The organism is Vibrio sp. Of14-4 (assembly GCF_022347625.1).
Classification (GTDB): Bacteria; Pseudomonadota; Gammaproteobacteria; order Enterobacterales; family Vibrionaceae; genus Vibrio; species Vibrio pristinus.
On the sequence record NZ_JAKRGI010000009.1, the window covers coordinates 57,672 to 159,162 of the forward strand.

Here is a 101,491-nt window from a genome sequence, read left to right on the forward strand (position 1 = left end):
ATGCCGCTTTTACTTTCCCTATGGCAATAGGATCTACAGCATTATTTAAGCTTGCCAATTGGATGCAAACATCTGGATTGGATAGTCAATATGTGCATCAAATTCATATGCTAGCAGGCTTTGAGTTGATTGTTGCAACAGGTGTTATTGCTTATGTGGCAATCAGGTACTTTAACTTTTATCAACCTCATAAAGTGATAGTGCGTAATGCATAACCTTTTGATGGATTGATTTGTGTTTAATACTCAAGAAAGCAATGCACTTATGCTAATCTGAAGCCAATTGCGGCAATGATAGTGTGAGTGCGCTTTGTTTACTGTCTACCATTCCAACCAAGTTGATGTTTTAAAATCCCTACTTGTCGAATTGGTTCGCTTGAACCCTTTAGATAATCCCTTTGAACAAGAACAGATTTTGGTTCAGAGCCCTGGTATGTCCCAGTGGCTGAAAATAGAGTTAGCTAAAGAATTCGGTGTTGCGGCAAATATCACTTTTCCTCTCCCCGCAACTTTTATATGGGATATGTTCACCCAAGTTCTGACTGATGTCCCTCAGCGCAGCGCATTTAACAAAGAGGCGATGACTTGGAAGTTAATGCAAACGCTTCCTCGGTTGCTAGATAATGCAGAGTTTTCTGCCTTAAAACACTATCTGCAAGGTGATGACGATCAGAGCAAGCTTTATCAGGTCGCGGAGAAAATTGCAGATATTTATGATGGCTACCTTGTCTACCGACCTGAATGGATTGCCAGTTGGGAATTGGAACAAGAGGTGCTGGAGTTACAAGGAGAGCATAATTGGCAGCCTATTTTATGGCGAGCTTTATATGAGCACACCACTTCTTTAGGTCAATCTCCCTATCATAGAGCAAATCTCTATCAAGATTTTATTTCTAAGTTAGAAAATAGTACTCATCATTTTGAACAGCTACCTAAGCGTTTGTTTGTCTTTGGTATCACGTCTTTGCCACCGCGCTATATGGACGCGCTCAAAGCCATGGGTAAGCACATTGATGTGCATTTAATGTTTACTAATCCTTGTCGTTACTACTGGGGCGAAGTTCGTGATCGAAAGTATCTTGCTCGCCTTGCTGCTAGGCACCGCCAACATTTGGTGTGGAAAGAGGATCATTCTGAACTTGAAGGTGAAACGCATCAGCTTAAAGGGGATATTGATCAGAACTTAGATGACGAGCTTCACACCAACGCTATTGGCAATAGCTTGCTTGCCTCTATGGGGAAACTTGGCAGAGACAATATGTTTTTGCTATCACAGCTTGACTCCCATGAAATTGAAGCCTTTGTGGATATCGATAGAGACTCTCTGCTACATAATGTGCAGGCGGACATTCTCAATCTTGAAGAGCAGCAAAATGATCAATTGATTGATTCTAGTGCCCACAAGCACAGGGTTGAGCCTCAAGATGACTCTATCAGTTTACATGTTTGCCACAGTGCAATGCGAGAAGTCGAGGTGTTGCATGATCAATTGCTGTCTATGTTTGATCGGCAGCCGAGTTTAAAGCCACGCGATATTATCGTTATGGTGGCCGATATCAATGCCTATAGTCCAGCGATTCAAGCTGTATTTGGTAATGCGCCGGGAGAGCGATTTATTCCTTATTCGATCTCAGATAGAACCGCAGATCAAGAAAGTCCTATTTTGCACTCTTTCATGCAAGTAGTGAACTTACCCAACACCCGTTGTCTTGCCTCAGAGCTACTCGAGCTTTTGGAAACGCCCGCCATACTTGCTCGGTTCGGCCTCAGTGCTGAGGAGTTTGTGCAAGCTAAACTCTGGGTAGAGGAGTCAGGTATTCGCTGGGGACTAAACCTCAGTACTGGAGAAGAATTCGATTTGCCTCAAACGGCGCAAAATACATGGCAATTCGGTATCCAGCGTATGTTACTTGGGTATGCAATGCCTGACTCCGCTGGATTACTAGAAACTCAAAGTGGTTTACTTGCCCCTTACAATCAAGTTCAAGGCATGAATGCCGAGCTTGCGGGAAAATTGGCTCACTTTATTCAAACTGTTAGTGATTATCGCAGCAAGTTATCTGTATCTCAGCCGATTGATAAATGGCGTGAAGTATTGATCTTGGCCTTGGATGATTTCTTTATGGTAGATATAGAGGGAGAAGCTGCACTTAAGTCAATACGGGATACCTTATCTGGGTTACATGAGCAGATTAAAGAGGCAGCCTATCAGCAAGACTTGACGCCAAATATTGTCTCACAGTACCTCAAAAAGAAGCTTTCAACGACTCGAGTCAGTCAGCGTTTTCTTGCAGGACAGGTCAACTTTTGTACTTTGATGCCAATGCGCTCAATTCCGTTTCACATTGTATGCCTATTAGGCATGAATGATGGCGTATATCCGCGGACCGTCGCGCCAGAAGGTTTTGATCTTATGAATGGTAGGGCTCGACCTGGGGACCGTTCGCGCCGTGATGATGATAGGTATCTTTTTCTAGAGGCTTTGTTGTCTGCACAACAAAAGCTTTACATCAGTTATGTTGGTCGCTCAATTCAAGATAACACTGAACGAGTAGCCTCAGTTTTGGTCTCCGAGCTGATGGAATATTGCCAACACAACTATTGCTTGGCGGGAGATGAAGGCTTGGACTCCGATCAATCTGGCCAACAATTGCTGGCATGGATACGGCGTTTACATCCCATGGTGCCTTTTAGCGTTAATGCGTTTGCCAATGGTAATGTTAGCTATGCCAAAGAGTGGCTTCCGGCTGTTAATCGTCAAGGCCATAGTAGCGGTCAGTTTAATCGCCAGTTAAGTGATTATTTGCTTGATGCTGTCTATCCGCTAGATTTGGATTTAGTTGAATTACAACGCTTTTGGCGATTGCCGGTGCAATATTTCTTTAACCGGCGTTTAAAAGTGGTGTTTGAACCCCCTTTACCTGTAACTCAAGATGAGGAACCTTTTGCCCTTAATGGTCTAGAAAGCTATCAAATGCGAGACAGTTTGCTTGAAGTTTTACTCGAGGCGCAACATAAAGGGGACCTCGAGCAACAAGTTATTATCGACGATTTTATTGCAGAGCAAAGAGCTCAAGGAAAGTTACCAGTGGGCGCTTTTGGAGATATTGAGTTTGAAACCAATCGGGTCCAAGCGCAGGAGTTAGTCGAAAAGCTAGCTTGGCTTTGTTGTGACGAAAAAGAAGATCATGAAGTAAAGTTGTCGTTTGACGTATTAGGTGAGGGACGAGTTGTTGAACTTAGTGGTTGGTTAACACAAAACTATCGTTCAGGTTTGGTGCGCTTTCGCAGTGGTCGCATAAGAGCTCAAGATTACTTATCCGCTTGGATAGATCATCTGGCCATCAATGCCATGGGACAAAACCAGCCTACCCATCTGCTTGGTTACGATCGTAAAGAGGGTGTTGTTCACTTAAGCTTTCCTTCAATCGCTGACACGTCATTGGCTCAATCTCATCTTGGTGAATTGATTCGACTGTATTATCAAGGGATGACCACACCCCTAGCTTATTTTCCCAATACCGCCTTAGCTTGTGTAGAAGCAGGCTTTAATCGAGGCAGTTGGTCTGATAATCAAGAAAAGTCGTTTAAGAAGATGGCTGAGGTGTTCAACAATGGTTATTTCAACAAAGATGGCTATTTCAACAAAGGTGAAGGGGCGAATACTTATATTAATAGGATTTGGCCCCAGTGGAGTGATGAGCTTGCAAGTCAAGTGTGGGAGTTAGCGGCTTTGGTTATCCAAGCTCCGAGATTAGCTGTACAGGCCGATGACGAGAAGTAACCGGTGAAGGTGTTTAATAATGTCAATTATCACGAGCCTGAGCGGCTTTTTTATGTGCAAGTTAAGGGTGGAAAATAGTGACATCTAGACCGGTAGCAACATCGCTTAATACCATGACTTTTCCGCTCCATGGCGCTCGCTTAATTGAGGCATCTGCAGGAACCGGAAAAACTTTTACTATCGCTGGCTTATACCTAAGGCTACTTCTTGGTCATGGTAGCGCAGAGACCAAACATCAGCAGCCATTGACCGTGGACCAAATATTAGTGGTCACTTTTACCGAAGCGGCAACGGCTGAGCTGCGCGATCGTATTCGAGCTCGTATTCATGATGCGAGGCTCGCGTTTTCGAGAGGAAAAAGTACTGATCCTGTTATCGCACCCTTACTGAATCAAGTTGACGACCATCGCCAAGCTGCGGAGATTCTTTTACAAGCCGAAAGGCAAATGGATGAAGCAGCAGTTTTTACCATTCACGGTTTCTGTCAGAGAATGCTCACTCAAAATGCATTTGAATCGGGCAGTCGTTTTGAAAACGAATTTATTACTGACGAAAGCCGGCTCAAAGCTCAGGTAGTCGCGGATTATTGGCGACGCAACTTTTATCCATTACCGCTGAATTTAGCCGGAGAGGTTCGCCGTCTTTGGGGCAATCCTAGTAAGTTATTAAGGAAAATCAGCCCATATTTGACTGGTTCTCCACTGCGAATTTCGGTCCCTGTTATGCAAGGCAGTTTAGCTGAACTCCATGCTGAAAATATTAATAAAATTAATAAGCTTAAAGCACTTTGGTTGTCTGGTAAGGACGATTACCTCGCTCTGATTAGTGAGTCAGGAATTAATAAGCGCAGCTACAGTAAAAAATCTTTGCCCGCATGGCTTGAAACGGTCGATGTTTGGGCATCTACAGACACAACTGGCTACGATTATCCCGATAAGCTGGAAAAGTTTGCGCAAAATGTTTTGCAACAAAAAACGCCGAGTGGTGATGTGCCTTGCCACCCCGTATTTGTTGCGATAGAGCAATTTCTCTCCAGCCCTATCAGCTTAGAAGCGCCGATATTAGCTCATGCAATAGACCAATGCCGTGAAATGCTGAGCAAAGCCAAGCAGCAGAAACAGTGGTTGTCGTTTGATGATTTGCTGACTCAGCTTTCGGCCGCGATAGATGATGACGATGCCGAACAGCTTGCTTCGCGGATACGAACATTATATCCGGTTGCGATGATCGATGAGTTTCAAGATACAGACCCGCTGCAGTATAGTATTTTCAGTCGTATTTATCTGAGTGAACCACAATGTGGTTTGTTTATGATTGGCGATCCTAAACAGGCAATATATGGCTTTCGAGGGGCCGATATTTTTACTTATATCAAGGCTCGTAATCAGGTGTCATCTCATTTTACTTTGGGAACAAACTGGCGCTCAAGCCAAGATATGGTCACTGCGGTGAACCAGTTATTTGATACGCCAGATTGCCCATTTATATACGATGATGATATTCCTTTTTTGCCCGTTGATGCTAGCCCAGAAGCAGACAAACGCCAGTGGTTGTTAAATGGTAAAACGCAACCTGCTTTGACTTTTTGGCTACAAGAAACCGAAAACACCCCTATAACTAAGGGCGAATACCAACAAGTAATGGCGCAAGCATGCGCGCAAGAAATTCATCATATTTTAGCCTTGGCTCAGCAATCACAGGCGGTATTTGATGATGGAAAATCTCAGCACGGTATTCAAGCTGGAGATATCGCTGTATTGGTAAGAACTGGCAGTGAAGGACGTCTTATCAAGCAAGCATTAGCGGCCAAGGGCATTGCCAGCGTCTATCTGTCAAACCGTGATAATGTGTTTACTTCACCTGTTGCGCAAGATATTCAACGTTTATTGCAAGCCGTACTGACACCAGAAAATGAACGAGCGCTACGAGCTAGCATTGCTTCGGAGTTATTTGCACTAGACGCAGGATCACTAGATAAACTCAATAATGATGAAATTGAATGGGAAACCATCATCAATGAGTTTAGAGAATATCGGCATTTATGGATGCAGCGCGGTGTGTTGCCCATGCTTCGCAGTGTAATCAGTAAACGGCATATTGCGGAGCGTTTATTAGAGGAAGACAGTGGCGAGCGCTTTCTAACTGATTTGATGCATATTGGCGAGTTACTGCAACAAGCGAGTATCGAGTTAGACAGTGACCATGCGCTTTTACGTTGGCTAGCCCAATCTATCATTGATGCTGAAGCAGGCTTTGGCGGCAGCGAAGAACAGATTCAGCGTTTGGAATCTGAGCGTAACTTGGTACAAATCATTACTATCCACAAATCCAAAGGGTTGGAATATGACCTAGTCTTTTTGCCATTTGTGTTTTCTTATCGTCAAGCCAGTGAAGCCAAGTATTACGATAATCAACTGGATCAAACCATACTCGATATCAGGGCGCAGGAGGCGTCACTTCAACAAGCTGATAGAGAAAGGTTGGCCGAAGATCTACGTCTCCTTTATGTTGCGCTGACGAGAGCTGTTTATGGCTGTTTTGTTGGTGCGGCGCCAATTAGAGATGGTCGTTCCAGTAAAGAGCCTACAGGCGTTCATCACAGCGCTATAGGTCATCTATTGCAAAATGGTCAGCAAGGCGGTGTAGCTGATTTGACGGCTGCATTGGAGCAACAAGCCAATACACAGCCTTGTATCAAGCTTGTTTCCTTGCCTGAATTTAATAGTGAAAAGTTAATCACTGACCAAGCTGAGCAAGTAAAATTAACAGCTAAAGAATTGCAAGCAAGCATTGACCGAAACTGGCGAATTACCAGCTATTCTGGGCTGGTTAAGCAAGGGGGCAGTCACCCATTTAATGAGGCTGCAACAGACATATTGACCTTGGATCTGGACTCTTTTGATGATAAAGAAGTTGAAGAGTTGCTAGAGCCTCAAAAAAGTATCTTTACCTTTCCTAAAGGTGCGAGAGCCGGTACTTTTTTACATACTGTATTTGAAGATATAGAGTTTACCGAGCCAGCGACAAGTGCTACTAACACTCAAGTCATTAATAATTTGATGGAAGGTGAGCAATTAGACTCTGGATGGCTACCCGTATTGCAGTGCTTAGTTGACACTGTATTGACCACCCCTCTCGATGGTAAAAAGCTGAAACTCAATCAAAAAAGCTCATCTTCTCGCCTTGTTGAAATGGAATTTTTACTTCCAATTGAGGTGCTTACCGCGCCAGCTTTAAATCGCGTTATTCAGCGTTATGATCCTTTATCTGCCAAAGCGGGCGATCTGGGTTTTCATTTAGTACAAGGTATGCTTAAAGGCTTTATTGATCTGGTGTTCGAGCATCAAGGCCAATATTTTATTCTCGATTGGAAATCAAATTATCTTGGTGACAGCGTCAGTGACTATCATGGGGATGCGTTAAACAACGCGATGGCTGAGCATAGATATGATTTACAATACCAAATTTATGCTTTGGCATTGCATCGATTCTTGCGTTCTCGTTTGCCCGATTATGATTATCATGCTCATTTTGGCGGTGTTTATTACTTGTTTTTACGTGGTATGGATGGTCAAAGAGAACATGGGATTTTTTATGCTCGTCCCTCGTTGGCTCTTTTGAATGATTTAGACAGTTTAATTGACGGGCATTCGATAGAACCAAAACAAACCGATTCAGGACAGATGGAGTTAATATAGGATCCTAGTTATGCAAAGTCTGTTTTCATACCTAAAACCACTGGTAGATAAAGGCGTAATACGGCAGATAGACTATCAATTTGCTCGATTTGCTCGTGAACAAAGTAGCAATGATAATATTGCCTTTATTGCTGCAATTGTTAGCTGTGAGTTAGGGCGTGGTCATATTTGCTTGCCTTTAATCGACAAATTTGGTCAGCTATCTGATTTGGTAGCCAAACTGGGTGTATTTGGTGATTTTGCTGACCAGCTTCATCATGTTTTGCGCAAAATTGATTGGTTAAGCGAGTTACAGAACACTTCTTTTGTTGGAACGGCTGACCAGAGCTTACCTATGATTTTCGATGGCGAAAGGCTTTATCTTCATCGCTATTGGCATTACGAATCTGTGTTGGCGAAGCGATTGAAGAGATTAGGGTCACCCATGATCATAAAGCCTACTGATGGTCAAAAGCTTGCTCAATGGTTAAATCATCTGTTTGCTAGAGACTACCATTACCTTTTCAGCGCTTTAACCTCATTGCAATCTGACTCTGCACCACAGGTGGCTAGACAACAACTTGTCTGCGACCATCTTGATGTGGTTAATAGCGAAGGGCTTGATTGGGATGCCATAGACCAAAAGCTCGTGAGTGCTACAAAAGTTTCGCACCTTGATGGGCTAGATGAACTAGTACCTTTATCTGTATGTGTGAATTGGCAAAAGGTGGCAGCGGCGGTGGCTTTAACAAGACGCTTCGCCGTTATTTCTGGTGGGCCAGGAACCGGAAAAACAACCACGGTAACTAAGCTGCTTGCTGCGTTAAATGTCCAGGCTCAACAATCTGGTCAATCGCCAGTGATTAAATTGGTGGCACCAACGGGAAAAGCTGCTGCACGCTTAACTGAGTCTATAGGAAAAGCGGTTGCTAAGCTTCCTGTTGAACCGAGTATCAAAGCTTTAATACCAAGCAGCGCGAGCACGCTACATCGCTTGCTTGGCGCAATACCAAATAGTGCTGAGTTTCGTCATAACCAACAAAACCCTCTTCATCTGGACATACTTGTAGTTGACGAAGCCTCTATGGTTGATTTGCCTATGATGTATAAGCTGGTGGATGCTCTCCCCAGACATGCAAGATTAATATTACTAGGTGATAAGGACCAACTTGCTTCTGTCGAGGCGGGCGCTGTTCTTGGTGATATTTGCTCTTTTAATCAACATGGCTATAGCTTTGAGCAAGCCAAGCTTATAAGTCAGTTAACGGGTTTTGCATTCTTGAACAACCGTAATAGTCAGTCTGCCAGTATTGCTGACAGTTTATGTATGTTACAAAAAAGCTATCGTTTTGACGCCCGTTCAGGAATAGGTCAATTGGCTAAGGCCATCAACTCTGGATCTAAGACTCAGGTTGACCTTGTTTGGCAAAAAGACTTCGATGATATCGCTCACTTTCCTGTTGATGCCCTTCATTATCGGCAGATGATACAAACCTTAGTGGCGGAATATAGCCACTACTTAAATCGTATTAAGCCAGCAATGCAGGGAATTGATGACGAGCCAATTTATGATGTTGCAAGAGAAGCTTTACAGCTTTTCTCTCACTGTCGCTTGCTTTGTGCCGTTAGAGAAGGCGACTTTGGTATTACTGGACTCAATCATAGTGTGGAACGAGCTCTTAAGGCGCGTAAACTCATCAAGGTACAAGATGAGCTTTGGTACCATGGCCGACCTGTGATGATAGTGCGTAATGATTATGCACTAGGCCTCTACAATGGTGATATTGGTTTGTGTTTGCTTGATAGCTCTGAAGGTGAGGCGAGACTGAAAGTATTTTTTGAGCTTGCAGATGGTTCAATCAAAGCAGTGTTGCCAAGCCGAGTACCTGAGCATGAAACTGCTTATGCGATGACGATTCACAAATCCCAAGGCAGCGAGTTTGAACATACTTTGATGGTGTTACCACCAGATCATAACCCGATTTTGACCCGTGAGCTTATCTACACAGGCGTAACTCGAGCTAAGAAAAAATTGAGTTTATTTGTTGATGATAGAGTGATGGCTCGTGGGATAACAGTTCGTACTCAAAGAGCCAGTGGTTTAGTCGAAAGGCTTACCGAATAATGCCCATTTTTCTGGGCATTATCAAAAATCAGGCTTATATCTCAATAGATAAAATCTTCGATTTACGTTGGAAATTATATAGGTTTTGCTTTTGTGAAGGTAAACATTCAACGGGCATTTCCTCAAAGCCCTGTTCACGAAACCAGTGAATACTGCGAGTGGTAAGAACAAAAATATGCTTTATTCCTTGCGCTTTCGATTGCAGCTTAATGTGTTTAAGCAATAAAACGCCTCGATTGCCATCTCTGTACTCTGGGTGAATGGCGACACAAGCCATTTCAGCCATTTTCTCATTGGTATAAGGATAGAGAGCAGCACAGCCGATAATTAACCCGTCTTTTTCAATAATGGTGAATTGGTGGATTTCTTGCTCCAGTTGTTCTCGCGATCGCCTGACAAGTACACCTTGTTGTTCAAGAGGGCGAATCAAATCCAAAATACCGCCAATATCGTCTATTTGGGCCTGACGAACTTGTTCGGTACTGGCTTTCGATATCTGGGTACCAATGCCGTCGATAGAAAAGAGTTCCTGAATTAATGCGCCATCGAGCTTATAACTGATTAAGTGGCTACGAGGTACTCCAGCACGGCATGCGGCTGTTGCTGCTCTTAAAAAACGTTGTGTCCCTGAGCTATCTTCGCCTGCTTGTTCTAATTGCTCGAGGATCTGTTCTGCATCACGTGGAAACAATTCAGCAACAGCACGTCCATTGGCGTCGATTACTCCTTGCTCAGAACAAAAACAAATCAGCTTATCTGCACCGAGTTTTATCGCAACCTGAGTTGCCACTTCTTCAGAGAGCAAATTGAACGATTCACCTGTCACTGAGCTAGCAATTGGGCCAAGTAGAACAATGGAACCTTGTTCTAGGGCTCGGTTGATTCCTTGGGTATCTATGCGCCGAATGCGGCCGCTGTGACAGTAATCAACCCCTTCGTCGATACCTAATGGTTGCGCAGTGACAAAATTACCACTCACTACATTGAGTTGAGTGCCTGCCATCGGCGTATTGGCAAGACTCATCGACAATTGAGCGGTAATAGTCAGTTGAAGCTGACCTGATGCCTGCATAACAATATTCAGACTTTGTTGGTCAGTTATTCGAATGCCTTTGTGATATGGGCTGACATGTCTTACCTGATCCAGCATGTGATTTATCTGCGGTCTCGCTCCATGGACCACAACAATATTGACCCCTAAGCTATGAAGTAGAGCAATGTCATTGATAATGTTTGAGAAGTTTTCATCTGCAACGACTTCACCACCAAACATAATGACCATCGTTTTACCCCTATGGGCGTTTACATATGGAGCAGATTGCCGAAAGCCTTTGACCAAATCTGTGTTGCGTATTTTCATATCTTATATAGCGATGAATTTATATGTCTCAATATTGCATTTATATTCTTTTTTGTTCAAGGTTTTTATTGCTTGAATCCTTACTGATTTTTCAAGCACACAGGTCCAGTTGTCAGAAGCGATTAAAAATCACGTTTTCTACACACATACTTGATTGCGCTTGTCGTTGGAGTTTGTCATCCTTAGTCACAGTTCAATAAGGAATTCTTCTCGTGTTTAAAAAATATCTTCCTCTTGTTGCCGCCAGTGTTTTGTTTGGTTGTGCACAGCCTACTGATCGTGCCCAGCAGTATCTTGATGGTGAATTTGCAGCAACTCTCAACAAAAGTACGACGATTGACTCTAATAAACCTAAGGACTTCACAGAGTTTGCTAAGCAATCGCAGCAAGTTATTGAAAACTCGCCTTCAATGGCAGGTTTGTATCAGCCGCTATACGACCAACTAAATGAATGGGCGTTACAAAGTGGAGACCCTGCTCAGCTGGCGAATTTTGGTATTCAAGCTGCTCAATTAGGTGGAGGGGATAAAAAAGGCAATGTCTTATTTACCGGGTATTTTTCTCCAGTGATGGAACTTCGCCATGAGCCCGATGATAAGTATCGCTACCCCGTGTATGCCAAACCTGACTGTGAAGCAGAATGCCCAACTCGCGCGCAAATTTATGATGGAGAATTAAATGGCCTAGGGCTGGAGCTTGGTTACTCTGCCAATATGATCGATCCATTTATGATGGAAGTGCAAGGCAGTGGCTTTGTTCATTTTGAAGATGACGACACGTTGGAATACTTTGCTTATGGGGGAAAAAACAATAAAGCTTATGTCAGCATAGGTAAGGTGCTGATTGAAAGGGGTCTAGTCGCTCGGGAGAAAATGTCACTAAAGGCGATTAAAGATTGGGTTCTGGCCAATGATGACCAAACTGTGCGTGAGCTGTTAGAGCAAAATCCATCTTATGTCTTTTTTGAACCGAGAGCGGATGCACCAGTGACAGGCACCGCGGGTATTCCATTACTACCAATGGCTTCGGTAGCTGGCGATCCTGCACTCTTTCCAATGGGAACACCAATCCTTGCTGAGGTGCCATTACTCAATGCAGATGGCAGCTGGAGTGGTGCGCATCAACTGCGTTTATTGATAGTCCTTGATACCGGGGGCGCGGTTAAGCAGAACCATTTAGATTTGTATCATGGAATGGGTCCTAGAGCAGGAACCGAAGCAGGCCATTACAAGCATTTCGGTCGTGTATGGAAGTTAGGGCTTGAGAACTCGGCAACTCAGGCTCCGTGGGCACTGCCGCCAGAAAAATTAGAATAGTCATTGTTGGCTAGACTTTTTAACAAAGAGTGCGTATAAAACGCACTCTTTATGTTTAACCCTCATATAGCGGAACAAAACATCATGCGTGAACTTGATGCACCAGCTTCAGACAGCTACGACCAACGTTTTGGTGGAACTCGGCGCCTTTATGGCCATTCACAAGTTGAAGTTCTCCGCGCGGCACACGTGTGTGTGATCGGTATTGGTGGGGTGGGTTCATGGGCGGTTGAAGCTTTGGCTCGAACAGGTATTGGTCAATTAACATTGATTGATATGGATGACATATGTGTGACCAACGTTAATCGTCAAATTCATGCTTTAAACGGCAATATTGGTCAAAGCAAAGTCGACGTGATGGCAGAAAGAGTCAAGCTCATCAACCCTGATTGTCAGGTTAATGTAATTGATGACTTTATTACGCCTGATAACCAGCATGAGTATCTGACGAAAGACTTTGATTATGTGCTTGATGCCATCGATAGTGTGAAAGCAAAAGCGTCACTTCTGGCTTATTGCCGCAGCAACAAGATTAAAGTCATTACTACAGGTGGTGCTGGTGGGCAAGTTGACCCGACCCAAATACAAGTTGCCGATTTAACCAAAACGATTCAGGATCCTTTAGCAAAGAAAATCAAAGATACGCTGAGACGTCATCATAACTTTCCTAAAAATCCTCAACGAAAGTTTGGTATAGAATGTGTTTTTTCCACAGAGCAGTTGAAGTATCCGCAGCCAGATGGCTCAGTGTGTAGCATGAAAGCGACTGCTGAGGGACCCAAACGTATGGATTGTGCAACAGGTTTTGGGGCAGCGACTTTTGTCACTGCGACATTTGGTTTCGTTGCCGTTTCACGTATTGTTGAAAAGCTGATACAAAAATACAGCCAGTAAGTGTTAATTTTGGAGCTTGTTATGTCTTCTTTCCCCAAATCACCATTCGGTAGCGAAATAGCGGTCGCGGACATAGTTGCGACAATGCAGAATTTAAAAGGCTGGGAAGAGCGTTATCGTCAAGTGATTCTGTGGGGAAAACAGCTTCCTGTGATGCCTGAAAATCTTAAGTCCGAACAAGTAAAAGTCTCGGGTTGTGAAAGCCAAGTATGGTTAGTGAGCGAAAAGATTGATGATGTTTGGCATTTCAGTGCTGATTCTGATGCTCGTATTGTCAGAGGGCTTATTGCGCTTGTTTTAACTCCTTTTGATGGCAAAACCTCGCAGCAGATCCAAAATTTTGATCTTGAGGAGTACTTTGACAGTTTGGGCCTCATTTCTCACCTTAGCCCTTCTCGCGGTAATGGTCTAAAAGCTATCGTAGAGCAAATTAAGCAGATCACCCGAGAAAATTAGTTTTGGTTGATTTTTAATCACAACAATATTAATGCCTTATAAAATACAGGGTGTTAGAGCCCTTGTTGTTGCTGAGTAAAGGCTGTACAATTCGCGCCCTTAAATAATGTTACGTCGTTTCGTGAGGCACCATGAGCACTGAAAAAATTAATCTACTCGATTTTGATCGTAAAGGAATGCGTAAACTTTTTGCTGAAGAACTCGGTGAAAAAGCATTTCGTGCCGATCAAGTGATGAAGTGGATCTACCATTTTGGTGTCGATAACTTCGAAAACATGAGCAACATTAATAAAAAGTTGCGTGAAAAGCTCATGCAGCGCTGCGAAATTAAAGCCCCCGTTGTGGCTGAAGCTCAGCACTCTTCTGATGGCACAATCAAGTGGGCAATGAAGGTAGGCGATCAGGATGTTGAGACGGTTTATATTCCTGAAGATGATAGGGCAACATTGTGTGTCTCTTCCCAAGTGGGCTGTGCTCTTGAATGTAAATTTTGCTCAACTGCTCAGCAAGGTTTCAATCGTAACCTCAAAGTGTCTGAAATTATTGGCCAGGTTTGGCGCGCTGCACGGGAAGTCGGATTAGAAAAAGAAACGGGTCGTCGTCCAATTACAAATGTCGTCATGATGGGTATGGGCGAGCCTTTGCTCAATATGAAAAACCTGATCCCAGCTCTTGAACTTATGTTGGATGATCTTGGTTTTGGCTTGTCAAAACGTCGAGTGACTGTCTCAACTTCTGGTGTTGTTTCCGGCTTGGATCAAATGACTGGCCAGATAGATGTTGCGCTTGCTATCTCACTGCATGCACCGAATGATAAGTTGCGCAGCGAAATTATGCCGATCAACGACCGTTGGGATATTGAAGATTTTCTTGCTTCAGTACGTCGTTATATTGCTTCTTCTAATGCCAACAGAGGTAAAGTGACGGTTGAGTATGTGCTGCTTGATCACGTTAATGATGATATGGATCATGCTCGCGAGCTTGCTGAGTTACTTAAAGATACACCATGTAAAATTAACTTGATTCCATTTAACCCTTATCCTGGTTCTCCGTACAAAAAGCCAAGCAATTCGCGCATCGACCGTTTTCAAAAGACGTTAATGCAGTATGAACATACGGTCACCGTGCGCAAAACACGTGGCGATGATATTGACGCGGCTTGTGGTCAGTTAGTTGGAGATGTGATTGACCGGACTAAACGCACCGCGGCTATTCGCGCAGCGAAAGGTGATACAATAGCGATTAAAGCGGTTTAAATGCGCTTTTTGTCGATAGCAAACCAGAGCTCAGCTCTGGTTTTTTTTAAACTGATTGAGCTAAATAATGTCAAAATATGGAAAAACCTTGAGCTGGTTGTGAATTATACGTGTTTTCGATGTTGTTTCATCTCTGATATCTATTAGAATTAAACTTTAGTGCTTTAGAGATAATATTTCTAAGAGCTAGGTGAAGTGCTTTACACATTTTGGTGAGGGATTTTCCTCTGAATATAAGATTTTCATTAAAGACTGTGCAACTAACGAAAAAGAATAAATGTACGTTTGGCGTGGAATCCTGCAAAAAGAGACGTTTATACAATGAGTGCTGAACATACACCCCAAATGGAAGAAGAGACAAAGCTTGAAGCGGGTACCATTTTAAAGCAAAAACGGGAAGAGCTTGGTTTAACCTTGGAACAGGTTGCCAGTCGATTGCGCCTTCGACGTTCAATTATTGAAAATATTGAATCGAATCAGTTTGAAAGTGAGCAGGTTGCGACCTTTACTCGCGGGTATTTACGTTCTTATGCGCGTGTCGTCGGCATAGAAGAATCTGTTGTATTATGTGCTCTTGATGATAATGGAGAAGCTCAACATCAAGAGCATGAAATGCAAAGTTTTTCTCAAAAAACCAGTCAAGAGAAGCACGATAATCGAATAATGATACTGACATGGGGTATTTCTGCAATTATTGTTGGTATTTCCTGTGTCTGGTGGTGGCAAAATCAAGAAAATACGGCAGTTGAGTTGACCTCGACTACTGAACAGGAACAAAAAATAGAGAAAGAGCTGGCGGAAAAAAATGAGTTGGACTTTGCTGTGGTTGAATCACAACCTTCAAGTGAAGTTCAACCGCAAGAGTCAAAGCTTGTTGAGCAGCCCTTAGAAGAAGTGACTACTCAAGTTGCCTCTCAAGTGGAGCCTGAGAAAGTCGTCAAGGCAGTCGATAACTCGAAGGAGCAAACTCCTGTAGAACAAAGCAAAGTTGAGCCAGTCGTTTCTAACACACCAGTAGAGACAACTTCTAAACCTGAAACTAATACCTTGGAAACGGCAAAAACTTCCTCGAAGGAACAAGAAAAGCAGCCCCAGCCTGAGCAAGCAGCAGCTGACATAGTCGCGAACTTACTGGAAATGTCTTTTAGTGATGACTGCTGGATTCAAGTCAAAGACTCAACTGGCAAGACGCTGGCAACTGGTATTAAAAAAGCCGGCCAAGGTATCCAGCTTAGCGGCAATCCTCCTTATAAAGTCATTTTGGGAGCGCCGGAAAATGTATCAATAACTTTATCAAGTGAACCTATTGACCTCTCTGGGTATACTTCTGGTAAAGTAGCAAGGTTCACCTTACCCTAGAAGTAACTATGCAATACCAATCTCCTATCAAACGTCGCCCGTCCACTCGTGTTTATGTGGGCGATGTACCCATCGGTGATGGCGCTCCAATCGCTGTTCAGTCGATGACAAACACAAGAACAACAGATGTTGAAGCGACTGTTGCCCAAATTAAATCACTAGAAAATGTGGGTGCAGATATCGTACGCGTTTCGGTTCCTACCATGGAAGCGGCGGAAGCATTTAAACAGATAAAGCAGCAAGTATCTGTTCCATTAGTTGCCGATATTCACTTTGATTACCGCATTGCCTTGCAAGTCGCAGAATATGGTGTGGATTGTTTGCGTATCAACCCGGGTAACATTGGTAAGGAAGACCGCATCAGAGCCGTTGTAGACTGTGCACGTGATAAAAATATTCCGATTCGAATTGGTGTCAATGGCGGATCGTTAGAAAAAGATATCCAAATGAAATATGGAGAGCCAACACCAGAAGCATTGGTGGAGTCAGCCATGCGTCATGTGGATATTTTAGATCGTCTTAACTTTGACCAATTTAAAGTCAGTGTGAAGGCATCGGATGTTTTTCTTGCAGTCGATTCATATCGCTTGTTAGCGAAAAAAATCGATCAGCCGCTTCATCTAGGGATTACAGAAGCGGGTGGTGCTAGAGCGGGAGCAGTAAAATCTTCTGTTGGGCTAGGGATGCTTTTAGCTGAAGGTATCGGCGATACGTTACGTATTTCTCTTGCTGCTGATCCTGTCGAAGAGATCAAAGTGGGTTTTGATATACTTAAATCGCTGCGAATTCGCTCTAGAGGTATTAACTTCATCGCTTGCCCTAGCTGTTCTCGTCAGGAGTTCGACGTTATTAACACGGTGAATGCATTAGAAGAGCGACTTGAGGACATCATTACACCTATGGATGTCTCCATTATTGGGTGTGTGGTTAACGGACCAGGTGAAGCAGAAGTTTCCCATCTCGGCCTTGCTGGCAGTAACAAAAAGAGTGCCTTTTACGAAGACGGTAAACGTCAAAAAGAGCGCTTTGATAACGATGATTTAGTTAATCAATTGGAAGCCAAAATTCGTGCAAAAGCTTCTGTTATGGATACACAAAATCGCATTGATGTGAAAGTCAAAGATTAATCTCAGATCACCTAAATTACGGTAAATATTGTGGTAAAAAAAATCCAAGCAATTCGAGGCATGAATGACTGCCTTCCGACCCAGTCTGCGCTGTGGCAAAAATTAGAAAACGCAGTCAAGAAAGTCGTTAGCTCTTATGGGTGTACTGAAATACGTATGCCAATTGTTGAGATGACGCATCTCTTTAGTCGAGCAATCGGTGAAGTGACCGATGTGGTTGAAAAAGAAATGTATACCTTTGATGACCGTAATGGTGACAGTTTGACTCTTCGTCCAGAAGGGACTGCTGGTTGTGTGAGAGCGTGTATTGAAAATAGTTTGATTGACCGCTCAGAACAGCGTCTTTGGTATATGGGGCCAATGTTCCGCCATGAGAGACCGCAGAAAGGGCGCTATCGTCAGTTTCACCAATGTGGTGTGGAAATTTTTGGTTTAGACGGCCCTGATGTCGATGCTGAACTTATCATGATGACAGCCCGCTTATGGCGAGAGTTAGGTATTGATAAGCACGTACGTTTAGAACTTAACTCAATTGGCTCATTAGAAGATCGCGCAAGTTACCGTACGGCTTTGGTCGCGTTTTTGGAGCAAAACATCGATGTTTTAGATGACGATTGTAAGCGCCGCATGCATACTAACCCACTTCGAGTGCTGGATAGTAAGAACTCGGCAGTGCAAGCGATGTTGGCGGATGCTCCAAGACTGTCTGACTATCTAAGTGATGAATCCAAACAACACTTTTTAGGTGTGTGTGAACTTCTTGACGCGGCAGGCATCGAATACAGAGTCAATGAACGTTTGGTTCGTGGACTCGATTATTACAACCGTACCGTATTTGAATGGGTAACCGAGAATCTGGGTGCTCAAGGAACAGTCTGTGCCGGTGGCCGTTATGATGGCCTGGTTGAGCAGTTAGGCGGTAAGTCGACTCCAGCCGTTGGTTTTGCTATGGGGTTAGAGCGATTGGTTCTAATGCTAGAGACACTTGAGCTTACGGATGTACGTCGTGCTGTCGATGTCTATATGGTCACTGCGGGTGAAGGAACCATGGTAGCGGGTTTGAAGCTTGCTGAAAATCTTCGCGAACGTATTGATGGTCTTCGAGTGATGACCCATTTTGGCGGCGGTAACTTTAAGAAGCAGTTTAAACGGGCTGATAAAGTCGGTGCTGTAGTTGCTTTAGTTCTGGGTGAGAATGAAGTAGCAGAAGACACCGTTGTTCTCAAAGATTTACTTGGCGGCACTCAAGAGATATGCAAGCAAAGTGATGTTGCTGCTAAATTGGCAGAACTTATTTAAATACAATTTCACATTAAAAGTGGCGGCTGATGTCGCCATTTTTTAGATTTATGAGGGCAGGAAGTGGAACTCTACGATACTGAAGAACAACAGGTTGAAGCGATTAAGGACTGGTGGAAAGAGAATGGAAAATCAGTCATTTTAGGCGCGGTCATTGGTCTGGGCGGCCTATTTGGTTGGCGCTATTATCAAGACTCAGTGACAACTGCACAAGAGACTGCTTCTGAGAGTTATACCAAAGCTGTTCAGCAGTTAGCAGAGAACAATACTGAAGGTGAAGCTGCCTTACAAGCTTTCATTGATGCCAATAACGAAAGCCAATACGCAGTTCTAGCAGCGCTTCAACTGGCTAAAGTCCAAGTAGAGGCGGGAGAATTCGATGAGGCTCTGGCTCAACTAGAGTGGGCTAAATCAGCGACAGAAGACCAAGCTTTATCTTCTGTGATTACATTCCGCCTTGCTCGTTTAAAGTTGGAGCAAAGTGATTTTGATGCTGCTTTGGCTGAGCTTTCCTCCATTACCGATGATAGTTGGTCTGGAAGAGTGGCTGAACTAAAAGGAGATATCCTGCTTCGTAAAGGTGATTCAGAGGGCGCGTATACGGCCTATGTAGAAGCTCAGCAGGCTGAAGATGTTAGCCAGACATTACAAATGAAACTGGACGATCTGGCGAAATAAGGATCAATGCATGAAAAAAATGCTTAAGCGGGCAATCGCATCTGCAGCAATTGTCGGCATCCTCGCTGGTTGTGCTAGTGAAGAAGATACTGTCATAATGGCACCAGTGCCCAAGGTAAATAGCGAGTTTACTCCTAAAAGCCTTTGGAGTGCCAGTATTGGTGATGGCGTTGAACACTACTTTTCTAAACTTACTCCTGAATACGCTTATGACAAGGTGTTTGTTGCCAGTCGAGAGGGCTTGGTAAAAGCACTCAATCCTGAAAATGGCCGTACTCTGTGGCAGCAAGATCTCGAGCAAGAGGTGCCAGCTCGCTTATCGGGTGGAATTACTGCAGGTTACAGCCAAATTTTCATTGGTAGTGAAAATGGTCAAGTTATCGCGCTTGATGAAGAAACCGGAGCAGTAAACTGGCGAGTCGATGTAGAAGGGGAAGTATTAGCAGCTCCTGCAACGGATGACAACCTAGTCATGGTCCATACCACGACAGGTATGCTGATCGCCCTCGAACAATCAACTGGTGATGTAAAGTGGACGATAAGTACTGAAGTACCGAATTTGACTTTGCGTGGCAATAGTAAGCCTGTGACTGTGTCCGGTGGTGTTTTCTGGGGTACAGCTGGTGGGCGTTTAGCCGCTGCCATTGTAGAGCGAGGTCAGTTGATTTGGCAGCAACCTATAGGCACGCCTTTAGGTGCGACAGAAATTGATCGCTTAGTGGATGTGGATGCATCACCACTTATTTTGGGTAGCACCTTATATATTGTGGGTTATAACGGCCAATTGACGGCTTTGGATTTACGATCGGGTAAACCAGTTTGGAAGCGTAAGTACTCTTCATCAACTGATTTAGCCAGTGACACAAGGCGCATTTACTTAGTCACGGCCAAAGATCATCTTGTTGCTGTGGATGCAAGAAGCGGTACTGAATTATGGACCAATGAACAATTGGAAAACCGTCTGTTAACGGCTCCTGTTATCATAGAAAACTACTTAGTTGTGGGTGATACCGAAGGGTACTTGCACTGGTTAGATAGAGAATCTGGAGAATTTGTTGCTCAGCAGAAAATCAATAGTAGTGGCTTTGCTGTGGCACCGATTAAGGTTGATGACGGGTATCTTGTTGTGACTAGAAATGGTCAAGTAAAGAAACTGACCCTGACTAAGTGATCATGTGATACAATTCACAATCGGCTCCTTTCTGGCGACAGTTTGGAGCCGTTTGTTTGTTTTAGAGATTTATAGATTAATGTGGTTATAGGTAACAGTCTCATTGAAGGTGTTGGCCTGAGGTGTTACCTATAACTACATAAAGAAAAGAATATTGTAGAGGTTGTTATGGTTCCTGTAGTTGCTCTGGTAGGGCGTCCAAACGTTGGTAAATCGACGTTGTTTAACCGACTAACTCGTACTCGCGATGCCTTGGTTGCGGATTTCCCTGGTTTAACTCGTGACCGTAAATATGGGCAAGCCAAGCTTGGCGAACACGAATTTATTGTGATTGATACTGGTGGTATCGATGGCACTGAAGAAGGCGTGGAAACTAAGATGGCCGAGCAGTCACTAGCGGCCATTGATGAAGCCGATGTAGTACTGTTTATGGTTGATGGTAGAGCCGGTTTAACCCCAGCTGACATTGCTATTTCAAACCATTTGCGAAAAATTGAAAAGCCATCAATGCTAGTAGTTAATAAGGTCGATGGTATCGATGCTGATGCTGCTTCGGCTGATTTTTGGCAACTCGGTGTAGAACAAATGTATCAAATTGCAGCAGCTCACGGTCGTGGGGTTGGGGCTTTGATCGACCGTGCTCTAAATCCATTTGCAGAAAAAATGGCAGAGGAAGCAAACGGGGAAATAGAGGATCTTACTGACTTTATCGACGAAGATGAAGAGAAGCTAGATTACACCGAAGAAGAGGCAGAAGAAGAGTTTAAACGCCTTCAAGATCAGCCCATAAAGTTAGCGATTATTGGCCGCCCCAATGTAGGTAAGTCGACTCTAACTAACCGTATTTTGGGTGAAGAACGTGTGGTTGTTTACGATATGCCGGGAACGACTCGTGACTCGATTTATATCCCGATGGAGCGAGATGACCGTGAATACGTTTTAATCGATACAGCAGGTGTTCGTCGTCGCAAACGTATCAATGAAACGGTGGAAAAATTCTCCGTGGTTAAAACCCTGAAAGCCGTTGAAGATGCGAACGTAGTTTTATTGATTATCGATGCGCGTGAAAACATCTCTGACCAAGATCTAAGTTTATTGGGCTTTGCATTAAATGCTGGGCGTTCAATCGTGATTGCGGTAAATAAATGGGATGGCTTAGAATCGGATGTAAAAGAGCATGTGAAAAAAGAGCTTGATCGCCGTTTAGGTTTTGTTGATTTTGCGCGTATTCATTTTATTTCTGCACTTCATGGTACGGGCGTTGGGCATTTATTCGAGTCAGTTCAAGAAGCCTACAAATCAGCAACGACACGTGTCGGAACTTCAGTATTGACGCGTATCATGAAGATGGCAACTGAAGATCATCAGCCGCCTTTAGTTCGAGGCCGTCGAGTAAAACTTAAGTATGCCCACGCAGGCGGATACAACCCACCGATAGTTGTGATTCATGGTAACCAAGTGAATGAACTGCCTGATTCTTACAAACGTTATCTGATGAATTATTACCGCAAGTCACTCGAGATCATGGGGACGCCAATTCGCATCCAATTCCAAAGCAGTGAAAACCCTTTCGAGGGTAAATCGAATAAGATGACATTATCCCAAGAGCGTAAACGCAAACGCCTAGTGGGCATGATGAAAAATCGAAAGAAATAGTGAGAAGCGCCTAATACAAGAGGCGCTTTTTTCATTTAGGAGACCCTATGTCAGTAACACCCACAGTCATTCGCTTTTGCCATGATACTTGGAGTTTGAGCTCAGCGGTTCAGATGATAAGAAGTGATGAAAACTATTCCTACGTCGTAACCCAAGCAACACCTTTTCATCCAGTCAGCCATATTTGGCCTGATCACCCAGCAGACAGAGGGTGGTTAGAAGAATTCCCCGTTGTTGATTGTCTTGTTGGAGCGGTTGAATCATATAGCGGAGAATTATTTGTAGGCACTGATATACCTGTACGACGTGACGAAGATGGCTGGAGTTTTGTCGTGGTTCATTGCTTGGAAAAGAACAAGGTAGATTTATCCATAGGTCAGTCAGTGTCGTTAAAGGTGGATAAAGCGTATCAGCAAGCGCTCAGCCGCGGACACAGTGCGGGTCATATTGCTTCTCTTGCTCTTAATAAAGCTCTCGCTGTGCAAGGGTATTGGCGTAAAGAGGCAGAACGTAAAGATACTCATGGCTACTGTGATTTTAATAGTTACGCTCAGCAGTCAAGTTTTGTTACACCAGATCAGTGCCATGATACGTATCGGTTGGGCAAGACGTTGCGTAAAAGAGGGTTAAATAGTGCAGAGCTTCTCGACAATCTTAAAGATATTGAAGTAGCAGTGAACCACCAAATAGCACAATGGTTAACTCTTAAGGCTGATATTAGCATGAAATGCTGTGGTGACACTTTGACAGACTCTCGTTATTGGCAATGCGATCTAGCTGAGAGTAGTATTGCCGAGATACCTTGTGGAGGAACACATGTGCGAAACTTGAAGGAATATAAGCAGATTCAAGTGTCTTTAACCCAAGTAGACGAACAAAATATTGAAATGCTCACACACGTAACTTCCACTTAGCAATCATTAGATCGTTTTTTAATATTCTAAAAGTGGCTATTTAAAAATTAAATTTTGGTTTTTTGTTCCAATTTAAATCCAAAAACAGGATATGTAACTTATGCTTTCGGTGTGTGGTGATATAAATATTCTTTTATGGCCAGATCGCTGATCAAAATGGATTTAGCCTACGATCGGATAAGGATCCTGTCCTTGCGTGATATGGATCATTCGGTAGATTAATCTTTGAGGTTAAGATGGAAAATGGTGATTAGACAAGAGTAAAGGTGTATCTATGATTCAATGTCCCGATTGTGATGTTGAGCTAAAATGGAAGGGGAAATATCACTGTGAGCAGTGTCAATTGGAGTTTGACAAACAGGCATATTGCCCAGACTGCCAATCTCAGCTTGAAAAGCTTTTGGCTTGCGGTGCAAGTAATTATTTTTGCAACCAGTGTAACGAGCTAAAATCCAAATCTAAAGTGCGGTTCGTATTCGTTAAGACATAATGTTTATGAGACTGTCGATCGAATCTCACCATCATTGAGGCGAGTCACTAGGATATCGCCTGATCTTACATCCTCTGAACTTGTAATAATTCGGCCAGATTCTGTTTGGCTGATAGAGTAACCGCGTTTTAGTGTTGCTAAAGGACTAACCGTATCGAGCTTTTCGCCCGCGAGTGAGAGTTGATGACGAGCTTTGAGAAGGTTTTTATCCATTGAGGCGATAAGCTTGTGTTCGAGCCTTTCCAATGCTGATCTTTGATCATGAATATAGTGACTTGGCGTATGTAATTGCAGTTTATACTGCTGACGTTCAATATGTTGGCTCTGTGCTGCTAAATTACTCTGCATTGCTCTATTTAAGCGCATCGAGAGTTCATCAAGTCGCTGGCTTTGCTGCTGAAGCTGATAGGTTGGATGCTGCCTTTCTAATCTGTGCTGCAGCCCAATGATCACTTGCTTATTCCTAGTTAAGTAATGACCAAACCTTGCTTGTAACTTATTGATCAAGTTATTGAGTGTTTGTAATTTATGACTATTATCACGGCTAACCAATTCGGCTGCAGCTGAAGGGGTCGGTGCGCGTAAATCGGCAACAAAATCACTGATGGTGACATCTACTTCGTGACCAACCGCACTTATGATTGGAATTTGACTTGCTGCTATGGTGCGGGCGACGATTTCATTGTTAAAGCACCACAAGTCTTCAAGAGACCCGCCTCCACGACCTAAGATTAATACGTCACATTCATTGCGGCTGTTAGCGCATCCGATAGCTTGAGCTATTTGAATCGATGCTTCTTCACCTTGAACCATAGTTGGGTAAATCACCACTTCTAAGGATGGATCACGGCGTTTCAGTACATCAAGAATGTCATACAGTGCTGCCCCTGTCTTTGAGGTAATGATGCCGACACGTTTAGGATGCTCTGGTAGCGTTAGTTTACTGCTTTGAGCAAAAAGTCCTTCAGCGGCTAACTTGAGTTTCAGTTTTTCAAACTCTTGTTGCAGACGCCCGTCGCCTTCAGGCTGCATACTTTCAATGATTAATTGATAATCGCCGCGAGGCTCATAAAGTGATAAGCGCGCTTTAACAAGTACCTGCTGACCATTTTGAGGCTTAAAAGTCACGCGCCGATTGTTACCTCGAAACATTGCACATTTAACTTGTGCGCGAGAGTCTTTAAGAGTGAGGTACCAATGGCCGGAAACTGGGGCAGAGAAGTTTGATATTTCGCCCACTAGCCAGACTATGCCCATTTCATTTTCGAGCAAAAGACGAACTTCAGCATTTAAGCGTGAGACGGTGAAAATATTTTGGTTAGTCATAGAGGACACTGGAAGTCTCATAGACGTGAGTATGGAGATTAGCGGCAATATAATACATATCAAGGGGGGTAATGCAAGAAAAAAAATAAAAAAAATGTAGTAAATCGATTGCGTTAGCCGTATAATCCGTCCGCAATATCTAATCCAAATGTAGTAAAGGTTTATCACTATACTGCACTCATTACGCGAAACGATGAGATTGGATTGTCCTTTTACTCCTTTTATTGTGAGATATTGCAAATGCTAAGAATTGCCAAAGAAGCGCTGACATTCGACGATGTATTGCTAGTGCCAGCACACTCCACCGTTCTCCCAAACACAGCTGATCTTCGCACTCGGCTGACCAAAAATATTACTCTGAATATCCCAATGATCTCGGCCTCCATGGATACGGTCACTGAGGCGCGTTTAGCTATTGCGCTTGCTCAAGAAGGCGGTATTGGATTTATTCATAAAAACATGTCCATAGAGCAGCAAGCTCAGATGGTTCATCAAGTAAAGATCTTTGAAGCTGGCGTGGTGTCTCACCCGGTAACCGTTAATCCTGACGCAACCATTGCTGATGTTATCGCACTGACCGAAAAACACGGCTTTGCTGGATTCCCAGTGGTAACAGACACTAATGAATTGGTTGGTATCATTACTGGTCGAGACGTTAGGTTTGTAACTGATTTATCTAAGAAAGTTGAAGTGGTTATGACGCCAAAAGAGCGCCTTGCTTCAGTAAGAGAAGGTGCCACTCGCGAAGAAGTGCAAGAGAAAATGCACGAAGCGCGCGTTGAAAAAGTACTGGTTGTTAACCGTGATTTCCAACTTACTGGGATGATCACTGCTAAAGATTTCCACAAAGCAGAACGTAAACCAAACGCATGTAAAGATGACCAAGGTCGTTTGCGTGTTGGTGCCGCTGTGGGCGCGGGTCCAGGTAATGAAGAACGCGTTGCTGCATTGGTTGAAGCTGGGGTCGATGTTTTATTAATTGACTCGTCTCACGGCCACTCGGAAGGTGTACTTAATCGTATTCGAGAAACTCGAACGGCTTATCCTGATCTCGATATTATTGGTGGTAACGTTGCTACTGGCGCTGGCGCGTTGGCGCTTATCGAAGCAGGTGTTAGTGCTGTTAAAGTAGGCATTGGCCCAGGTTCTATTTGTACAACGCGTATTGTAACTGGTGTAGGCGTTCCTCAAGTTACAGCGATTGCTGATGCTGCAGAAGTAGCAAATGAATACGGAATTCCTGTGATTGCCGATGGTGGTATTCGTTTTTCTGGTGATATCTGTAAAGCGATTGTGGCTGGCGCGTCATGTGTCATGGTCGGTTCTATGTTTGCGGGCACAGAAGAAGCACCTGGTGAAGTTATTCTCTACAACGGTCGTTCCTACAAGGCATATCGCGGAATGGGCTCTTTGGGTGCTATGTCTCAAGGGTCTTCGGATCGTTACTTCCAGTCGGATAATGCAGCCGATAAGCTTGTGCCTGAAGGTATCGAAGGCAGAATTGCTTATAAAGGTCGTTTGAAAGAAATTGTTCACCAACAAATGGGTGGACTACGTTCAAGCATGGGCTTAACGGGCAGTGCGACGGTTGAAGATATGCGCACTAAAGCTGAGTTCGTGCGTATCTCTGGTGCGGGAATGAAAGAGTCCCACGTGCACGATGTGCAAATTACTAAAGAAGCACCAAACTACCGTTTAGGATAATAGTCGCTGATTGGCCGTTTGAAAAATGATCAGAAAGTCGTGGTGGTGAGAGCAACCACGATTGCTTTTCAAATCTTCAAGTTGCCAAAACACAAGTAACACAACCTAAAATGTTAGCCCTAGCTTAACGAATCAATTAAGAGGCGAGTATGCTCGCCTCAGTTTTAATATAAAGCTTATAAGACTGTTCAAAATGACTAAAAATATCCATGACCAACGAATTCTGATCTTGGACTTCGGTTCCCAGTACACCCAACTTGTTGCTCGCCGCGTTCGTGAAATAGGCGTTTATTGTGAGCTGTGGAGCTGGGATGTTGATGAAGACGATATTCGTGAATTTAACCCAGATGGTATTATTCTTTCTGGTGGCCCAGAGAGCGTGACTGAAGACAACTCACCACGAGCACCTCAATATGTGTTTGATTCGGGTGTGCCTGTGCTTGGCGTTTGTTATGGGATGCAAACCATGGCCGAGCAGTTGGGCGGTAAGGTTTCTACATCTGATGAACGTGAATTTGGTTATGCTGCTGTAGAAGTTTCTGAAGAGTCCTCAATCTTTAAAGATCTTGAAGCAACTCAAGATGTTTGGATGAGCCATGGCGATAAAGTGGTCGAAATCCCAGAAGGCTTTGTTAAGGTAGGTGAGACTGAAACCTGTCCTTACGCTGCAATGGCCAATGAAGAGAAAAAATACTTTGGTGTTCAATTTCACCCAGAAGTAACCCACACCAAAAATGGCCTACAAATGCTGGAAAACTTTGTGCTTGGCGTTTGTGGTTGTGAGCGTCTTTGGACTTCAGAATCGATCATTGAAGATGCCGTTGCCCGCATTAAAGAGCAAGTAGGCAGTGACGAGGTTATTCTTGGTTTGTCTGGTGGCGTTGATTCGTCTGTTGTCGCTATGCTTGTTCACCGTGCCATCGGCGATAAGTTAACCTGTGTATTTGTTGATAATGGCTTACTGCGATTGAATGAAGGCCAACAAGTCATGGACATGTTTGGCGATAAGTTCGGCCTTAACATCATAAAAGTGGATGCAGAAGAGCGCTTTTTGTCCGCACTTGAGGGTAAAGCAGATCCTGAAGATAAGCGCAAGACTATAGGTCATGTGTTTGTTGATGTCTTTGATGAGGAATCAAAGAAGCTTAAGAATGCGAAATGGTTAGCGCAAGGTACTATCTATCCGGATGTGATTGAATCTGCTGCGTCTAAGACAGGTAAAGCGCATGTAATTAAATCACACCACAATGTAGGTGGTTTACCCGACGATATGGAAATGGGGCTTGTCGAGCCACTTCGCGAGCTATTTAAAGATGAAGTACGTAAGATAGGTTTAGAACTTGGCCTCCCATATGACATGCTTTATCGTCATCCTTTCCCAGGCCCTGGCCTTGGCGTTCGAGTACTGGGTGAAGTGAAAAAAGAATACTGCGATTTGCTTCGTCGAGCCGATGCTATTTTCATTGAAGAGCTTCACGCAGCAGATTTGTATCATAAGGTTTCTCAAGCCTTTACCGTATTTTTACCTGTTCGCTCTGTCGGTGTAATGGGCGATGGCCGTAAGTACGACTGGGTTGTGTCACTACGAGCGGTAGAAACTATCGACTTTATGACCGCGCATTGGGCCCACTTGCCATACGATTTCTTGGGTAAAGTCTCTAATCGCATTATCAACGAAATTGATGGGATCTCTCGCGTGGTTTACGATATCTCGGGCAAACCACCAGCGACGATTGAGTGGGAATAACATCAAATAGTTTGTTTTTCAAAGCCAGCTTTATGCTGGCTTTCTTGTCTTTGAGCTAATTTTACTCATCTCATTAGCACTAGAGTGTTTTTGAAGCCATATTGCATTTCTTATGGCCTCAGCCTGTTTTTGCTCTTTATAACTCCAAAGCCACTCGCAACTTAAGGTTTGCTTAATGCTAGTGCAATGAATATTTGTTTGGCCTTCTCTAATCTTTTCTTGCCCTCAATGACAAGGAAAAGTGTGATGAGAAACGCAAGTTATTTAGCTGCAACCTTATGTACCTTCGCCACCTCTGCAAGTTGGGCTGTAATGAATATTCAGCCTGATCCCCTTAACCCGACGGGATACGTTATTAAACGTTCTGATATTGAAAAAGTAGAGCAAGCCAAAGCGTCCAGTCCTATGTACCAAGTTTGGTCTCAAGCGCTCAGGACAGCACCTAATTCGATTGTTGAAGCTATCAGTCCAGGATTAAATAGTAACCCGAGTAACGTTAAGCGTGCAGAGCGAGTCTTTCCTAACCATGAGTGGGATTTTCTCACTCATATGGCAGCACCAGAATACAGCTATACTCGCTTTTTGCGAGCAATAGGGAAGTTTCCTGCATTTTGCGGTCAATATACGGATGATCGGGACTCAGATGCGATTTGTAAGCGGTCTATCATCACGGCATTTGCTCATTTTGCTCAGGAAACAGGAGGGCATATTGCCAAAGACAATACCTCGGATAACCCACTTGGATTAGAAGAATGGCAGCAAGCTTTGGTTCATGTGCGAGAGATGGGGTGGTCTGAAGGTGATACTGGTTACACCACAGGGTGCGGCGAGAATAATTGGCAGAATAAAAAATGGCCGTGTGGTGTGGGGCAAGGGTATTTTGGGCGAGGAGCCAAGCAACTATCTTATCACTTTAACTATGGGGCTTTTTCTGAGGTGATGTTTGATGGTGATGCGACAGTGTTACTTAACAATCCCGGTTTAGTCGCAGATTCATGGCTTAACTTGGCTTCTGCTATCTGGTTTTTCCTCACTCCCCAAGCGCCCAAACCTGCCATGTTGCATGTCATTGATGGAACTTGGCAGCCATCTCAGCGGGAGCTGGATGCGGGTATAGGTTATGGTTTTGGCACCACAATCAATATTATTAATGGAGGGATAGAGTGTGGTGCGCAGAATAAAGACAAAGGTCAGCCAGTTAATCGAATAAAGTACTGGAGAGGCCTATCGTCTCACTATCAGATCCCTCTTAGCCCAGATGAAAAAGATACATGTTGGCAGCAAACCCCCTACGGCAGCCTTAATCTTGATGGAGCAGAGGATGTGCTTTACACCAATTGGGATGGTAATTGGAAATACTACCCTGATCGCCCTGAAGGTTATTCATTTGAATGTGACTTAGTGGGATTTCAAACTGCGTATTCAGCGCTTGTCGATGGGGATTATGAAAAGTGTGTGACTAACTTCTATCAGTCTCATGTTCAGTGGCCAGAAGTTCGTATTGTTGACCAGCTCGACGCCCCCGATCCAAACAAAGGAAATGAATGGAATGCCAATAAGGAATATATGACAGGCGAGGAGGTCACCTACAAGCAAATTACCTATAAAGCCAAATGGTGGACAAAAGGAGATAGGCCAGACTTAGGTGGGCCTTGGCAGAAGTTATCAGATGGTCCCACAAACCCTAATCCCGATGAATTCATACCTTGGCAAGAAGGCGTTACCCAAGTGAATAATGGTGATAAGGTGACTCATCAGGGAAAATGTTTTATTGCCAAAAATGGACCTGGAGTTTGGGACACCCCTCTTGGCTCAAATTGGTTTTGGGATGAAATTCAATGCCCTTAAATTTTAAGGTAGAAAATATAAAGGGGTTAGCGTATTGCTAACCCCTTTTTTTAACCACTGCTTTTTATCTTAAATAATATTGTTAGGTCGAGGGTTGCTCTACTGGCTTAGACTCGACCTCTGCTGTAGGTTCCTTACCTGTCTTACGACGGTATTTATCTTCCCAATAATCAGCACCTTTAATGCCAAGCTTGACTGGGTTGAATGTGTATTCGGTTACACCTTGCTTTTGTTGTTCTTCATAATCATGCAACGCTTTCAACGCGGGTTTGGCCATAAAGAAAATAATCAAGATACCGACGATGTTCAGCCATGCCATTAGGCCAACACCTACATCACCCATTGCCCATGCTAAGTTGGCTGTCTTTACTGTACCGTAGAACACAACGGCTATCATCGCCACTTTCAGAATGAACATCAATCCATTAACTTTGATGTGGCGACGGATATAGGCCACATTTGTTTCTGCGATGTAGTAATAAGCAAGAATAGTTGTGAAGGCGAAGAAGAACAGAGCCACAGCAATAAACGGCTTTCCTATACCTGGAAGCGCACTTTCAATCGCCATTTGTGTGAACATTGGACCATTTGCTGCGATGTCGGCTGCTACGTTTTGTACCAAGAAGCCTTCAGCGCCATGTACATTATACGCACCGGTTATGATGATCATAAATGCAGTTGCAGAGCACACAAGCAGAGTGTCGATATAAATAGAGAACGATTGTACTAGGCCTTGCTGTGCAGGGTGGTCAACACTTGCTGCAGCAGCTGCATGAGGCCCTGTTCCTTGGCCTGCTTCATTAGAATACACTCCTCGTTTTACACCCCAACCGATGGCAGCACCTACACCAGCCATTGGAGTAAAGGCATCACCAACGATCATTGCAAAGACAATAGGGACTTGTTCAATGTTGAGTAAGATGATCACAAACGCTGTGATGATGTACGCGAGTGCCATGAAAGGAACAACGATCTGGGTAAAGTTAGCAATTCGCTTCACGCCGCCGAAAATGATGAATGCAAGAATGACGGAGATGACGGTACCAGTGAAAATCTTCGCAAAACTAAAGGTGCCAATTGCTGTTTCTACCATGCCTCCTGAGCCAAACGCGCCTTCAACGGCATTGCCGATACTGTTTGATTGCACACCAGGTAGTAGAAAACCACAAGCAAATATAGTAGCGATTGCGAAAATCCATGCGTACCATTTTTGACCCATAGCTTTTTCTATATAGTAGGCAGGACCACCACGAAATTCGCCGTTATCTTCCTCTTTATAGATTTGAGCTAGGGTTGACTCTGCATAAGCCGTAGCAGCGCCAAAAAACGCAACAACCCACATCCAAAAAACTGCACCAGGTCCGCCAAAGCCGATGGCTGCGGCAACACCTGCGATATTACCTGTACCGACTCTTCCCGATAATGAAACTGCAAGCGCTTGGAAAGATGAAATTCCTTTAGATGAACTTTTTCCTGAAAGAAGTAGTCGCCACATCTCGCTAAAATGGCGAATTTGGACAAATCGCGTCATGATTGAGTAGAACAACCCTGCTCCCAAGCACAGATAAATCAATGCGGGGCTCCAGATAATTCCATTCAGAAAATCAACTAATGACTGCATAAGTATTTTCCCTGTTTTATTATGATTGGTGGTTTGCGCTCTGGATATTAACCTTTTTGTAACTCTATTGTTAAATTTTTTATGTTCTAAAGTTGGTTTGCGTGAGCTCAGGCACAAAATATGACGCAAACGTTAAACCGTACGCTATTAGAGTATTGGGCGTACGGAGGATGCACTTTACAAGAACTGAGTGGCTTTTATGGATGCCTATTACTGACTAATTATTGATTTTGTGCCGTTTTTAAACAGAATGTAATCTTAAAACCAGTCAAATGCTTCGTGGCTAAGTCGCTTTAAATCATTGGTAATAAATGTTGTTATGCTTTTTAAAACATTTTATTAACACTTAGCTGTTGATTAAATGTGAGCATATTCATTTATATCATTTGTATATCGATGCAAGCTTAGCTGTTCGTGCTGTTTTATCGATGGCTGAGTAATGATCTGGGTAAGTATGTCGGCAGAGCCGCAAGCCATTGTCCAGCCCAAGGTGCCATGTCCTGTGTTTGTATAGAGGTTTTTTACTGGAGTTCGACCTATGATGGGAGTACCGTCTGGTGTCATAGGCCGAAAACCTGACCAATACTCAGCTCTTGAGAGATCCGTGCCATGAGGAAACAAGTTAGAGACAACATGGTTTAATGTTGAGAGTCGCTTATTGGGGAGGGAAGAGTCAAAGCCAGCAAGTTCAGCCGTCCCCGCGACACGTATGCGGTTATTAAACCGAGTGACCGCCACTTTGTAGCTTTCATCCATAATGGTTGAGTTAGGTGCATGAGCTTCATTTATTATGGGCAAGGTGAGCGAGTAGCCCTTTACGGGGTAGATGGGAAGATCTATACCAACTTGTTTTAAAAAATGCTTTGAGTAACTGCCTAGCGCAACGACAAATTTGTCTGCGGTGAATAGGCCTTTGGAGGTTTCGATACTATCGATTTGTTGCCTCTTCAGGTTTAGCTTATGTATTTCTGTATCAAATACAAAACTCACCCCCGCTTTTTGAGCCAGAGCCTGAAGCTGTTGGCAGAATAAATGACAGTCACCTGTTTGATCGTCAGGAAGATATAATCCCCCAGCCAGTTTTCCCTGCATGTGAGTCAGTCCTGGTTCTTGTTTCAGGCATTCTTCACTGTCTAATAATTGATAACGTGTAGCACTTTCGTCCAGCAGCGAGGTGTCCTTTTCTACTGCCTTGAGCTGTTTTTGAGAGCGGAATAGTTGCAAGGTACCTTTACTTCTCCCTTGGTAGTTTATTTGATACTTGTTGTTTAACTCTTCTAAACACTCTTTGCTGTGTAGTGAGATCTTGAGCATGCGCGATTTATTAATGCGATATCGATCTAAGTTACATTGGGATAGCATCTTGGTTGACCAATTGAATAAATCTGGGTCAAGGCTGGGTTTTATTTTTAAAGGCGCATGCTTTTCCATCAACCATTTTAATGCCTTAAGTGGTATTCCTGGTGCGGCCCAAGGAGAAGAATAGCCATAAGAGATTTGCCCTGCATTAGCAAAACTGGTTTCCTGCGCTGAGCGAGATTGTCTATCTATCACAGTCACATCACATCCTGATTGCTGCAAATACCACGCGCTGGTTAGGCCTATTACACCACTACCTAGAACAATGACTTTCACCGTGATCTTCTCCTTTTTATCAACTTTATCTTACTCTGAACGATTTACATTTGGTTAACAATCGAGAAGAATTAACATTATCTTTTAAAAAAACTAAAACCTAAATATGAAGTCATCTTTATTGAGTGGTGTTCATCTTGTGAGTATTCTCGCTCAGCATCAAAGCTTATCGAGTGCAGCAAGCAAGTTAAACATCACGACTGGTGCTGTGAGTCAGCAGTTGCAATTGGTTGAGGAGCGACTTGGCTTTAAGGTGTTTGAACGTCATGCCCGAGGTATTCGTTTGACTGACCTTGGACGTAAACTTTTAGACTCAATTAATCCACATTTAACTGCCATTGAAGAAGCGATTGAGCAAGCAAATAAAGCGGTAAGTCGCAAACCCATAAGGCTTAAACTGACACCTTCCCTTGCGTATAAGTGGCTAGTACCACGTCTGGACGACTTTCAAAGATCTCATCCCAATATACAGGTGCAAATATTTGCCGAAGGAGCGCTGGTCAATCGTAGCAGCCGTGACTTTGATATTGCGATAGATTATGGACCAATCCCCTACAAATTTGATGGTGCTGAGCTATTAATGGAAGAATGTCTTATTCCTGTGATGAGTCCAGATTATTTCAGAAAAGTATGTAATACGCTGAACACGAGTACTCCATTGGTGTGGGAAAATGTCACCTTGCTCCACGATGCCATGCCTTGGCAAAGCGCTTTGAAAGAGCAAGAGTGGTTATATTGGGCCGAAAAGCATCAACTTGAGCTGGATGTGGGTCAAGGACATTTCTTTAATAGAACCGATATGGCTATGGCGGCTGCAGAGGCTGGTGTGGGAGTTGCTCTTGCTCGCAAAGCCCTGTTAAATGATGAAATTAAGCAGCAAAAACTGGTTGCTCCCTTACCCGCCATTAATGCTAAGGCTGGGTACTTCATTATTACTCACTGTGAAGCACCAGAGACGCAACTTTTTAAAAGTTGGTTGAAACAACAAGTGGTTATGGAATAGTGGACAAATATCATTTGCCAGAGCCTAACTCACCACTACAATTAGTATTATCAATAAGGATGCATTTACTGAGGTGCTTACAGGGCAGTGTATATGGAATCGACTCAAGGCCAATGCAGCTATCAAAATCCCGATGGCTGGTGCTGCGATCAACCGTGTGGGGAGTCCGGTCTATGCTACTGGCATGATCCCAAAGTCGATAAAAGCAAAGACGATGTAAAAGACAAGGTTGAAAAGTGGGCTGCAGAAGGTAAACCTTTAGACGGGTTTCAGTTGGCAAGAACAAACCTAGTAGACGTTAATCTAGTTAACAGAGGCAATAAAGATGGCTATTCGTGCCGTGATGTAGATTTCTATCGTGCCGATTTAACAGACGCTCACTTTTTTGGTCTCGATTTACGGGGATCATCTTTGATGAAAACCAAGATGGTCGGAGCAAACCTTCATTGTGCTAGGTTAGATAATTGCAACTTGTTGGGCGCTGACCTAGATAGAGCTAAGCTAGAAAATGTCAATTGGGGCCGTTTCATAAAGCAAGAAGAGCAAGTGAGAGAAGCGCGCAAAGCTCGTCAGTACGATAAAGTTGGGCCTTTGTATCAAGAAGCGGAAGAAGTGTGTCGTAACATACGTAAACAATGTGAAACACAGGGGCTATTTGAGATTGCAGGCGACTTTTTTAAGCGCGAAATGCGATTTAGACGCTACCAAATGCCAAGGCTAAGTGCTAAGCGTGTTGTATCCAAGACCGTTGACTTGTTTTGTGGGTATGGTGAAGACCCGATGAGGGTGGTCGGGTTTTCTATCTTTTTGATTTTAGTTTGTGCCTTAGCCTACTTTTTCCTCGATACCACAAGTGCACACCCGATATACGAAGAGCTTAGCGGCTGGCAGTTTTATTTGTTTGAGTTTCTTAACTCGATATATTTCAGTGTGGTCACCTTCACTACGCTTGGTTACGGAGATATTTCACCGGTCGGCTTTGCAAGGTTTATTGCGGCATTTGAAGCCTTTCTTGGCAGCTTTACCATGGCGTTGTTTGTGGTGGTGTTTGTTAAAAAAATGACGCGCTAGTTTTCGTTTTGACAAGGATGTTTGGCTGCACATGCACATATTTTTGTTTTTAACTTGCTAATTAAAAAGCAGATTTACGTCACTGGTGAAAGTTTTTCAAGCGGGGCTTATACTTTGAGAAGAAACGAATATCTCTTCATAGTGTGAGCGAGGCAGGAGCTTGCGACGATATTGATGGAATATTCTAGTATTTATAGTGATAGATGAGATAGTTTACTTCTACTTCACTTATTTGCGGGGTAAATGGTGGAGTAGCACAATGAAGGTAGTTACGTGGGCTTGAGATGACCCAACGTACATGTAATTGATACCGAGAATGAGTAAAACCCATTATGAGCACTTCAAGCAGTACAATTCTTACAGAAAGTGGCACAAATGAACTTGAGATCATCGAGTTTCATTTGGAAAAACAGATGCCAGATGGCTCGAAAAAAACCTGTTATTACGGCATTAACGTGGCCAAAGTGCGCGAAGTTATTCAAGTTCCCGAGACATCGGATTATCCTAATGCTCAGCCGCACATGATAGGGGTATTTTCATCCCGAGATATACTCACTCCTTTGGTCGATTTGGCAGGCTGGCTCGGTGTGCCAACCAGTAAGGAGATTGACAAGAAGTTTGTGATTGTCACTGACTTTAACCGTATGACCAATGGATTTCTAATCGACAGCATCAGTCGCATCCACAGGATCTCTTGGAACGATGTTGAGTCTCCCAGCCAGTTCCTTGAAGCGGGTGAGCAGGACTGCGTTGTCGCGGTAGTGCGCAAAGATCAGAACCTTATCATGATCCTCGACTTTGAAAAGATCATCGCTGACATTAACCCTGAACTGAGTATGGAAAAATACGATGTTACTGCGGATAAGAGTGTTGATCTTAACCAAAAAATGATCACCAAACGGAATGCTAAAACCATCATGGTGGTGGATGACTCCGCCTTCATTCGTAGCCTTATCCAAGATACTCTGAGCTCTGCTGGTTATAACATTATTGCTTGTAAAGACGGCGGGGAAGCGCATGAGAAACTGCTAGAACTTGCGGAAGCGGCGAAGAAAGAAGACGTCCCTGTGACAGAATTCGTCGACGCGGTAGTCAGTGATGTGGAAATGCCGCGTATGGATGGTATGCACTTAGTGAAGAGATTGCGTGAATCGGATGTTTACAAAGAAATGCCGATTGTAATGTTCTCGTCATTAATGAGTGATGATAACCGAGAAAAAGCGTTAGCTTTGGGTGCCAATGACACCCTAACCAAACCTGAAATTGGCCGCATGGTGGCCCTGATGGATCAGTTTATTTTAAAGTAACGACTTTATCGCTACGTGATATTTCTTCTTCGAGCTGGGCAACTTCTTTGTCCAGCTCGTTTATTTTGGCTGACATCAACTGGTGGCAATGCAGCGCCAGCTTGCGAGCATCTTCCAATTTGTAATTCGACACATCAATAGGTTCTAGCATCTCGGCAATCACAATGCCGTTGTTTCTTCGGTTAAGGTTAATCTTATTGTGCGTTGTGCTGACACACATTGGCGTAATAGGCACGCCAGCTTCAATGGCCATTCTGAACGCGCCTGTTTTAAACGGCAATAAACCTCGGCCTTTACTACGAGTTCCTTCTGGGTAGACCCAAACCGATAAATCTCTTTGATGGATAGCCTCAGCGACTTGTTTGATGGTATCTCTCGCTTGAGACTTGTTCTCTCTATTGATAAGGATGTTTCCAGTTATCCAATACAGCTGGCCAAAGAAAGGTAGCCAAAGCAGATCTTTTTTACCAAGAGAGACGGTTCTTGGCCTTAACATTCCAGGGTCTGTAACAAAATCATAGATGCTTTGGTGATTAGAAATATACACGCTTTTCTCTGGTGTTGGTGCATTCTCAAGCCCTCTATGTATCAGCTTTACGCCAACAATTCTTTGTAGCTGATTAAACCAGCGACAGAAAAAATACACATGCTTTGGATTTCTTGGGCTAAACAAACAATAGACCAAGGCAAATAGTGTCGTAAAGACAATAAATACAGCAGCCAGAATCAGGCGAATAATAGCAAGCAAATGACTTTCCTCATCGAATATAAACGCTGCACACTGACAGTCTCTATCGGGCAGCTATCGCTTAGTCTCTATTTAACCACATTAAGGTATTTCTAAGCGAGTTTGTTTTAAACATGGCCTTTGTGAGGCAAAAGTAGAGCTGTGATTTGGTTTGTTTTTGAGAAACTTAGTGACTCATTTATGGAATAAAAGCTCGACTTATTGTTGTCATTATCCACTTTTTGTTGATTTATGTCTCACTTTTTTGATCTTGAATGGTTTGATGTTAACTGATTTAGTTGTTTTATAGATTGCCTAGAGTTTTATGGCTCTCGGATTTTATAAAGTGTTGGTTGTTTTGTGAGCGTCCTATATAGCTAGGAGTCTCCTGATATGTTCATAAACGGACCACTCAGGAGAACAAAACAATAAAAATAGCTCAAAAGGATCAGAGCATATGCACAACATGATAAATAAAAACAAAGGAATGTGTTTCCTTTCATCAATGACAGTGGCAATGGCTGGCTTCACATTTAATGCAGCAGCAGAAGTGGCGGAGCTTAATCAGGCTAATCTTCCAACAAAATACATCGTCAAGTTTAAAGATAATCCTCCTTCACCGATGCGAATGGCGGTTTCTCCCCGCGCTGCTGCTCAGTCTAATCAAGCGGTACTTGAGCAAGCCAGTGCGCGAGAAATTGAAACCTTGAGTGGCGCTTCGATGTTTAGTGTGGAAATGGATCAACAGCAAGTTGCTAAGTTAGAAAAGCATAAGCAAGTGGATTATGTTGAGGTCGACCCACCTCGTTACTTGCTCAGTGAAACCATACCTTGGGGATACACCGCGGTTAATGCGCAGGTGTTGAGCGATGAGAATGCTGGTAATCGAACCATATGCATTATCGATTCTGGCTACGATATGACGCATCACGATCTTAGTGGCAACCGAGTCAGCGGCACCGATGATAGTGGCACAGGATCATGGAAATACCCGGGGACAGGTAATGCGCATGGAACTCACGTAGCTGGCATCATAGCCGCAATGGCCAATGGTGAGGGAGTGAAAGGCATACTTCCCAACCAAAATGTGAATCTTCATATTGTTAAAGTCTTTAACGAATCTGGTTGGGGCTATTCATCAAGCTTTGTGAAAGCGGTTCAAACCTGCGCTGACAATGGCGCGAACGTGGTGAACATGAGTTTAGGAGGCAGTATTGCCAGCCGAACAGAGCGTGATGTTCTGCAATCTCTGTATGATGATGGCGTACTTTTGATTGCTGCGTCTGGCAATGGCGGCAATACCGCTCACAGCTACCCAGCATCTTACGATTCTGTGATGTCGATTGCAGCAGTGGACAATCAAAATCATCATGCGGCATTTTCACAAGCCACAGATCAAGTGGATATCGCGGCGCCAGGCGTTGCTATCTTATCAACAGTTACCATGGGTGAGGGCGTGCTTGCCGACATTCGTTCGAGTGATGGTCACTATTTTGAGCGAGGCGTTGTACCTCATAACCGTAAGGTACATAGAGTTCCAGCCAATCCGCTTGACCCATACAGACCCGATCCTATCGAAGGCAGTGTCACCGCGCCTCTTGCTCTGTGTGACGTGTCCTCTGGTAGCTACGATTGTGGCGATATGTCTGACAAAATATGTCTCACCGAGCGTATTGTTAACCAAAGCCCTGACGTAAGGCCTGAGATTGAGCCAGTTAAAGCTTGTTATCAGGCTGGCGCCAAAGCGGCGATTGTGTTCAGTAATAAAGCGCTTTCTGGGCTACAAAATCCCTTTTTACTCGACGATGATGATGAGTATCGTTTGGTGTCAGTGACCGTCGATCGCCAACTTGGGTTAGAGCTGGCAGAGAAAGTGGGTGAGAATGTGACGCTCAAAGTGACTACAGGTGAGGATTATCAATACTACAATGGCACATCTATGGCGGCGCCTCATGTTTCGGGCATTGCAGGCTTGGTATGGAGCTATCATCCCCAATGTACGGCTCAGCAAGTACGACGAGCGCTGACTGTCACAGCGACCGATCTTGAAGATCAAGGTAGAGACAACCTAACCGGCTATGGATTAGTGAATGCACAAGCGGCTAAGGAGTATTTGGAGATAGGTTGTAGCGGCCCTGATGCTGGAGATAAAGTGCTGGTTAATGGTGTGGCTAAGCAGGAATTATTTGGAGAGAGTAAATCCAGCGAAATATACACCTTTGACGTTCCGGAGAATGCAACAGAGGTAACTTTTGAGCTTAGTGGTGGCACGGGCGATGTTGATATGTATGTGCGTCGCAGCGGTATACCGACAAAAAGCAGTAATGATTGTAAATCAATTGAAGAAGGCAATAGCGAGGCTTGCTCTTTGGATGTGAGAGAAGCAGGCACATACCAAGTACTAATATACGGCTACAAATCGTATCAAGGGGTGACTTTGCTCGCCACTCATAATGGGCAAGACTCGACCGACACGGCGCCTACATACTATAGCAATGAAGATGTCATCGATATTCCAGATCAAAGTGAAGCGGGCGTTAGCAGTGAGATTGATGTCGAGCGCTCGGGCGATGCCGGTTTAGTGTCTATCGAGGTTGATATCAGCCATGGCTATATTGGTGATTTGCAGCTCACGTTAGAATCTCCTTCTGGTCAAGAAGTTGTGTTACACAGTAAAACTGGAGGCGTGCTTGAAGCAATTAAAGAGACGTATCAAAAAGACTTTACTGGCTCAGATTCACAAGGGATCTGGAAGCTAAAAGCGGTCGATAATTCTTCTTGGCATACCGGGCAGATTAACCGCTGGGCGATATCTTTTGATACTTTGCCTTCAGAATAAGGAGAGAATATGAGAAATAGGATGGTCACAATATGCACCATAGGTTGTGTTCTCATCTCGCTCTGCCTGCCAGTGATAACACTGGCAGCAGGCCAAGATCCAATGTCTAAAGACAGCCAATTGGCAAAGATGGAAAGCGAGCCGTCTAGGTTTTACGTCAAATACCATCAAGGAAAGCAGCAACCAGTTCGAGAGCTTTTGCAAATCAAACAGTTAGAAATTCTCGATTCGCTCGATGATCTGCAAGTGTTAGTGGTAGCAGGGCCTGAAGATAAGCTCAAACAGCTCGAAGGCAATGAGTGGATAGATTACATCGAGCCAGAACCGATTCGGCAGCTGTATTCGCAATAGGTTTGGAGTGGCCTTGTTGTCCTCAGCAGACGGAGTTTTTAGTCTTGCCCTTTAAATTACAACTTTTCAATACAATTCTATGCGCATAAAAGTGTTGATTTGCACTTTTTAATGCGCATAAAAATGATATCACCAAACAATCAGGTGCGATGGCATCAATACAGCCTTTCAGCGCTTCTTGTAGATCGTGCCGCTCTTGCAGCCCTTCGGCTGCAAAAGTGGTCGGTGTTAGTGCGGTGAGGTTTTTATTGGCGATATTGTAAAGACTCATGATTATATCGCCTGTTCGACAATTGTATCCGTAAGCTGACTCTGTGTTTGTTGAGTTTCTGAGATTAACTGTTTCAGTAAATCGCAAATAGCAAAAAGCTCTTCAACTTTTGAAACAATTATGTCTTGTATTTTCCTTGATGGAACAATGATAGGTATTGCTTCAACAACCTTTTTACTAATTTTTGGCATTGTCCCAGAAGTACCTGTCATCCTTGTCCACATAAACTCTCTTGCCATTGGTGATGATAGCCATGTTGAAAGAAACTCGGATGAAACAGTTTTTGATGGGCGAATTTTCATCATTAGATCTGGATAAATTACGTCGCATACATCTTCCTTGACTAAACAGTTACATCCAACGTAATTTGCGGAGTTTCCTCGTTGAATTAGGATATCTCCTTTTTTTAACCAAAGGTGTGACGTTTTTTCAATATCAACATCAACTGATTTGGATTCATCTAAATTAAGACTACCGTAAGAGGTTGCTCCTAGTTTCAAAACCTTAATCCCAGTATCAACCTGTACCTCTTTAGGAGAAAGTCCATTTCGTGGTCCAAAAGAGATTACATCCATAACGTAAGTTTCCATGGGATCAGCTCCGAAATGAATCAACTTACCCATCACCGCCAGTTGTAGAATGGTTTGTTTAAGCTGGTCGATACTTTCTTCAGTAGTGAATAAGGTATCGAAATGCTCACTGATTCGCGCCCAGTTTTGCATTAACTCGTCAGCATCGGCAGAGTTGGTGAGCGTGCCCAGCAGGGTTGTTACTAGCACTTGATGCGCTTCAATACTGGCTTCGGTTTGTTGCTCTAGTTGGTCGCAGAGCAACATTAACTTATTGAATCTTTCATATATTCTTTCCTGTTCTTTCAATGGAGGAACTGGAATAGTCAAGCTTCTTATCTGAGATAGGTTCACACGTTGGCGGGTAACCCCTTTTGCTAGTCCCGAAAATTGATTCGCTACAAATGGTGAGTTGATCGCCAAGGTTAAATAGTGCTCATTGACGATTTCTGAGTCTAATCTAATTCTGACAATATCTGCGACTACTATGCCATATTCGAGTTGTTGAGGAACTATACATGCCTTCCCTGTTGGCTCTCCCAATTTGTTTATGACGATATCGCCTGACACAAAGCTATGTCGATGAAGTTCCTCTGCCTTCTGAACAGTTAGATATTGAAGTCCATTGTTCTTAAACTGATTTCGATCTACATTCTGAATACGAATTATAGGAACTCCGCTGTCCACGTATTCAGTGGCCTTTAGCTTGGAGCCAAAAGGGCCGTCAACAATATTATCAGAGCTATTTATAACTAGGTTCTCTAGTATTGGAGCTGACCAACCTTTTGGTGTTTCAAAGTTTGCTGGAGGCATATCGCTTTGTTTCGCAACTTTAGCTTTTCGTATGGCTTTGTTACTTATCAACTCACTCTTTACTTCTGCGATGCGTTTGAGATGCACTGAAGCAGGCTCATCATTAGGATCTTGAGGAACAAGCTTGCCTCGCACAGCCAATTCCAGAATCAGCTCACGCAGCTTTTTAACACCGTATAGTTCTAGCTTCTTGCTGCTACCTCGACCAGAGGTCGATTTGGTCTTTACTGCGGAAGTCCAAATATCAATATGCTCGGTGATCAGGTTTTCTAAAGCCATTATTGTGCTCCACCTTGCTTTTTACCTTGAATGGTAGAGCTAAGCGCATCGCCGAGAATGCCTTTCAGTTGTTCACGCAGTGCTTTAATGTCTTGTTGCTGCTGTTGATAGCTCGCCAGTAATTCTTCAGGATCATGGCTGACGACTTCGTCCTGATACGGATTTTTAATATCGAGGTTAAAGTTGCGCTCGATAATATCTTCAATCGACACTTTCCAAGCTTGCTTGGTCTCGATACGGCTAGCGAATCCATCTGCCTCGTTGCCCCACCAATCGATCTCTTGCTGGAACTCCTCAAACTTCATTGGCTTGGTTTTGCTGTAGTTCTTCACGCCTTCTGGGTAAGGGTGCTCATAGAACCACACGTCTTTGGTCGGTTGGCCTTTGGTAAAGAACAGAATGTTGGTCTTAATGCCCGTGTATGGGTTGAACACGCCATTAGGTAAGCGAACAATCGTGTGCAGGTTACACTCTTGTGTCAGCATCTTTTTAATTTTGGTTTTTACACCTTCACCAAACAAGGTGCCATCAGGCAATACCACACCAGCGCGACCCTCTTTATCTAATACTTCGACAATCAGCTGCAAGAACAGATCGGCGGTTTCACGAGTTTGCATTTCGGCAGGAAAGTTCTTTTCAACCCCGTCCTCTTCCGTGCCGCCAAACGGTGGGTTAGTCGCAATCACATTGATATTGCTATCCCAGTTTGAAAGCGGCTTGTTAAGCGTGTTGCCATGCTTAATCTGCACAGGGACTTCGATGCCGTGGAGCATCATATTGGTGATGCACAGCAAATGTGGCAGTTGTTTCTTCTCTACACCATGGATTTGTTTTTGCAGAGTTTGGTGATCGGCTGCGCTTGTCACGTAGTTCTCTTTAACGTGATCGAACGAGCACGCTAGGAATCCGCCCGTGCCGCAAGCGGGATCCATAATTTGTTCACCTAGCTTTGGATCCAGTCTGTTGACGATAAAACGAGTCACTGAACGAGGGGTATAGAACTCACCTGCATTACCTGCGCTTTGAAGGTCGCGTAGGATTTGTTCATAGATATCACCAAATAGGTGGCGTTCTTTAGAGTCAGTAAAGTCGATTTCGTTGAGCTTGTTAATCACTTGGCGCAGCAGTGTGCCATTTTTCATGTAGTTGAAGGCATCACTAAAGGCTTCTTTCACCACAAAACCGCGTGGGTTGGTGTCTTTCGGTGCGGTTAAGTTTTTTAATGTCGGGAATAGGTCATAATTGATGAACTCCAGCAGCTCATCACCTGTAATGCCTTGGTTATCTGCCGCCCAGTTACGCCATAGGTACTTGGCTGGGATGGGTTCGCGGTAATCATCTAACTCGAACTCTAGCTCTTCTTCTTGAGCATCAAACACTTTAAGGAATAAAAGCCACGACATTTGGCCTAGACGCTGCGCGTCACCATCAACACCTGCATCTTTACGCATGATGTCTTGAATAGACTTGATAACTGAACTGATTGACATGGAGTTCTACTACTAACTGACTGAAAAATTGGGGCAGATTATAGCAGAATTGAAATTAGAAAAGTGAACTTGAGTATATGAAGCCAGGTGGGTATTTGTGGTTTAATAGATATTGATAGGAAATTAGGATAAAGCAATAAGTTGGATAGAAGTGATGAAGATAGAATGCCCACATTGCCAGACAGATAATGACATAGAATTTGCGGAAAATATTGCTTGTAAAGAGTGTGAGAAAAATTTTATAGGCTTCAAGTTCAGCAAGCGTAAGTTAATGTCAGCGAGTACTGCTTTGTTCGTTGGCGCTATCGGTGGATACAAGGTTAACGCCGCTTTAGATGAAGACCGTTACCCACTCGAAGTGGAGTACGCCATCGTCGATACCTGCATAAACTCGTCAAAAAATATGATTTCGATGAGTTGGTATGAGAGTAAGCGAGAAACGTGTTTATGCGCTCTTGCAGAAACGGAAAAATCTGTACCGTATTCAGACTATAAATCGGATCAGCAGTTGTTTTTAAGTAATTTTAAGTTGAACGCCAAAGGCTGTTTTTAGATAGAAAATGAGGCAGCGACGGCTGCCTCTGGTTAGTTCTAGCGTTTAGGTGTATTACCACGACCTTCGCCTGATGGCTTACCCGTTGTACTTGGGTAATTCGGATTGCCCTTAGGGGCTGACTTTGGTGCTGAACTTGGTTTTGTTATCATATTGCGCCTTACTTACCTTGGTTTTGATTGTTAGCAGCAGCGCGTTGTGCACGGGCAGCGAATGAATCTTTAGACACTTGTCCGCCATTTTGTTTTGCTTGATTCGCTTGATTCGCTTGATTCGCTTGAACGCGAGCAGCGGCTTCTGGGATCATTGGTGCTTTGTTTTTAGACATAATATTTTCCTTTTCGTTAATTGAATGCTTGTCTCCGCTGAGACCATTGCATAGTAACTAGTAGGGTAGGGACAAATGGGGACAGCCCAAAAACAACAGCAAATTCGAACCATGTTGGATGAGTTGGGCTGGAGCCATAAGCAACTGGCCGATGTTCTTTATGAAGAACTTCAGTGTTCTGAATATGAAGATATAGATGATGCTTCCTCTGAGGAAATTCGTAAGTTCCGAGAAGTTCTCAAGAAGCAGTTACAAAGGGAATCTACCCCAGAGGGTAGGCTTGACCAGTATGTAAAAGTGATTTCAGAACATCCAGATTTTGTTGCATTAGGGCTTGATGTCGTGGTTCCAAAATACGTTAACCATAGATGCTTGAATGAGAACTCGCTTGCAGGGTTAGCAGAGATATCCAGTTGGTTGGATGAAAGAAAACAACCAGATTGAAGTCTCTTTTCTAATCATCGTGTTAGTGCTTGATGGGTGATTTATAGGTTTTGATAGTATCGATGTTGACTTTTCTAGCTACGTAAACGAGAACGCCCAGCCTTGATTCCAAAGTTACCAATTAAGGTAATGGCAGAAGCAGGGGGCTGGGCACTGTTGTATTGAAATATTGTCGATTTAATATTGGTCGTCAATATGACTCTTTTGTGCAGCGAGCACTTAAGCTGAATGATAGATCTCAGCTTCCAACTCATAAATCGCTTCTAAGTATTGATCTTTTCCGCCAAAGCACTTTTTGACGATCTCAGCAGGACGTCCCATCTCGTCAAAAGGCTTAACTTTGAGTACATGAATATTCTCAATTTCTTGAACGCCTTCATCTGCGTACTTGTCTAGTAAGTTGTTCAACACCTGCTGAGCCGTTTCACCGTACTTAGTGAAGTAGTTGCGCTTTTTAACATTCTCAGCCCGCTCTTTTCTGGTGAGTGCTGGTTGGTCATACACGACATGACAAATCATATCGAATGGGTCGAGATCTTTGCCTACTTCTAGCTCTAATGCTTCCCAGATGATGCCTTCCTCTGCCAGTTCATCGATGATTGCTTGCTTTTTATCGGCATTTTGCCAACGCTTAACAAAGTCATCCATGGAGGTGAACTGCTTTGCCATCGTTTTGCGGGTATAGTCTTTGAACGATTCGGTTACGAGTTTTCCGCCAGCATCGTAGTATTGAACACGTTCAGCAATGGCTTTCACCGTTACACCGTTGACATGGAACTTTCTAACTCGGTTTTCATCCTGCCAATCATCATCGGCATTGCTACCGTCAGAAGGAGATGAACCTGAGTCGTATGGAGCTTCTGGTTCTTGGATGCTTTCAGGGTCGATATCTTCCCCTTCAAATGGATCATCTTGTTCAAGCTCATCCTCACCATCGATGATCTCATCGAGTCCTTCATCGGTATCGAAGTCTTCTGGTTTTGTCTCTTTAACTCGTTCAGGGACGCCATCAAAGCGCTCATCAGCGAACAGCTCAGTCGCCTTTTTGAAGTCGAGAATGGTAAACCATAGCTTTCCGTAACGATCATCAATACGAGTACCGCGACCGATGATCTGCTTAAACTTGGTCATCGACTGAATGCCCTGGTCAAGAACAACCAGTTTACAAGTTTTTGCATCAACACCTGTTGTCATAAGATCTGATGTGGTCGCGATAACAGGGTAAGCCTTTTTGGGGTTAATGAAGTTATCAAGCTGAGCTTTGCCGACTTCATCATCACCAGTAATTTTCATTACGTATTTTTCATTCTTAGTAACTTGCTCAGGATTGCAGTTGATTAGTGCTCGGCGCATACGTTCTGCATGGTCAATGTCATTACAGAAAACAATGGTCTTCGCCATGGGGTCGGTGCGCTTAAGGTAGCTGGTGATGGTCTGTGCAACCAGTTCTGTTCGCTCATCAATGACCATGGTTCTGTCGAAGTCTTTCTGGTTATAGATCCTGTCTTCGATGACTTCACCATGTTTATCGACTTGTCCTTTTGTTGGCCTCCAGCCCTGTAAATCTACATCGATATCCACCCGAACGACTTTGTAAGGGGCTAAGAAACCGTCTTCAATACCTTGCTTTAGAGAGTAGGTATAAATGGCATCGCCAAAGTACTCTGAGTTAGACACAATATTGGTTTCTTTTGGTGTCGCGGTTAGCCCTATTTGAGTGGCAGAACCGAAATACTCAAGAATCTCGCGCCATGCGCTGTCTTCAGCGGCACTGCCACGATGGCACTCGTCAACAACAATAAGATCAAAGAAATCGGGATCGACCTGTTTGTATGCTTTTTGGTGTTCTTCTGAACCAGTCAGGGCTTGATACAGAGCTAGATGGATTTCGTAAGCAGGATCGACATTTCGACCAGTAATTTTGGTCATCGCTGTGCCAAAGGGTTGGAAGTCATTAGTCTTGGTTTGATCGACGAGAATGTTTCTATCCGCAAGAAACAGAATGCGTTTTTTGGCTCTGGACTTCCAAAGACGCCAAATAATCTGAAATGCGGTGTACGTTTTCCCTGTGCCCGTTGCCATAACCAATAGTACACGGTCTTGGCCTGCTGCTATCGCTTCGACAGTTTTATTGATTGCTTGAAGTTGGTAGTAGCGGGGAGACTTACCACTGCCATCATCATGATAATCCTGAGTAATGACTGAAAGGTGTTCGGCCTTGTAGCCTTTCCAAACACAGTATTTGTTCCACAATTGCTGAGGAGTTGGAAAGTCTTCAAGTTGGATTTCAGTTTCTAGTTGATCTGGGTTGGTTTTATCATGGAATATAAAACCGTCGCCATTTGAGGCAAAGATAAAAGGGACTTCAAGTAAGCTGGCGTAATCTAGTCCTTGCTGCATACCTTTACCGATTTCATGCTTGTTGGCTTTAGCTTCGACAACGGCTAGAGGCATGCTCGGTTTATGGTACAGAACTATGTCTGCCGACTTAACTTTTTTCCTCGCTGCTGCCTGACCACGAACAATGACTTTACCATCACGTAGTTTTACCTCTTGACGAATCTGCGACATATCATCCCATCCCGCACCTTTGATAGCAGGAAGAATGAATTTCGTGATGATGTCGGTTTCAGATAACTTTGACTTATTTATTGACGATTTCATGCGATTAGCCAGCTCAATACAAATGCATTTTCATGACTATACCAAAGAGTGCATATGAATAAAAATCACACTCACTCATAAATAAAATATGTAACGTTATGTTTTGAAAAGATGGGGGAGATAGAAGGACCGTTTATTTTGCTAAATCTTGTTTGCTATTTTCTGATTGTGTCCAGCCATTCTTTTGACGTGTGAGTAACATTATGTCTGCTAATTGTTTTGGACTATATATCATTGGCGTCGGACCTCTATGAATATGCGACTTCTTAATATCCTCTAGTGAGGATAATTTCCACTTTATCCCCACTAGGGGATATTTGCTTGTACCCGCTCGCCGCTGGGTTGACCTCGGCCTATTTAAAAATGACTGCTCTATCGAGACTTCACATAGATTAGATGTATACCTGTCGGCGTGATTTTTGTTAAGTCACGGCTATAGACATAACCAGAACGATCTAATAAATCGAGGCTGTAGTAGGTCCATCCTACAGCAAAGGCTATGCCTAATAGCGCAAAGGTGATCATGATTTTATTCCAGACTTTTATCGTTTTCGGCTGATAAATTTCATTGATTTTTCGTCCAAGCCAAAACGCTTTAGGAGTCATGCATAACAAATATAATAATACTCCTAGAAACCCGACGGGGAGCCATAAAGTGATGATGGAAACTTGAACCTTATCTGCGTTGTTTAATAAATCAAAGTAATCGTCAAGTACAACAGAAGAGACATAAGCCCAAATAGGAAAAAAGAACATCCATGTAAAGGTTATGGCTATCCTAATCTTAGCCTTGGGTAGCATTCTCTAACTCCTTTACAATTTTATTTGATACTTGATATTCACTCCATATTAATTCAATCGCGATGTACGCGGCAGCACAGACTAAAGCACCCACTAAAATCGTTCCTCCCATTGTTGCGACAGCAAACAATGCGGCTTCACCAGCGCCGAACTGTATCAAAGCTTTGAACATATCAGAGCCGACATTACCAAACCAATCGACAAGATGGTAATCATCTTTAAATATTAAATCGCTGGTTGCGATACTGGCAGATACTACGAAAGTTAGTGCTCCAGCTCCCTTAAAGTTCGCTGCTCGTGCTTTGGGGCTAAAGCCAGCTTGCATCGATTTGAATGAATTTAGGGGATATTTTTTGCCATTCATATTAATGCGCGTACTGTTAACAAACGCGTGTTTTAGAGCTTTACCGTTTTTGTCAGTACCCGAAAAGGCGACAAAAGTTTTACCTTTGCTTTCGATCAAATCCGCTTTAATTCCCATATCGCCAAACTGTTTGGCAATCGAGTGAGCGTCAAAAAGAGGTTCAGTGTGATTAAACCAAGATTTAGCGGCACTAATACTGACTGCAATCGCCGCAGTGTCACGCCCTGCTTCAAGCCAAACGTTGTGTAAAACCTTGTGAGCATCTTCTAAATCGGTGATCAAAACATGCTGGTGGTTTTTAGCCATCTCCTCTTCTAAGGAGCATTGCAGACCAATAGAATTGCTCAGAAGTTGAGGTGCCTTTAATCCTTGGCTTGTAATACTCAGTCCGGCTTTTTCTCTATCTTTAAGAACTCGCTCTCTGTTCTCGGCCCAACGTTTGTAATCTTTGGCTGTGTAGGTTAATTCAGCTCTTCGTTCTTGGCGTTGACGTTCAGCTCTTTCTTTTGTGGTTTCTGGCCTTTCTTCGGGAGAGTAAGGTGAAGATTGGTATCTCATACGAATATTGGTTAATAAAATAAATGCAAGGATACCAGTAATTTCATGTATTTATAACTTAGTTTAGGATATGGGATAAGTTAACTACCCAGTAAACCATATTGCCTAGTAAAAAGCTCAAAATGACATACTAAATATATTTACTGCAACATCTATTACACACCTTTATGAGTTAGTATTTTACCCTAAAGTGATGATGAGCTTGAATTTGAGCTGTTATAAAAGCCCGAATATTGGGAAATGGTCAAATCAATGTAGAAAACAAAAAGGCCCAACTCTGTTGAGTTGGGCCTTTCCAAACGTTTGGTGGAGCTGGCGGGAGTTGAACCCGCGTCCAAAAACCATTCATCTTTGGTACTACATGCTTAGTCGATCTTTAATTTCACCAAGTACCTGCGAACCGACACGCCAGTAAATGACTATCCTGAATTAAATTTCGCCGTTCATCTCTCAGGCGGGAGAATCCGGGCTAGCGCGTTTGGGTTTGATCTCTCGTTGGTCCCCGTCTTACGTGCGGAAGCTAGGGCGAGAGAGCTCTGAGCAGGTTATTAAGCTGCTAGTGCGAATTTGTCGTCGTTTGCGACTATTTTTTTGCGGCTTTTTACGTGGCCAACCGCCCCACGGCATGCACCTTAGACTGCAAAATTCCTGTCGAATCCTAAATCAGCCCCAAAGTGTTATTTGCATAGTACCAGAAACAGGCGTACTGTCTAGCGCTATGCGTTTAAGTGGTTAAGATTAGCGCAGTGAACTCTTCATTACTCGAGCTTTCTGGCGCTGCCAATCTTTGTCTTTCAGATCGTCTCGTTTGTCGTGAAGCTTTTTACCCTTAGCCACACCGATTTTGATCTTCACCCAAGAGCGTGACCAGTAGAGCGAGAGCGCTGTTAATGTCATGCCTTCGCGATTGATGCGTCCTAGTAAATTATCCAGTTCGCGACGACTCATAAGAAGTTTTCGCACACGTGTCGGATTGGCGACAACATGCGTCGATGCCTGATTAAGAGGAGTGATTGTCATGCCACTCACAAAGGCTTCACCGTCACGCATAAATACGTAACTTTCAGAAATATTGGCTTTACCTTGGCGAAGGGCTTTCACTTCCCACCCTTGTAGCTCCATGCCAGCTTCGATTTCATCTTCAATGAAATACTCGTGGCGAGCTTTTTTGTTGAGCGCGATGGTATTGCTACCCGCTTTTTGTTTTGATTTTTTCTTTGCCATAATGGAGCCATTATACGGTCAGGCGCTAAGATAAGAAATCCCTTTATTTGCGCTAAAGGCAAAAATAAAAGTAAAATTGATATATGCCAGCTGTTTTGGCATGTATGACGAGGAATCTTTATGAAGCAAGTCAGTCGTTCGGCTTTGGTGTCATTTAGTGCACAGCAGATGTTTGACCTAGTCAATGATGTGGCCAGTTATCCAGAATTTCTACCAGGATGTTCCGGTTCTAAGGTTATTGAGTCGAGTTTATCTGCGATGGTAGCTTCTGTTGATGTTTCGAAAGCGGGAATAAGTAAAACCTTTACGACTTCAAATCAGTTGGTTCCGGGTGAAGCTATTTTAATGAGCCTTGTTGATGGGCCATTCAAAACCCTTAAAGGGGGCTGGTTTTTCACCGCTTTGGATGAAAAAGCATGTAAAGTCGAACTCAAACTGGAGTTTGAATTTTCAAGTAAGATGGTTGAATTAGCGTTTGGTAAAATCTTTAGTGAGTTGACCAATAATATGGTGAATGCATTTACCCAGCGCGCAAAACAGGTGTATTCGTGCTATGAGTATTGAGTCTGAAATGATCCATGTGGAAGTGGTTTATGCCTTGCCACACGAGCAGCGTGTCTATACCTTGGTAGTTAACCGCGCGATGACGGTTGAAGAGATTATTCGCCAGTCTGGAGTATTAGAGCAATATCCTGAAGTGGATTTGTCGGTAAATAAAGTCGGTGTGTTTAGTCGTAATATTAAGCTTGATGCAACAGTAAGAGATAAAGACCGAATAGAAATTTATCGTCCTCTTCTTGCGGACCCGAAAGATATTCGCCGTAAGCGAGCCGAGCAAGCCAAACAAGCAGGTAATGCAGATCCTGTCACGGGTGGAAAACAAAACCCTCTGAGAAAAGAAAGCGCACCTGAGTCATAACTATTTTGTGCTTAGCGAAATAGCCAATTAATCTTATTTAAGGTAAAGGGGTTGAAGTTTATACTTCAACCCTTTTATTTTTAGAGTCATTTAAATGGTGAGCTTAATGTATTTGCTCAAAGAAGTCTGAGCTTGGCGCAAAGTCACCATCAATATTGACCAGTTTACCTTCATCGTTAAAACGAGCGATAAGATTCTTTTGCACCGAATCTTGGTGGCCTTCGGTCTGATGATCAATGTAGTACCAAGTATTTGGATAACCATTTTCAACGAGCATAGGCGAACCTAACACAAAGCGAACTTGCTCTTTGGTCATGCCAAATTTCAATTTATCAACGGCTTTTTGCTCTACATAGTTACCTTGATTGATATCAATCCGGTATACAAGCTTCTCTAGTAAAGAACAGCCTGTTAACAGTGTCATTGAGAGTGGAAGCGCAATAACAAGCCACTTTTTTATTTGCATATGAATCAATTCTTGTAACGGAAATTTCTTTAATTGGGCTGATAATAAACAAGCTGAGCGCTAAAGTAAAAAGCTCATCTTGTTTTGAACTGTTTCAGACCGTGATTTTTGAATTAAGTTGCAAACTCGTTCCAAATTTCCATGGTACTGTTACCTTGAGTGGGGATGTTAAGCTGCAATCAGAAGCTCTTTCGCATTGGCAATGGTTGATTCGGTGATCTCACTCCCACCGAGTAATCGGGCGAGTTCTGAGACTCTTTGCTCGTTATCCAATGCGCGCATTTGTGTCTCCGTTTTACCTGCTTTGGTTTGCTTAGCAACAAAGAGCTGCTGGTGGCCACAGCCTGCTACTTGCGGTAAATGAGTGACACAGAGAACTTGGGTTGACTCTCCTAACGTGCGCAGCATTTTGCCAACCACGGCCGCTGTTGGGCCGCTGATCCCTACATCCACTTCGTCAAAAATCAGGCTTGGAGTATCGACTTTTTGCGCGGTAATGACCTGTATGGCAAGTGATATGCGTGATAGTTCTCCGCCTGATGCGACTTTAGCAATCGGCTCAAGGGGTTGACCAGGGTTGGTTGATACCAAGAAACATACAGTATTGATGCCAAGCGGCGAGGGATGTGTATCTTGTTTATCAACTTGGATACAAAACTGCGCTTTTTCCATGCTTAGCTCATGCATGCTTGTGGTAATTAGCTTGTTGAGCTCTTTTGCGTAGCGGCAGCGAGACTTACTGAGCTTTTCTGCGCTTTTAACAAAGCCTTGATAAGCTTCTTCAACATCTTGGTGCAATTCATCCAGCTTTTCATCTGAGCAATCAAGGTCAGCGATTTGGTTTCGTAAATCTTGATGATGCTGATAGAGCTCACTCGGTAGAACATGGTGCTTACGTGCCATTGACATGACTTTTGAAAAACGTTCCTCGACGTAGTTCATTCGCGCTGGATCCACATCAATGTTATCCATGTAGCTACGCAGCTCTCGGTTCGCTTCTTCAATCTGAATAATAGCTTCTGAGAGCATATCAGGAAGTTGAGTAAGCGTGTTATCTAGCTCGGCCAACTGAACTAAGGAGTGGTTGGCTGATTGGAGAATACCAAGCGCATTAACTTCTTCACCTTCGTATATAAGTTCGATGGCCTGTTGGCAAATGGTGGCCAACTCTCCGCTGTTGGATAATCGCTTGTGTTCTTGTTCGAGTTGTTCATATTCACCCTCGTCAAGAGAGAGCTCATTAAGCTCTTTGATTTGATATTCAAGGAGTTGTTTTTGCGCTAAGTTAGCTGCGCTATTTTCTTTGAGCCGTTTTAAATGATTATCTGCTTGGCGCCAAATTTGATAAGCATTACGAGTATTTTTTAATAGATTTCCGTGCCCAGCATATTGGTCTAGCATTGCCATTTGATGATCACCTTTCATTAATTGATGATGAGCATGTTGGCCATGAATGTTGATTAGTAATTGCCCGAGACTTTTAAGTTGTGACAAAGGAACAGGGCTGCCATTAATAAAAGCCCTTGAGCGGCCCTCTTTACTGATGACTCTGCGCAAGATACAGTCGTTACCATCAAGTAAGTCATTATCTTCAAGCCAGCGCGTTGCATTGATATTATCCTCTAGGGTAAAGGCTGCGCTGACTTCGGTTTTTTCTTCTCCTTGTCTCACCATACTGGCATCTGCTCTACCGCCTAAACATAAGCCAAGCGCATCGATAGCAATCGATTTACCTGCGCCAGTTTCGCCTGTAATGGTTGTCATGCCTTTAGAAAGTTCAAGCTGTAGCGACTTAACAATGGCAAAGTTATTAACACTTAAATGAGCCAGCATCTTTCACACCTGTTTGAATTACTAATACTGTATAAAGAAACAGTATATACTGTTTCTTTATACAGTAAAGAGGAGTAAATCAAATTATTTTCGTTTTGTCATTATCAGGACCATTGTTGTTGCCTATGTTATTAATAGGTGGTTTTGATTTCACGAGCTGATGGTGCAGACGTTATAGTTGGTGAAGTTTATATCAATAGCCTATGAGCAAAGTCGCTTTGCCTTACACAAATAAGAAAATGGGAGAATACCTCATGTATAAAACACAACTTGCTGCGCTGATGATGTTTTCGGCTACCGCTTTTGCCAATACCACTGACGTAGAAATGATCGACCTCAATTCGGGCAAATCCGTCGGTAGTGTTTCACTTGAGCAAACAGCTTACGGAACGGTTTTTACGCCCAATTTGAGCGACTTGCCAGCAGGCTTACATGGATTTCATATTCACGCGAACGCTTCATGTGACAGCATTAGTAAAGATGGCAAGACAGTGTTAGGCGGCGCAGCTGGTGGTCACTACGATCCTAAACAAACCGGTAAGCATGGAACGCCTTGGACTGACGATAATCACCTTGGCGATTTGCCAGCGCTCTACGTTGACAGTAAAGGTATGGCAACTCAGCCAGTGTTAGCTCCACGAGTACAACTGACTGATGTAAAAAATCGTGCGCTTATGATTCACGCGGGTGGTGATAACCATTCTGATCATCCAGCACCTCTTGGTGGCGGTGGCGCCAGAATTGTGTGTGGTGTGATTAAATAACGATTATTTGCAACCAAGGTTAGTGAATATACTAACCTTGGTTGTTTATCTAATTGGTCTTCTAAAACAATCGGCTTGACCAACCTAGTTTGTTTCTCAGTACATGATAATAGCTGTAATCTTTCGGGTGAATTAAATTTAACGTATTGGGACTTTGATAAATATGAATCTCATCGCCCGGTGATACAGGTAGAGAGACTTGCCCGTCGCAGCTTACTTCTTGAGTTCCTCTGTTTTCCGGCGACACTACAAGTCTGATTCGGCGTTTACTGTCAACAACCAAAGGCCGGCTGGAAAGCGTATGTGGAAACATTGGCACCAGAGAAATAGCATTGAGGCTTGGAGAAAGAATCGGTCCTCCACCAGATAGAGAATAAGCGGTCGAACCTGTTGGGGTCGACACTATCAATCCATCCGCACGTAAAGAGAAAGCAAAGCTTTTATCTATATACACTTCAAATTCAATCATATGGGCGACTTGCCCAGGGTGAAGTACGGCTTCATTTAATGCTGCATTGTGACTTTTTACTTGGCCGTGGCGATGCACTTCCGCTTCAAGTAAAAAGCGTTCTTCAACAATAAACTCACCGTCTAAGACATTTTTCAATGCGGCTTGGAAATCTTCAGGGTTGAGGTCGGTTAAAAAACCTAGGCTGCCACGATTAACCCCAATAACTGAAATTTTAAATCGAGATAGCACTCTTGCCGCCCCCAACATATTGCCGTCACCACCAACGACAATCGCCAGATCAGCCGCTTTACCCAGCTCAATCAGACTTGAAAAATCTTCTCGTGGTATATCGCTGAGAATATCGGCGAGTCGGTCGTCAATAAAAACCTTATACCCTTCGGATTTGAGCCAGTTATATAAGTCTCTATGAGTTTGAATTGCTTGCTGATTTCTGGGTTTACCAATGATGGCGATCACTTCAAAAGGCTTTTTCATAGGTTTTCCGCACTAAATAGGCTTGATTCGACAATCTTCATCCCCATAATAATGGCAAGTTAGCTATTTATGCGAATTTTTATGTGTCTAAAGAGTAATAAACGTGACGATTTAGATGCAGATGGAATTAGATTCTGGAGATATCATGAGCAACGAAGAAAACAAAATTAACCAAGATGAACTACAGCAGCAAGATACGGTACAAGATATTGAAGCCGAAGTTGTAGGTAGTGAAGCTGATATCGAATGGAACGAAGAGACAGAAAACCTTGAGCAAGATTCAAAGGTTGCGCAACTTGAAGCGGCTCTGCTCTCTAGTGAAGCTAAGCTAAAGGATCAGCAAGATTCTGTACTACGTGCTAAAGCTGAAGTTGAAAATATGCGTCGTCGTACTGAAACGGAAATCGACAAAGCCCGCAAATATGCGTTAAACAAGTTTGCTGAAGAGTTACTTCCTGTTATCGATAACCTAGAGCGTGCTATTCAATCAGCAGACGCTGAAAATGAAGCGGTTAAACCAATTATTGAAGGTGTTGAGCTCACTCATAAAACCTTTGTTGATGCTGTGGGTAAATTTGGCCTTAAGGAAATCAACCCTGAAGGTGAGATATTCAATCCTGAAATGCACCAAGCAATGTCGATTCAAGAAAGCCCAGACCATGAGTCAAACACGGTTATGTTTGTGATGCAAAAAGGTTACGAGCTGAATGGTCGAGTTATTCGTCCGGCCATGGTGATGGTGTCGAAATAATAATCAAAGCTTATTCTTATTATTTGAAGGAGAGGCTCATGCCTCTCTTTTTTTATTGCCCTAGATTATTGGCAAGATAAGCATCGAATGTATTGATTTATTGAATTATTTCTCTGTAGCTAATGATAAGAAAATAAATTTCCTATTGGATATATGTAACATTAACGTAAACAACGGCTTTATTTTGTTATCGTTGTGTGTATTATGTGCGACTTCCGTCACTTTAATGGGCGGATTAAATTATAAAACCATAAAATACATACACAACATCTCGGAGATGCATGATGGACAAATCTCTATCGAGCAAAATTTTTGTAGGCTTATTCGCAGGCTTACTTATAGGTACTGCTATCCAGTACCTGTTTAACGGAGTCGCTATTTTTGATACATATCTACTCGGCGCAGCGGAAGGTGCAGGGGGGATGTTTGTATCATTGATCAAACTTCTTGTTGTTCCTCTCGTATACGTATCTATCGTATGTGGTATCGTTGATCTAAAAGACATTACTTCCTTCGGCCGTCTTGGTGGTAAAACTTTTGCACTTTACATCATCAATACCATTATCGCGATTGCGGCAGCATTGACGGTAGGTCTACTTGTCCAGCCTGGTGCGGATGCCAATTTAGCGGGTACAATCTCAGAGTCGGTTAAACTGACAACAACAGAGACACCAGATATTTTCTCCCTCGTTGTTAATATTGTTCCTAGCAACCCTGTTCAAGCATTTGCCAATGGTGACATGCTGCAAATCATTTTTATGGCTATTCTGACTGGTCTTGCAATCCAAGCTTTGGATTCACGAGGTGGCCCAGCCATTCGCACCTTTAAGTTAGCCAATGAGATCATGATGAAATTGGTTGGCTTGGTAATGAGCCTTGCGCCATACGGTGTTTTTGCGCTTATGATTCAACTAGGTGCGACATTGGATGCACACACACTAGCATCGGTAGCGAGTTATGTGGCGTTAGTGATTGCCATGCTGGTGTTCTGGATCTTTGTTTTCTATCCAATGGCGGTAGGCATTGCAACGGGCACGTCTCCTAAGACTTTCCTTCGTGCAACTCGGGAGCAAATTCTGTTCTCACTATCAACAGCAAGCTCGAATGCGACTATCCCTGTCACAATGAGAACCTTGACCGAGAAACTAAAAGTATCGGAATCGGTTGCAGGTTTTGGTGTGCCACTTGGCGCTACCATGAATATGTCTGGCGTGTCGATTTACATTGCGCTTGCGACTATTTTCGTTGCCAACGCTTTTGGTCAACCAATTAATACCGCAGATGTATTTACCCTTGGTTTGACGATTCTTCTTTTGTCTATTGGTGCTGGCGGCGTTCCTGGTGGCGGCGTGGTTATGGTTGGCGTTTTGCTGCACCAATTGGGTTTACCACCAGAAGGTTTAGCCATCATTGCGGCGGTAGACCGTATTAATGACATGTTCTGTACTTCTTCAAATGTTGTTGGTGACACAGCGGTGAATACCATTGTTGCCAAAACAGAAGGTGAAATCGGTAAACAAGATCAGGAAGTAAAAACTGCGCAAGCGAATGTTTAAAGCTTGATCTGTTTATACCAGTATTGAAAAACGAGGCCAATGGTCTCGTTTTTTATATTTAATTTTTTTTCATTTTTTTTTCACTATCCCCTTGAAAAGACATTTAGCGACCCTATTTATTTGGCATAAGTGAAACAAACAAAATTATTTTAGTTTGTGGATAAGGGTTGAATCCCTATTCTCCATCCCCACATAGGGGATATAGCAAAACGAAAATAGAATTTATTCGGAGATAACCTGATGGGTAAAATCATTGGTATTGACTTAGGTACTACTAACTCTTGTGTTGCTGTTCTTGACGGTGACAAGCCTCGCGTTATTGAGAACGCAGAAGGCGAGCGTACAACGGCGTCGGTCATTGCATACACTGATGGCGAGACTCTAGTAGGCCAGCCAGCAAAACGTCAAGCGGTAACCAACCCTGAAAACACATTATTCGCTATCAAGCGTCTAATCGGTCGTCGCTTCGAAGATGAAGAAGTTCAGCGTGATATCGAAATCATGCCTTATAAAATCGTTAAGGCAGATAACGGTGACGCTTGGGTTGAAGCTCAAGGCCAAAAAATGGCAGCTCCTCAAGTATCAGCTGAAGTACTGAAAAAAATGAAGAAAACAGCTGAAGACTTCCTTGGTGAGGAAGTAACTGGCGCTGTTATCACAGTTCCTGCTTACTTCAATGATGCGCAGCGTCAAGCAACTAAAGATGCAGGTCGCATTGCTGGTCTAGAAGTAAAACGTATTATCAACGAGCCAACGGCTGCTGCACTAGCATATGGTCTAGACAAGCAAGGCGGCGATCGTACTATCGCGGTTTACGACCTTGGTGGTGGTACATTCGATATCTCTATCATTGAGATTGATGAAGTTGAAGGCGAGAAAACATTCGAAGTACTAGCAACTAACGGTGACACTCACTTAGGTGGTGAAGACTTTGACAACCGCATGATCAACTACTTGGTTGACGAGTTCAAGAAAGAGCAAGGCATCGATCTTAAGAACGATCCTCTAGCAATGCAGCGTGTTAAAGAAGCAGCAGAAAAAGCGAAGATTGAGCTTTCTTCTACTTCACAAACAGACGTAAACCTACCTTACGTAACTGCTGATGCGACTGGTCCTAAGCACATGAATGTTAAAGTGACGCGTGCAAAACTAGAATCTCTAGTTGAAGACCTAGTACAACGTTCTCTTGAGCCTCTAAAAGTTGCTCTGGCTGACTCTGATCTTTCTGTTGGTGACATCACTGACGTTATCCTAGTAGGTGGCCAGACTCGTATGCCAATGGTTCAAGCTAAAGTAGCTGAGTTCTTCGGTAAAGAAGCACGTAAAGATGTGAACCCTGACGAAGCAGTCGCTATGGGTGCTGCAGTTCAAGGTGGTGTTCTAGCAGGTGATGTTAAAGACGTTCTTCTACTAGACGTAACGCCTCTGTCTCTAGGTATCGAGACTATGGGTGGCGTGATGACTAAACTAGTTGAAAAGAATACGACTATCCCAACCAAAGCAAACCAAGTTTTCTCTACAGCAGAAGACAACCAGAATGCGGTAACTATTCACGTTCTTCAAGGTGAGCGTAAGCAGGCTATGTACAACAAATCTCTAGGTCAATTCAACCTAGAAGGTATTCAGCCAGCGCCTCGTGGTATGCCTCAAATTGAAGTAACTTTCGATCTTGACGCGGACGGTATCTTGCACGTTTCTGCTAAAGATAAGCAGACAGGTAAAGAGCAGAAGATCACTATCCAAGCGTCTGGCGGTCTAAGCGATGACGAAATCGAGAAAATGGTTCAAGAAGCAGAAGCAAACAAAGAAGCGGACAAGAAGTTCGAAGAGTTAGCAACTGCACGTAACCAAGCTGACCAAATGATCCACGGTACTCGCAAGCAAGTTGAAGAAGCAGGCGAGGCTTTGCCTGCAGAAGATAAAGAGAAAATCGAAGCGGCTATCTCTGAACTTGAAGAAGCAAAAGGTGGCGACGATAAAGAAGTGATCGATGCGAAAGTTCAAGCGCTAATGACAGCTTCTCAAAAGTTAATGGAAATCGCTCAGCAACAAGCTCAAGCACAACAAGCAGCAGGTGCGGAAGCTGGTGAACAGCCTAAGCAAGAAGACGATGTTGTTGATGCTGAGTTTGAAGAAGTGAAAGACGAGAAAAAATAAGTTTTAACTCGGACTTAGCTTAATGCATAATTGCGGGCGTTTGGGGTAACTCATGCGCCCGTCTGTTTGTAATTGACTTGTCAGTCTAGATAATGGTTCCCGAAACTGTGATCTCGAATTTTTATCTAGAGTGATATAAACACCAAGCGACAATAAGTCGTTTGCAGTAATAAATTGGTGACGAAGAAAATGTCAAAACGTGATTTTTACGAAGTATTAGGCGTAGGCCGTGATGCATCAGAGCGCGATATTAAAAAGGCGTACAAGCGCCTTGCAATGAAATTCCATCCCGATCGTAATCAGAGTGATGAGTCTGCTGCAGAAAAATTTAAAGAAGTAAAAGAAGCGTACGAAATCCTGCTTGATCCCCAGAAAAAAGCAGCTTACGACCAGTATGGTCATGCTGCCTTTGAGCAAGGTGGCATGGGTGGCGGTGGTTTCGGTGGCGGCGGAGCTGGTGCTGACTTTGGCGATATTTTTGGTGATGTGTTTGGCGATATCTTTGGCGGTGGTCGTCGAGGTGGTGGTCAGCAACGTGCGCAGCGCGGTGCCGATTTACGCTATAACATGGAATTGTCGCTGGAAGATGCTGTGCGTGGTATCTCTAAAGAAATTGAAGTTCCTACTCTAGTTAACTGTGATGTTTGTGACGGTAGCGGAGCGAAAAAAGGCTCAGCACCAGAAACGTGTGGTACTTGTCATGGACACGGTCAGGTGCAGATGCGTCAAGGTTTCTTTGCCGTTCAGCAAACCTGTCCTACTTGTCATGGTAAAGGTAAGGTAGTCAAAGACCCATGTAATGCATGTCACGGTCAGGGCCGTAAACAGAAGACCAAAACACTCAATGTTAAGATCCCAGCAGGTGTAGATACTGGCGATCGCATTCGCTTATCTGGTGAAGGCGAAGCAGGAGAAATGGGTGCGCCAGCGGGTGACTTGTATGTTCAAGTACATGTCAAGGAACACCATATTTTTGAACGCGATGGCAACAACCTTTACTGTGAAGTACCAGTGAGCTTTGCAATGGCAGCTTTAGGCGGTGAAGTGGAAGTGCCGACATTAGATGGTCGCGTCAACCTTAAAGTACCAACTGAAACGCAAACTGGCCGTATGTTCCGTATGCGAGCTAAAGGTGTTAAAGGCGTTCGTGGCGGCGGCGTCGGTGACTTGATTGTGAAGTTGGTAGTCGAAACGCCAGTGAATCTAAGTAATCGCCAAAAAGATTTGCTGAAAGAGTTTGAAGAGTCTTGTGGCGGTGAAGCCGCAACCAAACATAAGCCTAAATCAGAAGGCTTTTTCAACGGCGTCAAAAAGTTTTTTGATGATCTGACTAGCTAAGTATTAGCCTGATTATAAAGCCTGCATAGATTGCAGGCTTTTCTATTGCCAGCATTCTTGGGGAAACGCCCTGTTATTTGCGTCAAGACTAATATAGTCAGTATTATTGCTGACAAGGCAGTCATCAAGAGTTTGCTGGCTCTGCTCTTGAGCAATCGCTTTTATGACATAGGGAGAATCAGCGCTTGCCTGTATTTCAAATATGAAGCGTTCTGGCTCAGAGCGACAAATGAAGCATTTTCCGTTAGAGATTAAACCTTCCCAACTGTAACCCTTATCATAACCATGCTCTATTTCTAGTTGTAGCTTAGTAAGATCGCTCATGGCTGCCGTTCTGTGCGCTTTCCTTACTTGTTGCTGATAATTGGGGTAAGCAAACAGTGCAAGTAGACTCACCAAGGCGACAACAAACAAGAGTTCGATTAACGTCATTGCCTTTACACTTTTCTTACTCAATTTGCAGTAATTTACAAGCATTGTCTCGAATCCTATCTATTAGCCAACATGAGTTATTGTTGAGCAGTGTTAGCATCAAACCAAGTATGGTTTTGGGCACCTTGCTGCTTGCAGGAGAAGTTGAGAAATGACTCGTGGATTTACCTTATTGGAGCTGGTGATTGTCATCGGATTGATAAGCATGACTCTTTTATGGGCAATCCCCAGTTTTCGCTCAGTGTCAGAAACGGCCAATATGACTCGCCTTGCCAGTGAATTATATGGATTTATCGTCCAGGCTAAATCGCAAGCGAGATTACGAAGGCAGCCTCTGTGGGTTCATATTTTTCAGTCAGGCCAAAGTTGGGAGTTAAGACTCTCGGATGATAAGGATAGAACACAAGGAATGCTAATCACAAAGCTCTCTGGCTTGTCATTTAAAGGTATTTCTCTTTTTTCAAATCACAGTGCTAATCGGATCAGTTTTGATGCTAGCCACGGCAGGCCTAAAAGTGGGAGCTTGGTTTTTTACCCGTCACTTAGCCCTGAACTTAGCCTTGAACTTAGAACCCATTTCCGTTCAGCAATGGTTCGTGTATGTGCGCCGAACACCCCTCATTTAGGCTATGACGTATGTTAAAGCCCAAAAGTTACTATCAGGGAATGAGCCTTGTTGAATGCCTTGTGTCAGTGGCAATCAGTCTGATACTGATGGCGACACTAGTGAGTTTGCTGCTGCATAATGCTCAGATAACAAATTCGGGTATTAAGCAAAGGCTACTGCAACAGAGCACTCACAGTGTTAGCCAAATGATAAAGCATGATTTATATCGCGCGGGTTATGGCGGTGAACTAGGCCAAGTGATTAAAATCTCAGGCGCCGACAATGTGTATCATTGGCTGCAAAACTCGGCGAATTCCTTGGTAAGTTATGCATACCTTGCTGGTGAGCTAGGCTCAAAGGAAGCTTACGTGAATGTGGTTTATCAACGTAATAATCACTACCCAAACCAGCTTAGAGTTTGCGAGGTTAAGCTACCTAGGGTGATATCAGTGACGGAAGCTGCCAACTTTAATGCCTACTTTGGTAATCGGTGTAATACCTTGTTTGACAGTAAGCAAATAATGGTAACAGCGTTTGAATTAAAGAGCGAAACCATTCCATCTAGCTCGCCTTCATCTACTTTGCTCACGGTATCAATAACAACCGCTCTTACCGATTTGCCAGAGCAAAGCTTATCTGTCTCGTTTGTCCTTAAGCCGAGAAACTCATGAGATGAAGACTCAGTCTGGCGCAACAAGCATTATTATGACTAGCTTAATGATGAGTCTCATTCTTGTATTTGTGATGACCAGTGCTAAGGGGATATTTTATCAACTTAAGGACAGTAATAATCAAATAGACAGCCGTCGCTCCTACTGGCGAGCAGAAGGAGGACTTGAATGTGCATACGCCAAGATGCTAGCCAGTCGAAAGCTCACACATAACTTTGGAAGTTGTATCGAATTACTTGATTTAGATGAGTTAAGCGCTGAGCGAGGACGCCCTAACATTATTTATTCACGCAGTGGCTTTGTGACCTTATCCAAAGCTTTTTACTTGCCCAGGCTACAAATAAAAAGCCCAATCACTACTCGTTCACATTTGTTGGTGAATGGCAATTTAAAAGTCAGTCCTCATGTGGGAGATAGAATAAATAGCGCCGAATGGGAATGTTATTCGATTCGCTATGCTGGAGACTTGTATGCACTAAGCTATGCCACAAGCCCGATTATGTTGCAGCAAGTGAGTGAACCAAATACTTCCCATGCCGATGTTCTCAATGACCCAAAATGTGCTGATTCACATTTTACTCGCTTGGCATGGCAAGCTAAAGATACCCAAAAAGATTTTCTTTTTAAGCCAGAAGTAGATCCGTTTGAGGAAGTGTTTAATCTTGGCCGGAGCCAGTGGTTTACGATAATGTCTGATACCTCGAGAATTGCTCACGTTCCAATAACCTTGACCAATGAGCTGCCACCCAAAGCTTCTCTTCTTCCAACACCCAGGTTTAACGATTCATGCGCCAGTCAAATACTTACTTTAATCAGATCGTTTCATGATTTGATTTGGGTATATGGCGGATGTGAGCTTTTGGAGCAGGATATCGCTTCTATTAACCTTGCCATTGAACGCTATTTAGATTCGGGTTTACTGCTGGTGTTACATAATGGCATTGTCTCTATATCTTCGCAGCAACCTCTTAATGGGGTTATCTACCACTTAGTGACGTCAGACTCGTTACAATTTACCGATTGGCCCAAAACAGCAAACGATAAGCCACCTTCGCGTGTAAGCCAAACCATAGCGCAATTACCAACAGCTCAGTTTAGTAAACAGCAAATCAGTTATTTTCAGCATGGCAGCTTTTATCCGCTTGGAGGGTTGATCCTTGATGCGCCTAATTATTATGCCGTGGTTAACGGTGAACTGAACACCAAATACAGTCAGAGTATCAGCGAATCAGTCGCCAAGTATTTTCATTCGCTAAACTGGGCCCGAGGTGGTTGGTATGATCTTTAATCAAACAGGGATGAGCCTTATCGAGGTTTTAATCGCGCTTGTGATAGTTGCCGTTGGTGCAATTGGACTGGTTAAGCTCCAAGTTGATGTTGAAGTTAAAAGCGAAACCGCTAACCAACGGCTTATAGCACTCAATCTGGCAGAGTCCCATCTAGAAAGGTTTGCAGCCAATCGAATTTGGCCTAAAGACTGCCACCTAGCATCTAAATGTACCGCGCCTGAAAATGGCTATTTTCAGGTTCATTGCACAATGGAAGCTGTGATCCTTGATGGTACTCAAGTGAACAAAGTTCAAGTGGAAGTGTGCTGGCAAGAGCGAAATAGACACAAACAATCGGTCACACTTGATACCTTGTTTGCTCCGCTGCCTTAAATCTCCTAGTTTTAAGGAAAGTTTGTGTCAATTGGCGTACTTTTACTTATCTTGGGTTAACTGTAAAATTACCCCGTCGTTAATGAAATAGTTAGGAGCGCTTTTGTCACAGCCTCAATTTAGTGAACAAGATCATCTTTTTATGCGCAGAGCAATGGAGCTGGCGGCGCAGGCTGAGCAAGAAGGAGAAGTGCCTGTTGGCGCAGTATTGGTCAGAGAAGGCGAGATCATTGCCGAAGGTTGGAATCAATCGATTGCTCATCATGACGCGACGGCTCATGCGGAAATGCAAGTACTGCGCAAAGCAGGCCAGACAATTAAAAATTATCGACTACTTGATACCACACTTTATGTCACACTTGAGCCTTGCCCCATGTGCGCGGGCGCTTTGTTACACAGCAGAGTGAAGCGGATAGTTTTTGGTGCACCAGATCTAAAATCAGGCGCAGCGGGTACAGTGCTAAATCTATTTGAGCATCAAGCAGCCTACCATTATGCCGAGGTAGAGCAGGGGCTATTAGAACAAGAATGTCGGTTGCAACTGCAAGCTTTTTTCAAGCGCCGCCGAAAAGAGAAAAAAGCACTAAAACAAGCCAAGGAATAAAACTGTGGGTATGAGAGTCTGTTTCTTTTTATCACTAGCTAGCGTATACGGGTAACAGACTCTATGTAGTGGGTAATAATATAGAGTTACTAGGCGCAGATTAACTGCATAAAGGCTCTGTGGCGAGCGATAACTTTTTTCCTATTATTGCTTAGCATTCTTTTACGACGATTAGCTGCAACAGTTTTACTTAGGCGTCTTGACTGAACTTTGCGTCTACGCATGAAAACACCCTCCTATTTGGGTTGAAATAAACACAAGTTACTATGTATGGGCGCAGAGCAATAATTCAAGTGCTAAGGAGCACTTGAATTATGAAGCTTTAGTTACTCTTGAGTTTGCTCTGATACTGGTTGTGGAAGGGTCTCACTTGCATTGGAAAGTGAAGCGTCTGGAAGTTCAATCACTGCAATATCATCAACGTTATTGTCACTTTTTTCGATTGGTTTTTGATCAATGTGGCCTATGATACTTTGATAATAACGACGAATGTTTTCGACATAGTTTTTCGCCTCGTCCCCTCTTGCGTAGCCGTATTTGGTTTGGCTAAAGTATTTCTTCTGTCTCAATAAGGGCAATCTGTCCTTAACCTCCACCCAAGAGTCGGGGCTGGCACCTTGTTTTTTGGTTAGTCTTCTTGCATCCATCATATGCCCGTAACCTACGTTGTAGGCAGCGAGAGCAAACCAGATTTTTTCATGTGTCGCAATAGAGTCGGGGATGCGAGACACCATGCGGCGCAGATATTCAACGCCGCCTCGTACCGACTGTTGAGGGTCAAGGCGGTTAGTCACTCCGACACTTTTAGCTGTAGGCAAGGTCAGCATCATCATACCGCGTACTCCGGTCGGCGATTTTGCTTTCGGGTTCCAGTGAGACTCTTGATAAGCCAATGCTGCGACTAATCGCCAGTCAAATTCATCCGAATATTGCTTAAATAGCGGTGCCCATTGCGGCAATTTAGAATTGAGAGCGCGGATAAATGCGCGGGTATCGACGTAATCAAAGCTACCTATGTGGCCAATGTATTTCTCTTCAAGAGACGCAAGGTGGCCAGATTGTTTGGTGTAGCCAAAAAACTCAATCAGCAGAGCGTAAAGGCTTTCGTCTTCAGAGCGGCGTACAAACCATGAAATCGGTTGATCTTCAGTAAGCTCGAACGCCACGGCAATCTCTGGATAAACACGTTGTGACAGTGACAATTCGACCGAATCGGCGACGGTGAACATCAGCTCACCTTGGGCGACTTGTTTGAGTAAATCACTGACTTCAGCTTCGGGATCAACCTCGAACACAAAATCTGGGTGGTCCTTTTCTCTTAGTGTATTGAGTGTTTTTTTAACATGCGAGTCGCTGACGATTTTAAGCTTAGCTTCTTGTTCACCATCAGCATCATGTCTACTGACCAACTGCTCCAGCGTTCTTGGTCGCCAGTTGCCTTTTTTATATACAACTTGCTGACTGACATAGTAATAAGCAGGACCCGGTCTAAAACGTTCCGTGCGCTCAGGGGATGAAATCAACCCTGCTGCTATGATGTCAATCTCTCCTTTCTCAAGGGCAGGATAGAGTGATGAAATGCGATACGCGGGTTTCATCTCAAGTTGAACGCCGAGTTCATTGGCGAACTCTCGCGCCAATTCGTAATCCAAACCAGCAGGACCATCTGGACCAATATAGTAAGAAATCTGGTTGTTTAATGTTCCGACGCGCAAGACGCCGCGTTCACGGATCTGGTCTAAGTCGCTTTTAGGCTCAGATTCGATTTGGCAGCCAGACAGCATCAAGGCAGAAAACAGCAGTGCGCCAAGATATGTCATAGGGTTTAAGTAATGCTTCTTCATTGACCACATTCTCATACTTCCATTATGAGCATTTATATCAAAGTGTCGTGACAAGGCAAGCCAATCAGGCCCCGTTGCGACGAAAGATTTGAAATTACGATTGTTGCGGTAATTCAAATTTGCTGAAAAAAATGACGCAAACGGTTGCTTTTGGTGTTACATCACAAAAATAAATCCTTTATAATGCGCTCGTCACACAGAGGTAGCATCGGCATAAGTTTGCAAGGTATTGATATAACCTTCTGAATTTATTCCCATATTACCTTAATATAAGAGACCTAAGCACATGAGAATTTTGCGTGGCTCCCCAGCTCTTTCTGAGTTTCGTGTTAACAAACTACTCGAACTTTGCCGTGAACAAGACTTGCCTATTATAGGAGTTTACGCTGAGTTTATGCATTTTGCTGATCTAACTGAAGACCTAAACGCGTCTGAGCTTGAGAAACTTGAAAAGCTTTTGACTTATGGGCCAACGATAGAAGAGCATGCGCCTCAAGGTCTGTTACTTTTGGTTACTCCGCGCCCTGGTACCATCTCACCTTGGTCTTCTAAATCAACCGATATTGCCAATAACTGTGGCCTAGAAAAAATCAAACGTCTAGAGCGTGGTACGGCTTATTATCTGCAAGCATCAAGTCAGCTATCTGACGCTCAACTAAACCAGGTCAAAGCCATTATTCATGATCGCATGATGGAAGTGGTGTTTACTGAACTTGAATCGGCTGCGGCACTATTTACAGTTGCAGAGCCTGCACCGGTTGCGGATGTGGATATTCTCTCGGGCGGACGCGCGGCGCTTGAAAAAGCTAACGTGTCGCTTGGTTTGGCCCTAGCAGAAGATGAAATCGATTATTTGGTGGAAAACTTTACCAAGCTTGGCCGTAACCCCAATGATATCGAGCTTATGATGTTTGCTCAGGCAAACTCAGAGCACTGCCGTCACAAAATCTTTAATGCAGATTGGACGATTGACGGTGTTGAGCAGCCTAAGTCTCTGTTTAAGATGATTAAAAACACTTATGAGACAACACCTGAGCACGTACTATCAGCGTATAAAGATAATGCAGCGGTAATGACAGGCTCAAAAGTTGGCCGCTTCTTCCCTGATCCAAACTCGCGTCAATATACTTATCATCATGAAGATGCGCACATCTTGATGAAGGTTGAAACTCACAACCACCCAACTGCTATTTCTCCATGGCCAGGTGCATCGACAGGTTCTGGCGGTGAAATTCGCGATGAAGGCGCAACCGGAATTGGCGGTAAGCCTAAAGCGGGTTTAGTAGGTTTCACCACTTCTAACTTACGCATTCCAGGTTTTGAGCAGCCTTGGGAAACCGATTTCGGTAAGCCTGACCGTATTGTTAACGCGCTAGATATTATGCTTGAAGGCCCACTTGGCGGGGCTGCGTTTAACAATGAGTTCGGCCGTCCTAACCTACTAGGTTACTTTCGTACCTATGAAGAGAAAGTGACCTCACACGCTGGTGAAGAGATACGTGGTTACCACAAGCCAATCATGATCGCTGGTGGTATGGGCAATATTCGCGATGAGCACGTACAGAAAAAAGACATCCCAATCGGCGCGAGCCTGATTGTGCTCGGCGGCCCTGCGATGAATATCGGTCTTGGCGGTGGCGCCGCGTCGTCAATGGCATCTGGTCAATCAGCGGAAGATTTAGACTTTGCTTCAGTGCAGCGTGAAAACCCAGAAATGGAGCGTCGCTGTCAGGAAGTGATCGACCGCTGCTGGCAGCTAGGCGATAAAAACCCTATTGCTTTTATTCACGATGTGGGCGCTGGCGGTATTTCTAATGCTTTGCCTGAGCTGGTCGATGATGGTGAGCGCGGCGGTAAATTCCAGCTGCGTGATGTGCCAAATGATGAGCCGGGAATGAGCCCGCTTGAGATCTGGTGTAATGAATCTCAAGAGCGTTACGTACTGGCAGTGGCGAAAGAAGACATGCCTGTTTTTGAAGCCATTTGTCAGCGAGAGCGTGCGCCATACGCAGTGGTTGGTGAGGCGACAGAGGAGCGCCATCTGACTCTAGAAGATGCTCACTTTGATAATACGCCTATCGACATGCCAATGGATATCTTACTTGGCAAGCCACCTAAGATGCATCGTGATGCGACCACGCTTAAAGTCGATAGCCCTGCGATTGAGCGAGAAGGTATCGACCTTAGTCAAGCCGTTGATCGCGTATTACGCCTTCCTGCGGTTGCAGAGAAAACCTTCCTCATCACCATAGGTGATCGCTCGGTCACAGGTCTAGTTGCTCGCGACCAAATGGTTGGTCCTTGGCAGGTGCCTGTCGCAAACTGCGCAGTCACAGCGGCAAGTTATGACACTTACCACGGCGAAGCTATGTCAATGGGTGAGCGCACCCCCGTCGCTCTACTTGATTTTGCTGCTTCTGCTCGCTTAGCCGTGGGAGAGTCACTGACCAATATCGCTGCCGCTGATATTGGCGATATTAAGCACATTAAACTCTCTGCTAACTGGATGTCGCCAGCGGGCCACCCAGGTGAAGATGCCGGCTTATATGAAGCGGTAAAAGCTGTTGGTGAAGAGCTTTGTCCGGCGCTTGGTTTGACCATTCCCGTTGGTAAAGACTCAATGTCTATGAAAACCCAGTGGCAGGATAAAGGTGAAGATAAGCAAGTGACCTCACCGCTATCTTTGGTGATCACCGCCTTTGGCCGCGTAGAAGACGTACGTAAAACCGTGACGCCGCAGCTGCTTACCCCCGCGACGTGTGAAGGGCTAGGTGAAACATCCCTCGTGCTTATTGATTTGGGTAACGGCCAAAACCGCCTTGGCGCGACCGCACTCGCGCAAGTTTACAAGCAATTGGGCGATAAGCCTGCGGATGTGGATAATGCTGAGCAGCTTAAAGGCTTCTTTGATGCGATGCAGACTCTGGTTCGCAAAGATAAACTGCTGGCTTACCATGACAAAGGCGATGGTGGCCTTGTCGTCACTCTGGCTGAAATGGCTTTTGCTGGTCATTGCGGCGTACGGGTTGATCTTGCCAATATTGCCAGCGCATCAGAGCAAGACGTCTTGGCGACCTTGTTTAACGAAGAACTTGGCGCTGTAGTGCAAGTGAGCAGCGATGAGCTTGACTCGGTGCTGTCTACTTTAGCCGCTCATGGCCTTGAGAACTGCACGCACGTTATTGGTAGCGTAGAGGCATCAGATAAGTTTGTCATTACATCCGGTGATGAAGTAGTACTTGATCGATCTCGCACTGAACTTCGCACTATTTGGGCAGAAACTACGCACAAGATGCAAGCGCTGCGTGATAACCCAGCGTGTGCTGACCAAGAGTTTGCAGCTAAGCAAGATGACAATGATCCTGGCTTGAATGTGTCTTTAAGCTATGATGTTAACCAAGACATAGCAGCTCCTTACATTGCTATAGGCGCTCGGCCTAAAATGGCCATCTTGCGCGAGCAAGGGGTGAACTCTCATGTTGAAATGGCCGCAGCTTTTGATAGAGCTGGCTTTGACGCTGCCGATATTCATATGAGCGACATCTTGACAGGTCAAGCAGCGCTGGGTGAATACCACGGCCTTGTGGCGTGTGGCGGCTTCTCATACGGTGACGTATTAGGCGCAGGTGAAGGCTGGGCGAAGTCTATCTTGTTTAACGATGCGGCTCGTGAGCAATTTGAAGCCTTCTTTACCCGTGAAAATACCTTCTCACTAGGTGTATGTAACGGCTGTCAGATGTTGTCGAACCTTAAGAGTTTGATCCCGGGTGCAGAGCTGTGGCCGAGGTTTGTTCGCAATGAATCAGAGCGTTTTGAAGCGCGCTTTAGCTTAGTTGAAGTGCAAAAATCTGACTCTGTCTTCTTTGATGGCATGGCAGGCTCTCGCATGCCAATCGCGGTTTCACACGGTGAAGGACGAGTGGAAGTAACTGGTAGCGATCACCTTGCGGCAATCGAGCAATCAGGCACAGTAGCGGTTCGTTATGTCGACAACTTTGGCAAACCGACTCAGCAGTACCCGAATAACCCCAATGGTTCGCCAAATGCCATCACAGGTTTAACCACTCAAGATGGCCGTGTCACTATTATGATGCCGCACCCTGAGCGTGTTTTCCGCACTGTGGCGAACTCATGGGCGCCAGAAGGTTGGGGTGAAAATGGCGCTTGGATGCGTATGTTCCAAAATGCGCGCAAAAACCTTGGCTAACTGAGTAAGGTTTAAAATCACAAACTCTAAGCGCAGGTCATTGGCCTGCGCTTTATTTTTTGTTTCATTAAATGTCGGTGATTAGGAAAACAACTTGTTTTTGATATAGTAAGCAGGTTAATACGCTAAGGAAAATCAATGAGCCTAGAAAATTTTGAGACCATGGATACCTTTATCCTACTAAGTATGGTTAACATGAAACTTCGCGATGAATTTGGCGATTTAGACAGCTTGGTCACATTCTATGATATCGATAAAACCAAGCTGGTGGAAAAGCTTGCCAAAGCGGGGTTTGAATATTTAGCCGAAGCCAAGCAGTTTCGCTAAGCCTTTAGCCGCCTTTAATGGCGGCTGCCTAAATCTTCATCTTGTGCTTGCCCTTGTATCATTCGAGTCAGCTCCTGACAGCGCACAATTTTTCCCTCAAAAAGAGTGAAGTGGGCAATTACCTCAAACTTGACACTATCTCCATCCGCCTTATCGGCAGAGACTTGGTGGTGAGTAAACACATGCTCCCCTTCGGCTGCGCAGGCAAGTATAGACACGCGCCTATTTTTTGTGTCTTCTTTCAGCTTAGCCACATGTGCGACAAATTCGGCGTAGCCTAACTCCAAACCATTGACGGTTTGTCGATAACTGGGCGCAAAGTATTGCTCAATTTCAGCTACATCAAATTCTGGGTTGGTCAGCAGCACTTGCAGCGCATTTAAAGCGATTGTTTGGTTGTCCATGCGTTTTCTCCTCATCGTTATGGATGGGATACAGATTAGCGAAACAATCACTGGCAAGATTTCGATATTAAGACAACAAGTTTACTTATTCGGCCAAGGTATAGTGGGGAAAAAATTGTGATGTTTGGCCATTCCAAATGAAGTATTAGATAGAAAATTCTCTTATTTAAGATCGCTACAATGTAAGCGCCTGAAGCAATAAATAAAAGCAATAAATTTATTGTGAGCAATCTCTAATCATAAAATTGATTTATTGAATGTATATAAATGTAAATTACAATCCCAGTCTGGTAATTATTGTGTCAATTTATCTACTGATACAGAGCAAGTTGATGGCGGTGTCGGCCATCGTATACGGAGTGGGAAATGGCGAAAAAGCCTTACCTAATAGCAATGGTTGCACTGGTACTTTCTGGTGTAGCGATCTTTTTTCTTTCAGCACCTAGCCCAGAGCCAAAGCCTCTTGAACAAGATATACCTGTCGAGGCTAATGTATCCGGCTTGCCTTCGGTGACATTGAGCAGTGAAGCTAATTTCCCTTCTCCGGTTATTGCGCTTGCGCAAACCCTTGCTCATGGCATGGTGGAAGTGGAAAAGACCAAGCTGCCATTACTCAGTGGCGAGTTAAACCAATTTTCACAAACTAACATCGCCGAGGACTATGCCTCACCCCAAGAGTTAGAAGACTTAAAGCAGCGGCTAAACAAGCTGCCCTCTTCGAAGCCATAACAATTGCACCAAGTGAAAATCACATCAAGAAAATTAAACCAAGGCTGAGCAAAGACTTAGCTACAACCTATTTAGAATAATTAGCAGTGGCATCTATGAAATCAATCCGTTTGACGCGCGCTTTGCGTTTGTCTCTTACCAGCTTGTGTCTCGGAAGCATGGCTTCTTCGGCATTCGCGCTGACCTCCGGTGCGGGAAAAAGCATCGAATTATCTGGTGAGTTTGCCGCCTCTGGTGGTGAGGCAACTTATTCCCTTCCTTTGTCTGTCTCGCCGGGTCGAGCAGGGCATCAACCTTCTTTAAGCCTTGAATACCGCAGTGACTCACCCAATGGCATGTTAGGTATGGGCTGGAGCATTGGCGGCGTGTCGGCCATTTCTCGTTGTGGTCAAAACCTTAATAAAGATGGTCGTTGGGGTGGGGTGCGTTTTAATGGTGATGATAGATATTGTCTTGATGGCAAGCGCTTAATTGCCGTGTCTGGTCGTGATGGTGAAAACTTAACCGAATACCGACTGGAAAATAATGGCTACTCGAAAATTGTCTCCTTTGGCCGCGCGGGCAATGGCCCTGCCAGCTTTAAAATCTGGTACAAAGATGGCTCGGTATACGAATACGGCGTGACTCAAGATGCCCGTGTTGAGCTACCTGCTCAGGCACATGCCTACAAATGGGCGCTGAATAAAATTACCGACAGCAGCAAGCAAAATCATATTAATTTTGTTTACAGTGAAGATAATGCGGCGGGCAAACATAAGCTAGCAGAGATTAATTATGTAGGCGGTAAGGTAAAGTTTGTTTATGAATCTAGGAGTGATCAAGTCTCACAGTATCTATTTGGCGGCTTGCTCAGGCGCAATGAGCGTCTGAAGACAATCAGTACATTTGATGCTAATGATATTCAAATCGGCAGTTATAACCTTAACTACCAATATTCAACGACTTCATCTCGAAGCCTAGTAAATAAAATAGACTATTGCAGCAATGGCCAGTGCAGTACAGAGGTTAAGTTTACTTGGAATCATACGGATCCGAATACAAAGCGTTCTAAAAAACTTGATTATCGCTATAGTGATAATCGCGGTTCACCATACTCAAAAACTTATGAATTTAGCTCTGTTAATTTTTGGGACATAGATAGAAATGGGGTAAGTGAACACTATGGCAACCTAGTGAATGCTCCTAAAACATTTTCTGTTGGGTCAGGTAGAAAACGAGACTATGGGCCAACATTGTCTGTTGGGCTAGATAAAAAACGAGGCTTTGGGCCATATACTTTATCGGGCACTTGATAAACCAGTACTGGCTTATCTTGATAATCGTAAACCAGGTATGAAGGATAAAAATACTATTCGTTCGTACATGCCCAATGTAGATGGTGTTTTCTCACTCTACTTTTCGGACCAAACTCCCGTTGACCTTAATGGTGATGGTAAGCAAACGCTTATTTATCCCCCCGTAATGTTAAATGCTCGATCTTCCTCACGGAGGTTCTCACCTATCCTTGGTGTGACTGATATAGATAATGATGGTAAAGATGATTACTACCTCATAGCGAGTAATGGGCGTGATATTCAGTTTCATCTTTCTAGCAAAGGCCATCGCCCATTTAAGATCAAAGGAAACGGTTCGTTCGAGATAGATGATCTAAATAATGATGGTTATAAAGATTTAGTTATTGTACAAAAAAATAATGCTCGTCATGTAGGTGTTCGAAGTTACCTTTTCGATGGTCATAGATTTGTGAGTCATAGTAGGATTTCCAATTTGGATAGTCGTGGCTCTGGCTCTGTATTAAAGGTTGTTGATTTTGATAACGATGGTTATCCAGAAGTTAATATTGCTGGTGACTTTTACAAAAATCGATTTGGTCGTATAGATTTTTCTACACGATTAGGCTCTCACACTCTAGGTATTCAACAGTCACTTGATTATAACTCTGATGGTCATATGGACTTTGTAAGACAAGATAATGAAAAGGTATATCTTGTCTCTTCAAGCCCTTACCCAACTGACAAAGTAGCAAAGATTGAAGAACTAGCCGTTGAATACAGTGTTACTTATAAAGTCGCAACCGATACGAGTGTGCATACACAGGAACGTTATTACCAGTTCCCTTTTGCAAATACTACACCGACTGCGTACCTTGTCTCCAAAGTAACCAAGCAACCGAAAGGTTACGCGCCAATTACTTATGACTACCACTATTCTGGTGCAAAGAGTCACCTAAAAGGAGGTGGCTTCCTTGGTTTTAAAACCATTACAGAAACCGAAACCGCCGATGTGGTAACTGTGACCAAAACCTCTTATGCACAGCAACCTCTGGCGTTAAAAGGCAAGATTTCTTCTCTTGAATTAAGCAAAAATGGGCATAAAGTTTCTCATATTGATTATCAATACAAGGTCAACACACGCCGCGGCTATAATGCTAACTATTATCAGGTTTATGCCCAAAATGAAGTAAGAAAGGAGTTCTCACTTGGCAGTGATACGGTTGAGAAGCAAGAGTCGATAACTCGAACGTCGGACAGCTTTGGTAACTTGATGGAAGAGACCAAAGTGATATCCAGTGAACTAGAAGGCGCTGGTCAGTTTACCAGTCATTTTCAGTTTGAATATGTATCGGAAGGACTGAACCAAAACCACTATATCTATGATATTACCAGTGTCAGTAATATTGATAATCTAGATCAGACGCTTAAAAACTTTAAAGCGGGGATGACGCGTTACTGTGGTACTAATGGCGAAGTGTTTTTCTCACCCAACGATCATTTTGTTCTCATTCATGGTGAAGTCGATATCCCCATAGTATTAGAGCGCTACAACCACTATTTCAAATACCAAACCAATTCCTACAATGTCGATCTTGATGGTCTAACCATTTATCAAGGCCAACTCGTCAATAGTAATGCCGGTGAGTTTGCATCCGCCAATGTGAGGGCTTGCGGCAGTTATTCATACAAAGACTACGATGGAGACGGTAATATGGAGTTTACCACTGCAAACCGCACCCGAGTCGAGTCTGTGGGCCAAACGGGTAATAATTATTGGAAAATAGGCGCAATAAAGCGAGCCATATCAACCATTGTTGATAATAGCACTGACTTAAAGCGCACGGTTGCCAATGACTATGCGTACAATGCCTCAGGCTTTATGATTTCTGATCGTATGAGCAGCTCTGATTATGATTCTAATGGTGAAGTTGCTCAGTCGGCTAAGTTTGTCACCCAGCATTATGGTTATGATAATTGGGGTAATGTCACCAGTGAAAGTATCGAAGGTACGGATTTAAAACGCCGCGAGCAAAGCACCACATTTGATAGCCAAGGGCTGTTTGCTATTGCTGATACTAACGCCGAAGGTCATCGCAGCCGAGTTAAGTACGATGCGCAGGGCCGACTGGTTCGAACCATTAGCGCACTTAAAAATCGCACCAGCGAATTTAGCTATGATGTGTTTGGCCGCTTAAAAACTGAGACTTTACCTGGTAAAGGCAATGTTAACCGGAGCGAATATCAAATTGGCGGCGCATGTGGCCAATACGCTACCGAGCAAACCGTAAGCTGCGTCACCACCACGCTGGGCGCAGGTGGTCAGGTGATTACCCTATTTGACTACGCAGGCCGTGAGGTTCGCAAGCTACATACTGGCTTTAGTGGCCAGTTGGTGGTAGTCGATACCAAGTGGGACAGAAATGGGCGCAAACTTAGTGTTACTCGCCCGCAGTATGCTCACCTTACTGAGCCAGCGCCTAAAGTTACGTTTGGTTACGATGCGCTTAATCGTGAAATTAGTAAGCAAGAGCCAGCAGCAGGTGGCGGCATTGCTGGCTTTACTACGCGTTATCAAGGCTATAAAACCAGCGTCAAAGACGCGCGCGGTTTTACCCACAGCACCATAACCAACGTGATGGGCCATATTCTGCGCAAAGAAGAGCCAGACAGCGCTTATCAAACCTATTTGTACTATCCAGATGGCAAGCTTAAATCCAGCACAGATTCGGCTGGTAACACAACCCATATTCGCTACGACAACTTAGGCCATCGCCGCTATCTTGATGACCCAGATATGGGCAAATGGGATTATGTCTATAACGCCGCTGGTGAGCTGATTTATAAGCGCGACGCCAACGGAACAGTCACCACAACCGAGTACGATGATTTGGGCCGTAAAACCAAACAGGTTGAAGCGGGTAAAGTGTCGACCTGGCGCTATGACGAGCGCGGCGCGCTGGGTACTTTGTCAGGGTTTGCCGGTAATGGCAGTGAGACGGATTACTACTACAATGCGTCGGGTTTAAGTGAAGAAGTTTCGGTTAAAGTAAAAGGTGAAGTCTTTAGCACCTTCTATTACTACGATGACTTTGAACGCGTGACGCGCGAAGTACGCCCGAATGGCGCGGCGACCACCTTGGCGGACGCGGCAAAACAGCTAAGCTCGGCCAATAAAAAAGACCGACTAGCGGTTGAGTATGTGTATAACCCTTATGGCTATCAATCTGCGGTGCGCAGCCCAAAAACCTACGCCGATGAAGTCTTTACCAGCAGTAAGTTCCGCGACGATATCGCCAAGCTACTTGATGCTGCCAAGCAGCAAGCCGCGCAATATTTAGCCAAAGCCGAGCGCTACTCTCAGCAAACCTCGTTTTTTAGCGATAAAGCGGCGCAATACAATGCTAAAACCGTTAATGTTCATACTTTAGATGCCAGCTCGCTAGCGCTACTTAAAGACGGTTATCGCTACAAGCAGTGGTGTAATGAGCAAGGGGAGTGTTATTTAAGGCCTGGTGCTTGGGTGATGCTGCATGATGATGTCACCATTCCCATTGATGTTACCTTGGAAGGGGCGATCTATCGTTTAAATACCGCGCTGGCTAATCGCACTGGCAATGGCACTCGTTACTACAATGCCACGGTTCACCCTGTACCAGAAAGTGAGTTTAATGGGCAAAACCTAAGCTCTGCACATGATTATTTGCTAACCGATTACGACGGTAATGGCGTAAAAGACTTGATGAGTAATCAAGATATCTACATCGCCGAGGCTGATGCCAGTACCCGTGAAGAGCTGCTGTTTAGCGCCGATGATTTAGAAAAAGCGGCGGTTGTGGCGAGCTCGCGTTATAAATTCTACACCGACTTGGCCCGTGAGTTGATTGAGCTTTCTGAGCAAGTGGCGAGGTTAAGCGGTCAATACTGTCAATATGCTAACCAGCTGGGTGGCAATCAAATTGATAGTGCGAAACGTTCTAGTTGCCAAAACAGCCAGCAATCAAGTCAAGCCGATCACCTTAACTTGATTTTGACTCAGTCACAGTTGGCCGATTCAACCCAAAACAAAGCCTATGTGTATTACTGGCAAAGGCGAGAAACCGATGCTTACGATCATACCCTTGCGGAAACCTTGGGTAATGGTTTAGTTAATACCTACAGCCATGATGCCAATACGGGGCGACCTAACTATATTACCACCCATAAAGCGAGCGTGTTGTTTGACCCAAGCATTCGCCAAAGCACAGCGAAAGGGCGCAATATACGCTTTATCCAATATCGTTATGATAATCATAATAATGTCACCTACCGCTACGATGAAAGCTTAGGTATTACCGATACTTGGCAATATGATGGGCTTGACCGCGTGGTGCACAATAAAGTCTCACTGGCTAGCAAAGACAGACATGGACTGAATAACCCAGATTTTGCTGGGCCGTTTAAATATCAATACGACAAACTCGGTAATATCAAATACAAGAGCGATATTGGCCGTTATGAGTACAGTGGCCGCAATGCTGGGCCTCATGCGGTGACTAAGGCTAATGGCCTACATTACCAATACGATGCTAATGGCAATATGCTAAGGGCTAGTGCGAGTGGCAGCGCGCAAAATGAGCGTGAGCTGGAGTGGACGGCCTTTAACAAGCCAAGCAAGATAGTGCGTAACGGTAAAACGGTGGAATTTTTCTACGACGCCAACCATAACCGCTACCTAAAGAAAAACAGCGATGGCATCGAAACCTTCTACTTTGGTAAGAGTTACGAGCGCATTACCGATAGCAATACAGGGATCACTCAGCACAAACACTTTGTGTACGCCGATGGCAAGTTAATTGCGCTTAATACCCAAAGTATGGATGCCAATAACCAGCTAAAAGATAAGCAAATCCGTTATTTACACTATGATACGCTTAACTCGGTCGATATGATCACCGATGGTTACGGCAATGTGGTTGAGCGCCGCAGCTACGACACTTGGGGCAAGCAGCGCAAAGTGACTTGGCGTGAAGAGGGCCCGCAAGATGTGGTGCAGTCGGTGATCACCAACCGTGGTTATACTGGCCATGAAGAGATCACTGAAGTCGGTCTGGTGCATATGAATGGCCGAGTCTATGACCAAGAGCTAGGGCGCTTTATTAGTGCCGACCCATTGGTGCAGGCGCCTTATGAAACCAATAGCTTTAATCGTTATTCTTATGTATGGAACAACCCGCTGAAATTCACTGACCCTACGGGTTTCAAAACATATGAATACTCGCGTCATAAGGAATACTCTAATGGTTCGGGTGCAAGAAAACGTAAAGATAATGGTAAAGACTCGTATATTGATGCCAAGGATAAATTCGCTCCTGATGCACAAAAAACAAGCCGGAAAGAAAATGATAGTAATGTGACAGACACGGTTCGTGTTAAAGATGGAAGTTGGCAGCATGAAGAATACCGAAATGGTAAAATTGAGCCTCGAGATGATAGTATTCCTGGCAGGTATCAACGAGTTGATGTTATACAGATTTCGAAGAGGGTCAGTGAGAGTTTAGCCACTACAACCAAGCCTGCTGATGGTTCCATTGATGATGGTTTTAATAAATTTGTAGATGCAGGCCAGATCCTAACTAAAACACCTCAAACAAAGATTGCTGTAGAAGCTGCAAGGGCGGGTGTAAACCACTCCAACCGAGAAACGTATGTGGAAGAAACAGTTCGAACAACAACTTATAGCACTACTAAACAAGAGGCCTTACTCGATACAAAAACAGGAAAGCTACACCGTATGGGGGATAAAAAAGATCATAGTTTGAAAGTAGAAGTGCGAAAGTCAGAAGGTAAAGAGTCTGTAGATAAGCCTGCTGGCACACCAGAATCAGAGAAAAAAATATTATGAGAAATATGCAATTACTTATTTTCGTTATCTTAAATTTAATTTTATCAACATTGCCCGTAAAAGCAGCGATGAAGAAAGTTAATCTCGAAGAGACAGGTATTGAAGAGTTCTTTCCTGCTTGTACGGAAAAACCTGATGCCATCTGTGTAAAAACAATTCAAGTTGGAGAAGAGAACCAAGTATTTATATCTATTTTTGTTGATATTGATGCAATGTCTCAGTTTGACGGGGATGGTACTTCTGAAAAAATAGATGGTGTTTTAGGTGGTATGAGTCTTTTCTTAGCACTATTTAACCCAAGACACCCGAAACCTCCAGGTGCCGCTAATGATTATGTTAAACTTAATTTAGATGGTGGGAATTCAGAAAATATTGTGATTTTAGCAGAGGCGAATCTGAATAAGGAGAAATACTCTGGATTTGCATTTCTTCGTAGTGATAATAGGCGTGTTATGAGAGTAAGTGAAGCTAAGTTAAGCCCTATCGATTTATACAAAGAAGGAAAAGCTAAGTATAAATAAAACACTCAAAAATAATAAACTCAGGCCTTACTTTCACTTTTATTTACACTGAAGGTAAGGGTTTTTATATTTAACTAGATCAGACTGAGTTTTACGACGAGACCATTATTAAAAATACCTAAATGGGGTCAGGTCTTGCCTTTTACCCCTTTATTTGAATTTGAGGTAAGGCAGTTTAGTTAATAGGTTAAGTGTTTTTCACGGAGGAAAAATGAGCAGACCATTAAGGGTTGAATTTGCTGGTGCGTTATATCATGTGACGTCTCGTGGTAATGCACGGCAACCTATATATCTAGACGAGCAAGACTTTACTTTGTTTATGGAGGTATTGGCAGATACCTGCCAGTAAGCAAAGAAACGTAAACGGGGTCAGGTCTTGCCTTTTGCCCCCTTTATTTGAATTTGAGGTAAGGCAGTTTAGTTAATAGGTTAAGTGTTTTTCAGGGAGGAAAAATGAGTAACGATTACCTTGTTCAAGGGCCGAAATAAAAGGATAAACGAGGTCATAGAGTAAACGGGCTTATATATGTCAGCCTCGTATTGTAGTAGCGTGTTTTTATTTATTATTAGGAGATTTTAATGAAGTATTCAGGGTTCTTTTTTTTACTAGCATTGAGCACATTTAGCAGCATTGCAGGTAGTTGTAAAAACTGTAAAGTGGCATCTATTGGTACTGGGCCTTACTACGGCGAGAAATGTATCGATACCAATGATTGTGCCGTCGTAAAGGTAAGTGGTGGAAATTTAACGAGAGCTAGCTGCAATAACTATACAGCGTGGCATTATGTCCTAGATTTATCCACTGAAACAGGAAAGGCTGCCTATTCACAATTAACGGTTGCCTATACAACCGGTGCACTTGTGACAATTCACGGTCGCGATAGTTGTGAATCGTATAAATCTAGTGGAGGTATAGAAGACTTTCTTTACATGTATTACACACAATAAACGCACATACATACATACATAAACGGGGTCAGGTCTTGCCTTTTGCCCCCTTTATTTGAATTTGAGGTAAGGCAGTTTAGTTAATAGGTTAAGTGTTTTTCAGGGAGGAAAAATGAGTACTTTACTTTATTTATAGAGGTATTGGCAGATACCTGCCAGCGCTTTAATTGGGTGGTTCATAGCTATTGTTTAATGACAAATCATTATCACTTGCTACTAGAAACGCCCGATGGAAATTTAAGTCAGGGAATGCGCCAACTTAATGGTGTTTACACACAAAAATTTAATCGAAAACATCGGCGAGTAGGGCATTTATATCAGGGTAGATATAAAGCAATACTGGTTGATAAAGAAGAGTATTTGCTGGAAGTAGGTCGTTATATCTTACTTAATCCAGTACGAGCTGGAATGGTTGATGCTCCAAACGAGTATGAATGGAGTAGCTGGCACAATACAGTCGGTGACAAGGAAGCTCCAGACTGGTTAGCAATAGACCAAACATTGCTCTCGTTCAGTCACAATAGAGCGGTTGCCAAGCAAAAATACCAACAATTTGTTTTAGAGGGGGTTGGTAAGGGGTTATGGCAGCAGTTGAAACAACAGGTGTATTTAGGTAGTGATGAGTTTGTAAGCCAACATCTGCCGACAAGAGATTTAGAAGTTGGAGATATGCAAGAAATTCCTGCTAAACAACGACGATCTAAGCCATTGCCGCTTGAAGAATATGAACGATTGGAGGCTGATAGAAATAGTGCAATAGTGGCAGCGTTTATGAGTGGTGGTTATACCCAAAAGCAAATAGGTGATTACTTTGGAGTACATTATTCACGAGTTAGTCGTATTGTAGCAAAAAGCAAGACCTGACCCCTTTTGGGTTAACTGACCCCTTTTGGGTTAGTTTGAGCAATCTCTAATCATAAAATTGATTTATTGAATGTATATAAATGTAAATTACAATCCCAGTCTGGTAATTATTGTGTCAATTTATCTACTGAATGAGTAAATGTTAGAAGTTAGTACTGGGTATTATGTGCTTTTGAGCTTGGGGTTCATAATCACTCCCCATATCATGTCTAGATTTTTTGAAGGAAGCTTTATTTATCACATTTTATGTAACTGTATTGTATACCCGTTACTGATTTTTGTCACTTGGGATATGTTTGCATATGAAGGTGAACTTAAAATAATTTCAATCTCTGGGAATAGGGAAGTTAACGAGATTATTGGTTTTTTTTCTTTCATATTAATGGTTTTTTCAAGTGTTATAGCAACTTATAAAGATGCTAAAAAAATGCAAGCAAAGAGATTTAAATAATGTAAGAAATAAACACTCAGGTCTACTCCCCACCTTTTTTTCATTGAAGATAAGGATAAAGATATATGAATTCAGGAGCACATCAAGCATTACAGAAGCTCAGTAAAGATATACTAAAATTAAACTACAAGGGTTCTGCTATCTTTTGTGGGTACAAATATTATATACCTAAAAGCTGGGTGAAATCACAAGGACTTTCTGTGATGATATCTTTAGAAGGAGCTAGCGAGTTTCTCGGTGATTTTTTTGAAATATTCAATGAAACGTATAATGAGAAATTTTATTTTTTTCCCGAGCCGAATGACAGCGATGGCAATAGTACCGAAGTACTACCTTTTTATTTTACCGATGAGGTTATGTATAACGAATCTTATTATGATCTTTCAGGTGTTTTATTGAATAGCTTTTTAGTTTTTAATCAAAGTCTAGATACTATATTTTATGTGGCTTCAGATGATATGTTATTCGCGTTCGGAGATTTGGATAGATTGGAACGTATATTTGAATGCTCGTTAGAAGATAACAAGGAAGACATGATTAATTATGTTGAAAATGACGATAGCGAATTTTTCTGTGCTGATTATTACTGGGGGCCATACTGGAAATCATAACGGCCCTAAACGGGACCATATATGCCTCCTTTTTTCTCAGAGAAAAAATATTATGAAAAATATGCAATCAGTTGTTTTTGTAATCTTATTTGTGATTTTTTCAATCGTACCTGTAAAGGCAGCGATGAAGAAAGTTAATTTTGAAGAAACAGGTATTGAAGAGTTCTTTCCTGCTTGTACGGAAAAACGTGATGCCATCTGTGTAAAAACAATTCAAGTTGGAGAAGAGAACCAAGTATTTATATCTATTTTTATTGATATTGATGCAATACCTCAGTTTGACGGGGATGATACTTCTGCCAAAATGAATGGTGTTTCAGGTGGTATGAGTCTTTCTTTAGCACTATTTAACTCAAGACACCCGAAACCACCAGGTGCCGCTAATGACTATGTTAAGCTGAATTTAGATGGTGGAAATTCAGAAAATATTGTTATTTTAGCAGAGGCAATTCTGAATAAGGAGAAATACTCTGGATTTGCATTTCTTCGTAGTGATAATAGGCGTGTTATGGCAGTAATTGAAACTAAATTAAGCCCTATCGATTTATACAAAGAAGGAAAAGCTAAGTATAAATAAAACACTCAAAAATAATAAAATCAGGCCTTACTTTCCCTTTTATTTACACTGAAGGTAAGGGTTTTTTATATTTAACTAGATCAGACTGAATTTTACGACGAGACCATTATTAACTATACAATCAAAGGAATAAAAATATGACTATTGCTAAATTATTTAGCTTTTTATGTCCTTTTGTGGCATGTACTGCCGTAAGTTCCTCTCTGGAGGAAGTGGATATTGCTAAATCAGGAATTGGCGCATATGTAAATATCTGTAGTATTGATGATGCCCCTATTTGTTTTGAAAGTATTAAAATAGATGATAAAAATAAAGTTTTCCTTTCGGTCTTGGCTGATTTTGATTCTATTGAGGAGTATAAAGGGGATGATACTTCTCAGAAGGTAGATGGTGCAATCGTAGTTATGAAGTACTTTTTAGCCATTTTTAATACTAGGTATGCCAAAAAATTAAATGCTTCCTCTGAAGAGTTTAAAGTTAACTTTTATGGAGGAAACCCTGACGACGTTATCATTTTAATGCAATCTAAGATAAATAGCTGGAATTACGTAAGTTATGCTTTAATAGATGACAATGATAATCTTGACTTAATGATCTCACAAAAGGAAGTTGATGTAGAAAATTACTATATTGATGAAGTTTATGTGAATAAGAGCAAGCAAGAGAAACTGAAGAAGGAATTAATTAAATAAAAAAGAATTGATCCTATTCTATGTTTGGTTTGGATATAAAGGCTTCGTATGCTAGAAGAAAAAATCATAGGTGCATTCGGTATTATCTTGATGTTACTAACAATGGTAACCACAGTTTATACATTATTATTGCTATTTATGTGCTTTTACTGTTTGTTCTGCAATAGAAAAAAGCTATTTAGTAATATGCTAAGGTTTATATTTTGTCTTTCTATATCAATGTCATCATTCTTTTTTATGTATTATAATTCAGATATGTTAAATTATGAGATGGTAGAAAGTACGGCCATAGAAAAATGAAAAACACAACTTCACTCCTAATGAAAATTTTACAATTAGCAATCTTGTCTTTTATCGGAGCAATTTTTGGGGATATAATAAGATCTCTTTATTTCCCTGAATCATACACAAATCAGTCTATCTCTGTTGTATTTGTTTGCATAATTACTATTGCTATCATTGTTATGCTTATTCTACCCACAGTAATTTCACTTCGGACTAAAGGGTTAGCGAATAGAAAGACAATTATATGTCTTTCGTTGATGCTTCCAATTTTTGGTGGTTTTTTTTCTTATTTTTTACTAAGAAATCATTATAAATCTATGGATAATAATGAATCAATCATTTCGCACCGATGTTGAAATAGAAAAAAGGAATAGAGAGGAAGAAAAATTATAATTTCATGAAGAAATTTAACCTAAAAAAGCAAAATCTGTTCCCTGTTGGTACTTACTCTAGGTGGAAGGATATTCAATATGAAGAAGTACATGTTTATTTTCCTTTGTATAATTAGTAATGTCGGCTATTGTCAAGATAGTGTTATAGATATTTTTAGAACAATTTCATTAGAGAAAAATAATATTGTATCTCAAAGTGAAATGTCAGAATTTATTTTTGGTGTTAGACGTGATTTAAGTGAAGTAAAAGAAATTGATAAGGTTTTGAACGAAATATACCTTAGTGATTATAATTACAATGATATTATTTATTTTAAATCTTGTTTGAATTCTGAAAAAAACAGGTTTATTAATAGAAACAAAGATATATTTATTTTGGCATCCATTGGTAGGATGGAAATTAAAGAAATGAATAGAAGTGAAATAGATAGTATATTAAAAAACATTAATAATATAGAACTTTCAGAAGACAGAATAAAAATGGTTGAGTTAGTTAATGCAAATAAGATTTTTAGGGATAATTGGTCAGTAGAAAAGCTAAAAAAAATGTATGATTACTATGGATATGATTATCTAATAATAAAAAGAGAAATAATGTCATCTCTCCACTTTATTGGTTCAGATCTTTCTTTGAAAGCTATAGATGAAATTAAGAGTAAGAATGATAATGAAATTATAAAAAATGATATAGATAACCTTTTGTATTAAAACATAAAAACTATGGCCTTATCCTCCCTCATCTCTATGACCAATCGTTTATTAAAACTTGGTAAGTAAGTTAAAACGTCCAAGCTTCAGCTAGGGCACCTGTTATAGCCTAACTCATCAATTTTCTTCTCAAAACTTAGCGGCTTTGAGGGAAAACTCAGCAGTATTTAGAGTTATGGTGAATAGGTGATGGTGAAGAAAAAAATACTGACTGTCTTTGGTACTCGTCCAGAGGCGATTAAAATGGCACCTTTGGTCGATGCGCTGGCCAAAGATAAGCGTTTTGAAGCAAAATGCTGCGTGACCGCGCAGCATCGAGAAATGCTTGATCAAGTGCTTGAGGTGTTCTCAATTACGCCCGATTACGATTTAAATGTGATGCAGCAGGGGCAAAACCTGAATCAGGTAACTGCGCGTATTGTGGTTGAATTAAAGCCGATATTAAAAGCCTTTAAGCCAGATGTGGTTTTGGTTCATGGTGATACGGCCACTACGTTTGCTGCGAGCTTAGCCGCTTTTTATGAAAAAATTGCCATTGGTCATATTGAGGCAGGCCTTAGAACCGGCGATCTTTATTCGCCGTGGCCAGAAGAAGCCAACAGGCGACTCACCGGCGTATTTGCCCATTATCACTTTGCGCCAACCGAGACATCAAAAGCCAACTTAGTGGCAGAAAATGTCCCACAAAAGCGAATTTGTGTCACGGGTAATACGGTGATTGATGCTTTGTATCTTATCAAAGATAAAATCGCTTCCGATGCCAAGCTTAGCGCCAATCTTAAAAGCCAGTTCCATTTTATAAATCCAGATAACAAGCTTGTTTTGGTCACAGGGCACAGAAGAGAAAGCTTTGGCGCTGGCTTTGAAAATATCTGTCAAGCGCTAGCGGTTGTGGCTAGGGCTCATCCCAAAACGCAAATTGTTTACCCTGTGCATTTAAACCCTAATGTGCAAGAGCCAGTGCATCGCTTGCTGGGAGGTATTGAAAACATCTTATTGATTGAACCTTTAGACTATCTGCCTTTTGTTTATCTAATGGATAAAGCCGATATTATTTTGACCGATTCAGGAGGCATTCAAGAAGAAGCGCCTGCTTTGGGGAAACCCGTACTAGTGATGAGAGAGACCACTGAGCGCCCAGAAGCGATAGCAGCAGGCACGGTAAAATTGGTTGGTACTAAGATGCAAAGCATTGTGGAGCAGCTTGATACATTGCTTAGCGATCAAGAGGCCTATAAAGCCATGAGTCTTGCTCATAATCCTTATGGCGATGGTAAAGCGTGCGCGAGAATATTGGCGAAATTGGCTGATTAGAAATGTGAGTGCTTACTCACTTTTTGAGTGTTTGGACGACGTAATTTATATAAATCAAATCATTGCCAAAAATCACTCACCCCAGATACACCATAGGCGCCGTGCTGTTGCGCCGCGGTGAGATCATCAGCGCCTACTCCGCCTAGAGCAAAGACAGGCATGGTGGCTAGCTTGGCAAGCTTGGAGAAACCTTGCCAACCAATGGTGGCTGCTTCTGGGTGGCAACTGGCAATATGAACTGGAGAAAGGGTGACAAAGTCACATTTTATGCGGTTGGCAATCTCTAGTTCAGCTTGATTGTGACATGAGGCGGCAATATAACGCGCTCCTGCTTTCTTGATATCTTGGATGAGCGCATAATCTTGAGCATCTATAGAGGTTAGGTGCACCCCATGAAACGGACCAAGTTGGCTGCCATCATAGGACGATGAGTTAATCAGCACGATACCAGTGAGTTTAGGACCAAGGATTTGTTTAAGGCTGGTTAGAGAGTGAGTTTTGGCTCGGATTTGACTCATTTCATTGGCGCGGTTTTTCTCCAGCATTTTTATGATGGTTTCTAAGTCTTCTTCATTACCCGTTATGGAGTACTTTCTTGGTAATTGGCTCAAGTTTTAGTCCTTATCAAGATACTGGTTCAGTCTGGTTAGCAAAGTACCATTAGAAAGCCTTGTGATAAAGCTCATCACTCATCTTCAAAATCTGAAATTAGCAGGTTTGCGGCGGCAAAAGCGGCTTTTTCACGTACCTCTTGAGGTAGGTCTGCTTGGGCGGCAATATCATTGAGTGCGCGTAAGGTGCAGCCAATCGCTTTTGGGATGTAAGCTTGGTCGCCGCTGCCTATTTGGGCGTAAAACTCTTTTACTAAATCACAGCATTCATATACTTTCATGGCTTAATTACTCTTTAGGCTTAGATCTTTTTTCAACCTAACTATAGTGATGACTTAGCGCCGGATCGGCTTTGATCTTGCGCAAATAGACGCGTGGTATGGCTACGTCGTGTCCATTTGGGCAGATGGTCTCAAAAACAGGCTTTATATTAGCAAAAAGCGTGAATTTACAAATAAATAACATATAGTGCTAGATTCATAATAAGGAGAATAAAAATGAAAAAAATATTACTGGTTTTAACGCTTTGTTTGTCGGCTATGGTTAGTGCATCAGAATCGGCATACCCTTGTCCTGAGGGAGAAGTATTACGCTGTCCTGCTACAGGGCCGGGCTGCTTTTGTATGGCTGAAAGCTAACTTCATCATTTTGATTATGTAACTTTAATAAGTGGGCGGTTCGGTAGCCAATGAAAACCGCCTAAATACCTTCGAAATTTTCTATTTTTCAATCCAAGTGTTCGTAATTCATATTATTATAATAAATTTTATTAATTTCTTATATGTTATTAATTTATCAAGTATCATGCATACCGCATTGCAGTGGGTAGTGCATAGTATGATGGATTACAAAATGAAAAAAATCTTATTTCCCTTATTAGTTTTAATGTTAACCCTAGGTGGATGTGCAACTGTACCAATGGCGTCAGTGGAAGAAGATGCAGCCGCAAAAGAATTTCCTGCACCACCAGAAGGTAAATCTGGTTTGTATATTTTTCGAGATGGTTATTTGGGTTCTGCCCTGAAAAAAACAATCAGTATTGATGGTGAAGAAATAGGTGAAACAGCACCAAGCGTCTTTTTCTACCGCATTGTTGATGCTGGAAAACACACACTTTCAACAGAATCTGAATTTAGCCCTAATGATTTGATCATAAAAACAGAATCTGGCAAAAACCATTTTGTTGAAAACTATATTAAACTTGGTGTTATTGTCGGTGGTGCCAATTTAGTTGAAGTTGATGAAAACGAAGGTAAAAGTCGAGTACGTAAGTTAAACCTAGCTAAATAATATTCCACTAAACAAAAAATGGGACCAAGCGGGTCCCATTTTTGGATCTGGTTGGGCAGAGTTAATGTTAGTTTTGCAATTGCAGTTCCAGTTGAGCGGTTAGCTCTGGCGCCAGCTTTAGCTGTTTGGCGAGCTCTTGAAGGTAAGCCTTCTCCATAAAATTTTGTTCGTCGATAACAATCAATGAAGCAAGATAGATTTCACTGGCTTGCTGCGGCGATTGCGCAAGTCTAGCAATCTCACTCGGGTCGAGTGGTTTGTTAAGCTCAGTGTGCATGAGAGATTGCAGCTGACTATCCGCACCTGCTTCTTTAAGCGTTGATTCAATGCGTTGCATCTCATCACCATCCACATGCCCATCGGCTTTGGCGGCGGCAATCATGGCTTTTAAAATCAGTTGTTGGTGTATTGCATCCTCACCGTCAAAGCTTTCATTGTTTCCAGCATCTGACTGTTTAGACTGCCAATTATTGTATGCTGAGTAAGCAAGAGCGCCAAGGGCTGCCGCTCCACCAATCTTGAGCGCATTCTTACCCACTTTTTTGCCAAGCTTTTTGGTCTTTTTTGAACCCATTAAAAGGCCGACAAGGCCACCGCCTACAGCGCCTGCGCCGAGTGTTTTTAATGAACCAGAGCTTGAGGCCTGCTGAACTTTTTGCTGGCCTTGACGAGCGAGATCTGAGTTTAATGCTTGGTTAAGTAAACTTTTTAAATCCATTCATGCCTCCTAGGTTTTAAGCAGTCTAGCTTAACGTATATGAATACAAGATTAATATAAATCTAGGAGCAAAAAAACGGGCTGAAGCCCGTTTTACTTTTTACTGAAAATCAATCTTGTGCGTGGCCATGAATACCAAGGAGCTTGCCATCTAAGTAGGCTTCTTTACCATCTTTCATGGTTAAGCGCTCTTCAACCAGCCATTGGACGACTAAAGGATAGATGTTGTGCTCTTGAACTTGGACACGTTTGGTGAGCGTTTCCACTGTATCATCTTCAAAGATAGGCACTTTAGCTTGAAGTATCACAGGCCCGCCATCGAGCTGCTCGGTCACAAAATGTACGCTGGTGCCATGCTCTTCATCACCGGCGTGAATCGCACGTTGATAAGTGTTTAGACCTGGATATTTAGGTAGTAGTGAGGGATGAATATTGATCATTCGCCCCATATAGTGGCGTACAAATTCACCACTTAGGATACGCATGTAACCAGCAAGAACAATCACATCTGGCTTGTATTCATCGATCTGCTTCATTAGCTCGCGGTCAAATGCATCACGCGTGTCGAATGAGTTTGGATCTAAAGAATGCGCTGCCGCGCCTGCGTTTTTGGCACGTTCTAAGCCATAAGCTGTTGCTTTATTTGAAAAAACAGCACTTACTCGGCCGGTTGTGATCTTATCTTCACAAGCATCAATGATCGCCTGTAAGTTCGAACCGTTTCCTGAAACTAAAACAACAATACTTTTCATCGTTTATCTGATCTCTACTTGTTCTTGGTTGGCTTGTGCATCCGCGATCTCGCCAATGACCCAAGCATTCTCACCTTCGGCTTGAAGAAGTTCAACCGCTGCTTGCGCTTGATCTTTTGGCAGAGCAACGATTAGTCCCACACCACAGTTGAAAGTACGATACATCTCATGAGTCGTAACATTGCCTTTTTCTTGTAGCCAGCCAAAAATACTTGGCCACTGCCAGCTGTTGCCATCGATGACTGCTTTGGTGCCCTCTGGTAAAACGCGTGGGATGTTTTCCCAAAAACCGCCACCAGTAATATGAGAAATGGCGTGAATATCATGCTTTTCGATCATTTTAAGTGCAGATTTGATGTAAATCTTCGTAGGTTCGAGAAGGTGCTCGCCTATGGTTTTGCCTTCTAGCTCTTGATTGGTATCTGCGCCAGACACTTCAATGATTTTACGGATCAGAGAGTAACCGTTTGAATGTGGACCACTTGAACCGACCGCAATAAGCGCATCACCAGCCGCCACTTTAGTGCCATCGATAATGTTGGCTTTTTCAACCACACCAACACAGAATCCAGCCACATCATAATCTTCGCCTTCATACATGCCGGGCATTTCAGCGGTTTCGCCACCGATTAGAGAACATCCAGCTTGGACACAGCCTTCAGCAATACCAGAGACAACGTCTGCTGCGGTATCGACATCCAATTTGCCTGTTGCGTAGTAGTCAAGGAAAAATAATGGTTCAGCACCTTGCACAATCAGATCATTAACGCACATAGCAACAAGATCGATGCCGATAGTGTCATGTTTGTTCATATCCAATGCAAGACGCAGTTTGGTTCCTACGCCATCTGTGCCGGAAACAAGTACAGGTTGCTTGTATTTAGTTGGTAATTCACACAGCGCACCAAAACCGCCAATGCCTCCCATGACTTCAGGGCGACGAGTACGTTTGACCGCCCCTTTGATGCGGTCAACTAGAGCGTTACCCGCGTCGATATCTACGCCAGCGTCTTTATAGCTAAGAGAAGTGTTATCAGCACTCACAAGCAAGTCCTCAGTTTTAATATTGGATATGAAATCGGCGCTATTCTAACAGTGGACAACACTATATGGCAAACGTTTGCGTGGCTTTTTCTTTTGTTCTAACTCAAGAATTACCCAGCGAAATCATTTATAATCCGCAGGTTTGTTTAAATTTTACCTAGATACTCGGAGATGGAAATGAAAGTTGTTGAAGTAAAACACCCTCTGGTTAAGCATAAAATCGGCCTGATGAGAGAAGGTGATATCAGTACAAAGCGTTTTCGTGAGCTTGCAACAGAAGTGGGCAGTTTGCTGACTTATGAAGCAACTTCAGACTTTGCAATGGAAAAAGTCACCATCGAGGGGTGGGATGGTCCGGTAGAAGTTGACCAAATTAAGGGTAAAAAAGTCACTGTAGTGCCTATTTTGCGCGCGGGTTTGGGCATGATGGATGGTGTGCTTGAGCATGTACCAAGCGCGCGCATCAGTGTGGTGGGTATTTACCGTGATGAAGAAACGCTTGAACCAGTGCCTTACTTTAACAAACTGGCTTCTAATATTGATGAGCGAATCGCTTTGGTAGTAGACCCTATGCTGGCAACAGGCGGCTCCATGATAGCGACCATTGATTTACTCAAAGAAAAGGGATGTAACCAGATTAAAGTATTAGTATTGGTTGCAGCACCTGAAGGCATTGAAGCGCTTGAAAAAGCTCACCCAGATGTTGAGCTTTACACTGCCGCTATCGATGAAAAACTTAACGATAAAGGTTATATCGTGCCAGGTTTAGGTGATGCTGGCGATAAGATTTTCGGCACTAAATAAATGTAAGTAAGTTAAACAAAAAGGGAGCCATGGCTCCCTTTTTACATCATTACTGTAATCTATTTACGCTATTACCAGCCTTTGACTACGCCGCCTTGGAAAATCTTATAGGCTGCGCTGTAGACTTCTTCAGTTTGGTAAGACTTGATGAAGTTCTGCACATTCTCAGCGTTGACATTGTCTTCGCGTGCTACCACTAGGTTCACGTATGGTGATTCTTTATCTTCAACAAATATGCCGTCTTTTTGCGGTGTTAACTTGATAGAGCTGGCATACGTTGTATTGATCACTGACAAAGCCACATCATCTAAAGAGCGCGGAAGCTGCGCTGCATCTAGCTCAACAAGAGTGACATTTTTTGGGTTTTCGGTAATATCGCGAACGGTTGCAAGTAGTCCAACACCTTCACGTAATTTAATAATGCCTTGCTGCTCGAGCAATAGTAATGAGCGGCCAAGGTTGGTTGGATCGTTAGGGACTGCGATACGATCGCCGTCAATAATTTCATCAACCGATTTCACTTTCTTAGAGTAGCCTGCGATAGGATAAACAAAGGTATTACCAGCAATTGATAGTTTGTAACCACGATCTTTGATTTGCTGATCTAAGTATGGTTTGTGCTGAAACGCGTTAACATCAATTGAGCCATCGTCTAGCGCAGCGTTAGGAGTAACATAGTCGCTAAAAGTGACCAGCTCTACATCAAGGCCATATTTTTCCTTAGCGACTTTTGCCGCGACTTCTGCAACTTGAGCTTCGGCACCAGCCATGACACCTACTTTTATTTTGTTTGCATTGTCTTGCTTGTCGCCACATCCTGCCAATATCAGCGCTGAGGCGGCGACAGCTGTTGTTAGTAGGCCTTTAATTCCAAATTTCATGACTTTACTCCTTAACTTCAATTCAAAAACTTCAATTCAAATATGGTTATCTATGATCGACACGGCGTACAAGTGCATCACCGATCGATTGAATAATCTGTACTAAAACAATCAACATAACGACAGTTACCGCCATGATCATCACATCATAGCGATGAAATCCATAGCGAATCGCTACATCACCAAGCCCACCACCACCGACGGTTCCTGCCATTGCTGAATAACTCACTAAAGTGACCAGTGTAATCGTGACTGAGTTAACTATAGTGGGCAGAGCTTCCGGTAGCAGTACTTTACTAATGATTTGTAAGGGAGTGGCCCCCATAGATTGAGCCGCTTCGACCAAACCTGTTGGCACTTCCAGTAATGCACTTTCAATCAGACGAGCAACAAACGGGATAGCCCCTATGGTAAGTGGGACAATAGCAGCTGTTGTGCCGATAAATGTACCAACCAGAATTTTTGTAACTGGAATAATGGCAACCATAAGTACAAGAAAGGGCACTGAGCGACCTATGTTTACGATAGCGCCTAGCAGACGGTTCAGTTTGGCATTTTCCAGTAATCCACCTTTTTTAGTGGTATGCAGGATAACGCCTAGTGGAATGCCGAGCGCAAAACCGACAATACCAGCAACGGCAACCATGTATAAAGTCTCACCCGTTGCATTGATTAAAAGCTGGCTATTTAGGTTTAGCCATTGTGACAGAGTTTCAAAGGACATAACCTAGCACCTCTACTTTTACATTGTGCGCGCGAAGAAATTCAATCGCAGCTTTATCATCGTTTTCATTGCCAAACAGTTCTGCGACCATCATGCCAAATTTAACCCCGCCAGCGTAATCAAGATCAGAGCTAAGAATACTGACATCAATATTGAATTTACGCGCGATTTGACTCATCACTGGTGCATCAACCGTCGCACCAGTAAACTCGAGGCGAACCAGCGGATAGCTACCTTCAACGCGAGTTGACTGAAGGCGTGCCTGATAATCTTCCGGTATTGAAAGATCAAGCGTTGAGCGGATAAATTCATGGGCGAGCTCAGTTTTCGGGTGAGCGAAGATCTCTCCCACAGAGCCACTTTCGACCAGCTCTCCGCCTCCGATAATCGCAACTTCATGGCAGATACTTTTGACCACATCCATTTCATGGGTTATCAGCAGCATGGTAATATTGAGCTTACGATTGATTTCTTTTAGCAGCTCTAAAATTGATTGAGTGGTGGCCGGATCAAGTGCGCTGGTGGCTTCATCACACAGTAACACCTTTGGATCGCTTGCCAGTGCTCTCGCAATAGCGACACGTTGTTTTTGACCGCCACTTAAATTTGCAGGGTAACTTTCATGCTTGTCGGCTAAGCCAACCAGTTTAAGCAGCTCAGAGACTTTATTTTTTATATGTGCTTTTTCTTTGCCAGCCAGCTCAAGTGGCAAGGCTACATTGTCAAATACTGTTCTTGATGAAAGCAGATTAAAATGCTGGAAAATCATACCGATATTGCGGCGTGTTTCACTCAGTTGCGATTTAGATAATTGTGTTAAATCGACGCCATCGACAACGATGGAGCCTGAAGTTGGTGCTTCCAACATATTAACGCAGCGAATCAGCGTACTTTTCCCTGCTCCTGATGAGCCAATTACACCAAATATGGTGCCTTGAGGTATATTAAGATTAATATCCTTTAAGGCATGTATTTCTTTGTTTCCTTGCAGAAATACTTTGTTCACTTGATTTATTTCAATCATCGAGAAATCCGCGCTCAGGTTAAGGTCAACTGACGTTTGAACATAGCTTATGTTCGAAAGGTAGCAAACCCCAATCAAAAGTAGATAGTTTGGTACTACGCCATACAGATCACAGATGCTATGGTTTCATACTAAATGTGTCAATAGATATTTTTACGTCTAGACGTCTAAATGCCCTTTTTCATCAAAACCAAGCGGAATTAGATAGTGCTGAATGAAATAAAGCGTGCAATAATTCAGGCATGTGTTGGCCTTTCAAGCAGAATGTATGCGTGAAAGACAAGTGAGTAATAGTAAAAAAGAGAAGTTAATTTTGGCAAAACCTGCTGTCTTTCTAGATCGTGATGGTGTGATTAATGTTGATCACGGGTATGTGCATGATGAACATGATTTTGAGTTTATTGAAGGTGTGTTTGAAGCAACCAAAAGACTCAAAGAAATGGGTTATTTGTTAGTGCTAGTCACTAATCAATCTGGCATTGCTCGTGGTAAGTTCAGCGAGGATCGCTTTTTATCGCTGACTCAGTGGATGGATTGGAATTTCGTTGACAACGGTGTCGAATTCGATGGTTTCTATTATTGCCCTCATCACGCAGAATATGGTCAAGGCAAGTACCAGCAGGATTGTGATTGTCGAAAACCCAAACCAGGTATGTTTATTTCGGCGCGCGATTATCTAGATATTGATATGGAAAAGTCAGTGATGGTCGGTGATAAAGCCGAAGATATGATGGCAGCGCAATCTGCTGGAGTGGGCACTCGTATATTGGTTCGCACGGGTAAACCCATTAACGAAAAGGGACAGGCTTTGGCGTCTACTGTGCTTGATAGCCTCAGAGATGTTCCCAATTATTTGGATAAATAACGCAACGAATTAACGGCCATATGTAATGGCCTTTTTATTGGGCTAAAAAATAATGAATGTAAAAGTACTTGGCAGCCTTTGTCTGGTTTTGATGTTACAAGCATGTAGTACCTCGTATGTGACTTATCATTGCCAAGCAGATAAAGAGTTTGATGTGGCTTATACGAAAAATCATGAGTCGGCTGTTTTAAGAGTTGGTAATCAAGAATACACTTTGATGCAAGTTCCCGCCGGGTCTGGGGTAAAGTATGTTCCAACTGGTGAGGAAAAAACCAAGGTTAATCCTCTGGTATTGCACACGAAAGGTGAACATGCACGCTTGGAAGTTGGATCTGAAGTTTATAAGGGATGTAGAATATAGTTGTCTTAACTATTTGATGTTCCGTAAGGAATTGTTCACAAGCCATTATGAGTAAAAAACTGACTATCCTTGATATCGCCAAACTCTCTGGTGTAGGAAAATCCACTGTATCTCGTGTTCTCACCAACGACCCTAGGGTAAAGCCCGAAACGCGGGCAAAAGTAGAGCGTGTAATTGAAGATTCCGGTTATGTTCCTTCTAAATCCGCTCAGGCTATGAGAGGGGGCAGCCAAAAAGTCGTCGGTGTTATCATTTCCCGCTTAGATTCTCCTTCTGAAAACCGTGCGGTTGGCAGTATGCTTCAGGTTCTTTATCGCAGTGGTTATGATGCTGTCATTATGGAGAGCCAACTGAACCGCCATTTAGCTAATGAGCACCTTGAGGTACTTGGTAAACGCAATGTTGACGGCATTATTGTTTTCGGTTTCAGTGACTTTGATGTAGAACGGTTAGCCAACTGGCAGGGCAGATCTGTCGTTATCGCGATGGATACGAAAGCCACCTCGTCGATTAATTATGATAATGATGGAGTAATCCGTTTAGCCCTAGAACATCTTTCTCGTCAAGGCGCTAGAGATATCGCCTTTATTGGTGTTGATCCTTGTGACCAAACCACTGGTTATTTACGTCTCGAGTCGTATCTTAGCTGGTGTCACCAAAACGGGCGCATTGCTAACTATCAAACGGGACAACTCAACCTTGAAAGTGCGTATAACTTGGTTGACCAGGTGCTTACCCAAGAGACTCAAGCGATCAGCTGCGCAAGTGATACTCTGGCACTTGGAGTCATTAAACGTCTTCAGGAGCTTGGTCGTGAGGATGTCATGGTCACTGGAGTTGGAGGCAGTGAATTATTATCTTTCCTTTTTCCTAATGTCTTCAGTATTGATCCTGGTTATGCCAAAGCAGGGGAAAAAGCGGCTAATCTTTTGATTTCTCATATTAATGGCGAAACTGACCCAGAGCATCTCACTCAAAGCCCAATTCTTAGCTAACTTACTTATTGTTATATATTTTTAAATTATATTGTGATCTTATTCAATTAATGGGACCGTTCCCATTTATGTTTGTCGATAGATTTGACACTATATTTCACACCTTGGGAATGTTCCCAAAATTATATTCATAGCGCGGAGCCATTTACTCCGTGTAAAGTGAAAGTCCAATTCAGGGTGGATAAAACTATGAGCAAGATTTCACGGCAAGAGGTCGAGGATCTAATAGAGAATGTGGGTGGGCGCGATAATATTGCTAGCGTCAGCCACTGTTTGACGCGTCTTCGTTTTGTTTTAAATGATACCAACCAAGCAGATATTAAAGCACTGGAAGCACTGTCTTTAGTTAAGGGGTGCTTTACCAACGCTGGTCAGTTTCAAGTTGTTGTTGGCACTGATGTTGATGAAGTGTATAAGATTTTGATCGAGCTTTCTGGACAATCAGGTGCGTCCAAAGATGAAGCTAAGCAAGCGGCTCGTCAGAACATGAATCTATTAGAGCGCGGTATCTCACATCTTGCTGAAATCTTTGTTCCTCTTTTGCCAGCAATCATTACCGGTGGTTTGATCTTAGGTTTCCGTAATGTGATTGGCGACATCAAGATGTTTGATGGTCAATCTTTGACCCAAATTAGCCAGTTCTGGGCAACAGTACATAGCTTTTTATGGTTAATTGGTGAAGCGATTTTCTTCTTTCTTCCTGTTGGCGTGTGTTGGTCAACGGTTAAGAAGCTTGGCGGGACCCCCATTTTGGGCATCACCCTTGGTGTTACCTTAGTATCCCCACAACTGATGAACGCCTATCTCATTGGAAAACAAATACCCGAGGTATGGGATTTTGGATGGTTTGCGATTGAAAAAGTCGGCTATCAGGCTCAAGTGATCCCTGCGATGCTAGCAGGCATTGCTCTTGCCTTTATTGAGACCAACTTAAAGCGTATCGTACCTTCATACCTTTATTTAGTTGTGGTGCCTTTTGTTTCGATAATTGTTTCTGTTGTGCTTGCGCACTCTTTAATTGGTCCATTTGGACGCACCTTAGGTGATGGTGTGGCTTTTGCTGCGAAAGCCGCGATGACAGGTGATTTTGCAATTATTGGCTCTACTATCTTTGGCTTTTTATATGCGCCCTTGGTTATTACTGGTATTCACCATACCACCAATGCGGTCGACCTGCAGTTAATGCAAGACTTGGGTGGAACACCAATCTGGCCTTTGATTGCTTTATCAAATATTGCTCAGGCTTCGGCAGTTGTAGGTATTATCATCAGCAGCAAAAAGCATGGTGAACGTGATATCTCTGTTCCTGCTGCCATCTCTGCTTATCTTGGGGTAACAGAACCTGCCATGTACGGCATTAACCTCAAGTATAAATTCCCTATGCTAAGCGCCATGATAGGTAGTGCGATTGCTGCGGCGATTTGTGGCAGTGCTGGTGTCATGGCAAACGGTATTGGTGTCGGCGGCTTGCCCGGCATTCTCTCCATTCAGCCACAGTTTTGGGGTATTTACGCATTGGCTATGTTAGTCGCAATCGTTATCCCTACTGCATTGACGTTATTTTTCTATAAGCGTGCTCAAATGAAAGGCGAGTTAGAGCCAGCAAACGCGTAATGATAGTTTAGGCCGAGTCAGTATTTTCAATCACTCGGCCTTTTTATAATTTTTATTTTTGGTAAGTGAATTAGACGATGACAATCAGCACGGATCCTAATTGGTGGAAAACCGCATCCATCTATCAGATTTATCCTAAGAGTTTTTGTGACAGCGGCGATAAAGGTACAGGAGATATCCAAGGAATTATCTCTAAGCTAGATTATCTCAAGTTGCTCGGTATTGACGCTATTTGGCTTACCCCCGTGTACAAGTCGCCTATGGTCGATAATGGTTACGATATTTCTGACTATTACGCCATTAATCCTGACTTTGGGACTATGCAAGACTTTGAGCAGTTAGTTGCAAAGGCTCGTCAACGTGATATTCGCATCATCATGGATATCGTTGTTAACCATACCTCAACCAAGCACGCTTGGTTTCAATCGGCTTTAGGGGATAAAAATAGTCCTTACCGTGATTACTATATTTGGAAAGATCCTGTTGACGATGAAGTCCCTAATAACTGGCAGTCTAAGTTCGGCGGTAGTGCTTGGGAACTCGATAGTGAAACAGGTCAATACTATTTACACCTTTTTGCCAAAGAGCAAGCGGATCTCAACTGGGAAAATCCAGAGGTGCGACAAGCGGTTAAAGACGTAATTAGCTTTTGGGCAGAAAAAGGAGTGGATGGGTTCCGTCTTGATGTGATTAATCTTATTTCTAAGCAGCAAGACTTTCCTAGTGACGATCTTGGTGATGGCCGCCGTTTCTACACCGATGGCCCTCGTGTACACGAGTATTTGCAGGAAATCAGTCAAGCGGTATTTCGTAAATATGGCAGTGTGACGGTAGGAGAGATGTCTTCCACCTCATTAGAACACTGCCAGCGTTACTCCTCGCTTGATAACAAAGAGCTCTCTATGGTGTTTAATTTTCACCATCTTAAAGTGGATTATCCAAATGGAGAAAAATGGACCAAAGCGCCTTTTGACTTCATTCAGCTCAAAGAGATTTTTAATCATTGGCAAACAGGACTTAATGGTCAAGGTTGGGGAGCACTATTTTGGTGTAATCATGACCAGCCACGAGTTGTCAGTCGTTTCGGTGATGATAAAAAATATCGTGTCGAATCAGCTAAGATGCTGGGCGCATCGATCCATATGATGCAGGGAACTCCTTATATATATCAAGGTGAAGAGATTGGTATGACCAACCCTGGCTACGGTTCGATATCTCAGTATCGTGATGTAGAGAGTACCAATATGTATGACATCATGGTCAATCATAATGGTATTAAAAGTGACGATATGATGGCCATCTTGGCGCAAAAATCTCGCGATAATTCAAGGACTCCGATGCAGTGGAATACCGAAGAATACGCTGGTTTTTCCAAGGTTCAACCTTGGCTAGAAGTGGCGGAAAATTATCTTGAAATTAATGCTGCGCAGGCGGTTGATGATCCCAGCTCGGTGTTTTATTTCTATCAACAGCTGATTGCTTTACGTAAGCAAATAGAAGTGATTACTAGTGGTAATTATCGAGATCTTTATCCACAGCATGAACAGATTTTTGGTTATCAGCGCCAGAGTGAAAAGCAAAGTTTAATTTGTTTGAATAACTTTTATGCGGTCGAGGCCAGTTGTAGTCTTCCTGAGACGTTTGATGCCACTAAAGCGAAATATTTGTTAGGTAACTACACAGATTTATCAGAGCAAGTGTCAATGGAGCAGGTTCTGCGTCCATACGAAACACGAATCATCCTACTAGAAAAATAACGGCAATAGCCTTCACCCCCATTTTTGTGTTGTCTTTTTAGCCCTGTTTTCAGGGCTCTTTTCTTTTCGTTTAAGATTACTAGATACAAAAAAAACCAGCTCAATGAGCTGGTTATCTTAATATGGTGGAGGGGGACGGATTCGAACCATCGAAGGCAGTGCCAGCAGATTTACAGTCTGATCCCTTTGGCCACTCGGGAACCCCTCCAGGGTATTTTT

Annotated in this window: 88 protein-coding genes, 1 tRNA gene and 1 other RNA gene (1 of these 90 running past the window's edge); 60 read left to right on the top strand and 30 right to left on the bottom strand. The window is 43.2% G+C overall.

The features are described from left to right. From MHN79_RS10595 to recD, 4 genes are all read left to right on the top strand, one after another. A protein-coding gene (locus MHN79_RS10595; RefSeq protein WP_239172935.1) for a TDT family transporter crosses the window boundary here: on the top strand, positions 1 to 215 show its 3' end. Its footprint begins 754 nt before the window's first position; 215 of the gene's 969 nt are visible here — the last part of the coding sequence; the start codon falls outside the window, past its left edge; the stop codon is at positions 213 to 215. A 94-nt stretch (positions 216 to 309) separates the two neighbouring features. Then, a complete protein-coding gene (recC, locus tag MHN79_RS10600) occupies positions 310 to 3,783 on the top strand; it encodes an exodeoxyribonuclease V subunit gamma (protein ID WP_239172864.1) in 3,474 nt (1,157 codons plus the stop codon). 113 nt (positions 3,784 to 3,896) lie between these two features. Then, complete coding sequence (recB, locus tag MHN79_RS10605; RefSeq protein ID WP_239172936.1) at positions 3,897 to 7,481, top strand: exodeoxyribonuclease V subunit beta; 3,585 nt, start codon at positions 3,897 to 3,899, stop codon at positions 7,479 to 7,481. A 10-nt stretch (positions 7,482 to 7,491) separates the two neighbouring features. Then, complete coding sequence (recD, locus tag MHN79_RS10610; RefSeq protein WP_239172865.1) at positions 7,492 to 9,585, top strand: exodeoxyribonuclease V subunit alpha; 2,094 nt, start codon at positions 7,492 to 7,494, stop codon at positions 9,583 to 9,585. 34 nt (positions 9,586 to 9,619) lie between these two features. Here the strand turns inward: recD and argA are convergent, their stop codons facing one another. Continuing rightward, positions 9,620 to 10,945: an amino-acid N-acetyltransferase gene (gene argA, locus MHN79_RS10615; RefSeq protein ID WP_239172866.1), complete on the bottom strand. Its 1,326-nt coding sequence runs from the start codon at positions 10,943 to 10,945 to the stop codon at positions 9,620 to 9,622. 212 nt (positions 10,946 to 11,157) lie between these two features. Between argA and mltA the strand changes: the two genes are divergently transcribed. The 12 genes from mltA (at position 11,158) to MHN79_RS10675 (ending at position 23,561) form a co-directional block, all read left to right on the top strand. Next, entirely contained in the window at positions 11,158 to 12,261 is a 1,104-nt protein-coding gene (mltA, locus tag MHN79_RS10620; RefSeq protein WP_239172867.1) for a murein transglycosylase A, read from the top strand. A gap of 84 nt (positions 12,262 to 12,345) precedes the next feature. Then, positions 12,346 to 13,155 carry a tRNA cyclic N6-threonylcarbamoyladenosine(37) synthase TcdA gene (tcdA, locus tag MHN79_RS10625; protein WP_239172937.1) on the top strand — a complete coding sequence of 270 codons (810 nt, stop codon included), beginning with the start codon at positions 12,346 to 12,348 and terminating at the stop codon, positions 13,153 to 13,155. 21 nt (positions 13,156 to 13,176) lie between these two features. Beyond that, complete coding sequence (gene csdE / locus MHN79_RS10630; RefSeq protein WP_239172868.1) at positions 13,177 to 13,611, top strand: cysteine desulfurase sulfur acceptor subunit CsdE; 435 nt, start codon at positions 13,177 to 13,179, stop codon at positions 13,609 to 13,611. A gap of 131 nt (positions 13,612 to 13,742) precedes the next feature. Next, the gene (locus tag MHN79_RS10635) at positions 13,743 to 14,867 is read left to right on the top strand and encodes a bifunctional tRNA (adenosine(37)-C2)-methyltransferase TrmG/ribosomal RNA large subunit methyltransferase RlmN (RefSeq protein WP_152429683.1); all 1,125 of its coding nucleotides are present in this window, start codon (positions 13,743 to 13,745) and stop codon (positions 14,865 to 14,867) included. 321 nt (positions 14,868 to 15,188) lie between these two features. Beyond that, entirely contained in the window at positions 15,189 to 16,226 is a 1,038-nt protein-coding gene (gene rodZ, locus MHN79_RS10640) for a cytoskeleton protein RodZ (RefSeq protein ID WP_239172869.1), read from the top strand. Between the two features lie 8 nt (positions 16,227 to 16,234). Further along, on the top strand, positions 16,235 to 17,353 hold the full coding sequence (gene ispG / locus MHN79_RS10645; RefSeq protein WP_114786482.1) for a flavodoxin-dependent (E)-4-hydroxy-3-methylbut-2-enyl-diphosphate synthase: 1,119 nt from the start codon (positions 16,235 to 16,237) through the stop codon (positions 17,351 to 17,353). A gap of 30 nt (positions 17,354 to 17,383) precedes the next feature. Beyond that, on the top strand, positions 17,384 to 18,652 hold the full coding sequence (hisS, locus tag MHN79_RS10650; protein ID WP_239172870.1) for a histidine--tRNA ligase: 1,269 nt from the start codon (positions 17,384 to 17,386) through the stop codon (positions 18,650 to 18,652). Positions 18,653 to 18,715: 63 nt separating this feature from the next. Continuing rightward, complete coding sequence (locus MHN79_RS10655; protein WP_239172871.1) at positions 18,716 to 19,330, top strand: YfgM family protein; 615 nt, start codon at positions 18,716 to 18,718, stop codon at positions 19,328 to 19,330. Positions 19,331 to 19,340: 10 nt separating this feature from the next. Next, positions 19,341 to 20,501, top strand: coding sequence for an outer membrane protein assembly factor BamB (gene bamB, locus MHN79_RS10660; protein ID WP_239172872.1), 1,161 nt, complete (start codon positions 19,341 to 19,343; stop codon positions 20,499 to 20,501). Between the two features lie 168 nt (positions 20,502 to 20,669). Next, positions 20,670 to 22,157: a ribosome biogenesis GTPase Der gene (der, locus tag MHN79_RS10665; RefSeq protein WP_160926018.1), complete on the top strand. Its 1,488-nt coding sequence runs from the start codon at positions 20,670 to 20,672 to the stop codon at positions 22,155 to 22,157. Between the two features lie 47 nt (positions 22,158 to 22,204). Further along, positions 22,205 to 23,071 (top strand): alanyl-tRNA editing protein, encoded by an 867-nt coding sequence (locus tag MHN79_RS10670; RefSeq protein WP_239172873.1) that lies wholly within the window; start codon positions 22,205 to 22,207, stop codon positions 23,069 to 23,071. 274 nt (positions 23,072 to 23,345) lie between these two features. Continuing rightward, entirely contained in the window at positions 23,346 to 23,561 is a 216-nt protein-coding gene (locus tag MHN79_RS10675) for a zinc ribbon domain-containing protein (protein WP_239172874.1), read from the top strand. Positions 23,562 to 23,564: 3 nt separating this feature from the next. Here the strand turns inward: MHN79_RS10675 and xseA are convergent, their stop codons facing one another. Next, positions 23,565 to 24,896 (bottom strand): exodeoxyribonuclease VII large subunit, encoded by a 1,332-nt coding sequence (xseA, locus tag MHN79_RS10680; protein WP_239172875.1) that lies wholly within the window; start codon positions 24,894 to 24,896, stop codon positions 23,565 to 23,567. Positions 24,897 to 25,127: 231 nt separating this feature from the next. Here xseA and guaB point away from each other — a divergent pair, with 231 nt between their 5' ends. The 3 genes from guaB to MHN79_RS10695 all read left to right on the top strand — a co-directional run bounded on the left by guaB (position 25,128) and on the right by MHN79_RS10695 (position 30,186). After that, entirely contained in the window at positions 25,128 to 26,591 is a 1,464-nt protein-coding gene (gene guaB, locus MHN79_RS10685; protein ID WP_152429693.1) for an IMP dehydrogenase, read from the top strand. Between the two features lie 193 nt (positions 26,592 to 26,784). After that, positions 26,785 to 28,338: a glutamine-hydrolyzing GMP synthase gene (guaA, locus tag MHN79_RS10690; protein ID WP_239172876.1), complete on the top strand. Its 1,554-nt coding sequence runs from the start codon at positions 26,785 to 26,787 to the stop codon at positions 28,336 to 28,338. Between the two features lie 246 nt (positions 28,339 to 28,584). Next, entirely contained in the window at positions 28,585 to 30,186 is a 1,602-nt protein-coding gene (locus MHN79_RS10695) for a chitinase (RefSeq protein WP_239172877.1), read from the top strand. Positions 30,187 to 30,268: 82 nt separating this feature from the next. Here MHN79_RS10695 and MHN79_RS10700 read toward each other — a convergent pair whose 3' ends face one another. Together MHN79_RS10700 and MHN79_RS10705 are read right to left on the bottom strand one after the other, a co-directional pair. Continuing rightward, entirely contained in the window at positions 30,269 to 31,807 is a 1,539-nt protein-coding gene (locus MHN79_RS10700) for an alanine/glycine:cation symporter family protein (protein ID WP_239172878.1), read from the bottom strand. 357 nt (positions 31,808 to 32,164) lie between these two features. After that, positions 32,165 to 33,442 carry a D-amino acid dehydrogenase gene (locus MHN79_RS10705; RefSeq protein ID WP_239172879.1) on the bottom strand — a complete coding sequence of 426 codons (1,278 nt, stop codon included), beginning with the start codon at positions 33,440 to 33,442 and terminating at the stop codon, positions 32,165 to 32,167. Positions 33,443 to 33,548: 106 nt separating this feature from the next. On the opposite strand from MHN79_RS10705, the gene MHN79_RS10710 reads away from it, so the two are divergent. The 3 genes from MHN79_RS10710 to MHN79_RS10720 all read left to right on the top strand — a co-directional run bounded on the left by MHN79_RS10710 (position 33,549) and on the right by MHN79_RS10720 (position 36,823). Then, the gene (locus MHN79_RS10710) at positions 33,549 to 34,445 is read left to right on the top strand and encodes a LysR substrate-binding domain-containing protein (protein WP_239172880.1); all 897 of its coding nucleotides are present in this window, start codon (positions 33,549 to 33,551) and stop codon (positions 34,443 to 34,445) included. A 93-nt stretch (positions 34,446 to 34,538) separates the two neighbouring features. Next, positions 34,539 to 35,516, top strand: a complete 978-nt coding sequence (locus tag MHN79_RS10715) for an ion channel (RefSeq protein WP_160926034.1) — start codon at positions 34,539 to 34,541, stop codon at positions 35,514 to 35,516. A gap of 332 nt (positions 35,517 to 35,848) precedes the next feature. Continuing rightward, positions 35,849 to 36,823, top strand: a complete 975-nt coding sequence (locus MHN79_RS10720) for a chemotaxis protein (RefSeq protein WP_239172881.1) — start codon at positions 35,849 to 35,851, stop codon at positions 36,821 to 36,823. Here the strand turns inward: MHN79_RS10720 and MHN79_RS10725 are convergent. Continuing rightward, a complete protein-coding gene (locus MHN79_RS10725) occupies positions 36,810 to 37,571 on the bottom strand; it encodes a 1-acylglycerol-3-phosphate O-acyltransferase (RefSeq protein ID WP_239172882.1) in 762 nt (253 codons plus the stop codon). The genes MHN79_RS10720 and MHN79_RS10725 overlap by 14 nt on opposite strands. 436 nt (positions 37,572 to 38,007) lie before the next feature. Between MHN79_RS10725 and MHN79_RS10730 the strand changes: the two genes are divergently transcribed. Together MHN79_RS10730 and MHN79_RS10735 are read left to right on the top strand one after the other, a co-directional pair. Continuing rightward, positions 38,008 to 40,389 carry a S8 family serine peptidase gene (locus tag MHN79_RS10730; RefSeq protein WP_239172883.1) on the top strand — a complete coding sequence of 794 codons (2,382 nt, stop codon included), beginning with the start codon at positions 38,008 to 38,010 and terminating at the stop codon, positions 40,387 to 40,389. 9 nt (positions 40,390 to 40,398) lie between these two features. Further along, on the top strand, positions 40,399 to 40,740 hold the full coding sequence (locus tag MHN79_RS10735) for an ATPase (RefSeq protein WP_239172884.1): 342 nt from the start codon (positions 40,399 to 40,401) through the stop codon (positions 40,738 to 40,740). A 22-nt stretch (positions 40,741 to 40,762) separates the two neighbouring features. Here the strand turns inward: MHN79_RS10735 and MHN79_RS10740 are convergent, their stop codons facing one another. From MHN79_RS10740 to MHN79_RS10750, 3 genes are read right to left on the bottom strand one after another with little or no spacing between them, the layout of a single operon-like run. Beyond that, the gene (locus MHN79_RS10740) at positions 40,763 to 41,011 is read right to left on the bottom strand and encodes a hypothetical protein (protein WP_239172885.1); all 249 of its coding nucleotides are present in this window, start codon (positions 41,009 to 41,011) and stop codon (positions 40,763 to 40,765) included. A gap of 2 nt (positions 41,012 to 41,013) precedes the next feature. Further along, entirely contained in the window at positions 41,014 to 42,672 is a 1,659-nt protein-coding gene (locus MHN79_RS10745) for a restriction endonuclease subunit S (protein WP_239172886.1), read from the bottom strand. Next, entirely contained in the window at positions 42,672 to 44,162 is a 1,491-nt protein-coding gene (locus MHN79_RS10750) for an N-6 DNA methylase (RefSeq protein ID WP_239172887.1), read from the bottom strand. The genes MHN79_RS10745 and MHN79_RS10750 overlap by 1 nt, the downstream gene beginning before the upstream one ends. A 154-nt stretch (positions 44,163 to 44,316) precedes the next feature. Here MHN79_RS10750 and MHN79_RS10755 point away from each other — a divergent pair, with 154 nt between their 5' ends. Continuing rightward, on the top strand, positions 44,317 to 44,715 hold the full coding sequence (locus MHN79_RS10755) for a hypothetical protein (RefSeq protein ID WP_239172888.1): 399 nt from the start codon (positions 44,317 to 44,319) through the stop codon (positions 44,713 to 44,715). Positions 44,716 to 44,875: 160 nt separating this feature from the next. Here MHN79_RS10755 and MHN79_RS10760 read toward each other — a convergent pair whose 3' ends face one another. Further along, positions 44,876 to 45,043, bottom strand: coding sequence for a hypothetical protein (locus MHN79_RS10760; RefSeq protein ID WP_239172889.1), 168 nt, complete (start codon positions 45,041 to 45,043; stop codon positions 44,876 to 44,878). A 75-nt stretch (positions 45,044 to 45,118) separates the two neighbouring features. Between MHN79_RS10760 and MHN79_RS10765 the strand changes: the two genes are divergently transcribed. Continuing rightward, the gene (locus MHN79_RS10765; protein WP_239172890.1) at positions 45,119 to 45,487 is read left to right on the top strand and encodes an elongation factor Ts; all 369 of its coding nucleotides are present in this window, start codon (positions 45,119 to 45,121) and stop codon (positions 45,485 to 45,487) included. Positions 45,488 to 45,706: 219 nt separating this feature from the next. Here the strand turns inward: MHN79_RS10765 and MHN79_RS10770 are convergent, their stop codons facing one another. The 5 genes from MHN79_RS10770 to smpB form a co-directional block, all read right to left on the bottom strand. Further along, positions 45,707 to 48,151 (bottom strand): DEAD/DEAH box helicase family protein, encoded by a 2,445-nt coding sequence (locus MHN79_RS10770; RefSeq protein ID WP_239172891.1) that lies wholly within the window; start codon positions 48,149 to 48,151, stop codon positions 45,707 to 45,709. 372 nt (positions 48,152 to 48,523) lie between these two features. Then, the gene (locus tag MHN79_RS10775) at positions 48,524 to 48,952 is read right to left on the bottom strand and encodes a hypothetical protein (RefSeq protein WP_239172892.1); all 429 of its coding nucleotides are present in this window, start codon (positions 48,950 to 48,952) and stop codon (positions 48,524 to 48,526) included. Next, positions 48,936 to 49,874 (bottom strand): hypothetical protein, encoded by a 939-nt coding sequence (locus MHN79_RS10780; protein ID WP_239172893.1) that lies wholly within the window; start codon positions 49,872 to 49,874, stop codon positions 48,936 to 48,938. The genes MHN79_RS10775 and MHN79_RS10780 overlap by 17 nt, the downstream gene beginning before the upstream one ends. Positions 49,875 to 50,178: 304 nt before the next feature. After that, positions 50,179 to 50,545, bottom strand: a transfer-messenger RNA (tmRNA) gene (gene ssrA / locus MHN79_RS10785). A 67-nt stretch (positions 50,546 to 50,612) separates the two neighbouring features. Further along, positions 50,613 to 51,098, bottom strand: a complete 486-nt coding sequence (smpB, locus tag MHN79_RS10790) for an SsrA-binding protein SmpB (protein WP_114786504.1) — start codon at positions 51,096 to 51,098, stop codon at positions 50,613 to 50,615. 120 nt (positions 51,099 to 51,218) lie between these two features. Between smpB and MHN79_RS10795 the strand changes: the two genes are divergently transcribed. Further along, a complete protein-coding gene (locus tag MHN79_RS10795; RefSeq protein WP_239172894.1) occupies positions 51,219 to 51,662 on the top strand; it encodes an SRPBCC family protein in 444 nt (147 codons plus the stop codon). Continuing rightward, entirely contained in the window at positions 51,652 to 52,017 is a 366-nt protein-coding gene (locus tag MHN79_RS10800; RefSeq protein WP_239172895.1) for an RnfH family protein, read from the top strand. Before MHN79_RS10795 ends, MHN79_RS10800 begins: the two co-directional genes overlap by 11 nt. Positions 52,018 to 52,120: 103 nt before the next feature. On the opposite strand, the gene bamE is transcribed toward MHN79_RS10800, so the two are convergent. Together bamE and recN are read right to left on the bottom strand one after the other, a co-directional pair. Continuing rightward, entirely contained in the window at positions 52,121 to 52,483 is a 363-nt protein-coding gene (gene bamE, locus MHN79_RS10805; protein WP_239172896.1) for an outer membrane protein assembly factor BamE, read from the bottom strand. Between the two features lie 168 nt (positions 52,484 to 52,651). Continuing rightward, complete coding sequence (gene recN, locus MHN79_RS10810) at positions 52,652 to 54,316, bottom strand: DNA repair protein RecN (protein ID WP_239172897.1); 1,665 nt, start codon at positions 54,314 to 54,316, stop codon at positions 52,652 to 52,654. A 254-nt stretch (positions 54,317 to 54,570) separates the two neighbouring features. Here recN and sodC point away from each other — a divergent pair, with 254 nt between their 5' ends. Beyond that, positions 54,571 to 55,080, top strand: a complete 510-nt coding sequence (sodC, locus tag MHN79_RS10815) for a superoxide dismutase [Cu-Zn] SodC (RefSeq protein ID WP_275436242.1) — start codon at positions 54,571 to 54,573, stop codon at positions 55,078 to 55,080. A gap of 61 nt (positions 55,081 to 55,141) precedes the next feature. Here the strand turns inward: sodC and nadK are convergent, their stop codons facing one another. Further along, complete coding sequence (gene nadK, locus MHN79_RS10820; RefSeq protein WP_239172898.1) at positions 55,142 to 56,026, bottom strand: NAD(+) kinase; 885 nt, start codon at positions 56,024 to 56,026, stop codon at positions 55,142 to 55,144. A gap of 145 nt (positions 56,027 to 56,171) precedes the next feature. Here nadK and grpE point away from each other — a divergent pair, with 145 nt between their 5' ends. From grpE to dnaJ, 4 genes are all read left to right on the top strand, one after another. Next, positions 56,172 to 56,777 (top strand): nucleotide exchange factor GrpE, encoded by a 606-nt coding sequence (grpE, locus tag MHN79_RS10825; RefSeq protein ID WP_239172899.1) that lies wholly within the window; start codon positions 56,172 to 56,174, stop codon positions 56,775 to 56,777. A 284-nt stretch (positions 56,778 to 57,061) separates the two neighbouring features. Beyond that, positions 57,062 to 58,333, top strand: a complete 1,272-nt coding sequence (locus tag MHN79_RS10830; RefSeq protein WP_239172939.1) for a dicarboxylate/amino acid:cation symporter — start codon at positions 57,062 to 57,064, stop codon at positions 58,331 to 58,333. A gap of 240 nt (positions 58,334 to 58,573) precedes the next feature. Continuing rightward, positions 58,574 to 60,490: a molecular chaperone DnaK gene (dnaK, locus tag MHN79_RS10835; RefSeq protein ID WP_152429727.1), complete on the top strand. Its 1,917-nt coding sequence runs from the start codon at positions 58,574 to 58,576 to the stop codon at positions 60,488 to 60,490. Positions 60,491 to 60,679: 189 nt separating this feature from the next. Then, positions 60,680 to 61,828: a molecular chaperone DnaJ gene (dnaJ, locus tag MHN79_RS10840; RefSeq protein WP_239172900.1), complete on the top strand. Its 1,149-nt coding sequence runs from the start codon at positions 60,680 to 60,682 to the stop codon at positions 61,826 to 61,828. Positions 61,829 to 61,870: 42 nt separating this feature from the next. Here dnaJ and MHN79_RS10845 read toward each other — a convergent pair whose 3' ends face one another. After that, positions 61,871 to 62,305: a type IV pilin protein gene (locus MHN79_RS10845; RefSeq protein ID WP_275436243.1), complete on the bottom strand. Its 435-nt coding sequence runs from the start codon at positions 62,303 to 62,305 to the stop codon at positions 61,871 to 61,873. A 106-nt stretch (positions 62,306 to 62,411) separates the two neighbouring features. On the opposite strand from MHN79_RS10845, the gene MHN79_RS10850 reads away from it, so the two are divergent. The 5 genes from MHN79_RS10850 to tadA all read left to right on the top strand — a co-directional run bounded on the left by MHN79_RS10850 (position 62,412) and on the right by tadA (position 65,803). Beyond that, positions 62,412 to 62,903: a GspH/FimT family pseudopilin gene (locus tag MHN79_RS10850; protein WP_239172902.1), complete on the top strand. Its 492-nt coding sequence runs from the start codon at positions 62,412 to 62,414 to the stop codon at positions 62,901 to 62,903. Beyond that, complete coding sequence (locus MHN79_RS10855; protein ID WP_239172903.1) at positions 62,897 to 63,538, top strand: prepilin-type N-terminal cleavage/methylation domain-containing protein; 642 nt, start codon at positions 62,897 to 62,899, stop codon at positions 63,536 to 63,538. The genes MHN79_RS10850 and MHN79_RS10855 overlap by 7 nt, the downstream gene beginning before the upstream one ends. 1 nt (position 63,539) lies before the next feature. Next, positions 63,540 to 64,826, top strand: a complete 1,287-nt coding sequence (locus tag MHN79_RS10860; protein WP_239172904.1) for a hypothetical protein — start codon at positions 63,540 to 63,542, stop codon at positions 64,824 to 64,826. Further along, a complete protein-coding gene (locus MHN79_RS10865; protein ID WP_239172905.1) occupies positions 64,816 to 65,199 on the top strand; it encodes a prepilin-type N-terminal cleavage/methylation domain-containing protein in 384 nt (127 codons plus the stop codon). Before MHN79_RS10860 ends, MHN79_RS10865 begins: the two co-directional genes overlap by 11 nt. Before the next feature lie 103 nt (positions 65,200 to 65,302). Next, a complete protein-coding gene (gene tadA / locus MHN79_RS10870) occupies positions 65,303 to 65,803 on the top strand; it encodes a tRNA adenosine(34) deaminase TadA (RefSeq protein WP_239172906.1) in 501 nt (166 codons plus the stop codon). A gap of 89 nt (positions 65,804 to 65,892) precedes the next feature. On the opposite strand, the gene MHN79_RS20895 is transcribed toward tadA, so the two are convergent. Then, complete coding sequence (locus MHN79_RS20895) at positions 65,893 to 66,027, bottom strand: hypothetical protein (protein WP_257791841.1); 135 nt, start codon at positions 66,025 to 66,027, stop codon at positions 65,893 to 65,895. A 102-nt stretch (positions 66,028 to 66,129) separates the two neighbouring features. Beyond that, positions 66,130 to 67,647: a membrane-bound lytic murein transglycosylase MltF gene (gene mltF / locus MHN79_RS10875; RefSeq protein WP_239172940.1), complete on the bottom strand. Its 1,518-nt coding sequence runs from the start codon at positions 67,645 to 67,647 to the stop codon at positions 66,130 to 66,132. Between the two features lie 286 nt (positions 67,648 to 67,933). Between mltF and purL the strand changes: the two genes are divergently transcribed. Both purL and MHN79_RS10885 read left to right on the top strand, forming a co-directional pair. Continuing rightward, entirely contained in the window at positions 67,934 to 71,854 is a 3,921-nt protein-coding gene (purL, locus tag MHN79_RS10880; RefSeq protein WP_239172907.1) for a phosphoribosylformylglycinamidine synthase, read from the top strand. Positions 71,855 to 71,992: 138 nt separating this feature from the next. Beyond that, entirely contained in the window at positions 71,993 to 72,181 is a 189-nt protein-coding gene (locus MHN79_RS10885; protein ID WP_152429742.1) for a DUF4250 domain-containing protein, read from the top strand. A gap of 14 nt (positions 72,182 to 72,195) precedes the next feature. On the opposite strand, the gene MHN79_RS10890 is transcribed toward MHN79_RS10885, so the two are convergent. Then, entirely contained in the window at positions 72,196 to 72,585 is a 390-nt protein-coding gene (locus MHN79_RS10890; protein WP_239172908.1) for a nuclear transport factor 2 family protein, read from the bottom strand. Between the two features lie 366 nt (positions 72,586 to 72,951). On the opposite strand from MHN79_RS10890, the gene MHN79_RS10895 reads away from it, so the two are divergent. The 12 genes from MHN79_RS10895 (at position 72,952) to wecB (ending at position 87,832) form a co-directional block, all read left to right on the top strand. Continuing rightward, positions 72,952 to 73,314, top strand: coding sequence for a hypothetical protein (locus tag MHN79_RS10895; protein ID WP_239172909.1), 363 nt, complete (start codon positions 72,952 to 72,954; stop codon positions 73,312 to 73,314). A gap of 95 nt (positions 73,315 to 73,409) precedes the next feature. Next, positions 73,410 to 74,606, top strand: coding sequence for a SpvB/TcaC N-terminal domain-containing protein (locus MHN79_RS10900; protein WP_239172910.1), 1,197 nt, complete (start codon positions 73,410 to 73,412; stop codon positions 74,604 to 74,606). Further along, positions 74,578 to 80,469 carry an RHS repeat-associated core domain-containing protein gene (locus MHN79_RS10905; protein ID WP_239172911.1) on the top strand — a complete coding sequence of 1,964 codons (5,892 nt, stop codon included), beginning with the start codon at positions 74,578 to 74,580 and terminating at the stop codon, positions 80,467 to 80,469. The genes MHN79_RS10900 and MHN79_RS10905 overlap by 29 nt, the downstream gene beginning before the upstream one ends. After that, positions 80,466 to 80,990 carry a hypothetical protein gene (locus MHN79_RS10910; protein ID WP_239172912.1) on the top strand — a complete coding sequence of 175 codons (525 nt, stop codon included), beginning with the start codon at positions 80,466 to 80,468 and terminating at the stop codon, positions 80,988 to 80,990. The genes MHN79_RS10905 and MHN79_RS10910 overlap by 4 nt, the downstream gene beginning before the upstream one ends. 211 nt (positions 80,991 to 81,201) lie before the next feature. Next, a complete protein-coding gene (locus tag MHN79_RS10915) occupies positions 81,202 to 81,339 on the top strand; it encodes a hypothetical protein (protein WP_239172913.1) in 138 nt (45 codons plus the stop codon). Between the two features lie 230 nt (positions 81,340 to 81,569). Next, complete coding sequence (locus MHN79_RS10920) at positions 81,570 to 81,938, top strand: hypothetical protein (protein ID WP_239172914.1); 369 nt, start codon at positions 81,570 to 81,572, stop codon at positions 81,936 to 81,938. Between the two features lie 141 nt (positions 81,939 to 82,079). Next, complete coding sequence (locus tag MHN79_RS10925) at positions 82,080 to 82,802, top strand: transposase (protein ID WP_275436244.1); 723 nt, start codon at positions 82,080 to 82,082, stop codon at positions 82,800 to 82,802. Between the two features lie 516 nt (positions 82,803 to 83,318). Beyond that, positions 83,319 to 83,864, top strand: a complete 546-nt coding sequence (locus MHN79_RS10930) for a hypothetical protein (protein WP_239172915.1) — start codon at positions 83,319 to 83,321, stop codon at positions 83,862 to 83,864. Between the two features lie 52 nt (positions 83,865 to 83,916). Further along, the gene (locus tag MHN79_RS10935) at positions 83,917 to 84,441 is read left to right on the top strand and encodes a hypothetical protein (RefSeq protein WP_239172916.1); all 525 of its coding nucleotides are present in this window, start codon (positions 83,917 to 83,919) and stop codon (positions 84,439 to 84,441) included. Between the two features lie 137 nt (positions 84,442 to 84,578). Next, on the top strand, positions 84,579 to 85,133 hold the full coding sequence (locus MHN79_RS10940; protein ID WP_239172917.1) for a hypothetical protein: 555 nt from the start codon (positions 84,579 to 84,581) through the stop codon (positions 85,131 to 85,133). 755 nt (positions 85,134 to 85,888) lie between these two features. Continuing rightward, complete coding sequence (locus MHN79_RS10945) at positions 85,889 to 86,518, top strand: hypothetical protein (protein ID WP_239172918.1); 630 nt, start codon at positions 85,889 to 85,891, stop codon at positions 86,516 to 86,518. Between the two features lie 189 nt (positions 86,519 to 86,707). Continuing rightward, a complete protein-coding gene (gene wecB / locus MHN79_RS10950) occupies positions 86,708 to 87,832 on the top strand; it encodes a UDP-N-acetylglucosamine 2-epimerase (non-hydrolyzing) (protein ID WP_239172919.1) in 1,125 nt (374 codons plus the stop codon). 59 nt (positions 87,833 to 87,891) lie between these two features. On the opposite strand, the gene MHN79_RS10955 is transcribed toward wecB, so the two are convergent. After that, positions 87,892 to 88,443, bottom strand: coding sequence for a thiamine phosphate synthase (locus MHN79_RS10955; RefSeq protein ID WP_239172920.1), 552 nt, complete (start codon positions 88,441 to 88,443; stop codon positions 87,892 to 87,894). A gap of 74 nt (positions 88,444 to 88,517) precedes the next feature. After that, positions 88,518 to 88,724: a YaeP family protein gene (locus MHN79_RS10960; protein WP_239172921.1), complete on the bottom strand. Its 207-nt coding sequence runs from the start codon at positions 88,722 to 88,724 to the stop codon at positions 88,518 to 88,520. Positions 88,725 to 88,940: 216 nt separating this feature from the next. Between MHN79_RS10960 and MHN79_RS10965 the strand changes: the two genes are divergently transcribed. Both MHN79_RS10965 and MHN79_RS10970 read left to right on the top strand, forming a co-directional pair. After that, the gene (locus tag MHN79_RS10965; protein WP_239172922.1) at positions 88,941 to 89,081 is read left to right on the top strand and encodes a hypothetical protein; all 141 of its coding nucleotides are present in this window, start codon (positions 88,941 to 88,943) and stop codon (positions 89,079 to 89,081) included. A 214-nt stretch (positions 89,082 to 89,295) separates the two neighbouring features. After that, positions 89,296 to 89,733 (top strand): DUF2846 domain-containing protein, encoded by a 438-nt coding sequence (locus tag MHN79_RS10970; protein ID WP_239172923.1) that lies wholly within the window; start codon positions 89,296 to 89,298, stop codon positions 89,731 to 89,733. Between the two features lie 67 nt (positions 89,734 to 89,800). Here MHN79_RS10970 and MHN79_RS10975 read toward each other — a convergent pair whose 3' ends face one another. From MHN79_RS10975 to purM, 3 genes are all read right to left on the bottom strand, one after another. Continuing rightward, on the bottom strand, positions 89,801 to 90,451 hold the full coding sequence (locus tag MHN79_RS10975) for a tellurite resistance TerB family protein (protein ID WP_239172924.1): 651 nt from the start codon (positions 90,449 to 90,451) through the stop codon (positions 89,801 to 89,803). 110 nt (positions 90,452 to 90,561) lie between these two features. Then, positions 90,562 to 91,203 (bottom strand): phosphoribosylglycinamide formyltransferase, encoded by a 642-nt coding sequence (gene purN / locus MHN79_RS10980; RefSeq protein ID WP_152429755.1) that lies wholly within the window; start codon positions 91,201 to 91,203, stop codon positions 90,562 to 90,564. 3 nt (positions 91,204 to 91,206) lie between these two features. Further along, positions 91,207 to 92,247, bottom strand: coding sequence for a phosphoribosylformylglycinamidine cyclo-ligase (purM, locus tag MHN79_RS10985; protein WP_239172925.1), 1,041 nt, complete (start codon positions 92,245 to 92,247; stop codon positions 91,207 to 91,209). A gap of 177 nt (positions 92,248 to 92,424) precedes the next feature. Between purM and upp the strand changes: the two genes are divergently transcribed. Further along, positions 92,425 to 93,051 carry a uracil phosphoribosyltransferase gene (upp, locus tag MHN79_RS10990; RefSeq protein WP_160926116.1) on the top strand — a complete coding sequence of 209 codons (627 nt, stop codon included), beginning with the start codon at positions 92,425 to 92,427 and terminating at the stop codon, positions 93,049 to 93,051. A gap of 71 nt (positions 93,052 to 93,122) precedes the next feature. Here the strand turns inward: upp and MHN79_RS10995 are convergent, their stop codons facing one another. Genes MHN79_RS10995 through metN form a run of 3 tightly spaced genes read right to left on the bottom strand, consistent with a single transcriptional unit; the run spans position 93,123 to position 95,680 of the window. Further along, a complete protein-coding gene (locus MHN79_RS10995; protein ID WP_239172926.1) occupies positions 93,123 to 93,932 on the bottom strand; it encodes a MetQ/NlpA family lipoprotein in 810 nt (269 codons plus the stop codon). Between the two features lie 46 nt (positions 93,933 to 93,978). Continuing rightward, on the bottom strand, positions 93,979 to 94,656 hold the full coding sequence (locus MHN79_RS11000) for a methionine ABC transporter permease (protein WP_239172927.1): 678 nt from the start codon (positions 94,654 to 94,656) through the stop codon (positions 93,979 to 93,981). Further along, positions 94,646 to 95,680 carry a methionine ABC transporter ATP-binding protein MetN gene (gene metN / locus MHN79_RS11005; RefSeq protein ID WP_239172928.1) on the bottom strand — a complete coding sequence of 345 codons (1,035 nt, stop codon included), beginning with the start codon at positions 95,678 to 95,680 and terminating at the stop codon, positions 94,646 to 94,648. Before metN ends, MHN79_RS11000 begins: the two co-directional genes overlap by 11 nt. A gap of 313 nt (positions 95,681 to 95,993) precedes the next feature. On the opposite strand from metN, the gene gmhB reads away from it, so the two are divergent. The 5 genes from gmhB (at position 95,994) to treC (ending at position 101,272) form a co-directional block, all read left to right on the top strand. Beyond that, entirely contained in the window at positions 95,994 to 96,545 is a 552-nt protein-coding gene (gene gmhB / locus MHN79_RS11010) for a D-glycero-beta-D-manno-heptose 1,7-bisphosphate 7-phosphatase (protein ID WP_239172942.1), read from the top strand. Positions 96,546 to 96,597: 52 nt separating this feature from the next. Further along, complete coding sequence (locus MHN79_RS11015) at positions 96,598 to 96,906, top strand: MliC family protein (protein ID WP_239172929.1); 309 nt, start codon at positions 96,598 to 96,600, stop codon at positions 96,904 to 96,906. 47 nt (positions 96,907 to 96,953) lie between these two features. After that, positions 96,954 to 97,901 (top strand): trehalose operon repressor TreR, encoded by a 948-nt coding sequence (gene treR, locus MHN79_RS11020; RefSeq protein WP_239172930.1) that lies wholly within the window; start codon positions 96,954 to 96,956, stop codon positions 97,899 to 97,901. Between the two features lie 189 nt (positions 97,902 to 98,090). Continuing rightward, on the top strand, positions 98,091 to 99,515 hold the full coding sequence (gene treB / locus MHN79_RS11025; protein WP_239172931.1) for a PTS trehalose transporter subunit IIBC: 1,425 nt from the start codon (positions 98,091 to 98,093) through the stop codon (positions 99,513 to 99,515). Between the two features lie 77 nt (positions 99,516 to 99,592). Next, the gene (gene treC, locus MHN79_RS11030) at positions 99,593 to 101,272 is read left to right on the top strand and encodes an alpha,alpha-phosphotrehalase (RefSeq protein ID WP_239172932.1); all 1,680 of its coding nucleotides are present in this window, start codon (positions 99,593 to 99,595) and stop codon (positions 101,270 to 101,272) included. Between the two features lie 123 nt (positions 101,273 to 101,395). Here the strand turns inward: treC and MHN79_RS11035 are convergent. Next, positions 101,396 to 101,480 (bottom strand) — tRNA-Tyr (locus MHN79_RS11035). Positions 101,481 to 101,491: the final 11 nt, after the last annotated feature.

What these genes read in the sequence shown, in the direction of transcription:
- recB (WP_239172936.1), top strand. Translation starts at nt 3,897, where the DNA reads ATGACTTTTCCGCTCCATGGCGCTCGCTTAATTGAGGCATCTGCAGGA.
- recD (WP_239172865.1), top strand. Translation starts at nt 7,492, where the DNA reads ATGCAAAGTCTGTTTTCATACCTAAAACCACTGGTAGATAAAGGCGTA.
- argA (WP_239172866.1), bottom strand. Translation starts at nt 10,945, where the DNA reads ATGAAAATACGCAACACAGATTTGGTCAAAGGCTTTCGGCAATCTGCT.
- tcdA (WP_239172937.1), top strand. Translation starts at nt 12,346, where the DNA reads ATGCGTGAACTTGATGCACCAGCTTCAGACAGCTACGACCAACGTTTT.
- csdE (WP_239172868.1), top strand. Translation starts at nt 13,177, where the DNA reads ATGTCTTCTTTCCCCAAATCACCATTCGGTAGCGAAATAGCGGTCGCG.
- MHN79_RS10635 (WP_152429683.1), top strand. Translation starts at nt 13,743, where the DNA reads ATGAGCACTGAAAAAATTAATCTACTCGATTTTGATCGTAAAGGAATG.
- rodZ (WP_239172869.1), top strand. Translation starts at nt 15,189, where the DNA reads ATGAGTGCTGAACATACACCCCAAATGGAAGAAGAGACAAAGCTTGAA.
- ispG (WP_114786482.1), top strand. Translation starts at nt 16,235, where the DNA reads ATGCAATACCAATCTCCTATCAAACGTCGCCCGTCCACTCGTGTTTAT.
- bamB (WP_239172872.1), top strand. Translation starts at nt 19,341, where the DNA reads ATGAAAAAAATGCTTAAGCGGGCAATCGCATCTGCAGCAATTGTCGGC.
- der (WP_160926018.1), top strand. Translation starts at nt 20,670, where the DNA reads ATGGTTCCTGTAGTTGCTCTGGTAGGGCGTCCAAACGTTGGTAAATCG.
- MHN79_RS10670 (WP_239172873.1), top strand. Translation starts at nt 22,205, where the DNA reads ATGTCAGTAACACCCACAGTCATTCGCTTTTGCCATGATACTTGGAGT.
- MHN79_RS10675 (WP_239172874.1), top strand. Translation starts at nt 23,346, where the DNA reads ATGATTCAATGTCCCGATTGTGATGTTGAGCTAAAATGGAAGGGGAAA.
- guaB (WP_152429693.1), top strand. Translation starts at nt 25,128, where the DNA reads ATGCTAAGAATTGCCAAAGAAGCGCTGACATTCGACGATGTATTGCTA.
- guaA (WP_239172876.1), top strand. Translation starts at nt 26,785, where the DNA reads ATGACTAAAAATATCCATGACCAACGAATTCTGATCTTGGACTTCGGT.
- MHN79_RS10695 (WP_239172877.1), top strand. Translation starts at nt 28,585, where the DNA reads ATGAGAAACGCAAGTTATTTAGCTGCAACCTTATGTACCTTCGCCACC.
- MHN79_RS10700 (WP_239172878.1), bottom strand. Translation starts at nt 31,807, where the DNA reads ATGCAGTCATTAGTTGATTTTCTGAATGGAATTATCTGGAGCCCCGCA.
- MHN79_RS10710 (WP_239172880.1), top strand. Translation starts at nt 33,549, where the DNA reads ATGAAGTCATCTTTATTGAGTGGTGTTCATCTTGTGAGTATTCTCGCT.
- MHN79_RS10715 (WP_160926034.1), top strand. Translation starts at nt 34,539, where the DNA reads ATGGAATCGACTCAAGGCCAATGCAGCTATCAAAATCCCGATGGCTGG.
- MHN79_RS10720 (WP_239172881.1), top strand. Translation starts at nt 35,849, where the DNA reads ATGAGCACTTCAAGCAGTACAATTCTTACAGAAAGTGGCACAAATGAA.
- MHN79_RS10730 (WP_239172883.1), top strand. Translation starts at nt 38,008, where the DNA reads ATGCACAACATGATAAATAAAAACAAAGGAATGTGTTTCCTTTCATCA.
- MHN79_RS10735 (WP_239172884.1), top strand. Translation starts at nt 40,399, where the DNA reads ATGAGAAATAGGATGGTCACAATATGCACCATAGGTTGTGTTCTCATC.
- MHN79_RS10740 (WP_239172885.1), bottom strand. Translation starts at nt 41,011, where the DNA reads ATGAGTCTTTACAATATCGCCAATAAAAACCTCACCGCACTAACACCG.
- MHN79_RS10745 (WP_239172886.1), bottom strand. Translation starts at nt 42,672, where the DNA reads ATGGCTTTAGAAAACCTGATCACCGAGCATATTGATATTTGGACTTCC.
- MHN79_RS10750 (WP_239172887.1), bottom strand. Translation starts at nt 44,162, where the DNA reads ATGTCAATCAGTTCAGTTATCAAGTCTATTCAAGACATCATGCGTAAA.
- MHN79_RS10755 (WP_239172888.1), top strand. Translation starts at nt 44,317, where the DNA reads ATGAAGATAGAATGCCCACATTGCCAGACAGATAATGACATAGAATTT.
- MHN79_RS10760 (WP_239172889.1), bottom strand. Translation starts at nt 45,043, where the DNA reads ATGTCTAAAAACAAAGCACCAATGATCCCAGAAGCCGCTGCTCGCGTT.
- MHN79_RS10765 (WP_239172890.1), top strand. Translation starts at nt 45,119, where the DNA reads ATGGGGACAGCCCAAAAACAACAGCAAATTCGAACCATGTTGGATGAG.
- MHN79_RS10770 (WP_239172891.1), bottom strand. Translation starts at nt 48,151, where the DNA reads ATGAAATCGTCAATAAATAAGTCAAAGTTATCTGAAACCGACATCATC.
- MHN79_RS10775 (WP_239172892.1), bottom strand. Translation starts at nt 48,952, where the DNA reads ATGCTACCCAAGGCTAAGATTAGGATAGCCATAACCTTTACATGGATG.
- MHN79_RS10780 (WP_239172893.1), bottom strand. Translation starts at nt 49,874, where the DNA reads ATGAGATACCAATCTTCACCTTACTCTCCCGAAGAAAGGCCAGAAACC.
- smpB (WP_114786504.1), bottom strand. Translation starts at nt 51,098, where the DNA reads ATGGCAAAGAAAAAATCAAAACAAAAAGCGGGTAGCAATACCATCGCG.
- MHN79_RS10795 (WP_239172894.1), top strand. Translation starts at nt 51,219, where the DNA reads ATGAAGCAAGTCAGTCGTTCGGCTTTGGTGTCATTTAGTGCACAGCAG.
- MHN79_RS10800 (WP_239172895.1), top strand. Translation starts at nt 51,652, where the DNA reads ATGAGTATTGAGTCTGAAATGATCCATGTGGAAGTGGTTTATGCCTTG.
- bamE (WP_239172896.1), bottom strand. Translation starts at nt 52,483, where the DNA reads ATGCAAATAAAAAAGTGGCTTGTTATTGCGCTTCCACTCTCAATGACA.
- recN (WP_239172897.1), bottom strand. Translation starts at nt 54,316, where the DNA reads ATGCTGGCTCATTTAAGTGTTAATAACTTTGCCATTGTTAAGTCGCTA.
- sodC (WP_275436242.1), top strand. Translation starts at nt 54,571, where the DNA reads ATGTATAAAACACAACTTGCTGCGCTGATGATGTTTTCGGCTACCGCT.
- nadK (WP_239172898.1), bottom strand. Translation starts at nt 56,026, where the DNA reads ATGAAAAAGCCTTTTGAAGTGATCGCCATCATTGGTAAACCCAGAAAT.
- grpE (WP_239172899.1), top strand. Translation starts at nt 56,172, where the DNA reads ATGAGCAACGAAGAAAACAAAATTAACCAAGATGAACTACAGCAGCAA.
- MHN79_RS10830 (WP_239172939.1), top strand. Translation starts at nt 57,062, where the DNA reads ATGGACAAATCTCTATCGAGCAAAATTTTTGTAGGCTTATTCGCAGGC.
- dnaK (WP_152429727.1), top strand. Translation starts at nt 58,574, where the DNA reads ATGGGTAAAATCATTGGTATTGACTTAGGTACTACTAACTCTTGTGTT.
- dnaJ (WP_239172900.1), top strand. Translation starts at nt 60,680, where the DNA reads ATGTCAAAACGTGATTTTTACGAAGTATTAGGCGTAGGCCGTGATGCA.
- MHN79_RS10845 (WP_275436243.1), bottom strand. Translation starts at nt 62,305, where the DNA reads ATGCTTGTAAATTACTGCAAATTGAGTAAGAAAAGTGTAAAGGCAATG.
- MHN79_RS10850 (WP_239172902.1), top strand. Translation starts at nt 62,412, where the DNA reads ATGACTCGTGGATTTACCTTATTGGAGCTGGTGATTGTCATCGGATTG.
- MHN79_RS10855 (WP_239172903.1), top strand. Translation starts at nt 62,897, where the DNA reads ATGTTAAAGCCCAAAAGTTACTATCAGGGAATGAGCCTTGTTGAATGC.
- MHN79_RS10860 (WP_239172904.1), top strand. Translation starts at nt 63,540, where the DNA reads ATGAAGACTCAGTCTGGCGCAACAAGCATTATTATGACTAGCTTAATG.
- MHN79_RS10865 (WP_239172905.1), top strand. Translation starts at nt 64,816, where the DNA reads ATGATCTTTAATCAAACAGGGATGAGCCTTATCGAGGTTTTAATCGCG.
- MHN79_RS20895 (WP_257791841.1), bottom strand. Translation starts at nt 66,027, where the DNA reads ATGCGTAGACGCAAAGTTCAGTCAAGACGCCTAAGTAAAACTGTTGCA.
- mltF (WP_239172940.1), bottom strand. Translation starts at nt 67,647, where the DNA reads ATGAAGAAGCATTACTTAAACCCTATGACATATCTTGGCGCACTGCTG.
- purL (WP_239172907.1), top strand. Translation starts at nt 67,934, where the DNA reads ATGAGAATTTTGCGTGGCTCCCCAGCTCTTTCTGAGTTTCGTGTTAAC.
- MHN79_RS10885 (WP_152429742.1), top strand. Translation starts at nt 71,993, where the DNA reads ATGAGCCTAGAAAATTTTGAGACCATGGATACCTTTATCCTACTAAGT.
- MHN79_RS10890 (WP_239172908.1), bottom strand. Translation starts at nt 72,585, where the DNA reads ATGGACAACCAAACAATCGCTTTAAATGCGCTGCAAGTGCTGCTGACC.
- MHN79_RS10895 (WP_239172909.1), top strand. Translation starts at nt 72,952, where the DNA reads ATGGCGAAAAAGCCTTACCTAATAGCAATGGTTGCACTGGTACTTTCT.
- MHN79_RS10900 (WP_239172910.1), top strand. Translation starts at nt 73,410, where the DNA reads ATGAAATCAATCCGTTTGACGCGCGCTTTGCGTTTGTCTCTTACCAGC.
- MHN79_RS10910 (WP_239172912.1), top strand. Translation starts at nt 80,466, where the DNA reads ATGAGAAATATGCAATTACTTATTTTCGTTATCTTAAATTTAATTTTA.
- MHN79_RS10915 (WP_239172913.1), top strand. Translation starts at nt 81,202, where the DNA reads ATGAGCAGACCATTAAGGGTTGAATTTGCTGGTGCGTTATATCATGTG.
- MHN79_RS10920 (WP_239172914.1), top strand. Translation starts at nt 81,570, where the DNA reads ATGAAGTATTCAGGGTTCTTTTTTTTACTAGCATTGAGCACATTTAGC.
- MHN79_RS10930 (WP_239172915.1), top strand. Translation starts at nt 83,319, where the DNA reads ATGAATTCAGGAGCACATCAAGCATTACAGAAGCTCAGTAAAGATATA.
- MHN79_RS10935 (WP_239172916.1), top strand. Translation starts at nt 83,917, where the DNA reads ATGAAAAATATGCAATCAGTTGTTTTTGTAATCTTATTTGTGATTTTT.
- MHN79_RS10940 (WP_239172917.1), top strand. Translation starts at nt 84,579, where the DNA reads ATGACTATTGCTAAATTATTTAGCTTTTTATGTCCTTTTGTGGCATGT.
- MHN79_RS10945 (WP_239172918.1), top strand. Translation starts at nt 85,889, where the DNA reads ATGAAGAAGTACATGTTTATTTTCCTTTGTATAATTAGTAATGTCGGC.
- wecB (WP_239172919.1), top strand. Translation starts at nt 86,708, where the DNA reads ATGGTGAAGAAAAAAATACTGACTGTCTTTGGTACTCGTCCAGAGGCG.
- MHN79_RS10960 (WP_239172921.1), bottom strand. Translation starts at nt 88,724, where the DNA reads ATGAAAGTATATGAATGCTGTGATTTAGTAAAAGAGTTTTACGCCCAA.
- MHN79_RS10965 (WP_239172922.1), top strand. Translation starts at nt 88,941, where the DNA reads ATGAAAAAAATATTACTGGTTTTAACGCTTTGTTTGTCGGCTATGGTT.
- MHN79_RS10970 (WP_239172923.1), top strand. Translation starts at nt 89,296, where the DNA reads ATGAAAAAAATCTTATTTCCCTTATTAGTTTTAATGTTAACCCTAGGT.
- MHN79_RS10975 (WP_239172924.1), bottom strand. Translation starts at nt 90,451, where the DNA reads ATGGATTTAAAAAGTTTACTTAACCAAGCATTAAACTCAGATCTCGCT.
- purN (WP_152429755.1), bottom strand. Translation starts at nt 91,203, where the DNA reads ATGAAAAGTATTGTTGTTTTAGTTTCAGGAAACGGTTCGAACTTACAG.
- upp (WP_160926116.1), top strand. Translation starts at nt 92,425, where the DNA reads ATGAAAGTTGTTGAAGTAAAACACCCTCTGGTTAAGCATAAAATCGGC.
- MHN79_RS10995 (WP_239172926.1), bottom strand. Translation starts at nt 93,932, where the DNA reads ATGAAATTTGGAATTAAAGGCCTACTAACAACAGCTGTCGCCGCCTCA.
- MHN79_RS11000 (WP_239172927.1), bottom strand. Translation starts at nt 94,656, where the DNA reads ATGTCCTTTGAAACTCTGTCACAATGGCTAAACCTAAATAGCCAGCTT.
- metN (WP_239172928.1), bottom strand. Translation starts at nt 95,680, where the DNA reads ATGATTGAAATAAATCAAGTGAACAAAGTATTTCTGCAAGGAAACAAA.
- MHN79_RS11015 (WP_239172929.1), top strand. Translation starts at nt 96,598, where the DNA reads ATGAATGTAAAAGTACTTGGCAGCCTTTGTCTGGTTTTGATGTTACAA.
- treR (WP_239172930.1), top strand. Translation starts at nt 96,954, where the DNA reads ATGAGTAAAAAACTGACTATCCTTGATATCGCCAAACTCTCTGGTGTA.
- treB (WP_239172931.1), top strand. Translation starts at nt 98,091, where the DNA reads ATGAGCAAGATTTCACGGCAAGAGGTCGAGGATCTAATAGAGAATGTG.
- treC (WP_239172932.1), top strand. Translation starts at nt 99,593, where the DNA reads ATGACAATCAGCACGGATCCTAATTGGTGGAAAACCGCATCCATCTAT.